General features: G+C 56.3%; 108 protein-coding genes, 1 pseudogene and 1 other annotated feature (1 of these 110 cut by a window edge). Of the genes and pseudogenes, 64 read left to right on the forward strand and 45 right to left on the reverse strand.

Translation table 11 applies throughout. The annotated features are described in order from the left end of the window. Positions 1-243 precede the first annotated feature (243 nt). Together ACOTWU_RS18575 and mdtD are read left to right on the forward strand one after the other, a co-directional pair. Positions 244-951 carry a FadR/GntR family transcriptional regulator gene (locus ACOTWU_RS18575; protein WP_003862405.1) on the forward strand — a complete coding sequence of 236 codons (708 nt, stop codon included), beginning with the start codon at positions 244-246 and terminating at the stop codon, positions 949-951. Further along, positions 948-2,381 (forward strand): multidrug transporter subunit MdtD, encoded by a 1,434-nt coding sequence (gene mdtD, locus ACOTWU_RS18580; RefSeq protein WP_040118254.1) that lies wholly within the window; start codon positions 948-950, stop codon positions 2,379-2,381. Before ACOTWU_RS18575 ends, mdtD begins: the two co-directional genes overlap by 4 nt. Here the strand turns inward: mdtD and rbsR are convergent. The 7 genes from rbsR to kup all read right to left on the reverse strand — a co-directional run bounded on the left by rbsR (position 2,347) and on the right by kup (position 10,284). Continuing rightward, a complete protein-coding gene (gene rbsR, locus ACOTWU_RS18585) occupies positions 2,347-3,339 on the reverse strand; it encodes a ribose operon transcriptional repressor RbsR (protein ID WP_003862402.1) in 993 nt (330 codons plus the stop codon). The genes mdtD and rbsR overlap by 35 nt on opposite strands. A 3-nt stretch (positions 3,340-3,342) precedes the next feature. After that, positions 3,343-4,272 carry a ribokinase gene (gene rbsK, locus ACOTWU_RS18590; protein ID WP_040118255.1) on the reverse strand — a complete coding sequence of 310 codons (930 nt, stop codon included), beginning with the start codon at positions 4,270-4,272 and terminating at the stop codon, positions 3,343-3,345. A gap of 108 nt (positions 4,273-4,380) precedes the next feature. Continuing rightward, positions 4,381-5,271 carry a ribose ABC transporter substrate-binding protein RbsB gene (rbsB, locus tag ACOTWU_RS18595; protein WP_003862397.1) on the reverse strand — a complete coding sequence of 297 codons (891 nt, stop codon included), beginning with the start codon at positions 5,269-5,271 and terminating at the stop codon, positions 4,381-4,383. A 27-nt stretch (positions 5,272-5,298) separates the two neighbouring features. Beyond that, positions 5,299-6,264, reverse strand: a complete 966-nt coding sequence (gene rbsC / locus ACOTWU_RS18600) for a ribose ABC transporter permease (RefSeq protein ID WP_003862395.1) — start codon at positions 6,262-6,264, stop codon at positions 5,299-5,301. A 4-nt stretch (positions 6,265-6,268) separates the two neighbouring features. Continuing rightward, a complete protein-coding gene (gene rbsA / locus ACOTWU_RS18605) occupies positions 6,269-7,774 on the reverse strand; it encodes a ribose ABC transporter ATP-binding protein RbsA (protein ID WP_040118256.1) in 1,506 nt (501 codons plus the stop codon). A 7-nt stretch (positions 7,775-7,781) separates the two neighbouring features. Continuing rightward, positions 7,782-8,201: a D-ribose pyranase gene (rbsD, locus tag ACOTWU_RS18610; RefSeq protein WP_032662094.1), complete on the reverse strand. Its 420-nt coding sequence runs from the start codon at positions 8,199-8,201 to the stop codon at positions 7,782-7,784. Positions 8,202-8,415: 214 nt separating this feature from the next. Further along, a complete protein-coding gene (gene kup, locus ACOTWU_RS18615) occupies positions 8,416-10,284 on the reverse strand; it encodes a low affinity potassium transporter Kup (RefSeq protein ID WP_006808744.1) in 1,869 nt (622 codons plus the stop codon). A 222-nt stretch (positions 10,285-10,506) separates the two neighbouring features. On the opposite strand from kup, the gene ravA reads away from it, so the two are divergent. Continuing rightward, positions 10,507-12,003, forward strand: coding sequence for an ATPase RavA (ravA, locus tag ACOTWU_RS18620; protein ID WP_003862389.1), 1,497 nt, complete (start codon positions 10,507-10,509; stop codon positions 12,001-12,003). Continuing rightward, positions 11,997-13,448: an ATPase RavA stimulator ViaA gene (gene viaA / locus ACOTWU_RS18625; RefSeq protein WP_126498962.1), complete on the forward strand. Its 1,452-nt coding sequence runs from the start codon at positions 11,997-11,999 to the stop codon at positions 13,446-13,448. Before ravA ends, viaA begins: the two co-directional genes overlap by 7 nt. On the opposite strand, the gene asnA is transcribed toward viaA, so the two are convergent. Beyond that, complete coding sequence (asnA, locus tag ACOTWU_RS18630) at positions 13,449-14,441, reverse strand: aspartate--ammonia ligase (protein WP_003862385.1); 993 nt, start codon at positions 14,439-14,441, stop codon at positions 13,449-13,451. Positions 14,442-14,592: 151 nt separating this feature from the next. On the opposite strand from asnA, the gene asnC reads away from it, so the two are divergent. The 20 genes from asnC to phoU all read left to right on the forward strand — a co-directional run bounded on the left by asnC (position 14,593) and on the right by phoU (position 34,518). After that, entirely contained in the window at positions 14,593-15,051 is a 459-nt protein-coding gene (gene asnC / locus ACOTWU_RS18635; protein ID WP_003862383.1) for a transcriptional regulator AsnC, read from the forward strand. Positions 15,052-15,141: 90 nt separating this feature from the next. Beyond that, positions 15,142-15,591: an FMN-binding protein MioC gene (mioC, locus tag ACOTWU_RS18640; protein ID WP_003862381.1), complete on the forward strand. Its 450-nt coding sequence runs from the start codon at positions 15,142-15,144 to the stop codon at positions 15,589-15,591. Between the two features lie 374 nt (positions 15,592-15,965). Beyond that, positions 15,966-17,855: a tRNA uridine-5-carboxymethylaminomethyl(34) synthesis enzyme MnmG gene (gene mnmG, locus ACOTWU_RS18645; RefSeq protein ID WP_032668933.1), complete on the forward strand. Its 1,890-nt coding sequence runs from the start codon at positions 15,966-15,968 to the stop codon at positions 17,853-17,855. A 107-nt stretch (positions 17,856-17,962) separates the two neighbouring features. Then, positions 17,963-18,586, forward strand: a complete 624-nt coding sequence (rsmG, locus tag ACOTWU_RS18650; protein ID WP_017694037.1) for a 16S rRNA (guanine(527)-N(7))-methyltransferase RsmG — start codon at positions 17,963-17,965, stop codon at positions 18,584-18,586. A 615-nt stretch (positions 18,587-19,201) separates the two neighbouring features. Then, positions 19,202-19,582, forward strand: a complete 381-nt coding sequence (atpI, locus tag ACOTWU_RS18655; RefSeq protein ID WP_003862375.1) for a F0F1 ATP synthase subunit I — start codon at positions 19,202-19,204, stop codon at positions 19,580-19,582. Positions 19,583-19,590: 8 nt separating this feature from the next. Beyond that, positions 19,591-20,406 carry a F0F1 ATP synthase subunit A gene (atpB, locus tag ACOTWU_RS18660; RefSeq protein WP_003862373.1) on the forward strand — a complete coding sequence of 272 codons (816 nt, stop codon included), beginning with the start codon at positions 19,591-19,593 and terminating at the stop codon, positions 20,404-20,406. Between the two features lie 49 nt (positions 20,407-20,455). Beyond that, positions 20,456-20,695 (forward strand): F0F1 ATP synthase subunit C, encoded by a 240-nt coding sequence (atpE, locus tag ACOTWU_RS18665; RefSeq protein WP_000429386.1) that lies wholly within the window; start codon positions 20,456-20,458, stop codon positions 20,693-20,695. 48 nt (positions 20,696-20,743) lie between these two features. Continuing rightward, the gene (gene atpF / locus ACOTWU_RS18670) at positions 20,744-21,214 is read left to right on the forward strand and encodes a F0F1 ATP synthase subunit B (RefSeq protein WP_003862370.1); all 471 of its coding nucleotides are present in this window, start codon (positions 20,744-20,746) and stop codon (positions 21,212-21,214) included. Positions 21,215-21,228: 14 nt separating this feature from the next. Continuing rightward, positions 21,229-21,762: a F0F1 ATP synthase subunit delta gene (gene atpH, locus ACOTWU_RS18675; protein ID WP_015570151.1), complete on the forward strand. Its 534-nt coding sequence runs from the start codon at positions 21,229-21,231 to the stop codon at positions 21,760-21,762. A gap of 12 nt (positions 21,763-21,774) precedes the next feature. Continuing rightward, positions 21,775-23,316: a F0F1 ATP synthase subunit alpha gene (gene atpA / locus ACOTWU_RS18680; protein WP_003862367.1), complete on the forward strand. Its 1,542-nt coding sequence runs from the start codon at positions 21,775-21,777 to the stop codon at positions 23,314-23,316. Between the two features lie 51 nt (positions 23,317-23,367). Next, a complete protein-coding gene (gene atpG / locus ACOTWU_RS18685; protein ID WP_003862364.1) occupies positions 23,368-24,231 on the forward strand; it encodes a F0F1 ATP synthase subunit gamma in 864 nt (287 codons plus the stop codon). A gap of 31 nt (positions 24,232-24,262) precedes the next feature. Further along, on the forward strand, positions 24,263-25,645 hold the full coding sequence (atpD, locus tag ACOTWU_RS18690) for a F0F1 ATP synthase subunit beta (protein WP_015570150.1): 1,383 nt from the start codon (positions 24,263-24,265) through the stop codon (positions 25,643-25,645). Positions 25,646-25,665: 20 nt separating this feature from the next. Further along, complete coding sequence (locus ACOTWU_RS18695) at positions 25,666-26,085, forward strand: F0F1 ATP synthase subunit epsilon (RefSeq protein ID WP_006177560.1); 420 nt, start codon at positions 25,666-25,668, stop codon at positions 26,083-26,085. Between the two features lie 138 nt (positions 26,086-26,223). Further along, complete coding sequence (glmU, locus tag ACOTWU_RS18700) at positions 26,224-27,594, forward strand: bifunctional UDP-N-acetylglucosamine diphosphorylase/glucosamine-1-phosphate N-acetyltransferase GlmU (RefSeq protein WP_126498963.1); 1,371 nt, start codon at positions 26,224-26,226, stop codon at positions 27,592-27,594. Positions 27,595-27,819: 225 nt separating this feature from the next. After that, on the forward strand, positions 27,820-29,649 hold the full coding sequence (glmS, locus tag ACOTWU_RS18705; RefSeq protein ID WP_015570148.1) for a glutamine--fructose-6-phosphate transaminase (isomerizing): 1,830 nt from the start codon (positions 27,820-27,822) through the stop codon (positions 29,647-29,649). Between the two features lie 277 nt (positions 29,650-29,926). Next, on the forward strand, positions 29,927-30,967 hold the full coding sequence (gene pstS, locus ACOTWU_RS18710) for a phosphate ABC transporter substrate-binding protein PstS (protein WP_017383706.1): 1,041 nt from the start codon (positions 29,927-29,929) through the stop codon (positions 30,965-30,967). A 128-nt stretch (positions 30,968-31,095) separates the two neighbouring features. Next, entirely contained in the window at positions 31,096-32,055 is a 960-nt protein-coding gene (gene pstC / locus ACOTWU_RS18715; protein WP_015570141.1) for a phosphate ABC transporter permease PstC, read from the forward strand. After that, positions 32,055-32,945, forward strand: a complete 891-nt coding sequence (gene pstA / locus ACOTWU_RS18720; protein WP_003861156.1) for a phosphate ABC transporter permease PstA — start codon at positions 32,055-32,057, stop codon at positions 32,943-32,945. The genes pstC and pstA overlap by 1 nt, the downstream gene beginning before the upstream one ends. A gap of 47 nt (positions 32,946-32,992) precedes the next feature. After that, the gene (pstB, locus tag ACOTWU_RS18725; protein WP_003861154.1) at positions 32,993-33,766 is read left to right on the forward strand and encodes a phosphate ABC transporter ATP-binding protein PstB; all 774 of its coding nucleotides are present in this window, start codon (positions 32,993-32,995) and stop codon (positions 33,764-33,766) included. 26 nt (positions 33,767-33,792) lie between these two features. Then, positions 33,793-34,518 carry a phosphate signaling complex protein PhoU gene (gene phoU, locus ACOTWU_RS18730; protein ID WP_003861153.1) on the forward strand — a complete coding sequence of 242 codons (726 nt, stop codon included), beginning with the start codon at positions 33,793-33,795 and terminating at the stop codon, positions 34,516-34,518. Between the two features lie 44 nt (positions 34,519-34,562). On the opposite strand, the gene yieH is transcribed toward phoU, so the two are convergent. Continuing rightward, positions 34,563-35,228, reverse strand: a complete 666-nt coding sequence (gene yieH, locus ACOTWU_RS18735; protein WP_126498964.1) for a 6-phosphogluconate phosphatase — start codon at positions 35,226-35,228, stop codon at positions 34,563-34,565. Between the two features lie 165 nt (positions 35,229-35,393). Between yieH and adeP the strand changes: the two genes are divergently transcribed. Beyond that, positions 35,394-36,731, forward strand: coding sequence for an adenine permease AdeP (gene adeP / locus ACOTWU_RS18740; RefSeq protein WP_017383704.1), 1,338 nt, complete (start codon positions 35,394-35,396; stop codon positions 36,729-36,731). 88 nt (positions 36,732-36,819) lie between these two features. Here the strand turns inward: adeP and ACOTWU_RS18745 are convergent, their stop codons facing one another. The 9 genes from ACOTWU_RS18745 to rpmH form a co-directional block, all read right to left on the reverse strand. Further along, complete coding sequence (locus tag ACOTWU_RS18745) at positions 36,820-37,386, reverse strand: NADPH-dependent FMN reductase (protein ID WP_003861147.1); 567 nt, start codon at positions 37,384-37,386, stop codon at positions 36,820-36,822. A gap of 36 nt (positions 37,387-37,422) precedes the next feature. Next, complete coding sequence (locus ACOTWU_RS18750) at positions 37,423-38,169, reverse strand: 4'-phosphopantetheinyl transferase family protein (protein WP_017694032.1); 747 nt, start codon at positions 38,167-38,169, stop codon at positions 37,423-37,425. A gap of 122 nt (positions 38,170-38,291) precedes the next feature. Then, complete coding sequence (gene yidZ, locus ACOTWU_RS18755; RefSeq protein WP_017383702.1) at positions 38,292-39,263, reverse strand: HTH-type transcriptional regulator YidZ; 972 nt, start codon at positions 39,261-39,263, stop codon at positions 38,292-38,294. Next, positions 39,232-40,407, reverse strand: a complete 1,176-nt coding sequence (locus tag ACOTWU_RS18760) for an MFS transporter (protein ID WP_023302811.1) — start codon at positions 40,405-40,407, stop codon at positions 39,232-39,234. The genes yidZ and ACOTWU_RS18760 overlap by 32 nt, the downstream gene beginning before the upstream one ends. A gap of 111 nt (positions 40,408-40,518) precedes the next feature. Continuing rightward, positions 40,519-41,883 carry a tRNA uridine-5-carboxymethylaminomethyl(34) synthesis GTPase MnmE gene (gene mnmE, locus ACOTWU_RS18765; RefSeq protein ID WP_100135025.1) on the reverse strand — a complete coding sequence of 455 codons (1,365 nt, stop codon included), beginning with the start codon at positions 41,881-41,883 and terminating at the stop codon, positions 40,519-40,521. A gap of 72 nt (positions 41,884-41,955) precedes the next feature. After that, positions 41,956-43,599 carry a membrane protein insertase YidC gene (gene yidC / locus ACOTWU_RS18770; RefSeq protein WP_003861138.1) on the reverse strand — a complete coding sequence of 548 codons (1,644 nt, stop codon included), beginning with the start codon at positions 43,597-43,599 and terminating at the stop codon, positions 41,956-41,958. Between the two features lie 2 nt (positions 43,600-43,601). Next, complete coding sequence (gene yidD, locus ACOTWU_RS18775) at positions 43,602-43,859, reverse strand: membrane protein insertion efficiency factor YidD (protein ID WP_001307474.1); 258 nt, start codon at positions 43,857-43,859, stop codon at positions 43,602-43,604. Next, positions 43,823-44,182, reverse strand: coding sequence for a ribonuclease P protein component (gene rnpA / locus ACOTWU_RS18780; RefSeq protein WP_006808764.1), 360 nt, complete (start codon positions 44,180-44,182; stop codon positions 43,823-43,825). Before rnpA ends, yidD begins: the two co-directional genes overlap by 37 nt. 16 nt (positions 44,183-44,198) lie before the next feature. Beyond that, positions 44,199-44,339: a 50S ribosomal protein L34 gene (gene rpmH, locus ACOTWU_RS18785; protein WP_000831330.1), complete on the reverse strand. Its 141-nt coding sequence runs from the start codon at positions 44,337-44,339 to the stop codon at positions 44,199-44,201. Between the two features lie 638 nt (positions 44,340-44,977). Between rpmH and dnaA the strand changes: the two genes are divergently transcribed. Genes dnaA through gyrB form a run of 4 tightly spaced genes read left to right on the forward strand, consistent with a single transcriptional unit; the run spans position 44,978 to position 50,990 of the window. Then, a complete protein-coding gene (gene dnaA / locus ACOTWU_RS18790; RefSeq protein ID WP_017383700.1) occupies positions 44,978-46,372 on the forward strand; it encodes a chromosomal replication initiator protein DnaA in 1,395 nt (464 codons plus the stop codon). 4 nt (positions 46,373-46,376) lie between these two features. Next, positions 46,377-47,477 carry a DNA polymerase III subunit beta gene (gene dnaN / locus ACOTWU_RS18795; RefSeq protein ID WP_015570134.1) on the forward strand — a complete coding sequence of 367 codons (1,101 nt, stop codon included), beginning with the start codon at positions 46,377-46,379 and terminating at the stop codon, positions 47,475-47,477. After that, complete coding sequence (gene recF / locus ACOTWU_RS18800) at positions 47,477-48,550, forward strand: DNA replication/repair protein RecF (RefSeq protein WP_000060091.1); 1,074 nt, start codon at positions 47,477-47,479, stop codon at positions 48,548-48,550. The genes dnaN and recF overlap by 1 nt, the downstream gene beginning before the upstream one ends. A gap of 28 nt (positions 48,551-48,578) precedes the next feature. Further along, the gene (gene gyrB / locus ACOTWU_RS18805; protein ID WP_126498965.1) at positions 48,579-50,990 is read left to right on the forward strand and encodes a DNA topoisomerase (ATP-hydrolyzing) subunit B; all 2,412 of its coding nucleotides are present in this window, start codon (positions 48,579-48,581) and stop codon (positions 50,988-50,990) included. Positions 50,991-51,023: 33 nt separating this feature from the next. On the opposite strand, the gene ACOTWU_RS18810 is transcribed toward gyrB, so the two are convergent. Continuing rightward, positions 51,024-51,959, reverse strand: coding sequence for a LysR family transcriptional regulator (locus ACOTWU_RS18810; RefSeq protein ID WP_032668922.1), 936 nt, complete (start codon positions 51,957-51,959; stop codon positions 51,024-51,026). A gap of 113 nt (positions 51,960-52,072) precedes the next feature. Here ACOTWU_RS18810 and ACOTWU_RS18815 point away from each other — a divergent pair, with 113 nt between their 5' ends. The 8 genes from ACOTWU_RS18815 (at position 52,073) to ACOTWU_RS18850 (ending at position 60,297) form a co-directional block, all read left to right on the forward strand. Then, positions 52,073-53,098, forward strand: a complete 1,026-nt coding sequence (locus ACOTWU_RS18815) for a zinc-dependent alcohol dehydrogenase family protein (RefSeq protein ID WP_017694027.1) — start codon at positions 52,073-52,075, stop codon at positions 53,096-53,098. A gap of 113 nt (positions 53,099-53,211) precedes the next feature. Next, positions 53,212-54,024, forward strand: a complete 813-nt coding sequence (gene yidA / locus ACOTWU_RS18820; RefSeq protein WP_023295661.1) for a sugar-phosphatase — start codon at positions 53,212-53,214, stop codon at positions 54,022-54,024. Positions 54,025-54,250: 226 nt separating this feature from the next. Then, positions 54,251-54,940, forward strand: a complete 690-nt coding sequence (gene dgoR, locus ACOTWU_RS18825; RefSeq protein WP_003861109.1) for a D-galactonate utilization transcriptional regulator DgoR — start codon at positions 54,251-54,253, stop codon at positions 54,938-54,940. Continuing rightward, positions 54,937-55,815, forward strand: a complete 879-nt coding sequence (locus tag ACOTWU_RS18830; RefSeq protein WP_003861107.1) for a 2-dehydro-3-deoxygalactonokinase — start codon at positions 54,937-54,939, stop codon at positions 55,813-55,815. Before dgoR ends, ACOTWU_RS18830 begins: the two co-directional genes overlap by 4 nt. Next, complete coding sequence (locus tag ACOTWU_RS18835) at positions 55,799-56,416, forward strand: 2-dehydro-3-deoxy-6-phosphogalactonate aldolase (protein ID WP_045333540.1); 618 nt, start codon at positions 55,799-55,801, stop codon at positions 56,414-56,416. The genes ACOTWU_RS18830 and ACOTWU_RS18835 overlap by 17 nt, the downstream gene beginning before the upstream one ends. After that, positions 56,413-57,561, forward strand: a complete 1,149-nt coding sequence (dgoD, locus tag ACOTWU_RS18840) for a galactonate dehydratase (protein ID WP_048973091.1) — start codon at positions 56,413-56,415, stop codon at positions 57,559-57,561. The genes ACOTWU_RS18835 and dgoD overlap by 4 nt, the downstream gene beginning before the upstream one ends. Positions 57,562-57,678: 117 nt before the next feature. Continuing rightward, the gene (locus tag ACOTWU_RS18845) at positions 57,679-59,016 is read left to right on the forward strand and encodes an MFS transporter (protein WP_015570129.1); all 1,338 of its coding nucleotides are present in this window, start codon (positions 57,679-57,681) and stop codon (positions 59,014-59,016) included. 51 nt (positions 59,017-59,067) lie between these two features. Further along, positions 59,068-60,297, forward strand: coding sequence for a DUF3748 domain-containing protein (locus ACOTWU_RS18850; protein ID WP_072202415.1), 1,230 nt, complete (start codon positions 59,068-59,070; stop codon positions 60,295-60,297). On the opposite strand, the gene ACOTWU_RS18855 is transcribed toward ACOTWU_RS18850, so the two are convergent. Next, complete coding sequence (locus ACOTWU_RS18855; RefSeq protein ID WP_017383693.1) at positions 60,294-60,626, reverse strand: YceK/YidQ family lipoprotein; 333 nt, start codon at positions 60,624-60,626, stop codon at positions 60,294-60,296. The two genes, ACOTWU_RS18850 and ACOTWU_RS18855, sit on opposite strands and share 4 nt — an antisense overlap. Before the next feature lie 247 nt (positions 60,627-60,873). Beyond that, positions 60,874-60,948, forward strand: a sequence feature (ROSE (Repression Of Heat Shock gene Expression) occurs in the 5'-region of heat shock genes and acts as an RNA thermometer to modulate expression.). Between ACOTWU_RS18855 and ibpA the strand changes: the two genes are divergently transcribed. The 3 genes from ibpA to ACOTWU_RS18870 all read left to right on the forward strand — a co-directional run bounded on the left by ibpA (position 60,942) and on the right by ACOTWU_RS18870 (position 63,770). Continuing rightward, complete coding sequence (gene ibpA / locus ACOTWU_RS18860) at positions 60,942-61,352, forward strand: small heat shock chaperone IbpA (protein WP_006177605.1); 411 nt, start codon at positions 60,942-60,944, stop codon at positions 61,350-61,352. Its footprint overlaps the feature before it by 7 nt. A gap of 136 nt (positions 61,353-61,488) precedes the next feature. Next, positions 61,489-61,917, forward strand: a complete 429-nt coding sequence (gene ibpB / locus ACOTWU_RS18865) for a small heat shock chaperone IbpB (protein WP_015570126.1) — start codon at positions 61,489-61,491, stop codon at positions 61,915-61,917. A gap of 191 nt (positions 61,918-62,108) precedes the next feature. Then, entirely contained in the window at positions 62,109-63,770 is a 1,662-nt protein-coding gene (locus ACOTWU_RS18870) for a putative transporter (RefSeq protein ID WP_017694020.1), read from the forward strand. On the opposite strand, the gene ACOTWU_RS18875 is transcribed toward ACOTWU_RS18870, so the two are convergent. Then, the gene (locus ACOTWU_RS18875) at positions 63,738-64,484 is read right to left on the reverse strand and encodes a GntR family transcriptional regulator (protein WP_108394245.1); all 747 of its coding nucleotides are present in this window, start codon (positions 64,482-64,484) and stop codon (positions 63,738-63,740) included. The genes ACOTWU_RS18870 and ACOTWU_RS18875 overlap by 33 nt on opposite strands. A gap of 222 nt (positions 64,485-64,706) precedes the next feature. Here ACOTWU_RS18875 and ACOTWU_RS18880 point away from each other — a divergent pair, with 222 nt between their 5' ends. From ACOTWU_RS18880 to ACOTWU_RS18895, 4 genes are all read left to right on the forward strand, one after another. Continuing rightward, positions 64,707-66,329, forward strand: a complete 1,623-nt coding sequence (locus ACOTWU_RS18880; RefSeq protein ID WP_015570124.1) for an alpha-glucoside-specific PTS transporter subunit IIBC — start codon at positions 64,707-64,709, stop codon at positions 66,327-66,329. Beyond that, the gene (locus tag ACOTWU_RS18885) at positions 66,326-67,648 is read left to right on the forward strand and encodes a 6-phospho-alpha-glucosidase (RefSeq protein ID WP_220719634.1); all 1,323 of its coding nucleotides are present in this window, start codon (positions 66,326-66,328) and stop codon (positions 67,646-67,648) included. Before ACOTWU_RS18880 ends, ACOTWU_RS18885 begins: the two co-directional genes overlap by 4 nt. A 92-nt stretch (positions 67,649-67,740) precedes the next feature. Continuing rightward, positions 67,741-68,088, forward strand: coding sequence for a YidH family protein (locus ACOTWU_RS18890; protein ID WP_003861080.1), 348 nt, complete (start codon positions 67,741-67,743; stop codon positions 68,086-68,088). Continuing rightward, positions 68,078-68,425, forward strand: a complete 348-nt coding sequence (locus tag ACOTWU_RS18895) for a DUF202 domain-containing protein (RefSeq protein WP_017383689.1) — start codon at positions 68,078-68,080, stop codon at positions 68,423-68,425. The genes ACOTWU_RS18890 and ACOTWU_RS18895 overlap by 11 nt, the downstream gene beginning before the upstream one ends. 82 nt (positions 68,426-68,507) lie before the next feature. On the opposite strand, the gene dsdA is transcribed toward ACOTWU_RS18895, so the two are convergent. Further along, the gene (dsdA, locus tag ACOTWU_RS18900; RefSeq protein WP_126498967.1) at positions 68,508-69,794 is read right to left on the reverse strand and encodes a D-serine ammonia-lyase; all 1,287 of its coding nucleotides are present in this window, start codon (positions 69,792-69,794) and stop codon (positions 68,508-68,510) included. A 17-nt stretch (positions 69,795-69,811) separates the two neighbouring features. Next, positions 69,812-71,149: a D-serine transporter DsdX gene (gene dsdX, locus ACOTWU_RS18905; protein ID WP_126498968.1), complete on the reverse strand. Its 1,338-nt coding sequence runs from the start codon at positions 71,147-71,149 to the stop codon at positions 69,812-69,814. A gap of 204 nt (positions 71,150-71,353) precedes the next feature. Between dsdX and dsdC the strand changes: the two genes are divergently transcribed. Continuing rightward, positions 71,354-72,280: a DNA-binding transcriptional regulator DsdC gene (gene dsdC / locus ACOTWU_RS18910; RefSeq protein WP_023302824.1), complete on the forward strand. Its 927-nt coding sequence runs from the start codon at positions 71,354-71,356 to the stop codon at positions 72,278-72,280. A gap of 84 nt (positions 72,281-72,364) precedes the next feature. Next, a pseudogene (locus tag ACOTWU_RS18915) lies at positions 72,365-73,450 on the forward strand (cellulase family glycosylhydrolase); the annotation flags it as partial. Here ACOTWU_RS18915 and emrD read toward each other — a convergent pair. The 4 genes from emrD to tisB all read right to left on the reverse strand — a co-directional run bounded on the left by emrD (position 73,356) and on the right by tisB (position 76,212). Then, positions 73,356-74,540, reverse strand: coding sequence for a multidrug efflux MFS transporter EmrD (gene emrD / locus ACOTWU_RS18920; protein WP_015570118.1), 1,185 nt, complete (start codon positions 74,538-74,540; stop codon positions 73,356-73,358). The pseudogene ACOTWU_RS18915 and the gene emrD sit on opposite strands and share 95 nt — an antisense overlap. Before the next feature lie 175 nt (positions 74,541-74,715). Then, a complete protein-coding gene (locus ACOTWU_RS18925) occupies positions 74,716-75,549 on the reverse strand; it encodes a DMT family transporter (protein WP_015570117.1) in 834 nt (277 codons plus the stop codon). A 62-nt stretch (positions 75,550-75,611) separates the two neighbouring features. Next, positions 75,612-76,058 (reverse strand): GNAT family N-acetyltransferase, encoded by a 447-nt coding sequence (locus ACOTWU_RS18930; protein ID WP_003861064.1) that lies wholly within the window; start codon positions 76,056-76,058, stop codon positions 75,612-75,614. A 64-nt stretch (positions 76,059-76,122) separates the two neighbouring features. Next, positions 76,123-76,212, reverse strand: a complete 90-nt coding sequence (gene tisB, locus ACOTWU_RS18935) for a type I toxin-antitoxin system toxin TisB (protein ID WP_017383683.1) — start codon at positions 76,210-76,212, stop codon at positions 76,123-76,125. 486 nt (positions 76,213-76,698) lie between these two features. On the opposite strand from tisB, the gene ACOTWU_RS18940 reads away from it, so the two are divergent. From ACOTWU_RS18940 to ACOTWU_RS18985, 10 genes are all read left to right on the forward strand, one after another. Further along, positions 76,699-77,013 carry a type II toxin-antitoxin system HigB family toxin gene (locus tag ACOTWU_RS18940; RefSeq protein ID WP_023302825.1) on the forward strand — a complete coding sequence of 105 codons (315 nt, stop codon included), beginning with the start codon at positions 76,699-76,701 and terminating at the stop codon, positions 77,011-77,013. Continuing rightward, the gene (locus tag ACOTWU_RS18945) at positions 77,010-77,429 is read left to right on the forward strand and encodes a helix-turn-helix domain-containing protein (RefSeq protein WP_023323924.1); all 420 of its coding nucleotides are present in this window, start codon (positions 77,010-77,012) and stop codon (positions 77,427-77,429) included. Before ACOTWU_RS18940 ends, ACOTWU_RS18945 begins: the two co-directional genes overlap by 4 nt. Before the next feature lie 146 nt (positions 77,430-77,575). After that, a complete protein-coding gene (gene ivbL, locus ACOTWU_RS18950; RefSeq protein WP_057979964.1) occupies positions 77,576-77,674 on the forward strand; it encodes an ilvB operon leader peptide IvbL in 99 nt (32 codons plus the stop codon). Between the two features lie 106 nt (positions 77,675-77,780). Further along, positions 77,781-79,469, forward strand: a complete 1,689-nt coding sequence (gene ilvB / locus ACOTWU_RS18955; protein ID WP_126498969.1) for an acetolactate synthase large subunit — start codon at positions 77,781-77,783, stop codon at positions 79,467-79,469. A gap of 3 nt (positions 79,470-79,472) precedes the next feature. Next, a complete protein-coding gene (gene ilvN / locus ACOTWU_RS18960) occupies positions 79,473-79,760 on the forward strand; it encodes an acetolactate synthase small subunit (RefSeq protein WP_015570113.1) in 288 nt (95 codons plus the stop codon). Positions 79,761-79,885: 125 nt separating this feature from the next. Beyond that, positions 79,886-80,479 carry a transcriptional regulator UhpA gene (uhpA, locus tag ACOTWU_RS18965; RefSeq protein ID WP_003861054.1) on the forward strand — a complete coding sequence of 198 codons (594 nt, stop codon included), beginning with the start codon at positions 79,886-79,888 and terminating at the stop codon, positions 80,477-80,479. Beyond that, the gene (uhpB, locus tag ACOTWU_RS18970; protein WP_126498970.1) at positions 80,476-81,981 is read left to right on the forward strand and encodes a signal transduction histidine-protein kinase/phosphatase UhpB; all 1,506 of its coding nucleotides are present in this window, start codon (positions 80,476-80,478) and stop codon (positions 81,979-81,981) included. The genes uhpA and uhpB overlap by 4 nt, the downstream gene beginning before the upstream one ends. Beyond that, positions 81,974-83,284, forward strand: a complete 1,311-nt coding sequence (locus tag ACOTWU_RS18975) for an MFS transporter (protein ID WP_039269389.1) — start codon at positions 81,974-81,976, stop codon at positions 83,282-83,284. The genes uhpB and ACOTWU_RS18975 overlap by 8 nt, the downstream gene beginning before the upstream one ends. Positions 83,285-83,416: 132 nt before the next feature. Continuing rightward, the gene (gene uhpT, locus ACOTWU_RS18980) at positions 83,417-84,808 is read left to right on the forward strand and encodes a hexose-6-phosphate:phosphate antiporter (protein ID WP_006808805.1); all 1,392 of its coding nucleotides are present in this window, start codon (positions 83,417-83,419) and stop codon (positions 84,806-84,808) included. Positions 84,809-84,977: 169 nt separating this feature from the next. Beyond that, positions 84,978-85,982, forward strand: a complete 1,005-nt coding sequence (locus ACOTWU_RS18985) for an alpha/beta fold hydrolase (RefSeq protein WP_032646693.1) — start codon at positions 84,978-84,980, stop codon at positions 85,980-85,982. Here ACOTWU_RS18985 and ACOTWU_RS18990 read toward each other — a convergent pair. Further along, positions 85,970-86,872, reverse strand: coding sequence for a LysR family transcriptional regulator (locus ACOTWU_RS18990; protein WP_015570111.1), 903 nt, complete (start codon positions 86,870-86,872; stop codon positions 85,970-85,972). The two genes, ACOTWU_RS18985 and ACOTWU_RS18990, sit on opposite strands and share 13 nt — an antisense overlap. Positions 86,873-86,971: 99 nt before the next feature. Here ACOTWU_RS18990 and ACOTWU_RS18995 point away from each other — a divergent pair, with 99 nt between their 5' ends. The 3 genes from ACOTWU_RS18995 (at position 86,972) to nepI (ending at position 89,400) form a co-directional block, all read left to right on the forward strand. After that, positions 86,972-87,424: a DUF1198 domain-containing protein gene (locus ACOTWU_RS18995; protein ID WP_045329530.1), complete on the forward strand. Its 453-nt coding sequence runs from the start codon at positions 86,972-86,974 to the stop codon at positions 87,422-87,424. 97 nt (positions 87,425-87,521) lie between these two features. Then, positions 87,522-88,040 (forward strand): SRPBCC domain-containing protein, encoded by a 519-nt coding sequence (locus tag ACOTWU_RS19000; RefSeq protein WP_126498971.1) that lies wholly within the window; start codon positions 87,522-87,524, stop codon positions 88,038-88,040. Between the two features lie 169 nt (positions 88,041-88,209). After that, complete coding sequence (gene nepI / locus ACOTWU_RS19005) at positions 88,210-89,400, forward strand: purine ribonucleoside efflux pump NepI (protein WP_126498972.1); 1,191 nt, start codon at positions 88,210-88,212, stop codon at positions 89,398-89,400. 50 nt (positions 89,401-89,450) lie between these two features. Here nepI and ACOTWU_RS19010 read toward each other — a convergent pair whose 3' ends face one another. The 6 genes from ACOTWU_RS19010 to ACOTWU_RS19035 form a co-directional block, all read right to left on the reverse strand. Then, a complete protein-coding gene (locus ACOTWU_RS19010; RefSeq protein ID WP_017383673.1) occupies positions 89,451-90,356 on the reverse strand; it encodes an EamA family transporter in 906 nt (301 codons plus the stop codon). Between the two features lie 134 nt (positions 90,357-90,490). Next, positions 90,491-91,870 carry a carbohydrate porin gene (locus ACOTWU_RS19015; protein ID WP_032646695.1) on the reverse strand — a complete coding sequence of 460 codons (1,380 nt, stop codon included), beginning with the start codon at positions 91,868-91,870 and terminating at the stop codon, positions 90,491-90,493. Positions 91,871-92,006: 136 nt separating this feature from the next. Then, positions 92,007-92,309, reverse strand: a complete 303-nt coding sequence (locus ACOTWU_RS19020; RefSeq protein WP_014168006.1) for a PTS lactose/cellobiose transporter subunit IIA — start codon at positions 92,307-92,309, stop codon at positions 92,007-92,009. 5 nt (positions 92,310-92,314) lie between these two features. Then, the gene (locus ACOTWU_RS19025) at positions 92,315-93,691 is read right to left on the reverse strand and encodes a glycoside hydrolase family 1 protein (protein WP_017694005.1); all 1,377 of its coding nucleotides are present in this window, start codon (positions 93,689-93,691) and stop codon (positions 92,315-92,317) included. Positions 93,692-93,708: 17 nt separating this feature from the next. Next, positions 93,709-95,034, reverse strand: a complete 1,326-nt coding sequence (locus ACOTWU_RS19030) for a PTS cellobiose transporter subunit IIC (protein WP_017694004.1) — start codon at positions 95,032-95,034, stop codon at positions 93,709-93,711. An 11-nt stretch (positions 95,035-95,045) separates the two neighbouring features. Next, complete coding sequence (locus tag ACOTWU_RS19035; protein ID WP_017694003.1) at positions 95,046-95,360, reverse strand: PTS sugar transporter subunit IIB; 315 nt, start codon at positions 95,358-95,360, stop codon at positions 95,046-95,048. 293 nt (positions 95,361-95,653) lie between these two features. On the opposite strand from ACOTWU_RS19035, the gene ACOTWU_RS19040 reads away from it, so the two are divergent. Then, the gene (locus ACOTWU_RS19040; protein WP_003861033.1) at positions 95,654-96,604 is read left to right on the forward strand and encodes a LacI family DNA-binding transcriptional regulator; all 951 of its coding nucleotides are present in this window, start codon (positions 95,654-95,656) and stop codon (positions 96,602-96,604) included. A gap of 48 nt (positions 96,605-96,652) precedes the next feature. Here ACOTWU_RS19040 and ACOTWU_RS19045 read toward each other — a convergent pair whose 3' ends face one another. From ACOTWU_RS19045 to ACOTWU_RS19070, 6 genes are all read right to left on the reverse strand, one after another. After that, positions 96,653-96,949 (reverse strand): YicS family protein, encoded by a 297-nt coding sequence (locus tag ACOTWU_RS19045; RefSeq protein ID WP_003861030.1) that lies wholly within the window; start codon positions 96,947-96,949, stop codon positions 96,653-96,655. Positions 96,950-97,031: 82 nt separating this feature from the next. After that, positions 97,032-98,189 (reverse strand): multidrug effflux MFS transporter, encoded by a 1,158-nt coding sequence (locus tag ACOTWU_RS19050; protein WP_017694002.1) that lies wholly within the window; start codon positions 98,187-98,189, stop codon positions 97,032-97,034. A 49-nt stretch (positions 98,190-98,238) separates the two neighbouring features. Continuing rightward, positions 98,239-99,603: an efflux transporter outer membrane subunit gene (locus ACOTWU_RS19055; protein ID WP_017694001.1), complete on the reverse strand. Its 1,365-nt coding sequence runs from the start codon at positions 99,601-99,603 to the stop codon at positions 98,239-98,241. Beyond that, a complete protein-coding gene (locus tag ACOTWU_RS19060; protein WP_045141766.1) occupies positions 99,603-102,713 on the reverse strand; it encodes an efflux RND transporter permease subunit in 3,111 nt (1,036 codons plus the stop codon). Before ACOTWU_RS19060 ends, ACOTWU_RS19055 begins: the two co-directional genes overlap by 1 nt. Then, a complete protein-coding gene (locus tag ACOTWU_RS19065; RefSeq protein ID WP_421625790.1) occupies positions 102,713-103,834 on the reverse strand; it encodes an efflux RND transporter periplasmic adaptor subunit in 1,122 nt (373 codons plus the stop codon). The genes ACOTWU_RS19060 and ACOTWU_RS19065 overlap by 1 nt, the downstream gene beginning before the upstream one ends. 147 nt (positions 103,835-103,981) lie before the next feature. Next, the gene (locus ACOTWU_RS19070; RefSeq protein WP_000104919.1) at positions 103,982-104,551 is read right to left on the reverse strand and encodes a TetR/AcrR family transcriptional regulator; all 570 of its coding nucleotides are present in this window, start codon (positions 104,549-104,551) and stop codon (positions 103,982-103,984) included. Positions 104,552-104,736: 185 nt separating this feature from the next. Between ACOTWU_RS19070 and ACOTWU_RS19075 the strand changes: the two genes are divergently transcribed. After that, on the forward strand, positions 104,737-105,156 hold the full coding sequence (locus ACOTWU_RS19075) for a GNAT family N-acetyltransferase (RefSeq protein WP_126498973.1): 420 nt from the start codon (positions 104,737-104,739) through the stop codon (positions 105,154-105,156). On the opposite strand, the gene ACOTWU_RS19080 is transcribed toward ACOTWU_RS19075, so the two are convergent. Continuing rightward, on the reverse strand, positions 105,153-105,800 hold the full coding sequence (locus ACOTWU_RS19080; protein WP_126498974.1) for a TetR/AcrR family transcriptional regulator: 648 nt from the start codon (positions 105,798-105,800) through the stop codon (positions 105,153-105,155). The genes ACOTWU_RS19075 and ACOTWU_RS19080 overlap by 4 nt on opposite strands. 78 nt (positions 105,801-105,878) lie before the next feature. On the opposite strand from ACOTWU_RS19080, the gene ACOTWU_RS19085 reads away from it, so the two are divergent. Together ACOTWU_RS19085 and nlpA are read left to right on the forward strand one after the other, a co-directional pair. Next, positions 105,879-107,378, forward strand: coding sequence for an MDR family MFS transporter (locus ACOTWU_RS19085; RefSeq protein ID WP_015570095.1), 1,500 nt, complete (start codon positions 105,879-105,881; stop codon positions 107,376-107,378). A 229-nt stretch (positions 107,379-107,607) separates the two neighbouring features. Further along, positions 107,608-108,408, forward strand: coding sequence for a lipoprotein NlpA (gene nlpA, locus ACOTWU_RS19090; protein ID WP_020480549.1), 801 nt, complete (start codon positions 107,608-107,610; stop codon positions 108,406-108,408). Between the two features lie 33 nt (positions 108,409-108,441). On the opposite strand, the gene ACOTWU_RS19095 is transcribed toward nlpA, so the two are convergent. Together ACOTWU_RS19095 and ACOTWU_RS19100 are read right to left on the reverse strand one after the other, a co-directional pair. Beyond that, positions 108,442-109,122 (reverse strand): EAL domain-containing protein, encoded by a 681-nt coding sequence (locus tag ACOTWU_RS19095; protein WP_015570094.1) that lies wholly within the window; start codon positions 109,120-109,122, stop codon positions 108,442-108,444. Between the two features lie 75 nt (positions 109,123-109,197). Continuing rightward, positions 109,198-109,818: a LuxR C-terminal-related transcriptional regulator gene (locus ACOTWU_RS19100; RefSeq protein ID WP_015570093.1), complete on the reverse strand. Its 621-nt coding sequence runs from the start codon at positions 109,816-109,818 to the stop codon at positions 109,198-109,200. 569 nt (positions 109,819-110,387) lie between these two features. Between ACOTWU_RS19100 and ACOTWU_RS19105 the strand changes: the two genes are divergently transcribed. After that, positions 110,388-111,023: a LuxR C-terminal-related transcriptional regulator gene (locus ACOTWU_RS19105; RefSeq protein ID WP_015570092.1), complete on the forward strand. Its 636-nt coding sequence runs from the start codon at positions 110,388-110,390 to the stop codon at positions 111,021-111,023. 6 nt (positions 111,024-111,029) lie between these two features. On the opposite strand, the gene ACOTWU_RS19110 is transcribed toward ACOTWU_RS19105, so the two are convergent. Then, a complete protein-coding gene (locus tag ACOTWU_RS19110; RefSeq protein ID WP_032668888.1) occupies positions 111,030-112,094 on the reverse strand; it encodes a fimbrial protein in 1,065 nt (354 codons plus the stop codon). A 15-nt stretch (positions 112,095-112,109) separates the two neighbouring features. Further along, positions 112,110-114,493 carry the 3' portion of a fimbria/pilus outer membrane usher protein gene (locus tag ACOTWU_RS19115; RefSeq protein WP_047638023.1) on the reverse strand. 109 nt of this gene lie beyond the right edge of the window, so only the last 2,384 of its 2,493 coding nucleotides appear in the window; its start codon lies beyond the right edge, outside the window; it ends in the stop codon at positions 112,110-112,112.

Genomic DNA, 114,493 nt, shown 5'->3' on the forward strand with positions numbered 1-114,493 from the left:
GTTTGTTTTGCTTTTCTCTGCTGACCCGGCGGCTTGCGTGCCGTTGTTCCGTGTCAGTGGAGGCGCATTATAGGGAGTTCTTCTGAAGTGACAAGAGGAAATTTAAAAAAAGTTTCTGACCGTGTTTTTTTTCACCAAAAGCGATGAGTTCAAGCTACAAATTGTTCTATTTGATGTATCTGCAACCACAATCACACCTGAGATGGCATAATTAACCGCATCAATATTTAAGGAATAAAAGCGATGCCATTAAGCGCACAACAGCTGGCAGCTCAAAAAAACCTGTCCTATGTGCTGGCAGAGAAACTGGCGCAACTGATCTTAGCGGGTAAATATGCTCCAGGTAGCATCCTGCCAAGCGAGATGGAGCTGGGAGATCAGTTTGGCGTTAGCCGTACCGCCGTTCGCGAAGCGGTAAAAACATTAACGGCGAAAGGGATGGTGCTTCCACGCCCGCGCATTGGCACCCGCGTTATGCCTCAGGGAAACTGGAACTTTCTCGATCAGGAGTTACTCACCTGGTGGATGACCGAAGATAACTTTAATCAGGTCGTCGATCACTTTCTGGTCATGCGCAGCAGTCTTGAGCCTCAGGCCTGCCTGCTTGCCGCCACGCTCGGCACAGCCGAGCAAAAAGCGCAGCTCAATACTTTGATGGAAGAGATGGTGGATCTGAAAAAGCACTTTAACCGCGAGCGCTGGATAGCGGTCGATATGGCCTGGCATGAACATATCTATAATATGAGCGGAAATCCTTTCCTGACCTCCTTTGCTTCTTTATTCCATTCTGTGTACCACACTTACTTTACCTCTATCACGCAGGATGAGGTGGTGAAGCTGGATCTGCATCAGGCGATAGTCGATGCCATTCAGGAGAGCGACGGGCAGCGAGCCCTGAGTGCGTGCCAGGCGTTGCTGGCCGCGCCAACCCACCAGCAGGTAAATAAATGACAGAGAAAAAAGCACGCAGTATGGCCGGACTGCCGTGGATTGCAGCCATGGCGTTCTTTATGCAGGCACTGGATGCCACTATCCTCAATACCGCCCTTCCCGCCATAGCCCAAAGCCTTAACCGCTCCCCGCTGGCGATGCAATCCGCCATCATCAGCTACACCCTGACAGTGGCGATGCTTATTCCGGTCAGCGGCTGGCTGGCCGATCGTTTTGGCACACGCAAAGTGTTCATGCTGGCGGTGACGCTGTTCACGCTCGGTTCTCTGGCTTGCGCCCTCTCCACCTCTCTGACGGAACTGGTTATCTTCCGCGTTCTACAGGGGATAGGCGGCGCGATGATGATGCCCGTCGCGCGTCTGGCTTTATTACGCGCCTATCCGCGCAGCGAACTGCTCCCGGTGCTCAACTTTGTGACTATGCCGGGGCTGGTCGGCCCGATACTTGGCCCGGTTCTCGGCGGCGTACTGGTGACCTGGGCTAGCTGGCACTGGATCTTCCTGATTAATATTCCGATTGGTGTGGCAGGGCTGATTTATGCCCGCAAATATATGCCGAACTTCACCACGCCAAGACGCAGCTTCGATATGGGTGGTTTCTTCCTGTTTGGCCTGAGCCTGGTCCTGTTCTCCAGCGGGATGGAGCTGTTTGGCGAGAAAATCGTAGCGACGTGGCTGGCGATGGCCGTCATCCTCAGCGGTATTCTGCTGTTCCTTCTATATATACGTCATGCGCGTCGCCATCCGACACCGCTTATCTCTTTATCTCTGTTTAACACCCGAACGTTCTCCGTCGGGATCGCGGGCAATATTGCCTCGCGTCTGGGCACGGGCTGCGTACCGTTCCTGATGCCGCTGATGCTCCAGGTCGGTTTCGGCTATCCGGCCCTGATTGCTGGCTGCATGATGGCGCCCACGGCGATGGGCTCGATTCTGGCAAAATCGACGGTCACGCAGGTGCTGCGCTGGTTTGGCTATCGTAAGACGCTGGTTGGCGTGACGATCTTTATCGGATTGATGATTGCGCAGTTCTCCCTGCAATCTGCGGCGTTACCAATCTGGATGCTGATCCTGCCGCTGTTTGTGCTGGGTATGGCCATGTCGACGCAGTTTACGTCGATGAACACCATCACCCTTGCGGACCTCACCGACGAGAATGCCAGCAGCGGCAACAGCGTACTGGCGGTCACTCAACAGCTGTCGATCAGCCTCGGGGTTGCCGTGAGCGCGGCGGTACTGCGGTTTTATGAAGGGTTTGACGGTACAAATACCGTTGAGCAGTTCCACTATACCTTTATCACTATGGGCGCGCTTACCGTGGTATCGGCGGTGGTCTTTATATTGTTAAAACCAAAAGACGGCCGGAACCTGATTAAAGAGCGTCACAAAGAGAAGGCTAAACCGAACCGCGTTCCATCAGAACAGGAGTAAGCTGCAAACGTTGCTGTTGCAGCGTGGGCTGGGCCATGCGGTGGATCAACACATCGATGGCCAGCTCGCCCAGTTCATCCTTCGGCTGATGGATGGTGGTCAGTGGGGGCGTCATGTAGCGCGCCAGTTCGATATCATCGTAACCGACGATCGCCATGTCGTCCGGAACACGTAATCCCGCCTGATACAGCGCCTGATAAGCTCCGAATGCCATCGCATCGTTACCGATAAACACCGCCTGCGGACGCGGCTCTTGCGCCAGCAGTTTCTGCATTGCTTCAAATCCACCGTTAAATTCGAAATCGCCGGTGATGCGATAGCCATCAGGAATGGCAAGCCCCGCCCGTTCCATGGCCGAAAGATAGCCTTCCAGACGCAGGCGCGCCGGGGTTTTATCCAGCGGGCCGGTAATACAGGCAATGCGGGTATGACCTTTATCGATCAGATGCTGAGTCGCCATATCGCCGCCCAGCAGCGAGTTATCCTGGATCAGATCGCTGGTGCCGTCGAACGGCGCCCAGTCCATCATCACCGTGGGAATAGAAGGGTAACGCTGGATGATCTCTTTCGAAGGTTGATGCGTTTCGGTACAGAGCAGCAGCAGCCCGTCGACGCGTTTTTGCATCAGCGTTTCCAGGTTACGGTTCATGCGCTGCTCATCGCCTTCGGTATTGCACAGCACCAGGCTGTAGCCGCGCTCGAAGCAGCTGCGCTCCACGCCGCGCACCAGTTCAGAATAAAAAGGGTTGGTACTGGCCGTGATCAGCATGCCGATGGTGCGCGTCTGGTTGAGCTTCAGGCTGCGGGCCAGCGCAGACGGCGCATAGTTGAGTTCTTTAATTGCAGCGTCAACTTTCTCCCGAATCGCCTCGCTGACGAAGCGATCGTTATTGATTACGTGGGAGACAGTCGAGGTAGAAACGCCCGCCATACGGGCGACATCTTTCATTGTGGCCAAGCGTTACCCCTGCTGACTTAAGAATTCATCAATCTCTTTACGCCATGGAACAGAAGGCTGAGCGCCTTTACGCGTCACCGCAATCGCAGCGGCGGCATGCGCGAAGCGGATCGCGTCATCCATTGCTTTTCCTTCCAGCAGCGCCGTTACCAGTGCACCGTTGAAGGTGTCTCCTGCGGCGATGGTATCAATGGCTTTGACCTTAAAGCCCGGTACGCGACGGCCTTCGCCATTGACGCTAGCCCACACCCCACGGCTGCCGAGGGTGATGATTACGGTGCCGATGCCTTTTTCATGCAGTGCAAGCGCGGCACGCGCGGCATCGTCATCATTTTCGACACGGATACCCGTCAGCTTTTCCGCTTCGGTTTCGTTCGGGGTGATGATATCCACCAGCGCCAGCAGCTCATCTGATAATACACGGGCAGGCGCAGGGTTAAGTACGACAGACGTATGATTTTCATGCGCAATTTTCGCGGCGGCCAGCACGCTTTCAACCGGTGACTCCAGCTGCATCAGCAGGGCTTCCGCTCCGGCGATGATTCCACGCTGCGCTTCGACGCGTTCAGTCGTTAACGCGGCATTAGCCCCTGCATGAATACCGATGACATTCTCACCTTCCGCATTGACGAAAATCAGCGCCACGCCGGTAGATTCCCCTGCAACCACGCTGACGGGTGCAATGTCGATGTTGTCGCTTGCCAGCTGTTTGCGTACGCGCTCGCCGGTATCGTCATCACCCGTACAGGCGATAAACGCGATATTCGCCCCGCTGCGTCCGGCGGCAACCGCCTGGTTTGCGCCCTTACCGCCGAACGCCACCTGATACTGATTGCCAGTGACGGTTTCGCCCGGAGCGGGGAACGTTTCAAGGTTAAGAATGTGATCGGCATTGATACTGCCAAGGACGACGAGGTTGCCTGCGGTTTTCATGTATTGAGGTGTCCATCTGAGAGCGCCACCGGTCTTACCCGGTGGCGTATGCCACACTTTTCTTTTATTTGGTGTCCCTCAGGCAGCCAGCGACTGCCTGAATCGCCTTTACTGCTTAATGACCAGTTTCAGGTCAACAGGATATTTGGCCTGAACTTTTTCGCCCTTCAGCACTTTATCGGCAGTTTGCACGCCAGTCGCGCCAATCTGCTCAGGCAGCTGAGCGATGGTCGCAGCCAGTTTGCCATCATTTACTGCTTTTTCACCATCCGGCGTGCCGTCAAATCCGACAACCATCACATCTGATTTACCCGCAGTCTGGAGCGCACGCAGCGCGCCCAGCGCCATTTCGTCGTTCTGTGCGAATACCGCCTGCACATCAGGATGCGCGGTCAGCAGGTTCTGCATGACGTTCAGGCCCTTTGTACGGTCGAAGTCTGCCGGCTGGCTCGCCAGCACGTTGAATTTGTGCGCCGCTACAGCCTGCTGGAAACCTTCACCACGTTCACGGGCCGCGGAAGTCCCGGCGATCCCCTGCAACTCGATCACTTTCGCGCCTTCACCTGCTTTCTTCGCGATGTAGTCGCCGGCGATTTTACCGCCCAGGACGTTATCAGACGCAATGTGGCTGACCACATCCCCTTTCGTTGCCTGACGGTCCAGGGTGATGACCGGGATTTTCGCCTGGTTTGCCATCTTCACGGCGTTACCGACCGCGTCGGAATCGGTTGGGTTGATCAGCAGAATTTTGGTGCCACGAACGGTTAAGTCCTGAACGTTAGCCAGCTCTTTCGCCGGGTTGTTCTGAGAATCCAGCACCACCAGGTTGTAGCCCAGTTTATCGGCTTCTTTCTGCGCGCCATCCTTCAGAGAGACGAAGAACGGGTTGTTCAGGGTAGAGACAACCAGCGCGATGGTATCTTTCGCCATGGCGTTAGCACTTACGGTTGCGCTCAGCGCGACAGCAGAAACCAGGGTAGCCAGTTTTTTCATGTTCATATCTAAGATGTCCTGTAGTGTCGTCAGTTACTGTTTTTTGTTGTCTACCAGTACCGCCAGCAAAATCACCACTGCCTTAACGATCATCTGGTAATAGGAGGAAACACCTAACAAATTCAAACCATTATTCAGGAAACCGAGGATCAGTGCGCCGATCAATGTCCCAACAATGCGACCTTTACCGCCCGCAAGACTCGTACCGCCCAGAACCACTGCCGCGATGGCATCTAGCTCATAGCCGGTACCCGCCGTTGGCTGTGCGGAAGAGAGGCGCGCCACTTCGATGATGCCCGCCAGCGACGCCAGCAGGCCGCACAGGGAGTAAACGATAATTTTGACTTTATTAACGCTGATACCGGACAGGCGCGTTGCCGCTTCGTTACCGCCCAGCGCATAAATATAACGACCCAGACGGGTATGGTGCAGCATGTACCATGCCGCCAGGAAGACGATAGCCATGATCCAGACCGGGGTCGGGACACCCAGCGGGCGACCGATACCGAACCAGCCAAACAGATCGGCGTTATCGGTAAAACCGGTATTAATCGGGCTACCGTTGGTGTACACCATGGTCACACCGCGCAGCAGCAGCATCATCACCAGCGTGGCGATGAACGCCTGAACGCGACCTTTCGCCACAATCACGCCGGTTACGGCGCCAATTGCCGCACCTGCCGCCAGCGCAGCGGCAACGGCCACCAGCGCGTTGACCTCAATACCAACAATCGACGCGGCGATCGCGCCGGTGAGGGCCAGCAGGGAACCGACGGACAGATCGATACCCGAGGTCAAAATCACCAGCGTCATCCCCACCGCCATAATGGCGTTGACGGAGGTCTGCTGAAGAATGTTGAACAGGTTATTGACGGTAAAAAAGTTCGGGCTCATGGTCGAGACAATCGCGATCAGCACCAGCAGGGCAATCAGCGATTTTTGTTCCATCAGCCATGCCTTTGTGAAATAGCGGCGACCAGAAACAGCCTGGGTAGTCATCTTCTTACTCCTGATTCACGCGATTAAGCTTGCCCACAGCGGCAGCCATCAGAACTTCCTGGGTGGCCTGCTCGCGAGTGAATTCACCGCCGAGATGCCCTTCATGCATGACGATAATGCGATCGCTCATGCCTAATACCTCTGGCATCTCGGAAGAGACCAGAATGATGCTCAGACCGTCGGCCTTGAACTGGTTAATCAGCTGATAGATCTCTTTCTTCGCGCCCACGTCCACGCCGCGGGTAGGTTCATCAAGGATCAACACTTTTGGGCGCGTCATCAGCCCGCGGGCAATCGCCACTTTCTGCTGATTCCCGCCGGACAACAGGCCAATCGCCTGCTCCATCGATGGGGTTTTAACGTTAAAGAGACGGATAAAATCGCTGACCGCCTGCTGCTCATCTTTGTGTTTCAGGCTGCCGCCGCTGCGGCTGAAATAGCCTAGCGCCGTCAGGGACATGTTCTCTTTCACCGACATGCCCAGCACTAAGCCGTCGCGCTTACGGTCTTCGGAAATATAGACAATGCCGTTTGCCAGGCCATCCTGCGGCGAGCGGGTGACCACCTCATGGCCGTCAAGGGTAACGTAGCCGCTGGTGCGCGGCAGTGCGCCATAGAGCACTTTCATCAGTTCGGTACGCCCCGCACCCATCAGGCCCGCAACGCCAAGGATCTCGCCCTTGCGCAGGGTAAAGGAGACGTCATTCACGCCCGGCCCGCAGAGGTTATCCACCTTCAGGCGGATCTCTCCCGGCGCTTTATCCAGATGCGGATACTGATCTTCGAGCTTACGTCCCACCATCATTTCGATCAGCGAATCTTCGGTCAGGGTTGCTACTTCGCGCTCGGCAATAAACTGCCCGTCGCGAAACACGGTGACGTCGTCGCAGATCTCGAAGATCTCTTTCATGCGGTGAGAGATATAGACAATGCCGCGGCCCTGCGATTTCAGCTCACGGATCACGCGGAACAGGGATTCGGTTTCGGTATCGGTCAGGGCGTCGGTCGGTTCATCCATAATGATGACCTTCGACTCGAAGCTCAGCACCTTCGCAATTTCCACCATCTGCTGATCGCCGATGGAAAGGTCGCCCACCAGTCGGTCGCTCTTAAAGCGCAGATTCAGCTTCGCCAGCAGTTTGTCCGCTTCGGCATACATGGTTTTCCAGTCGATTTTTCCAAACCGGTTCACGAACTCACGGCCGAGGAAGATGTTCTCCGCAATGGTGAGCTGCGGGATCAGGTTCAGCTCCTGGTGGATGATGCCGATGCCCGCTTCCTGAGAGGATTTCGGGCCGTTGAAGGTGGTCTCTTTACCCAGCCACAGCAGCGAACCGGCATCGCGTTGGTAGATACCGGTCAGCACTTTCATCATGGTGGATTTGCCGGCGCCGTTTTCGCCCACCAGCGCCATGACGCGCCCGGAATAGACGTTCAGCGCCGCGCCGGAGAGGGCTTTTACGCCCGGGAACGACTTATCGATCCCTTTGAGTTGCAGTAATGCGTCCATGATGGCCTCAGAAGGTGACGCCAGCACAGAGAATGATATTCGCATACGGGGAACACTCCCCGCTGCGAATCACCGCCTGACTGTCTGCGGTTTGTTGTTTGAACTGCTCGTGCGTTGTGTAACGAATTTCTATGGTGTTTCCCTGGTGCTGTTGCAGTTGCTCAATATGGCTGAGCAACGTTTCGTGGAGTTGCGGATTATGTTGTTTGATTTCCGCCGCGAGAATGGCCGCCTCAACCTGCATCTCCGCGGTGACCACGTCCAGTACCTGCATGAACGAGGGTACGCCCTGCGTTAACGCCATATCGATACGGGTTGTGCTGCGCGGAACCGGTAAGCCTGCATCGCAAACCACCAGCGTATCGGTATGCCCAAGACGGGAAATCACCGATGAGATTTCTGAGTTGAGTACTGTGCCTTTCTTCATTTTTTGCTCCACTAGCGAAACGTTTCGCTAAAAACAGTGTAGCCGCAGAAGTGTTCAGAAAACCATCATGACGTAACGGATTTGTGATCAACGTCGAAACGTTTCGCTAAGTGAAATGCAACAGAGGAAAATTGCCCGGCGGCGCTACGCTTGCGCGGGCCTACGGGTCTGGTAGGCCGGGTAAGCGCAGTGCCACCCGGCATATTCAGAAGGGTTAAATCTCGACCTGCGTCCCCAGCTCAATCACGCGGTTAGGCGGGATCTCAAACTGGTCAGGCGCACGCAGGGCGTTACGTTGCAGAATGAGATACAGCTTGCCGCGCAGGCGCAGATACCATGGGCGCTTGCCGATGATCAGCGACTCATGGGACATAAAGAACGACGTCTCCATCATGCGGCAACTCAGGCCTTCCAGACCGCAGCGGTGGAACACCTCTTCCACGTTCGGCGTTTCGCGCCAGCCGTAGCTTGCCACCACGCGCCAGAAGGTTGGCGACAGCTGTTCAATCTGTACGCGACGCACGTTGTGAACGTACGGCGCATCTTCGGTACGCAGCGTCAGCAGGATCACGCGCTCGTGCAGCACTTTGTTGTGCTTGAGGTTATGCATCAGCGCAAACGGGATCACGTTCAGCGCGCGAGACATATACACCGCTGTGCCCGGCACGCGCACCGGTGGGGATTTCTCCAGCGAGGCGATCATCGCCTCCAGAGAGTTACCGTGCTCGTGCATACGACGCAGCAGGCGGAAACGTTCGCTCTTCCATGTCGTCATCACAATAAACATCACCAGACCCAGCGTCAGCGGCAGCCAGCCACCGGAGACAATCTTGTCGAGGTTCGCAGAGAACAGCGGCACGTCGATGCAGAGGAAGCCAACCAGGATCAGTCCCACGAGGAACTTATTCCAGTGCCAGTTACGGTACGCCACGGTGGTGGAGAGAATAGAGGTCAACACCATCGTTCCGGTTACCGCGATACCGTACGCCGCCGCCAGATTACTGGAGTGCTCAAAGCTGACGATAACAATCACCACCGCGAAATAGAGCAGCCAGTTGACGAAGGGAATGTAGATCTGGCCAGACTCCATCTCCGAGGTATGGATAATGCGCATTGGGGAGAGATAACCCAAACGCACGGCCTGACGCGTCAGGGAGAATACGCCGGAAATGACAGCCTGAGAGGCAATGACCGTCGCCAGCGTCGCCAGGATCAGCATCGGAACCAGCGCCCAGTCCGGCGCCAGCAGGAAGAACGGGTTTTTAATCGCTTCAGGGTGTGCAAGCAGCAGCGCGCCCTGACCGAAGTAATTCAGCACCAGTGAAGGCAAGACCACGCTAAACCAGGCGACGCGAATAGGGAGTTTCCCGAAGTGGCCCATATCCGCATACAGCGCTTCAACACCGGTAATGGACAGCACCACCGCGCCCAGCGCCACAAACGACACCACTTTATATTCAAGGAAGAAATGCACCGCCCACATTGGGTTCAGCGCGTGCAGGACATCCGGGTTGGCGATAATACTGCGTAAGCCCAGCGCCGCCAGGATCAGGAACCAGGCCAGCATAATAGGCGCGAACAGCTTACCCACCAGCCCGGTACCGTGTTTTTGTATGGCAAACAGCAACGTCAGCACGATAATAGCGAGTGGCACCACCCACGTATCAAGCTGTGGCGCGACAATCTCCAGCCCCTCTATGGCCGACATTACAGAAATCGCCGGCGTAATCACGACTTCTCCATAGAAGAAGCTGCCGCCAATCAGGCCGATGATGACCAGCACGGAGGTCATTCTTGCGGACGTATTGCGCCCGGCAAGGGACATCAGGGTCAGAATACCGCCCTCGCCCGCGTTATCAGCCCGCATTACGAAAGAGAGATACTTAAGGGAGACCACCAGGATCAGCAGCCAGAAGATGAGCGAGAGGAAACCAAATACGGCGTCACGCTCTACACCAAAACCAAACTGACCGGACAGACATTCACGAAGCGTATAAAGCGGGCTGGTGCCGATATCACCGTAGACAACCCCGATCGCCGCAAGCGTTACAGCGGGTAATGATTGCTTATTATCAGTGCTCATAGACTAGTCTTTTCGTTTGAATAACAAATGTGTGCTTAGTCCCTTGGCCCACAAAAAGCGCACAGTATGCACGATTCAATGCAAAATCGTACCCCTAAATGCAGCCGCATTAATGTAGCGCAAAGAAAATAGCGCCGCACTTCAGCCTATTACCAGGCCAGACCGAAACGTCTATACTCGCTTCAATTAGCCGCCACGACGGCGAAAGGATGCAAAACTATTATGGCTCACTCACATTTATTAGCAGAAAGAATTTCCCGCCTCAGCAGTGCGCTGGAGAAAGGCCTTTACGAGCGTAGCCACGCCATTCGCCTCTGTTTACTGGCGGCGCTGAGTGGGGAAAGCGTATTTCTGCTGGGCCCGCCGGGCATTGCCAAAAGTCTGATCGCACGCCGCCTCAAATTCGCTTTCCAGAACGCGCGCGCATTCGAGTATTTGATGACGCGCTTCTCCACGCCGGAAGAAGTTTTCGGCCCACTCTCCATTCAGGCGTTAAAAGATGAGGGACGCTATGAACGTCTGACGGCGGGCTATCTTCCGGAAGCGGAAATCGTCTTTCTTGATGAGATCTGGAAAGCCGGCCCGGCCATACTGAATACCCTGTTGACGGCAATTAACGAACGCCGCTTCCGCAACGGCGCCAGCGAAGAGAAGATCCCCATGCGCCTGCTGGTGGCCGCGTCTAACGAATTGCCCGAAGCCGACAGCAGCCTGGAAGCGCTGTATGACCGTATGCTGATCCGCCTGTGGCTGGATAAAGTCCAGGATAAATCAAACTTCCGTTCCATGCTGGTAAGCCAGCAGGATGAAAACGAAAACCCGGTGGCAGCGTCATTGCAGGTCACGGACGAGGAATACCACCAGTGGCAGGAGGAGATCGGCAAGATAAAACTGCCCGATCCCGTTTTTGAGCTGATCTTTATGCTGCGCCAGCAGCTTGATTTGCTGCCCTCCGCGCCGTACGTCTCCGATCGTCGCTGGAAAAAAGCCATTCGCCTGCTCCAGGCAAGCGCGCTGTTTAGCGGCCGCGATGCTGTCGCCCCAATCGATCTGATCCTGCTGAAAGACTGCCTGTGGCACGACGCAGAAGGGATGAATCTGATGCAACAGCAGCTGGACGTTTTGATGACCGGACACGCGTGGGGTCAACAATCCATGCTTAATCAACTGGGCGCGATTGCCCAACGTCGCCTTCAGCTCCAGCAGCAGCAAAGTGACAAAACCGCGCTGAAGGTGAATCGTCTTGGCGGGATGTTTGCCCGTAAACCGCACTATGAACTGCCCGCCGGGCTGACTGACGCCTCGCTCACGCTTCTTCTTCAGCAACCGCTGAAGCTTCATGATATGCAGGTTGTGCACGTGACGATCGAACGCGTTGCGCTGGTTCAGTGGCTGGATAAAGGCGGTGAGATCCGCGGTAAACTCAACGGTATCGGCTTTGCACAGCCGCTGTCGATGGAAGTCGACAGCAGCCAGCACCTTGTGATCCGCGACGTCAGCCTTCAGGGATCGCGCCTGGCGCTGCCGGGCACGGCCTCCGATACTGTTCCGGAGGAGATCAAACAGCAGCTCGACGCGCTGGATAACGAATGGCATCAGCAGCACACGCGCTTCAGCGAGCAGCAGAAATGCCTCTTTATCCATAGCGACTGGTTAGGTCGCATTGAAGCCAGCTTGCAGGATGTCAGCGCGCAGATCAAACAGGCGCGTCAATGCTAACGCTGGACACGCTTAACGTCATGCTGGCGGTTAGCGAGGAAGGGTTGATCGAAGAGGTCGTCATTACCCTGCTCGCTTCACCGCAGCTGGCGGCCTTCTTTGAAAAATTCCCGAAGCTCCGAAAAGCAATGACGGACGATCTGCCCCGCTGGCGCGATAACCTGCGACAGCGGTTTAAGGAGACGGAAGTCCCGCCGGAACTGACAGAGGAAGTGGCTGGTTACCAGCAGTGCCAGCGGCTTTCAACACCGCAGTTTATTGCCCAGCTACAGCAAACCCTGACGCTGCTTGATAACGTTCACTCCCCGTTTGCCAGCCAGGCCAGAGCGCTGGTCACTGACAACCCCAGCTTTACTCCCGCCCTGCATACGCTGTTTTTACAGCGCTGGCGTCTGAGCCTTGTGGTCCAGGCCACGGCCCTTAATCAGCAGTTGCTGGACGAAGAGCGCGAACAGTTGCTCAGTGAAGTCCAGGAGCGAATGACCCTGAGCGGCCAGTTAGAACAGGTGCTGGTGGAGAATGAAAACGCCGCCGGTCGACTCTGGGATATGAGTGCCGGCCAGTCAAAGCGGGGCGATTATCAGCTGATCGTGAAGTACGGCGACTTTCTGGCACAACAGCCGGAGCTGATGAAGCTCGCAGAACAGCTCGGCCGTTCCCGGGAGGCCCGGTCGGTCCCAAAGAAAGATGCGCCGATGGAAACCTTCCGTACGCTGGTACGTGAACCCTCCACCGTACCGGAGCAGGTGGACGGGCTACAGCAAAGCGATGACATCCTGCGCCTGCTGCCTACGGAACTCAGCACGCTGGGCATGACCGAACTGGAGTATGAGTTTTATCGTCGGCTGGTGGAAAAACAGCTCATTACCTATCGACTGCATGGCGAAGCCTGGCGCGAGAAGATCAGCCAGCGTCCGGTGGTACACCAGGATTTTGATGAGCAACCGCGCGGCCCATTCATTGTTTGCGTCGATACGTCTGGATCGATGGGGGGCTTTAATGAACAGTGTGCAAAAGCGTTCTGCCTGGCTCTGATGCGCGTGGCGCTTGCCGATCGTCGTCGCTGCTACATCATGCTCTTTTCCAGCGAAGTTGTTGGGTATGAACTGACCAGCCCACAGGGGCTGGAGCAGGCGATCCGCTTTTTAAGCCAGCGCTTTCGCGGCGGCACCGATCTGGCCAGCTGTTTTCGCAGCATCATTGAGCGCATGCAGGGCGGTGACTGGTACGACGCGGATGCGGTGGTGATTTCCGATTTTATCGCCCAGCGGCTGCCGGACGACGTCGTGAATAAAGTGAAGGAGATGCAGCGCGTGCACCAGCACCGTTTCCATGCCGTGGCGATGTCTGCACATGGAAAACCCGGCATCATGCGCATCTTCGATCACATCTGGCGCTTTGATACCGGGTTGCGTAGCCGCCTGCTCAGACGCTGGCGACGTTAATTAAAGAAGAGAACCGACGCTCTCACGTACCTGCTGCGGCCAGACCCCACACTGTACCTGACCAATGTGAGAGAGTTGCAGCAGCAGCATGGTCAGACGAGACTGGCCAATACCACCGCCGATGGTCTGCGGCATTTCACCGCGCAGCAGTGCCTGGTGCCACTCCAGTTGCAGACGATCTTCATCACCGGTCACGGCCAGCTGACGCTTCAGTGCTTCAGCATCCACGCGGATCCCCATCGAAGAGAGTTCAAACGCATCTTCCAGAACCGGGTTCCAGACCAGAATATCGCCGTTCAGACCGGCATATTCGCTTTCGCCCACGGTGCTCCAGTCATCGTAATCCGGCGCACGGACGTCGTGACGTTTACCATCAGACAATTTCCCGCCAATGCCGATAAGGAATACCGCGCCCAGCTCTTTGGCGATCGCGCGTTCACGGCCTTTGGCATCCAGATCCGGGAAACGGCTCAGCAATTCCTGACTATGAACAAAGTGGATCGTTTCCGGCAGGAACGGTGCCAGACCAAACTCTTTGCTCACGGCCGCTTCGGTTGCTTTGATCCCGGCGTAGATCGCCTCAACAGTGGATTTCAGCGTACCGACGTGACGCTCGCCATCTCCCATTACGCGCTCCCAGTCCCACTGGTCAACGTAGACAGAGTGAATCGGGGAAAGGCGGTCTTCATCGGGGCGAAGGGCTTTCATGTGCGTGTAAAGCCCTTCGCCCGCGCTGAAGTCGTGTTGTCCCAGGGTTTGACGCTTCCACTTCGCCAGGGAATGAACCACTTCGAACTGGGCGTCTGGCAGTGTTTTCACTTTTACCTGTACCGCTTTTTCGCAACCAGACAAGTTATCCTGCGTCCCGTCACCCACGCGGCTCAGAATCGGCGCCTGAACTTCAATAAGGCCAAGCTTCTCTTCCAGCTGGCGGGAAAAATGGGATTTTACGAAACTGATCTGGCGTTGTTTTGCGATGTAAGCGGTTTTCATTATTTATACTCCTGCGTCCTGTTGATACTGATTAAGCAACAGAACAGGCGCTTAATTCAATAACCCATCAACAAAAAGCCGCCTTCACTTTTGATTCGTTAAAATAAGACGCTAGAATAGAGGGAATCATTAATCTTCATAAGAAAAACCTATGGAAAATTATCAGATCGACAATCTGGACCGCGGCATTCTGGAAGCGCTAATGGCCAACGCACGCACCGCGTATGCCGAACTGGCGAAACAATTTGGCGTCAGCCCGGGGACCATTCACGTTCGCGTCGAGAAAATGAAGCAGGCCGGGATCATCACCGGCGCACGCATTGATGTCAGCCCGAAGCAACTTGGCTACGACGTCTGCTGCTTCATTGGCATTATTCTGAAAAGCGCCAAAGATTACCCCTCCGCGCTGGAGAAACTGAACGCGCTGGATGAAGTCACCGAGGCGTACTACACCACCGGGCACTACAGCATCTTTATAAAGGTGATGTGCCGATCCATTGACGCCCTCCAGCAGGTACTTATCAACAAGATCCAAACAATCGATGAAATTCAGTCCACTGAAACCCTGATCTCCCTGCAAAACCCGATCATGCGTACTATCCGCCCGTGATCGGGCAATTTCATTCCCACATTTTCCACAGGTAGATCCCAGCTCGTTCACAGCGTACAATGGCCGCCTCTTTATCTGAGCGAGCGATCAATGGCGGACATTACTCTTATCAGCGGCAGCACCCTGGGCGGTGCGGAATATGTAGCGGAACATCTGGCTGAGAAGCTGGAAGATGCGGGCTTTTCTACACAAACGCTGCACGGACCGCTGCTGGAAGATCTCCCGACTGACGGGGTCTGGCTGCTGATCACCTCCACGCACGGCGCGGGCGATCTGCCGGATAACCTGCAACCTTTATATGACGAACTGCTGGAACAACAGCCCGATCTGTCAAACGTCCGGTTTGGCGCTGTGGGGATCGGCAGCCGTGAATATGACACTTTCTGTGGCGCCATAGAGAAAGTAGAAGCTGCGGTGACCGCCTGCGGAGCAAAACAGCTGGGTGAAACGCTAAAGATCAACATCCTCGATCATGATATTCCCGAAGATCCAGCCGAGATCTGGCTCGCGGAATGGAAAAATTTACTCAAAAACGATTAAAGATCGTGCGATCAGATGTGGATAACTCTGGTTAAAAGCTCGTATTAAGCCGTAGTTATCCAAAGAACAACGTTGGTTTAGTTTTTGACCTGTGTATAAAGTGGCGATCTGATCCCAGCTTATACGGTCCAGGATCACCGATCATTCACAGCAAACGATCCTTCCTAACTGCATGATCTTATTTATGGGATCGGACTTATCCACAGAGGTCTGCGATCCTAATAAGAGATCACAATAGAACAGATCTCTAAATAAAAAGATCTTCTTTTTAATAGCCCAGGATCCCAATGCTTTCTCGAAAGACTAAAGTTGAGTAGAATCCACGGCCCGGGCTTCAATCCATTTTCATACCGCTTTACGCGAGGCAGACCACCATGTTTTATCAGGATCCTTTTGACGTCATCATCATTGGCGGGGGTCACGCAGGCACTGAGGCCGCAATGGCCGCAGCGCGAATGGGTCAGCAGACCCTGCTTTTGACACACAATATCGACACGCTGGGACAAATGTCCTGTAATCCGGCGATTGGCGGCATTGGGAAAGGACACCTGGTAAAAGAAGTGGATGCACTTGGCGGCCTGATGGCGAAAGCGATCGATCATGCGGGCATTCAGTTTAGGATACTAAACGCGAGTAAAGGTCCGGCTGTTCGCGCCACCCGTGCACAGGCAGACCGCGTGCTTTACCGTCAGGCTGTGCGCACCGCGCTGGAAAACCAACCGAACCTGATGATCTTCCAGCAGGCGGTAGAAGATCTTATCGTGGAGAACGATCGTGTTGTTGGCGCTGTGACCCAGATGGGTCTCAAGTTCCGCGCAAAAGCGGTGGTGCTGACGGTCGGGACATTCCTGGACGGTAAAATCCATATTGGTCTGGACAACTACAGCGGTGGCCGTGCTGGCGATCCACCGTCGATTCCGTTATCTCGTCGTCTGCGTGAGCTGCCGCTGCGCGTAAGCCGCCTGAAAACCGGTACGCCGCCGCGTATTGATGCGCGCACCATTGATTTCAGCGTGCTGGCACAGCAGCACGGCGATAACCCGATGCCGGTGTTCTCGTTCATGGGCAATGCGGCGCAACATCCGCAGCAGGTGCCGTGCTACATCACGCACACCAATGAAAAAACCCATGACGTGATCCGCAATAACCTCGATCGCAGCCCAATGTATGCTGGCGTGATCGAAGGGATCGGCCCGCGCTACTGCCCGTCGATCGAAGACAAGGTGATGCGCTTTGCCGATCGTAACCAGCACCAGATCTTCCTGGAGCCGGAAGGGCTGACCTCAAATGAAATTTACCCGAACGGCATCTCCACCAGCCTGCCGTTCGATGTACAGATGCAAATTGTTCGCTCAATGCAGGGCATGGAGAACGCAAGAATCGTTCGCCCTGGCTACGCTATTGAGTACGATTTCTTCGATCCGCGTGACCTGAAGCCAACCCTGGAAAGCAAATTCATCCAGGGTCTGTTCTTCGCGGGCCAGATTAACGGTACTACCGGCTACGAAGAAGCCGCAGCGCAAGGTCTGCTGGCCGGTCTGAACGCCGCTCGCTTCTCTGCCGAGAAAGAGGGCTGGGCACCGGCGCGTTCTCAGGCTTACCTGGGCGTTCTGGTCGACGATCTCTGCACGCTGGGGACCAAAGAACCGTACCGCATGTTTACTTCTCGTGCGGAATATCGCCTGATGCTGCGCGAAGACAATGCCGATCTGCGTCTGACTGAGGTGGGCCGTGAATTGGGTCTGGTGGATGACGAACGCTGGGCGCGCTTCAACGAGAAGCTGGAGCGTATCGAACAGGAACGTCAGCGCCTGAAAACCACCTGGGTGAATCCGCAGGCGGAAACCGCTGCCGAAGTAAACGCTCACTTAACAGCACCGCTGTCGCGCGAAGCCAGCGGGGAAGATCTGCTGCGTCGTCCTGAAGTCACTTACGAGAATCTGGTCAAACTGACCGCGTTCGCGCCGGGCCTTGAAGACGCGGAAGCGGCTGAACAGGTCGAGATCCAGGTGAAATACGAAGGCTACATCGCGCGTCAGCAGGATGAGATCGAAAAACAGCAGCGCAACGAAAACACGCTGCTGCCGGAAATGCTGGACTATCGTCAGGTGACGGGCCTTTCCAACGAAGTGATCGCTAAGCTGAACGATCACAAACCTGTGTCGATTGGCCAGGCCTCACGTATCTCCGGCGTCACACCTGCCGCGATTTCGATTCTGCTGGTGTGGCTGAAAAAGCAGGGTATGCTGCGCCGCAGCGCGTAATGCTCTGAAAATTGCCCGGTGGCGCTGCGCTTACCGGGCCTACTGAACCCGTAGGGCGGGTTAGCGAAGCGCCACCCGCCACTTAAGTTTCTCAACAGGTATCCACCGTGCTCAATAAACTCTCTCGTCTGCTGGAACAGGCAGGTATTTCGCTCACCGATCACCAGAAAAATCAGCTGGTGGCCTATGTCGATATGCTGAACAAATGGAATAAAGCGTACAACCTCACCTCCGTACGCGATCCCAACGAGATGCTGATTCGTCATATTCTCGATAGCATCGTCGTGGCGCCATATCTGAACGGGGAACGTTTTATCGACGTGGGCACCGGCCCGGGCTTGCCGGGCGTTCCGTTGTCTATTGTTCGACCGGAGAGTCAATTCACGCTGCTGGACAGCCTGGGTAAGCGCGTACGCTTTTTACGCCAGGTCCAGCATGAGCTGAAGCTGGAAAACATCACGCCCGTGCAGAGCAGGGTAGAGGAGTTCCCGGCTGAGCCACCGTTTGACGGCGTTATCAGCCGCGCATTTGCGTCACTCAATGACATGGTGAGCTGGTGCAAACACCTGCCGGCGGAGAAGGGGCGTTTTTATGCGCTGAAAGGGCAACTTCCGGGGGACGAAATCGAGCAGCTTCCGGACGGTTTTGCTGTCGAATCCATTGAGAAACTTCAGATCCCTCAGCTCGAAGGTGAGCGTCATCTGGTGATAATTAAGCCAAACACTTTTTAAAAATTAATAAAAAATGTGGAATTTGTGCTGTTCTGATCGTGTTAAAAAGCAGCACATCCCGTCTGTTTTGGCCGTTGTTAATTTAACCTTGTTGTTACCATGGGTTTTCTTATGGTTAACCTGAAGTGAGTTGTTCACTCTGAGGATAATCAACCATGAAAATATCAGCCTGCTAAAAGTGGGTAAAGGCAACAAGAATGGAATGTTAAATATTTATTAAGAATGTCAATAAAAGGTTTTTGTTGTATACGGCTCTGTTTTAAAAATAGTTGCGATTTTTTTGCTTTAATTTCATACAGATGAAATAAATCGTTTTACGTCTTTGATAAATACCACTTTATCGCAAATGTGTATTTTGTGATCTCGTGCACGCTTTATCACCAACGTTTCCGCGCTGTTTGCAGTTTTGCCTGAAGGTCGGCACTTAGGTCAAAAGTTGAAAAATAGGACTGGGGAAAAATATTTAAACATTTATTCACCTTTTCGCTACTTAATGTTTGAAATCACGGGTACGCACCGTATAATTTGACCGCTTTTTGATGCTTGACTCTGAGCCTTAAAGGACGTTTTATACGACACGCGGCATACCTCGAAGGGAGCAGGAGTAAAAACGTGATGTCTGTGTCGCTCTTGAGTAGAAACGTTGCTCGTAAGCTTCTGTTCATTCAGTTTCTGGCTGTGATAGCAAGTGGACTGCTGTTTAGCCTCAAAGACCCCTTCTGGGGCATCTCCGCCGCGTGCGGAGGTTTGGCGGTGGTTCTGCCAAACGTATTGTTTATGATTTTTGCCTGGCGTCATCAGGCGCATACACCCGCCAAAGGCCGCGTGGCCTGGTCCTTCGCTCTCGGCGAAGTGTGTAAGGTGTTGCTGACCTTTGCTCTACTGGTGATGGCGCTGGCGGTTTTGAAAGTGGTATTCATGCCGCTGATAGCAACGTGGGTTTTGGTGCTGGTGGTACAAGTTCTGGCTCCAGCTGTAATCAATAACAAAGGGTAAAAGGCATCATGGCTTCAGAAAATATGACGCCGCAGGATTACATAGGTCACCATCTGAATAACCTTCAGCTGGACCTGCGTACATTCTCGCTGGTGGATCCACATAACCCCCCGGCCACCTTCTGGACGATCAACATCGACTCCATGTTCTTCTCGGTGGTTTTGGGTCTTCTATTCCTGGCCATGTTCCGCAGCGTTGCTAAAAAGGCGACCAGCGGTGTTCCAGGGAAATTCCAGACGTTCATCGAGATGATCATCGGCTTCGTCCATGGCAGCGTGAAAGACATGTACCATGGTAAGAGCAAACTGATTGCTCCGCTGGCCCTGACCGTGTTCGTTTGGGTCTTCCTGATGAACCTGATGGACCTCCTGCCTATCGATTTCTTACCTTGGATCGGTGAGCACGTACTCGGCCTGCCTGCACTGCGCGTGGTTCCGTCTGCCGACGTGAACATCACCCTGTCGATGGCGCTGGGCGTATTTATCCTCATTCTGTTCTACAGCATCAAAATGAAAGGCGTAAGCGGCTTTGTGAAAGAGCTTACCTTGCAGCCGTTCAACCACTGGGCGTTTATTCCGGTCAACCTGATCCTGGAAGGCGTTAGCCTGCTGTCCAAACCTGTTTCACTGGGTCTGCGACTGTTCGGCAACATGTATGCGGGTGAGCTGATTTTCATTCTGATCGCGGGTCTTCTGCCGTGGTGGTCACAGTGGATTCTGAATGTGCCATGGGCCATTTTCCACATCCTGATCATTACGCTGCAAGCCTTTATCTTCATGGTTCTGACGATCGTCTATCTGTCGATGGCGTCTGAAGAGCACTGATTTTTTACCAACACTACTACGTTTTAATTGAAACAAACTGGAGACTGTCATGGAAAACCTGAATATGGATCTGCTGTACATGGCTGCCGCTGTGATGATGGGTCTGGCGGCTATCGGTGCTGCGATCGGTATCGGCATCCTCGGGGGCAAATTCCTGGAAGGCGCAGCGCGTCAACCTGATCTGATTCCTCTGCTGCGTACTCAGTTCTTTATCGTTATGGGTCTGGTGGATGCAATCCCAATGATCGCTGTAGGTCTGGGTCTGTACGTGATGTTTGCTGTCGCGTAGTAGTTGTTTTAAAACCCTAAGCCACAGAAATTTAAGAGGTATTGTGCTGTGAACATGAACGCAACAATCCTCGGCCAGGCCATCGCGTTTATTCTCTTTGTCTGGTTCTGCATGAAGTATGTATGGCCGCCTTTAATGGCTGCCATTGAAAAACGTCAGAAAGAAATTGCTGACGGTCTGGCTTCCGCAGAACGCGCTAAGAAAGATTTGGACCTTGCACAGGCCAACGCGACAGACCAGCTGAAAAAAGCGAAAGCTGAAGCTCAGGTAATCATTGAACAGGCTAACAAACGCCGTTCTCAGATCCTGGACGAAGCCAAAGCTGAAGCAGAACAGGAACGTACTAAGATCGTGACACAGGCTCAGGCTGAAATTGAAGCTGAGCGTAAACGTGCTCGTGAAGAACTGCGTAAGCAGGTTGCGATTCTGGCTGTTGCTGGCGCCGAGAAGATCATCGAACGTTCCGTGGATGAAGCTGCTAACAGCGACATCGTGGACAAACTTGTCGCTGAACTGTAAGGAGGGAGGGGCTGATGTCTGAATTTGTTACGGTAGCTCGCCCCTACGCCAAAGCAGCTTTTGACTTTGCTGTCGAACACCAAAATGTCGATCGCTGGCAGAATATGCTGGCGTTTGCCGCTGAGGTGACGAAAAACGAACAAATGGCCGAGTTGCTTTCTGGTGCGTTAGCGCCTGAAACCCTCGCCGCGTCGTTTATCGCCGTGTGCGGAGAGCAACTGGATGCCAACGGCCAGAACCTGATTAAGGTGATGGCGGAAAATGGTCGTCTCCGTGTGCTCCCGGATGTTCTCGAGCAGTTTGAGCACTTACGTGCCCTTAGTGAAGCTACCGCTGAAGTTGAAGTAACTTCTGCGACTGAACTGAGTAACGAACAGCTTGCGAAAATCACCGCCGCGATGGAAAAACGTCTGTCACGCAAAGTTAAGCTGAATTGCAAAATCGATAAGTCTGTAATGGCAGGCGTAATCATCCGCTCGGGTGATATGGTCATTGATGGCAGCGTACGCGGCCGTCTTGAGCGCCTTGCAGACGTCTTGCAGTCTTAAGGGGACTGGAGCATGCAACTGAATTCCACCGAAATCAGCGAACTGATCAAGCAGCGCATTGCTCAGTTCAATGTTGTGAGTGAAGCTCACAACGAAGGTACTATTGTTTCTGTAAGTGACGGTGTTATCCGCATCCACGGCCTGGCCGATTGTATGCAGGGTGAGATGATTTCCCTGCCGGGTAACCGTTACGCTATCGCACTGAACCTGGAGCGCGACTCCGTAGGTGCCGTTGTGATGGGTCCATACGCTGACCTTGCCGAAGGCATGAAGGTTAAGTGTACTGGCCGTATTCTGGAAGTACCGGTTGGCCGTGGCCTGCTGGGGCGCGTTGTTAACACCCTGGGTGCGCCAATCGACGGTAAAGGTCCGGTTGAGCACGATGGCTTCTCCCCAATCGAAGTTATCGCACCAGGCGTTATCGACCGTCAGTCCGTTGATCAGCCAGTGCAGACGGGTTATAAGTCCGTTGACGCCATGATCCCAATCGGTCGTGGTCAGCGTGAACTGATCATCGGTGACCGTCAGACCGGTAAAACCGCGATGGCAATCGACGCCATCATCAACCAGCGTGATTCCGGCATCAAATGTGTGTACGTGGCTATCGGCCAGAAAGCGTCCACCATTTCCAACGTGGTTCGTAAACTGGAAGAGCACGGCGCACTGTCTAACACCATCGTTGTGGTAGCAACCGCGTCTGAATCTGCTGCACTGCAATACCTGGCGCCATACGCCGGTTGCGCAATGGGCGAATACTTCCGTGACCGCGGTGAAGATGCGCTGATCGTATACGATGACCTGTCTAAACAGGCCGTTGCTTATCGTCAGGTTTCCCTGCTGCTCCGTCGTCCACCAGGACGTGAAGCATTCCCGGGCGACGTATTCTACCTCCACTCTCGTCTGCTGGAGCGTGCTTCCCGCGTTAACGCGGAATACGTCGAGAACTTCACCAAAGGTGAAGTGAAGGGTAAAACAGGATCTCTGACCGCTCTGCCGATCATTGAAACCCAGGCGGGTGACGTTTCTGCGTTCGTTCCGACCAACGTAATCTCCATTACCGATGGTCAGATCTTCCTGGAAACCAACCTGTTTAACTCCGGTATTCGTCCGGCGGTTAACCCGGGTATCTCCGTATCCCGTGTGGGTGGTGCTGCTCAGACCAAGATCATCAAGAAACTGTCCGGTGGTATCCGTACCGCGCTGGCACAGTATCGTGAACTGGCTGCGTTCTCTCAGTTCGCATCCGATCTGGACGAAGCAACCCGTAAACAGCTGAGCCACGGTCAGAAAGTGACCGAGCTGCTGAAGCAGAAACAGTACGCGCCAATGTCTGTTGCTCAGCAGGGCCTGGTACTGTTCGCGGCTGAACGCGGTTACCTCGAAGATGTGGAACTGGCGAAAATCGGTAGCTTCGAAGCCGCTCTGCTGGCTTACGTCGACCGTGATCACGCTCCGCTGATGCAAGAGATCAACCAGACCGGTGGCTATAACGACGAAATCGAAGGCAAGCTGAAAGCTATCCTCGATTCCTTCAAAGCAACCCAATCCTGGTAATCGTCCGGCGGCTTGTCTCAGGACAAGCCGTCTGGCATTGAGGAGAAGCTCATGGCCGGCGCAAAAGAGATACGTAGTAAGATCGCAAGCGTCCAGAACACGCAAAAGATCACTAAAGCGATGGAGATGGTCGCCGCTTCCAAAATGCGTAAATCGCAGGATCGCATGGCGGCCAGCCGTCCTTATGCAGAGACCATGCGCAAAGTGATTGGTCACCTTGCGAACGGTAATCTGGAATATAAGCACCCTTACCTGGAAGAACGCGACGTTAAGCGCGTGGGCTACCTGGTGGTGTCGACTGACCGTGGTCTGTGTGGCGGCTTGAACATTAACCTGTTCAAAAAACTGCTGGCGGATATGAAAGGCTGGTCCGATAAAGGCGTTCAGTGCGATCTGGCACTGATTGGCTCTAAAGGCGTCTCTTTCTTTAACTCCGTTGGCGGCAACATTGTCGCTCAGGTGACCGGTATGGGTGATAACCCGTCCCTGTCCGAACTGATCGGCCCGGTTAAAGTGATGTTGCAGGCCTACGATGAAGGCCGTCTGGACAGACTGTACGTTGTCAGCAACAAATTTATTAACACCATGTCTCAGGTGCCTACGCTCACTCAGATGCTGCCGTTACCGGCATCAGAAGATGACGAGCTGAAACAGAAAGCCTGGGATTACCTGTATGAACCCGATCCGAAACCGCTGCTGGATACCCTGCTGCGTCGTTACGTTGAATCTCAGGTTTATCAGGGCGTTGTAGAAAACCTGGCCAGCGAGCAGGCCGCACGAATGGTGGCGATGAAAGCCGCGACCGATAATGGCGGCAGCCTGATTAAAGAGCTGCAGTTGGTTTACAACAAAGCTCGTCAGGCCAGCATTACTCAGGAACTCACCGAGATCGTCTCGGGGGCCGCCGCGGTTTAACCAGGTTTACGAATTACGTAGAGGATTCAAGATGGCTACTGGAAAGATTGTCCAGGTAATCGGCGCCGTGGTGGACGTCGAGTTCCCTCAGGACGCCGTACCACGCGTGTACGACGCGCTTGAGGTACAGAATGGTAACGAGAGCCTGGTGCTGGAAGTTCAGCAGCAGCTCGGCGGCGGTATCGTGCGTACCATCGCCATGGGTTCTTCCGACGGTCTGCGTCGTGGTCTGGAAGTAAAAGACCTTGAGCACCCGATCGAAGTCCCGGTAGGTAAAGCAACACTGGGTCGTATCATGAACGTATTGGGTCAGCCAATCGACATGAAAGGCGACATCGGTGAAGAAGAGCGTTGGGCTATCCACCGCGCGGCACCTTCCTACGAAGAGCTGTCCAGCTCTCAGGAACTGCTGGAAACCGGCATTAAAGTTATCGACCTGATGTGTCCGTTCGCGAAGGGCGGTAAAGTCGGTCTGTTCGGTGGTGCGGGTGTAGGTAAAACCGTAAACATGATGGAGCTGATCCGTAACATCGCGATCGAGCACTCCGGTTACTCCGTGTTTGCGGGCGTGGGTGAACGTACTCGTGAGGGTAACGACTTCTACCACGAAATGACCGACTCCAACGTTCTGGATAAAGTATCCCTGGTTTACGGCCAGATGAACGAGCCACCAGGAAACCGTCTGCGCGTTGCGCTGACCGGCCTGACCATGGCTGAGAAGTTCCGTGACGAAGGTCGTGACGTTCTGCTGTTCGTTGATAACATCTACCGTTACACCCTGGCCGGTACTGAAGTATCTGCACTGCTGGGTCGTATGCCTTCAGCGGTAGGTTATCAGCCTACGCTTGCGGAAGAGATGGGTGTTCTTCAGGAACGTATCACCTCTACCAAAACTGGTTCTATCACCTCCGTTCAGGCGGTATACGTACCTGCGGATGACTTGACTGACCCATCCCCAGCCACCACCTTTGCTCACTTAGATGCAACCGTGGTACTGAGCCGTCAGATCGCGTCTCTGGGTATCTACCCGGCCGTTGACCCGCTGGACTCCACCAGCCGTCAGCTGGATCCACTGGTTGTTGGCCAGGAGCACTACGACACCGCGCGTGGCGTACAGTCCCTGCTGCAACGTTATCAGGAACTGAAAGACATCATCGCCATCCTGGGTATGGATGAACTGTCTGAAGAAGACAAACTGGTGGTAGCACGTGCGCGTAAGATCCAGCGCTTCCTCTCCCAGCCGTTCTTCGTTGCGGAAGTATTCACCGGTGCTCCGGGTAAATACGTTTCCCTGAAAGACACCATCCGTGGCTTTAAAGGCATCATGGAAGGCGAATACGATCACCTGCCAGAGCAGGCGTTCTACATGGTTGGTTCCATCGAAGAAGCCGTGGAAAAAGCCAAAAAACTTTAACGCCTTAATCGGAGGGTGATATGGCAATGACTTACCACCTGGACGTCGTCAGCGCAGAGCAACAAATGTTCTCTGGTCTGGTCGAGAAAATCCAGGTAACGGGTAGTGAAGGTGAACTGGGTATTTTCCCGGGTCACGCACCGCTGCTCACCGCCATTAAGCCTGGTATGATCCGCATCGTTAAACAGTTCGGTCATGAAGAGTTTATCTATCTGTCCGGCGGCATTCTTGAAGTGCAGCCAGGCAGTGTGACCGTTCTGGCCGATACCGCTATTCGTGGCCAGGATCTCGACGAAGCGCGAGCCCTGGAATCGAAGCGTAAGGCTGAAGAGCACATTAGCAGCTCTCATGGTGACGTGGATTACGCTCAGGCGTCTGCGGAGCTGGCCAAAGCGATCGCGAAACTGCGCGTTATCGAGTTGACCAAAAAAGCGATGTAACACCGGCTTGAAAAGCACAAAAGCCAGTCTGGATCCCAGGCTGGCTTTTTTTTTCGGCCTTAATTCATGATGAAAAAGATGTAGAATTTTAAGCATCAAACGTTTTTACTTCTCACACAAACTACCGTCAGGATGCGTATGTTAAACAGTGCGATGAGCGTGGTGATCCTTGCCGCAGGCAAAGGTACCCGCATGTATTCCGATCTGCCTAAGGTGCTCCACACGCTGGCAGGAAAGCCAATGGTTCAGCATGTTATTGATGCAGCGAATGAATTAGGCGCCAGCCAGGTGCATCTGGTTTATGGACATGGCGGCGATCTGCTGAAAAAAACGCTGCATGACGACAATCTCAACTGGGTGCTACAGGCAGAACAGTTGGGTACAGGCCATGCGATGCAGCAGGCTGCACCCTTCTTCGCTGATGATGAAGATATCCTGATGCTCTACGGCGACGTCCCGCTGATATCCGTTGAAACCCTCACTCGCCTGCGTGAAGCCAAACCGCAGGGCGGCATCGGTTTGTTGACCGTCGTGCTGGACGATCCAACCGGCTATGGCCGCATTACGCGTGAAAACGGCAAGGTAACCGGGATTGTTGAGCATAAAGATGCCACTGACGAACAGCACCAGATTCAGGAGATCAACACCGGCATTCTGATTGCGAACGGTGCGGATATGAAGCGCTGGCTGTCCAGACTCAACAATAACAACGCGCAGGGTGAATACTACATCACCGACATCATTGCGATGGCGTACCAGGAAGGGCGTGAGATTGCCGCCGTTCACCCGGCTTGCATCAGCGAAACGGACGGGGTAAACAACCGTCTCCAGCTTTCTCGCCTGGAGCGTATTTACCAGTCCGAGCAGGCAGAAAAGCTGTTGCTCGCGGGCGTTATGCTGCGCGATCCGGCGCGTTTCGATCTGCGTGGCACGCTGACCCACGGGCGCGACGTTGAAATAGATACTAACGTTATCCTGGAAGGTAACGTCACGCTGGGCAACCGCGTCAAAATCGGCACTGGCTGCGTGATTAAAAACAGCGTGATCGGTGACGACTGCGAAATCAGCCCGTACAGCGTGGTGGAAGATGCCCATCTTGAGGCGGCATGTACCATCGGCCCGTTTGCGCGTCTGCGCCCGGGCGCTGAGCTGCTGGAAGGCGCTCACGTAGGTAACTTTGTGGAAATGAAAAAAGCGCGTCTGGGTAAGGGCTCGAAAGCCGGTCATCTGACCTATCTGGGCGATGCGGAAATTGGCGACAACGTAAACATCGGTGCTGGAACCATCACCTGTAACTATGACGGTGCCAATAAGTTTAAAACCATCATCGGTGATGATGTGTTTGTAGGCTCCGATACCCAGCTGGTGGCGCCCGTCACCGTGGGCAAAGGCGTGACCATTGCCGCCGGGACAACCGTTACGCGCGATGTGGCCGAGAACGAGCTGGTGTTAAGCCGTGTGCCGCAGGTCAGCAAGCAGGGCTGGAAACGCCCGGTGAAGAAGAAGTAACAACAAGGCGGGTGGCGCTATGCTTACCCGCCCTACGATTGAGTAGGCCTGATAAGGCGTAGCCGACATCAGGCAAACCCGGGAGAGGAGATAAATATATATCTCCCCCCACAAGCAGTACCCATAAAAATAACCCCACTCTCTACAAGGCTCGGGGCGCCCGGAAAGGGCAAATACAGGTCAGCGACAACGCATGGCATAACGCCATAACCAGGAAATCTAACTATGTGTGGAATTGTTGGCGCAGTTGCGCAGCGTGATATTGCTGAAATCCTTCTCGAAGGTTTACGTCGTCTGGAATACCGTGGTTACGACTCAGCCGGTCTGGCTGTGGTCGATGCAGAAGGTCATATGACCCGTCTGCGTCGTCTCGGTAAAGTGCAGATGCTGGCCCAGGCTGCGGAAGAACATCCGCTGCACGGTGGCACCGGTATTGCACATACCCGCTGGGCGACCCACGGTGAGCCATCTGAAGGCAACGCACACCCGCATGTGTCTGAACACATTGTGGTGGTGCATAACGGCATTATCGAAAACCACGAACCGCTGCGTGAAGAACTGAAAGCGCGCGGCTATACCTTCGTCTCTGAAACCGACACCGAAGTGATTGCTCACCTGGTGCACTGGGAGCTGGCAAAGGGCGGTACACTGCGTGATGCGGTGCTGCGCGCTATCCCTCAGCTGCGTGGTGCTTACGGTACGGTGATCATGGATTCCCGCGACCCGTCCACGCTGCTGGCCGCGCGTTCCGGTAGTCCGATGGTGATTGGTCTGGGCATGGGTGAAAACTTTATCGCTTCCGACCAGCTGGCGCTGTTGCCGGTTACCCGTCGCTTTATCTTCCTGGAAGAGGGAGACATTGCTGAGGTGACACGTCGCAGCGTGACCGTATTCGACACGAAAGGCGAGCAGGTTAAGCGTCAGGAGATCGAATCAAACCTGCAATACGACGCGGGCGACAAAGGTGCTTACCGTCACTACATGCAGAAAGAGATCTACGAACAGCCAAACGCCATTAAAAACACCCTGACCGGGCGCATCAGCCACGGCGAAGTGGATCTGAGTGAGCTGGGCGCCAATGCCAACGAACTACTGGGCAAAGTCGAGCACATTCAGATCGTGGCCTGCGGTACCTCTTATAACTCCGGTATGGTCTCGCGCTACTGGTTTGAATCCCTGGCGGGCGTGCCGTGTGATGTGGAAATCGCGTCTGAGTTCCGCTACCGCAAATCTGCGGTGCGTCGTAACAGCCTGATGATCACCCTTTCTCAGTCTGGCGAAACGGCTGATACCCTGGCGGCGCTGCGTCTGTCTAAAGAGTTGGGTTACCTGGGCTCGCTGGCCATCTGTAACGTGCCGGGCTCTTCGCTGGTACGTGAATCCGATCTGGCGCTGATGACCAAAGCCGGTACTGAAATTGGCGTGGCTTCCACCAAGGCGTTTACCACTCAGTTAACCGTTCTGCTGATGCTGGTGGCGAAACTGGCGCGTCTGAAAGGTCTGGATGCCTCCGTTGAACACGACATTGTGCATGGCCTTCAGGCGCTGCCGAGCCGTATCGAGCAGATGCTGTCTCAGGACAAACGCATTGAGGCGCTGGCGGAAGATTTCTCTGACAAACATCACTCCCTGTTCCTGGGGCGTGGCGATCAGTATCCGATTGCGCTGGAAGGCGCACTGAAGCTGAAAGAGATCTCTTACATTCACGCTGAAGCTTACGCGGCAGGTGAACTGAAACATGGCCCGCTGGCGCTGATCGACGCGGATATGCCGGTTATCGTGGTGGCACCGAACAACGAACTGCTGGAAAAACTGAAATCTAACATCGAAGAAGTGCGCGCCCGTGGTGGTGTTCTGTACGTCTTTGCGGATAAAGACGCCGGTTTCGCCAGCAGCGACAACATGCACATCATCGAGATGCCGCATGTGGAAGAGGTGATTGCGCCGATCTTCTATACCGTTCCGCTGCAACTGCTGGCTTATCACGTCGCGCTGATCAAAGGCACCGACGTTGACCAGCCGCGAAATCTGGCGAAGTCTGTTACCGTAGAATAACTCCTTCAGACTCCACCTTCGGGTGGAGTTTTTTTTATGACAACCTGTCATTTTCAGCTATTTTTTCAGTGTCACATAAAGAAAATATTACTGAAATCCTGCCGTCACGTTCCCATTTAAGTGGATGAGAATTAAAGATCTTTTTGGTTTTCTTTAAGTGAAACTTTCTTTGTCATAAAACTGTCATATTTCGTACATTTATCTGTCACCTGTTTGTCCTATTTTGCTCATCGTAGCCACTTAAACAATGATTTACGAAATCCTTGCAGGAGACATTATGAAAGTTATGCGTACCACTGTCGCAACTGTTGTCGCCGCGACCTTATCAATGAGCGCTTTCTCTGCCTTTGCAGCAGCAAGCCTGACTGGCGCTGGTGCAACCTTCCCTGCGCCGGTGTATGCCAAATGGGCGGATACCTACCAGAAAGAGACCGGTAACAAGGTCAACTATCAGGGTATCGGCTCCTCCGGTGGCGTAAAACAAATTACCGCGAATACCGTTGATTTCGGCGCATCCGACGCTCCGCTGTCTGATGAGAAACTGAATCAGGAAGGCCTGTTCCAGTTCCCGACCGTGATCGGCGGCGTTGTGCTGGCTGTTAACATCCCTGGCCTGAAATCAGGCGAGCTGGTGCTGGACGGCAAAACCCTGGGTGACATCTACCTGGGCAAAATCAAAAAATGGGATGACGAAGCCATCACTAAGCTGAACCCGGGCGTTAAGCTGCCTTCGCAGAATATCGCGGTGGTTCGTCGTGCTGACGGCTCTGGTACCTCTTTCGTGTTCACCAGCTACCTGGCGAAAGTGAACGAAGAGTGGAAATCTAAAGTCGGTTCCGGCTCTACCGTTAACTGGCCAACCGGTCTGGGCGGTAAAGGCAACGACGGTATCGCAGCCTTCGTACAGCGTCTGCCTGGCTCTATCGGCTACGTAGAGTACGCCTACGCTAAGCAGAACAACCTGGCTTACACCAAACTGGTTTCTGCCGACGGCAAACCGGTTAGCCCGACCGAAGAGAACTTCGCCAACGCCGCGAAAGGCGCTGACTGGAGCAAATCCTTCGCGCAGGACCTGACCAACCAGAAAGGCGACGATGCATGGCCTATCACGTCTACCACCTTCATTCTGGTCCACAAAGAGCAGAAGAAGCCTGAGCAGGGTGCTGAAGTGCTGAAGTTCTTCGACTGGGCATATAAAAATGGCGGCAAACAGGCTAACGATCTGGATTACGCCAGCCTGCCAGACAGCGTGGTTGAGCAGATCCGTGCTGCATGGAAAACCAACGTGAAAGACAGCAGCGGTAAAGCGCTGTACTAACAGGATATATTTAACGAAGATGGCGGGTGGCGCTGCGCTTACCCGCCCTACGGTTTACTCTGTAGGCCCGGTAAGCGTCAGCGCCACCGGGCATATTCGTAAAAACGTCTCAAAAAGAAGAGTAATTTATGGCTGCAACCAAGCCTGCATTTAACCCTCCGGGTAAAAAAGGTGACATGATTTTCAGCGCGCTGGTGAAACTGGCTGCGCTGATTGTGCTATTGCTGCTGGGCGGCATTATCGTGTCCCTGATTTTCTCCTCCTGGCCGAGCATTCAAAAATTTGGTTTCGCCTTCCTGTGGACCAAAGAGTGGGATGCGCCGAACGATATTTACGGTGCGCTGGTGCCGATTTACGGCACGCTGGTGACCTCTTTTATCGCCCTGCTGATTGCGGTTCCGGTGAGCTTCGGTATTGCCCTGTTCCTGACGGAACTGGCGCCAGGCTGGCTGCGACGTCCGCTGGGTATCGCCATTGAACTGCTGGCGGCCATCCCAAGTATCGTTTACGGCATGTGGGGCCTGTTTATCTTCGCGCCGCTGTTTGCGACGTACTTCCAGGAGCCGGTCGGTAACGTTCTCTCTGCCATTCCGTTTGTGGGGGCGCTGTTCTCCGGCCCGGCATTCGGTATCGGCATTCTGGCGGCAGGTGTGATCCTCGCCATCATGATTATTCCGTACATTGCGGCGGTCATGCGCGATGTCTTCGAACAAACCCCGGTGATGATGAAAGAGTCCGCCTACGGCATCGGCTGCACCACCTGGGAAGTTATCTGGCGCATCGTCCTTCCGTTCACCAAAAATGGGGTGATTGGCGGCATTATGCTGGGCTTAGGCCGCGCGCTGGGTGAAACCATGGCGGTCACCTTTATCATCGGCAACACCTACCAGCTCGACAGCGCCTCGCTCTATATGCCTGGGAACAGTATTACCTCTGCGCTGGCGAACGAATTTGCCGAAGCGGAATCCGGGCTGCACGTTGCGGCGCTGATGGAACTGGGCCTGATCCTGTTTGTTATCACCTTTATTGTGCTGGCTATCTCCAAGCTGATGATTATGCGTCTGGCTAAAAACGAGGGGGCACGCTAATGGCGACTCTCGACATGCAAAACACCGCTCAGCTTGCGGAATCCCGTCGCAAAATGCAGTCAAAGCGCCGGATTAAAAACCGCATTGCGTTGACGCTTTCCATGGCGACGATGGCGTTCGGCCTGTTCTGGCTGATCTGGATCCTGATGTCCACCATCACCCGGGGTATTGATGGAATGTCCCTGGCGCTGTTCACCGAGATGACGCCGCCGCCGAACACGGCGGGTGGTGGTCTGGCAAACGCCCTGGCGGGCAGCGGCCTGCTGATCCTGTGGGCGACCGTTTTCGGTACGCCGTTGGGCATCATGGCGGGTATCTATCTGGCGGAATATGGCCGCAAGTCCTGGATCGCTGAAGTCATCCGCTTCATTAACGACATTCTGCTTTCTGCCCCGTCGATTGTCGTGGGTCTGTTTGTTTACACCATCGTGGTGGCGCAAATGGAACACTTCTCCGGCTGGGCGGGTGTGATTGCGCTGGCGCTGTTGCAGGTGCCTATCGTTATTCGTACCACTGAAAACATGCTGAAACTGGTGCCGGACAGCCTGCGTGAAGCGGCTTACGCGCTGGGTACGCCTAAATGGAAGATGATTTCGGCGATCACCCTGAAAGCGTCCGTCTCGGGGATCATGACCGGTATCCTGCTGGCTATCGCCCGTATCGCCGGTGAAACCGCACCGCTGCTGTTTACCGCCCTCTCCAATCAGTTCTGGAGCACGGACATGATGCAGCCGATCGCCAACCTGCCGGTGACGATCTTTAAATTTGCGATGAGCCCATTCGCGGAATGGCAGCAGCTGGCCTGGGCCGGGGTGCTGATCATCACCCTTTGCGTACTGTTGCTGAACATTCTGGCGCGCGTCATTTTCGCGAAGAAGAAACACGGTTAAATTTTTACGGCGCGGCACACCGTGGCGCCGAATGAGGAAATGAGTCAATGAGTATGGTTGATACTGCCCCGGGTAAGATTCAGGTTCGTGATTTGAACTTCTACTACGGCAAATTCCATGCCCTGAAGAATATCAACCTGGATATCGCAAAAAACCAGGTAACGGCATTCATCGGTCCGTCCGGCTGTGGCAAATCCACGCTGCTGCGCACCTTTAACAAAATGTATTCGCTCTATCCGGAGCAGCGCGCAGAAGGTGAAATTCTGCTGGACGGTGACAACATCCTGACCAATACCCAGGATATCGCCCTGCTGCGTGCGAAAGTGGGGATGGTATTCCAGAAACCCACGCCGTTCCCGATGTCAATCTATGACAACATCGCCTTTGGTGTGCGTCTGTTTGAGAAGCTCTCCCGTGCGGATATGGACGAGCGCGTGCAGTGGGCATTGACCAAGGCCGCATTATGGAACGAAACCAAAGATAAACTTCACCAGAGTGGGTACTCTCTCTCCGGTGGTCAGCAGCAGCGTCTGTGCATTGCGCGCGGTATCGCCATTCGCCCGGAAGTCTTGCTGCTGGATGAGCCGTGCTCAGCCCTGGACCCGATCTCAACCGGGCGTATCGAAGAGCTGATCACCGAGCTGAAGCAGGATTACACCGTGGTGATCGTGACCCACAACATGCAGCAGGCTGCACGTTGTTCTGACCACACGGCGTTTATGTATCTGGGCGAGTTGATTGAGTTCAGCGATACGGACGCGCTGTTCACTCGTCCGGCGAAGAAACAAACCGAAGATTATATTACTGGCCGCTACGGTTGATTTGCCTTAGTGCATGTGGAGAAACCATGGACAACCTCAATCTTAATAAACACATTTCCGGCCAGTTTAACGCAGAGCTGGAAAGCATTCGCACCCAGGTGATGACCATGGGCGGCATGGTCGAGCAGCAGCTTTCTGATGCGATCACGGCGATGCACAACCAGGACAGCGAGCTGGCGAAGCGCGTTATTGAAGGCGACCACAACGTCAATATGATGGAAGTCGCCATCGACGAAGCCTGCGTGCGCATCATTGCGAAGCGTCAGCCGACGGCGAGCGACCTGCGTCTGGTGATGGCGATCATCAAAACCATCGCCGAGCTGGAGCGTATCGGTGACGTGGCGGATAAAATCTGCCGTACCGCGCTGGAGAAATTCTCCCAGCAGCACCAGCCGCTGCTGGTGAGCCTGGAGTCTCTCGGGCGCCACACCGTGCAGATGCTGCACGACGTGCTGGACGCTTTCGCGCGCATGGATCTGGACGAAGCGGTCCGTATCTACCGTGAAGACAAGAAAGTTGACCAGGAATACGAAGGCATTGTGCGTCAGCTGATGACCTACATGATGGAAGATTCTCGTACCATTCCAAGCGTACTGACCGCGCTGTTCTGTGCGCGCTCCATCGAGCGTATCGGTGACCGTTGCCAGAACATTTGCGAATACATTTTCTATTTCGTGAAGGGGCAGGATTTCCGACACGTGGGCGGCGACGAGCTGGACAAGCTGCTGGCGGGTAAAGATCCGAAAGAGTGATATGTGTGGCGGGTGGCGCTAACGCTTACCCGCCCTACGTTAATTCAACGCGTAATATCCCACCCGCGCGCCTTCCACAACGCTGGCAGTTGCGCCAGATCGGTAAAGGTTGTCACTTTTGGATGGTCGATCGGCTTGTTGTGCGGATCGGCGCAGAAGTAAAACACCTCCATCCCCGCATCAATCCCTGACTGCGCGCCGGCAGATGAGTCATCCACCAGAATGCAGTTCTCCACGTTGACGTTCATCGCCTTCGCCGCGTGGAACATCAGCGCCGGATCGGGCTTCCAGCGCTGGATATCGTAGCCGCTGAACAGTTTTTCCGGGAAGTGGTGCAACATCTCCAGCTTGCCGAGCGAGTGCTGCATTTTGCTGACCGGGCCGTTAGAGACTACGCAGATCGGCACCGTCATCGCATCCAGCAGCGCGTTAGCGCCGGCGATAACTTCCAGCTCGGCGTCGAAGAGGCGTGCGACCTCGGCGCGGTACACCGGTTCCAGATCCGCTTTCACCAGACCCACCCCGTGCTCTTCGTTAATGATGTCGATAATCTCGTACAGCTTCACGCCCTTAAAGCGTTTGAACACCTCTTCGAGATCGAGCGTAATACCAAATTCATGGAACATGGCGACATACGCGCGGGAACAAATGACCTCACTGTCGACCAGCGTACCGTCACAGTCGAAAAATACCGCTTCAATTCCGGACATGCCTTTCCCTTTTAACAAGTTTAACGTTTTCGTACGGCAGTTCACCGGGACGCAATCGTTGCCGTATAAGCAAAATCAATGAAAAAAGTATCCCGTAACCGCCACTATTGTCGCATTTTGGTATAGGATAGCGACGAATTTTCCCTCCTTGTTCGGAAATTGATGATGAGTCAACAACACACTACCCAGACATCTGGTCAGGGGCTGCTTGAGCGCGTGTTCAAACTGCGCGAGCACGGCACAACGGCACGCACCGAAGTGATCGCCGGTTTTACTACCTTCCTGACGATGGTCTATATCGTTTTCGTTAACCCACAAATTCTGGGCGTGGCTGGCATGGACACCAGCGCCGTCTTTGTAACCACCTGTCTGATCGCGGCCCTTGGCAGCATCCTGATGGGCGTTTTCGCTAATCTGCCCGTGGCGCTGGCCCCGGCAATGGGTCTGAATGCGTTCTTTGCGTTCGTGGTGGTTCAGGCGATGGGCCTGCCGTGGCAGGTTGGGATGGGCGCTATTTTCTGGGGCGCGGTCGGCCTGCTGCTGCTGACCATCTTCCGCGTGCGCTACTGGATGATTGCGAACATTCCCGTGAGCCTGCGCGTGGGCATCACCAGCGGTATCGGTCTGTTCATCGGCATGATGGGGCTGAAAAACGCTGGCGTTATCGTGGCGAACCCGGAAACGCTGGTGAGCATTGGTAACCTGACCTCTCACAGCGTGCTGCTGGGCGTGCTGGGCTTCTTTATCATCGCGATCCTGGCATCGCGCAACATCCATGCTGCGGTGCTGGTCTCTATCATTGTGACCACGCTGCTGGGCTGGATGCTGGGTGACGTGCATTACAACGGTATTGTCTCTGCGCCACCGAGCGTCTCTACCGTGATTGGCCACGTTGATCTGGCGGGCTCGCTGAACCTGGGACTGGCCGGGGTGATTTTCTCCTTCATGCTGGTCAACCTGTTTGACTCCTCCGGTACGCTGATTGGCGTGACCGACAAAGCGGGTCTGGCAGATGAAAAAGGCAAATTCCCGCGCATGAAGCAGGCGCTGTATGTGGATAGCATCTCTTCCGTCGCCGGCTCTTTCATCGGTACCTCGTCTGTTACCGCTTACATTGAATCCTCTTCCGGTGTGTCCGTGGGTGGTCGTACCGGCCTGACGGCGGTAGTTGTGGGTCTGCTGTTCCTGCTGGTGATCTTCCTCTCTCCGCTGGCGGGGATGGTGCCACCATACGCGGCAGCCGGCGCGCTGATCTACGTCGGCGTGCTGATGACCTCAAGCCTGGCGCGCGTGAAGTGGGAAGATCTGACGGAAGCCGTTCCGGCATTTATTACCGCGGTGATGATGCCGTTCAGCTTCTCGATCACCGAAGGTATCGCGCTGGGCTTTATCTCTTACTGCGTGATGAAGATCGGTACCGGCCGCTTCCGCGAACTTAGCCCGTGCGTGATTATTGTGGCGCTGCTGTTTGTGCTGAAGATTGTGTTTATTGATGCACACTAAGATGCTGGTGGTGTCAGGTGGCGCTTCGCTTACCTGACCTACTGACGAGTGTAGGCCCGGTAAGCGCTAGCGCCACCGGGCTTTTTTATCAGGCCTTCACCCGCTTAATATAATCCCCAAACGCGGTCAGCTGGCCAGAGAGATGGTCACGCGTACTCTGATCCACCACTTCACCCGTCTGCGGGTCGACCTTGTTCTGAATCACGCCGCCCATAAATTCCGGCTTGTTCATCACCATCGCATCCAGGAACACCAGGATCTGACGCAGGTGATACTGGCAGCGCGCGCCGCCGATGGCGCCCATTGAGCTGGTCTGGATCAGCACAGGTTTACCAGACAGCGGCTGCTCCGGTAAACGGGACAGCCAGTCAATGGCGTTCTTCAAACCACCCGGCACCGAGTAGTTATACTCAGGCGTCACAATCACCACGCCGTCAGCCTGACGGATTTGCTCGGCTATCGCTTCCACACTCTGCGGGAACCCTTCTTCCTGCTGAACGTCAGCATCATAAAGCGGGATGTCGCCAATGGACGGCAGGGCACTGATCTCCATTCCCGCAGGCGCCAGCTGCGGCAGCGTACGGGCAACCATCCCGTTAAAAGAACCTTTGCGCAGGCTTCCCAGTAACGTAACAACTTTCAACGTATCAGACATGATTACTCCTGTTTCATCATGATGATCCTGGACGGATCAGCTATGGGTGTATGCTTTTTCTGCCGGTAAACTGGTTAATCGCATCAGGCGCGCGGCGGGCTCGTTGGCGCGCTCAGGTACATCCGGAAGACTACGCCAACCGCGAGTGCTGTCAAACTCCCAGATTTTCAGCCGTTCGATGGCGGGGGTCACCGCAACGGACCAGATCAGTACGTCCTCAGCGTCGCAGAGTGCCTCTACCAGCGAGGCTTTTGTCGCGCGCAGGCGTCCGGAGCCGGGGAGCAGCTGCAACAGGCTGGCGTCGTCTGACGCCGCGCCGCTCAGTTTGCGGATGCTCTGGCGAAGGGTGATGAGTTGCGCTCTGGCTTCAACGGGGTCGTTCTGGTTACGTATCCACAGCTTTTCATTGCTGGAGAGCGGGTATTCATCGAGCGCGTTAGCACCATGGAAGCTGCGCGTGACGCGTTGTAGCTCCATATCCAGGCCGCAATCACCTTCCGTCGTCAGCGCGACGCCAACAATGTTGCCGGTGTACGCAATGGAAAAATGGGGGAGTGCCGGGTCCGCAAAAACCGGGCGACCTTCTGGCTGGGTGAGTATGTCCGGTAATTCGCTGGTGCCGTAGAGCATAAAAAGCAGTTCTGCGAGGAGCGCTCTGGAAGCTAAAAACCGCGTCCTGCGGTGTTCAGGTAGTTTGAGCGCCTCACTGTGACAGGCTGAAGAAAGTCTGGCCGATACGAGATGCCCTTCCGTTAATGTTCCTCGTGCAAAGTGCGTAGCCATTTTTCGCTCCTTGATAATGGTCGTAGTCGGTTAAACGGTTACATGATTATCGCTTAACTCAGCTTCTGTTTTAATCAGTAAATGGAAATAAGAGAAGCCTGAGCACCGAACTTTACATTATCTTAGGCAAAAACCTGACCTGGTGCGGTATACAGCGCTTTGATCGTCTCGCGCAGCCAGAGGATTTTCGGATTATGGCTGTTCCGTTTATGCCAGATCAGCGTGAAGGGGACGGTGAGCTTTTCTGCCTGCGCCTCATCGATGGGAATGGGCAGACAGACCAGATTACGCTGGTGGAGTTGATTGTAGTGATGGCAGTAGTGCGGCGCAGTGGCAATGTAGTTGTGATCCGGCTGGGCCGCCATAAACATCGACTGTTCAAAACCGGGCAAACTCATGGCGATGTTACGCTCCCGACCCATCTCTCTTAGCACCTCGTCGAGCGCCCAGGTGTCGCTGCGTTCCCAGAAGATGCTGATATGCGGGTAGCGCAGAAACGTCTCCAGATCCCACGCTTCCTGGAGCGCGGGATGATCCTCGCGCAAATACACGCACGGACGGTCACTGAACAGGATTTCGTAGTCGATAAACCACGGCATCAGCTTTAGCAGTTCGCGCGAGCGAGGGTGCGTTTCACGCCCGGTGAAGCCTAGATCCACTTCTCCGCGCGTAATGGCGTCCAGCGAATCGTAATCCCATTGGCGCAGCTTCACCGTCGCCTGTGGGTAGCGTTCATTCACCTGCTCCAGCAGTGTATTAAAGCGGATCAGCATCAGCGGTGTTTCGGCGGCGAGCACAAACTTAAGCCCGCCTGGAGAGCTATGGTGGAATTTATCGAGGATCTGGTTGCCAATCTGCATCCAGTCGGCCAAATCCTGTTCCAGACTCACCGTCAGCGGTGTGGGCAATAGCCCTAAAGGCGTTTTCACAAACAGCGGATCGTCGAACCAGTCGCGCAGCTTCGCCAGCGATTTACTCACCGCGGACGGCGTCACGTTCATCCGCTTCGCGGCTTTGGTGACGCTGCGCTCCTGCAACAAAAGTTGCAGGCAAAGTAAAAGATTAAGATCGAGACTGCTGATGGGCTTCTTCATAGTGCGCTGCGGGCTGGATGACCATAAGTAAGGTAATGCAGAGTATGCTACAGCCAATCAGAACCCCGATCAGCATATTCAGCGCGTTAAGGCCGATCACCGCCGCCAGCCAAATCCACAGTGACGAACCGCAGACCTGCGCAATGCCCAGCACCGAGCTTGCCACGCCTGCCCGCAATGAAAACGGGCCAAGTGCCTGACTCATTGCCACACCAAAGCCGACGGAGAATCCGGCGCAGATCAGAGTAATGCCCACCAGCATTACAGCGTGTGAGGTGGCGGTCGCCAGGATCACGCCTGCGGCGAGGAACAGCGTCTGTGAGGTGAGCATCAGCGTGCGCTGGCGGAAGATGTTGAGCGCAAAGGGCGTTGAGAATGAAACCGCCATGCTCACCATCGCGGTTAGCGCCATCACCGTCGAATACTCACCGCGATCGAAGCCCATCGTCTCCATCAGCAACACCGGGGAAACGTTTACATAGGTGAGGATCACCGCCACGCTAAGCGTGGTGATTGCCAGCCGACTCAGGAAAAAGCGATTCATCAGCTTTTCAGCCGGATGGAGGGTTGCGGTGTGATATGGCTGTTGCGAACCGGGATGGGTCTCTTTCAGCACCGTCACGGACAGGATAAAGACGATGGCGCCCATTGCGGCCATGGTCCAGAAAAGACTCTGCCACGGAAATTTAAGCATAATCAGGTAGCCAACAACCGGTGCCAGCACCGGGATGATGCAGGTAATGCCGTTCAGCATCGACAGCACTTTAGCGCGGCGCTGGGCGCTCAAGGTATCGCGCAGAATGGCAAAGGCCACCACGTAACAGCCGCCTGCGCCAATGCCCTGGATAAAACGGCCTGACAGGAACATTGTGCTTTCCTGAGCCACTGAAGACAGTACTGATGCCAGCGCAAAGATAACTGCACCCGTAATGGCGACGGGCTGACGGCCTGCTTTATCCGCGATTTTCCCGGCAAATACCATCGACGACGCCATTCCCGCGAGGTAGGCCGAAAACGCGATGTGCAGTTGCGCCTCGCTGGCACCCAGATCGCGGGCAATATGCGGTAGCCCCACCAGATACATATCAATGCCGGACGGATACAGCAGAACCAGCGCAAAACTACAGAACAGAAAACGAGCCATAAATCCCCCATAGATGCAGGCAAGCAGGATAGGGGGCGTGGAGGGATTAAGCGAGTTGCCATTTGGACAATGGTGATTTCCCTGGAGGAAATCACCCTGTATTAACGGGAATTACTTACCAATGCAGAAGCTCGAGAAAATCCGTCCCAGCAGATCGTCCGACGTAAACTCCCCGGTGATCTCGCTCAGGTTCTGCTGCGCCAGACGCAGCTCTTCCGCCAGCAGTTCACCGGCCCACGCGCCGATCAGCTGGGCTTTACCCTGCTCAAGGTGGCGAGCCGCCTCTTCCAGCGCCTGCAAGTGACGACGACGTGCCAGGAAGCCGCCCTCCATACTGGTGTCGAAGCCCATGCTCTGTTTGAGATGGCTACGCAGGGCTTCCACGCCTTCACCGGTACGGGCCGACAGGCGAATAAGTGAGTGACCATTCACAACGCTGATGCCCAGCGTTTCGCCGGTAACGTCGGCCTTGTTGCGCACCACGGTGATCGGCAGTTTAGCCGGGAGACGGGCGATAAAGTCTGGCCAGATTTCAGCCGGGTCAACGGCGTCGGTTGTGGTGCCGTCCACCATAAACAGCACGCGGTCGGCCTGCTCGATCTCCTGCCAGGCGCGTTCGATACCGATACGCTCGACTTCATCGCTCGCATCGCGCAGGCCAGCGGTGTCGATGATGTGCAGCGGCATGCCGTCGATATGGATATGCTCGCGCAGGACATCGCGGGTGGTGCCGGCTATGTCGGTCACGATCGCCGCTTCACGGCCCGCCAGGGCGTTCAGCAGGCTCGATTTTCCGGCATTGGGGCGACCAGCAATCACCACCTTCATTCCTTCACGCAGCAGGCTGCCCTGGCGCGCTTCGGCGCGAACGGCATCGAGATCGTTCATCACCTGGTTGAGCTGAGCTTCAATTTTACCGTCTGAGAGGAAGTCGATCTCCTCGTCCGGGAAGTCGATAGCCGCTTCGACATAGATTCGCAGGTGAGTAAGTGCTTCCACAAGGTGATTCACGCGTGCGGAAAATGCCCCCTGCAACGAGTTCAGCGCGGAGCGGGCTGCCTGTTCGGAACTGGCGTCGATCAGGTCGGCAATCGCCTCGGCCTGCGCCAGGTCGAGCTTATCGTTGAGGAAAGCACGCTCGGAGAACTCACCCGGCTTTGCAATGCGCAGGCCAGGCAGGGTCAGAATACGTTTTAACAGCAGGTCGAGGATCACCGGGCCGCCGTGACCCTGAAGCTCCAGCACGTCTTCGCCGGTGAAGGAGTTTGGGCCGGGGAACCACAGCGCGATGCCCTGGTCCAGCGGTGTGCCGTCGGCATCCTTAAACGGCAGATAATCAGCGTAGCGCGGCTTTGGCAGTTTACCCAGCACCGCTTCGGCCACCTCACGCGCCTTCAGGCCGGAGATGCGCAGAATGCCTACACCACCGCGTCCCGGTGGGGTTGCCTGGGCGACGATAGTGTCGTTATGGCTCATGGTTGCTCTCGTTCAATACAAATAAAAAAGGCGGTCAATCGACCGCCCTTATTTTAGCGTTAAGTTACCGAATCAGGACTTTTTCTTTTCGCGGCTATGCAGGCCACGTTTTTCCAGACCACGGTAAATCAGCTGCTGCTGGATGATGGTCACCAGGTTGCTGACGATATAGTACAGCACCAGACCTGACGGGAACCACAGGAAGAACACGGTGAAGATGACCGGCATAAAGGTCATGATCTTCTGCTGCATCGGGTCGGTCACGGTGGTCGGAGACATCTTCTGAATGAAGAACATCGTCACGCCCATCAGGATCGGCAGGATGTAGTACGGGTCCTGTGCGGACAGGTCATGGATCCACAGAGCGAACGGCGCGTGGCGCAGCTCAACGGAACCCATCAGCATGTAGTACAGTGCAAGGAAGATTGGCATCTGAATCAGCAGCGGGAAGCAACCACCCAGTGGGTTCACTTTCTCTGCTTTATACAGGGCCATCATCTCCTGGCTCTGACGCTGTTTGTCATCGCCCAGACGCTCACGCATAGCCTGAATCTTCGGCTGTAGCATACGCATCTTCGCCATGGAGGTGTACTGCGCTTTAGTCAGCGGGTACATGATGCCACGAACGATAAAGGTGATAACGATGATGGAGAAGCCCCAGTTACCCAGGAAGCTGTGGATGAACTTCAGCAGCTTAAACAGCGGCTGAGAGATGAACCACAACCAACCGTAATCGACGGTCAGATCCAGGTGCGGCGCAACGGCAGCCATTTTGTCCTGGATTTCCGGGCCGACCCACAGGGTGCTTGCCAGTTTACCGGTTTGACCCGGCTGCACCAGAACCGGCTGAGATTTGTAGCCGATGGCTGCAATACCGTTGCCGAGGTTCGCGGTGTAGAAGTTGTTCGTACCGTCGTTATTCGGTACCCACGCCGTCGCGAAATACTGTTGCAGCATTGCGACCCAACCGCCTTTAGAGCTGACGTTCAGGTTTTCGTTATCGGCAATGGTGTCGAATTTGTATTTCTCGTACTTGGTATCTGGCGTGGAGTAAGCCGCGCCACGGAAGGTATGCAGCGCAAAGTTGCTGCTTCCGGTGTCACGGTGAGACGGCAGATTGATGGACTGCTTCAACTGACCAAAGGTAGAGATTTCCAGTGGTTTCGCACCGGCGTTCTGTACGCTGTAGCCAACGTTCACCGCATACTCACCGCGTTTCAGGGTGAAGGTTTTGGTGAAGGTGTTGCCTGCCGCGTCGGTGTAGGTCATCGGGATAACCAGTTCGTTCTGACCATCAGCCAGCACAAACGTGTCATTCTCGACGTTATACAGTGGACGCGCACCGTTAGCCGGGTTATCCGGGCCATCACGACCGGTCAGGCCGCTCTGCGCCTGGTAGATAAATTCAGGCGTAGTTTCCAGTAACTGGAACGGTTCGGTAGACTTCAGCTCTTTCGGGTAGGTCAACAGCAGCGCCTGCTCAACATCACCACCACGGGTGTTGATAGTCAGCTCAAGCACATCGGTCTTAACCGTAATCTGTTTCCCCTGGCCACTGGCCGGTACGCCCTGGTCGGCGGCGCTACCCGCTGCGGTGGTCGTGGTCTGCGTGGTCTGCTGCTGGGGTTGAGGATTTTTATCCTGCTCCCATGCCTGCCAGATCATGAAAGACACGAACAACAAAGCGATGATAAGAAGATTGCGTTGCGAATCCATCGTTAGTGTTCTCTGGTATCAAAAGGTCCTGGAGGGACGGGGTCGTCTCCACCTGGGTGTAAAGGGTGGCATTTTAATACGCGTTTCACCGTCAACCAACTGCCTTTTATCACTCCAAACCTGCGCAATGCCTCAATTCCGTAGCTTGAGCATGTTGGCGTGAAACGGCAGTGTGGCCCGAGTAGCGGACTAATCAGGCGTTGATAGACCCGAATGAGGGCTATCAGGACCCGCGAGCCAGGCGACAGTGGCGGCGCCATAATTTTTCCAACGCTTCCGAGAGAGCACGGTTATCGAGGTCGGCAACCCCTTTTTTAGCCACCACCACGAAATCCATTGAAGGCAGTTCGTGCTGACGTAAACGGAAGCTTTCACGCGTCAGACGTTTAATCCGGTTGCGTTCATGCGCACGCTTAACGTTTTTCTTGGCGACTGTGAGACCGATGCGGGGATGCCCCAGCGAATTTTGGCGGCCGAGGATGGTGATTTGCGGCGTGCCAGCCCGTAATGGCTGCTGGAAGACGAAAGTGAAATGAGTGGGAGTTAACAAACGTAACTCCCTGGGAAATGCGAGCTTAACCACTCAGGGGTTAGCTTTATTACTTGGAAACGGTCAGACGAGCGCGGCCTTTAGCACGACGACGTGCCAGAACCTGACGACCATTTTTAGTAGCCATACGAGCACGGAAGCCGTGAGAACGGTTGCGCTTCAGTACAGACGGTTGAAAAGTGCGTTTCATGGCGATTTCTACCTAAACTTGAAAAAATTCATGACTTTTGCGGATGCCCGACCGAGTTTCGAATGACGGACGCCGAAGCCGTGGGTGATTAAAGAGGCCGGATTGTAATAATTGTACACTCCGGAGTCAATTCTCTTTCCTTAAATCCCTGTGTATTTCCGCACGTTTTCGCGTGGAAAATGAGCAGCGGACGACGCAGGAAGATGAGCATCACGCGCCGGGTCGAGGATTATACGGGCTCAACGATAAAGCGCAAGGATCGTCCCGGATCTTCGTTAGATCATTTAAGCCAAAAATTGTCTGTGCTCATTAAATTTTCCAATATGCGGCCTAAATCGCGAGGCACTCGCGTCAGGATCGTTTACACTTACCCGATTCCGGATCTTCCTGTGGATAAATCGGGAAGAATCTGTGAGAAACAGAAGATCTCTGGCTCAGTTTAGGCTATGATCCGCGGTCCCGATCGGGATCCAGCGATCCTGGTCGGGCATAAACACAACATCGTTCAGGCTGTATCAACGATAGCGTGTATAACCGCAGATAGCGGTTCGCACATCACCCTGATGGGGTCATGTCGATGTGCGCCAACAATCATGAATATTCAATAGTTTTCTTTTATTGTTCGAGTGGAGTCCGCCGTGTCACTTTCGCTTTGGCAGCAGTGTCTTGCCCGATTGCAGGATGAGTTACCAGCCACAGAATTCAGTATGTGGATCCGCCCGTTGCAGGCGGAACTGAGCGATAACACGCTGGCTTTGTATGCGCCAAACCGTTTCGTGCTCGATTGGGTAAGGGATAAATACCTTAATAACATCAATGGACTGCTGAACGATTTCTGCGGGTCAGATGCCCCACAGCTGCGTTTTGAAGTGGGCACAAAGCCGGTCACCCAAACCGTTCGTGAAGTTGTCAATGTGGCTGCCCCTGCACAGGCGGCGCCCGCTCCAGCGCCTCGCGTTGCACCGGTTCGTCAGGGCTGGGATAACGTTCCGGCCCCCGCTGAGCCTACCTACCGCTCTAACGTTAACGTGAAACACACGTTCGATAACTTCGTTGAAGGTAAGTCGAACCAGCTGGCGCGCGCGGCGGCTCGCCAGGTAGCCGATAACCCCGGTGGCGCTTACAACCCGCTGTTTCTGTATGGCGGCACGGGTCTCGGTAAAACGCACCTGCTGCATGCGGTGGGCAACGGCATTATGGCGCGTAAGCCCAATGCCAAAGTGGTGTATATGCACTCCGAACGCTTCGTTCAGGACATGGTAAAAGCCCTGCAAAACAATGCGATCGAAGAGTTTAAACGCTACTACCGTTCCGTTGATGCGCTGCTGATCGATGACATTCAGTTCTTTGCCAATAAAGAACGATCGCAGGAAGAGTTTTTCCATACCTTTAACGCCCTGCTGGAAGGCAATCAGCAGATCATTCTGACCTCGGATCGTTATCCAAAAGAGATCAACGGCGTTGAAGATCGTCTCAAATCCCGCTTCGGCTGGGGCCTGACCGTGGCGATCGAGCCGCCGGAGCTGGAAACCCGCGTCGCGATCCTGATGAAAAAAGCCGACGAGAACGACATTCGCCTGCCGGGTGAAGTGGCGTTCTTCATTGCCAAGCGCCTGCGTTCCAACGTGCGTGAGCTGGAAGGGGCGCTGAACCGCGTTATCGCCAACGCCAACTTCACCGGTCGGGCGATCACCATCGATTTTGTGCGTGAAGCGCTGCGCGATTTATTGGCTTTGCAGGAAAAACTGGTCACTATCGACAATATTCAGAAGACGGTGGCTGAGTACTACAAGATCAAAGTGGCAGATTTACTGTCTAAACGTCGTTCCCGCTCGGTGGCGCGTCCGCGTCAGATGGCGATGGCGCTGGCAAAAGAGCTAACCAACCACAGCCTGCCGGAAATCGGTGATGCGTTTGGTGGCCGTGACCATACGACCGTGCTGCACGCCTGTCGCAAGATCGAGCAGTTACGCGAAGAAAGCCACGACATAAAAGAAGATTTTTCCAATTTAATCAGAACATTATCATCGTGACGCTATGAAATTTACCGTTGAACGTGAACATTTATTAAAACCGCTGCAACAGGTGAGTGGCCCATTAGGCGGCCGCCCTACGCTGCCTATTCTTGGAAACCTGCTGCTTCAGGTCGCGGACGGTACGCTGTCGCTGACCGGCACAGATCTGGAAATGGAAATGATCGCGCGCGTTACGCTGACTCAGCCGCACGACGCGGGCGCGACCACGGTTCCGGCACGTAAATTCTTTGATATTTGCCGTGGGCTGCCGGAAGGCGCTGAAATCGCCGTGCAGCTGGAGGGCGACCGCATGCTGGTGCGCTCTGGCCGCAGCCGTTTCTCCCTCTCCACGCTGCCCGCTGCGGACTTCCCGAACCTGGATGACTGGCAGAGCGAAGTTGAATTTACCCTGCCGCAGGCGACGATGAAGCGTCTGATTGAAGCCACGCAGTTCTCCATGGCGCATCAGGACGTTCGTTACTACTTAAACGGCATGCTGTTCGAAACCGAAGGTGAAGAGCTGCGTACCGTGGCGACCGACGGTCACCGTCTGGCGGTTTGTTCCATGCCGATTGGCGATTCACTGCCAAACCATTCGGTGATCGTACCGCGTAAAGGCGTAATTGAACTGATGCGTATGCTCGACGGCGGTGAAACGCCGCTGCGCGTGCAGATTGGCAGCAACAATATTCGTGCCCACGTGGGCGATTTTGTCTTCACATCGAAGCTGGTAGACGGTCGTTTCCCGGATTATCGCCGCGTATTGCCGAAGAACCCGGATAAAACGCTGGAGGCGGGTTGCGATATCCTCAAGCAGGCGTTCGCGCGTGCCGCTATTCTCTCCAACGAGAAATTCCGCGGCGTACGTCTATACGTGAGTGAAAACCAGATCAAAATCACCGCCAACAACCCGGAGCAGGAAGAGGCAGAAGAGATTCTGGACGTCACCTACGCCGGGGCTGAGATGGAAATCGGCTTCAACGTCAGCTATGTGCTGGATGTGCTGAATGCACTGAAATGCGAGAACGTTCGCATCCTGCTGACTGACTCCGTTTCGAGCGTACAGATTGAAGATGCCGCATCACAGTCGGCTGCTTATGTTGTCATGCCAATGAGACTGTAATGTCGCTCACCCGTCTGTTGATCCGCGACTTTCGCAATATCGAAAGCGCGGATCTCGCTTTATCCCCTGGCTTTAACTTCCTGGTTGGCGCGAACGGCAGCGGCAAAACCAGCGTGCTGGAAGCCATCTATACGCTCGGCCACGGCCGGGCGTTTCGCAGTTTGCAGATTGGTCGCGTGATTCGCCACGAGCAGGAATCTTTTGTTCTGCACGGGCGTTTGCAGGGCGCAGAGCGGGAAACCGCCATCGGCCTGACCAAAGACAAGCAGGGCGACAGCAAGGTGCGCATCGACGGCACCGATGGCCACAAGGTGGCGGAGCTGGCGCTGCTGATGCCGATGCAGCTGATTACGCCCGAGGGGTTTACTTTACTCAACGGCGGCCCCAAATACAGAAGAGCGTTCCTCGACTGGGGATGCTTTCACAATGAAGCCGGTTTCTTTAACGCCTGGAGCAACCTGAAGCGTCTGCTTAAACAGCGTAACGCCGCATTGCGCCAGGTCACGCGCTACGCTCAGCTGCGTCCGTGGGACATGGAACTCATCCCTCTTGCGGAACAAATCAGCCGCTGGCGTGCCGAATACAGCGCAGGTATCGCCGAAGACATGGCCGACACCTGCAAACAGTTTTTACCCGAGTTCTCTCTCACCTTCTCTTTTCAGCGTGGCTGGGAAAAAGAGACGGATTATGCCGAGGTGTTAGAGAGAAGCTTCGAGCGCGATCGCATGTTGACCTACACCGCGCACGGCCCGCACAAGGCGGATTTCCGCATTCGTGCCGACGGTGCGCCGGTGGAAGACACGCTGTCGCGCGGGCAGCTGAAGCTCCTGATGTGCGCGCTGCGCCTGGCGCAGGGGGAGTTCCTCACTCGAGAGAGCGGGCGACGCTGCCTGTACCTGATAGATGATTTTGCCTCGGAACTTGACGACGCGCGGCGCGGGCTGCTTGCCAGCCGCTTAAAAGCCACGCAGTCGCAGGTTTTCGTCAGCGCCATTAGCGCTGAACACGTTATAGACATGTCGGACGAAAATTCGAAGATGTTTACCGTGGAAAAGGGTAAAATAACGGATTAACCCAAGTTGAAATGAGCGAGAAACGTTGATGTCGAATTCTTATGACTCCTCCAGTATCAAAGTCCTGAAAGGGCTGGATGCGGTGCGTAAGCGCCCGGGTATGTATATCGGCGACACGGATGACGGCACCGGTCTGCACCACATGGTATTCGAGGTGGTAGATAACGCTATCGACGAAGCGCTCGCGGGTCACTGTAAAGACATCGTGGTCACGATCCATGCGGACAACTCCGTGTCCGTTACCGATGACGGTCGTGGCATCCCAACCGGTATTCACCCGGAAGAGGGCGTATCTGCTGCGGAAGTCATCATGACCGTTCTGCACGCAGGCGGGAAGTTCGATGATAACTCCTATAAAGTTTCCGGCGGTCTGCACGGCGTAGGCGTATCCGTAGTAAATGCCCTGTCGCAGAAGCTGGAGCTGGTTATCCAGCGCGAAGGCAAAATTCACCGTCAGATCTATCAGCACGGCGTGCCTGACGCTCCGCTGGCCGTCACGGGTGATACCGATAAAACCGGTACCATGGTGCGTTTCTGGCCGAGCCTCGAAACCTTCACCAACGTTACCGAGTTTGAGTACGACATCCTGGCGAAACGCCTGCGCGAACTGTCGTTCCTGAACTCCGGCGTGTCGATTCGTCTGCGCGACAAGCGCGACAACAAAGAAGACCACTTCCATTACGAAGGTGGTATCAAGGCGTTCGTTGAGTATCTGAACAAGAACAAAACGCCAATTCACCCGAATATCTTCTACTTCTCTACTGAAAAAGACGGTATCGGCGTGGAAGTGGCCTTGCAGTGGAACGACGGTTTCCAGGAAAACATCTACTGCTTCACCAACAACATTCCACAACGCGATGGCGGTACGCACCTGGCGGGCTTCCGCGCGGCGATGACCCGAACCCTGAACGCCTACATGGACAAAGAAGGCTACAGCAAAAAAGCGAAAGTCAGCGCCACCGGTGACGATGCCCGTGAAGGCCTGATTGCCGTGGTCTCCGTGAAGGTGCCGGATCCGAAGTTCTCCTCACAGACCAAAGACAAGCTGGTCTCTTCTGAGGTGAAATCGGCGGTTGAACAGCAGATGAACGAACTGCTGAGCGAATACCTGCTGGAAAACCCGTCCGACGCGAAAATCGTGGTGGGTAAAATTATCGATGCGGCGCGTGCCCGTGAAGCGGCGCGTAAAGCGCGTGAAATGACCCGTCGTAAAGGCGCGCTGGACCTGGCAGGCCTGCCGGGCAAACTGGCTGACTGTCAGGAACGCGACCCGGCGCTGTCTGAACTGTACCTTGTGGAAGGGGACTCCGCGGGCGGTTCTGCGAAGCAGGGCCGTAACCGCAAGAACCAGGCGATTCTGCCGCTGAAGGGTAAAATCCTTAACGTTGAGAAAGCGCGCTTCGACAAGATGCTCTCTTCTCAGGAAGTGGCGACGCTCATCACCGCGCTCGGCTGCGGCATTGGTCGCGACGAGTACAACCCGGACAAACTGCGCTATCACAGCATCATCATCATGACCGATGCGGACGTCGACGGCTCGCACATTCGTACGCTGCTGTTGACCTTCTTCTATCGTCAGATGCCGGAAATCGTTGAGCGCGGACACGTTTACATTGCCCAGCCGCCGTTGTACAAAGTGAAGAAAGGCAAGCAGGAACAGTACATTAAAGATGACGACGCGATGGATCAGTACCAAATCGCGATCGCCCTTGATGGTGCGACCCTGCACGCAAACTCCAGCGCGCCAGCGCTGGCCGGTGAGCCGCTGGAGCGTCTGGTCTCCGAGTTCAACGCCACGCAGAAAATGATTGGCCGTATGGAGCGTCGCTATCCGAAAGCGCTGCTGAAAGAGCTGATTTACCAGCCGACCCTGACCGAAGCCGATCTGAGCAACGAGCAGACCGTCATCCGCTGGGTGAACACCCTGGTGAGCGAGCTGAACGAGAAAGAGCAGCATGGCAGCCAGTGGAAGTTCGACGTCCAGCAGAACGCTGAGCAGCAGTTCGAGCCGATCGTCCGCGTGCGTACCCACGGCGTCGATACCGACTACCCGCTGGAGCACGAATTTGTGACCGGTCCGGAATACCGCCGTATCTGCACCCTCGGCGAGAAGCTGCGCGGTCTGATCGAAGACGATGCGTTTATCGAACGTGGCGAACGTCGTCAGCCGGTAGCCAGCTTCGAACAGGCGCTGGAGTGGCTGGTAAAAGAGTCCCGTCGTGGTCTCTCTATTCAGCGTTATAAAGGCCTGGGCGAAATGAACCCGGATCAGCTGTGGGAAACCACCATGGATCCGGAAAGCCGTCGCATGCTGCGCGTCACCGTTAAAGACGCAATCGCAGCGGATCAGCTGTTCACGACCCTGATGGGCGATGCGGTTGAACCACGTCGCGCCTTCATCGAAGAGAACGCCCTGAAGGCGGCGAATATCGATATTTAATCGTCGCTTTACGACAGCATAACTGGCCGCGCTTCAGCGCGGCTTTTTTATGGACGCAGGAAACTCCAGCGACATCACTGCCGGTAAACGTTTGACCAGCATATCTATGGCAATTCTTACCCTTAGCGGCAGGTGTGGCGTCTGCTGCCAGACGGCATGAACGTCGAAGCGTACATCCGGGGCCTGCTTTAAGAGCGGGACAAGATCTCCCTGCTGAATTTCTTTAATGACCATCCAGCAGGGTAGCCACGCAAGGCCGTGGCCGGCCAGCGCCGCGTCGCAGATCGCTTGTAAATCATCCATATTGAGCGATGAGCGGGGAATAAACGTGCGCGACGTGCCATCGTAATCCATCAGCTGCCAGGGTAGGACTCTGCCCGCACGCGTGTAGTTAATGGCCGTATGCTGGCGTAAATCATCAACGGTTTGCGGCTGGCCATTCTTAAGCAGATAATCCGGCGCGGCACACAGAACCATCCGGTGCTCCCCCAGCCTTCTGGCGACCAGCACGCTGCTGTCAGCCAGAGCGCCATTGCGCACCGCCATATCAAACCCTTCTTCCACGAGATCCACGACGCGGTCGCTGAAGGACATTTCAAGCTCAAGCCCGGGATGCTCCTGCGCCAGCTCTATTAGCAGCGGGGCGATACACTGGCGACCAAACAGCACCGGCACGGCAACACGCAGCCGACCGTTGACCTGATGTTTTCCGGTTTCAAGCTGCGATTCAGCGCCACGGATCTCCTCCAGCGCGCGCAGGCAGCGTTCATAAAAAAGCGCGCCGTTATCGGTCAGCCTCTGACTGCGGGTGGTCCGATGAAACAGACGAACCCCCAGCCTCTCTTCAAGACGAGCAATGCTTTTTCCTACCGCCGAGCGCGACAAATGCAGACGGACGGCGGCCTGGGCAAAACTTCCTGCCTCAACGGAGGCAACGAAAACGGGAATATCTTTCAGCGTATCGGTCATGGACGGATTGTGTCAATTTGGTCATCAATGAAGGGAAAACTTATCGCCACTGGCGACGCTGAGTCAACGGTAGACTGTCAGAACTGAAAATCATCTGATGACAGGAGAAAAAAATGACTGAAACAATGCAACGCTGGTCAATGGATGCCCTTGGTCGTGAAAGCCTCAGGCTCGTTCAGGAGCCTGTTCCACAGCCAGGCCCGGGGGAGGTTCGCGTAAGGGTTAATGCCGTTGCGCTCAACTACCGGGATAAAATGGTGATTGAAGGCACGATGCCGATTCCGCTTTCCTTCCCGTTTACCCCAGCATCTGACATGGCAGGCGTGGTGGACAGCATCGGCGAAGGCGTTACGCGTTTCAAGCCCGGCGCACGCGTCATCTCAACCTTCTTCCCGGAATGGATCGACGGCAAGCCGCAGGCAGACGCGCGCGATTTGCCCTATAAAACGTCCGGTGGATACTTCCAGGGCATGCTGGCCGAATATGTGATTGTGAGTGAAAATGCGCTGGTGGCGTCCCCGGAAAGCCTGGATGACGCTGAGGCCAGCACGCTTCCTTGCGCGGGGCTTACCGCATGGTTCGCGCTGGTGGAGCGCGGTCATTTACGCGCCGGGCAATCGGTGCTGGTACAAGGGACGGGCGGTGTGGCGCTATTCGCTTTGCAGATAGCAAAAGCGCACGGCGCAGAGGTTATTGTTACGTCGGGGAGTGATGAAAAACTGGCGCGGGCCAAAAAGCTGGGGGCCAGCCAGGGCATCAACCGACTGAAAGGCGACTGGGCTGAAAATACGCTGGCACTGACGCAGGATCGCGGCATCGACCATATTATCGAAACGGTGGGTGGGGAGAACCTGAGACATTCCCTGCGCGCCGTTGCCGTTCATGGGCGGATATCGGTCATTGGCGTGCTGGCCGGGACAGAAATTTCTCTGCCTGCAAGCGAGCTGTTGCTGAAATCTCCCGTCATTCAGGGGATTGGGGTTGGACACCGCCGGGCGCTGGAAGATTTTGTCCGTGCTGTTGATGTCACGGAGTTAAAACCGGTGATTGAGCATCGCTACCGCTTTGACGAGCTGGAACAGGCGCTTGAACATCTGGATCGCGGTGCGTTTGGCAAAATCGTTCTCACCCGCGAGTGAGTTCCCGTTCCCGGGATAAACGTAAAAGGGGCTTTTTGTTGCGCAAGGTAGCTCTATTTTTGTGTGCTTAATCGCGTTAGCATGAGGTAGCACTCATTTATCCCGGGGACCTCATGGCTATCAAACTCATTGCAATCGATATGGACGGCACGCTGCTGCTGCCAGACCACACTATCTCTCCTGCCGTTAAAAATGCGATCGCCGCCGCACGCGAAAAAGGCGTGAACGTGGTGCTCACCACCGGACGCCCGTATGCCGGGGTGCACAGTTACCTGAAAGAGCTGCACATGAACCAGCCTGGCGATTACTGCATCACCTATAACGGCGCGCTGGTGCAAAAGGCAGCCGATGGCAGCACGGTGGCGCAAACTGCACTGAGCTATGATGACTACCGTTTCCTGGAAAAACTCTCCCGCGACGTGGGCTCTCACTTCCACGCGCTCGATCGCAATACGCTTTACACCGCCAACCGCGATATCAGCTACTACACGGTGCACGAGTCCTACGTTGCAACCATTCCACTGGTGTTCTGCGAAGCGGAGAAAATGGACCCGGCGACCCAGTTCCTGAAAGTGATGATGATTGATGAACCTGCGGTTCTCGACAAAGCCATCTCACGCATTCCGGCTGAGGTAAAAGAGAAATACACCGTGCTGAAAAGTGCGCCGTACTTCCTCGAAATCCTTGATAAACGCGTCAATAAAGGCACGGGCGTCAAATCGCTTGCCGATGCGCTGGGCATCAAGCCTGAGGAGATCATGGCGCTGGGCGACCAGGAAAACGATATTGCGATGATCGAATATGCGGGCATGGGCGTGGCGATGGATAACGCCATCCCGTCGGTAAAAGAAGTGGCGAACTTCGTGACTAAATCTAACCTGGAAGACGGCGTTGCCTGGGCGATCGAGAAATTCGTTCTGTCGTAACAAGTGCTTTGAAAGATTAGCCCCGGTTATTAACCGGGGCTTTTTTTGGCCCTGAATTTATCGAATTGTTCTTTTTGTGATCTGGATTGTAGTACAACATTAACTGATTGTACTACATTGTCACCACGGCAAAGACGAAAGGCCTCACGTTTGTACTGCAAAAGTGAGGCGAAATTCAGCGGTCGCGGTAAAGTAGTGATGGACTTACAGAGCACAAGGACTCTCCATGACACTCAATAAAACCGATCGCATTGTCATCACGCTGGGCACTCAGATTGTGGGTGGCAAATACGTTCCCGGTTCGCCGCTGCCAGCAGAGGCGGAACTGTGCGAGGAGTTTGAAACCTCGCGCAACATCATCCGGGAAGTGTTCCGCTCGCTGATGGCGAAGCGGCTGATTGAAATGAAGCGCTATCGCGGCGCGTTTGTGGCGCCGCGTAACCAGTGGAACTACCTCGATACCGATGTTCTGCAATGGGTGCTGGAAAACGACTACGACCCACGGCTCATCGGCGCGATGAGCGAAGTCCGAAATCTGGTGGAACCGGCCATCGCCCGCTGGGCGGCAGAGCGCGCAACGTCAGGTGACCTGGCACAGATTGAGTCGGCTTTAAACGACATGATCGCCAATAACCAGAATCGGGAGGCGTTCAACGAAGCGGACATTCGTTACCACGAAGCGGTATTGCAGTCGGTGCATAACCCGGTTTTACAGCAGCTTAGCGTGGCGATCAGCTCGCTACAGCGAGCAGTATTTGAACGTACCTGGATGGGCGATGAGGCCAACATGCCGAAAACGCTTCAGGAACATAAAGCGCTGTTCGATGCGATACGGCATCAGGACGGCGATGCGGCAGAGCAGGCGGCGCTGACCATGATCGCCAGCTCGACACGAAGGTTGAAGGAAATCACATGACATCACGCTACATCGCAATTGACTGGGGATCGACCAATCTGCGCGCCTGGCTCTACCAGGGTGAGCAGTGCCTGGAAAGCAGGCAATCAGAAGCAGGTGTGACGCGCCTGAACGGTAAATCCCCCGCAGCGGTGCTAGCAGAAGTGACACAAAACTGGCGCGACGGTACTACGCCAGTGGTGATGGCCGGAATGGTCGGCAGTAACGTGGGGTGGAAGGTCGCGCCTTACCTGTCAGTTCCGGTGCATTTCACCGCCGTTGGCGAGCAGTTAACGTCGGTTGGCGACAATGTCTGGATTATTCCCGGTTTATGCGTCTCTCGCGACGATAACCATAATGTGATGCGCGGCGAAGAGACGCAGCTGCTCGGGGCGCGCACCCTTTCTCCTTCTTCTGTCTACGTCATGCCCGGGACGCACTGCAAATGGGTCCAGGCGGATGCTGAGCAAATTCATGATTTCCGCACCGTGATGACCGGCGAACTGCACCACTTGCTGCTTAAGCATTCGCTGGTGGGGGCCGGTTTGCCGGAGCAGACCCCTTCGCCGGAAGCGTTTGCCGCCGGGCTTGAGCGCGGGATCGCATCCCCTGCCGTTTTGCCGCAACTTTTTGAGGTTCGCGCCTCGCACGTGCTGGGAAATCTTCCGCGCGAACAGGTCAGCGAATTTCTGTCCGGCCTGCTGATTGGCGCAGAAGTCGCCACTCTGAGCGACGCGTTCGCCGGGCAGCAGGCCATCACGCTCGTCGCGGGTTCATCGCTGACGTCTCGTTACCGCCAGGCGTTCCACGCTATCGGACGGGATGTTGCTGCGGTGGAAGGCGACACGGCATTTCAGGCAGGCATAAGGAGCATCGCTCATGCAGTGGCAAACTGAACTTCCCCTGATCGCGATTTTGCGCGGTATCACGCCCGGAGAGGCCTTAGCGCACGTTGGCGCGGTGATCGACGCCGGGTTCGACGCGGTGGAAATCCCGCTCAACTCCCCGGAGTGGGAAAAAAGCATTCCGGCAGTTGTGAAGGCGTTTGGTGATAAGGCGCTGATTGGCGCTGGCACCGTATTACAGCCGGAGCAGGTGGATGAACTGGCGAAAATGGGCTGCAAGCTTATCGTCACACCGAATATCAACCCCGAGGTGATCCGCCGGGCGGTGGATTACGGCATGACCGTCTGCCCGGGTTGCGCCACGGCCACAGAAGCCTTTGCCGCCCTCGATGCGGGCGCACAGTCTCTCAAAATTTTCCCGTCGTCGGCCTTTGGTCCGGATTACATCAAAGCGCTGAAAGCGGTCTTACCCGTCAGCGTGCCGGTCTTTGCCGTGGGCGGCGTCACGCCGGAAAACCTGGGCCAGTGGATGAGCGCGGGCTGTGTGGGCGCGGGGCTGGGCAGCGATCTCTATCGTGCAGGTCAGCCCGTTGAGCGTACCGCACAGCAGGCGGCAGCATTTGTGAAAGCGTATCGAGAGGCAGTGCAATGAAAATAACCAAACTCACCACGTACCGTTTACCCCCGCGTTGGATGTTCCTGAAAATCGAAACCGACGAAGGCGTGGTTGGCTGGGGCGAGCCGGTGATTGAAGGCCGTGCGCGCACCGTTGAAGCCGCGGTGCACGAGCTGGGCGAATACCTGATTGGCCAGGATCCGGCGCGCATCAACGACCTGTGGCAGGTCATGTACCGGGCGGGATTTTACCGTGGCGGTCCGATCCTGATGAGCGCCATCGCCGGTATTGATCAGGCGCTGTGGGATATCAAAGGCAAAGTGCTGAATGCCCCGGTCTGGCAATTAATGGGCGGCCTGGTGCGCGACAAAATCAAAGCCTACAGCTGGGTGGGCGGTGACCGCCCTGCGGAAGTGATCAACGGTATCCGGCAACTGCGCAACATCGGTTTTGACACCTTCAAACTCAACGGCTGCGAAGAGATGGGCGTTATAGACAACTCGCGCGCGGTAGACCGGGCGGTGAACACCGTGGCGCAAATCCGCGAGGCTTTCGGCAACGAGATTGAGTTTGGTCTGGATTTCCACGGCCGCGTCAGCGCGCCAATGGCCAAAGTGCTGATTAAAGAGCTGGAGCCGTATCGCCCGCTGTTTATCGAAGAGCCGGTGCTGGCCGAGCAGGCGGAATACTATCCGAAACTGGCTGAACAGACGCACATTCCCATCGCGGCGGGGGAACGCATGTTCTCGCGCTTCGAGTTTAAACGCGTGCTGGAAGCGGGCGGCATTGCGATCCTGCAACCGGACCTCTCCCACGCGGGCGGCATCACCGAATGCTACAAAATTGCCGGAATGGCAGAAGCCTACGATGTGGCGCTGGCGCCGCACTGTCCGCTTGGGCCGATTGCGCTGGCGGCCTGCCTGCACGTCGACTTCGTCTCCCGTAATGCGGTGTTCCAGGAACAAAGCATGGGCATACACTATAACAAGGGCGCGGAGCTGCTCGACTTTGTGAAAAACAAAGAAGACTTCAGCATGGAAGGTGGTTTCTTTAAACCGTTAACAAAGCCGGGCCTTGGCGTGGAGATCGACGAAGCCAAAGTCATTGAGCTGAGTAAAAGTGCGCCGGACTGGCGTAACCCACTGTGGCGTCTTGAAGACGGTTCCGTAGCCGAGTGGTAAATCGCCGGATGGCGCTACGCTTATCCGGCCTACTCTCTCGTAGGCCCGGTAAGCGAAGCGCCACCGGGCAAAAAAAACGTACATAGAAAAAATATAACCCTCTGTAAATTACAGGGCATGGTGAGCGGCTTCGCTATGCCCAAAATCTGGAGACAGATTGCGATGGATATTCCAGTTACTGCTGCAAAAACCGGGCGTCGTCGTTACCTGACGCTGATCATGATCTTTATTACCGTGGTCATCTGTTATGTCGACCGCGCCAACCTTGCCGTGGCATCGGCTCATATTCAGGAAGAGTTTGGCATCACCAAAGCGGAAATGGGCTACGTCTTCTCGGCGTTTGCCTGGCTGTATACGCTCTGTCAGATCCCCGGTGGCTGGTTCCTTGACCGCGTGGGTTCACGTCTGACCTACTTTATCGCTATTTTTGGCTGGTCCGTGGCGACCCTGTTCCAGGGCTTCGCGACCGGGCTGATGTCGCTGATTGGCCTGCGCGCCATCACCGGGGTGTTTGAAGCGCCGGCGTTTCCGACCAACAACCGCATGGTGACCAGCTGGTTCCCTGAACACGAACGCGCTTCCGCTGTTGGTTTTTACACCTCCGGGCAGTTTGTTGGTCTGGCGTTTCTGACGCCGCTGTTAATCTGGATCCAGGAGCTGCTGAGCTGGCACTGGGTGTTTATCGTCACCGGCGGGATCGGCATTATCTGGTCGCTCATCTGGTTTAAGGTTTATCAGCCGCCGCGCCTGACCAAAAGCATCACCAAAGCCGAACTGGACTACATCCGCGACGGCGGTGGCCTGGTGGATGGCGATGCGCCCGTGAAAAAAGAGGCGCGCCAGCCGCTGACCAGAGCGGACTGGAAGCTGGTCTTCCACCGTAAGCTGGTGGGCGTGTATCTGGGACAGTTCGCGGTGACCTCCACGCTGTGGTTCTTCCTCACCTGGTTCCCGAACTATCTGACCCAGGAAAAAGGTATTACCGCGCTGAAGGCAGGCTTTATGACCACCGTACCCTTCCTTGCGGCGTTTTTCGGCGTCCTGCTCTCGGGCTGGCTGGCGGATAAGCTGGTGAAAAAAGGCTTCTCGCTGGGCGTTGCGCGTAAAACGCCGATTATCTGCGGACTGCTGATCTCTACCTGCATCATGGGAGCGAACTACACCAACGATCCGGTGTGGATCATGACCCTGATGGCGGTAGCGTTCTTCGGAAACGGTTTTGCCTCCATCACCTGGTCGCTGGTGTCGTCCCTGGCGCCGATGCGTCTGATCGGCCTGACTGGTGGCGTGTTTAACTTCGTTGGCGGCCTGGGCGGGATCACCGTACCGCTGGTCATCGGTTACCTGGCGCAGGACTACGGCTTTGGTCCGGCTCTGGTGTATATCTCTGCCGTGGCGCTGATCGGGGCGCTCTCCTACATCCTGCTGGTCGGCGACGTTAAACGAGTAGGCTAATCCCTTCGGATGTTTTACCCTGATGCGATAACCGCGCATCAGGGTATTTTCATGAAACAAATCACCTTCGCTTCCCGCAACCACCAGCTCACCAACATCAACACCTGGACGCCAGACAGCCAGTGGCTTGTCTATGATGTCCGCCCGTCCGGCGCGTCGTTTACCGGTGAAACCATTGAGCGGGTCAATGTTAGTACGGGCGAGGTTGAGGCGATCTACCGTGCGACTGACGGCGCGCATGTCGGCGTGGTAACCGTTCATCCGGCGCAGGACAAATATGTTTTTATCCACGGCCCGAAAAACCCGGATGCAGACTGGCAGTATGATTTTCACCATCGTCAGGGGGTGATTGCGCACAATGGTCAGGTGAGCAATCTTGATGCGATGGATATCACCGCGCCTTACACCGCAGGCGCGCTGCGTGGCGGCAGCCACGTCCACGTTTTTAGCCCGAACGGGCAGTTCGTCAGCTTTACCTACAACGACCATGTGCTGCACGCGCGCGATCCGCAGCTGGATTTGCGTAACGTCGGGGTGGCGGCGCCTTTTGGCCCAGTAAACCCACAGGGGAACCATCCGCGGGAATATGCCGGCACCTTCTGGAGCGTACTGGTAAGCCGTACAACGCCGAACCCGAAACCGGGCAGCGATGAGGTAAACCGCGCCTATGAAGAGGGCTGGGTGGGCAACGACAGGCTGGCGTTTATCGGCGATACGGTGTCTGCGAAAGGCGAGAAAGTGCCCGAACTGTTTATTGTCGATCTCCCCAAAGACGAGCAGGGCTGGAAACGGGCGGGCGATGCGCCGTTGCAGGGAACGCCTGATACAATGCCCGCGCCGCCTGCGGGCGTAACGCAACGTCGCTTAACCTTCACCCATCAGAAGGCGTATCCGGGGCTGGTGAACGTACCGCGCCACTGGGTGCGCAGCAATCCGCAGGGGACGCAGATTGCGTTTTTAATGCGGGACGATAACGGCGTTGTGCAGCTGTGGCTTATCTCCCCTGAGGGCGGCGAGCCGCGTCAGCTGACCCACACTGAGCGTGATATTCAGTCGGCCTTTAACTGGCATCCTTCCGGCAACGGGCTGGGATTTGTGCTTGCAGGCCGTATTGCCTGCTGCGATGCGCAGACCGGAGAGGTGACGTTTTTGACGTCCGATCACGGCAATCCGCCGTCTGCTGACGCTGTGGTGTTTTCCCCGGACGGACGATTTATTGCATGGATGGAAGAGAAGGACGGTTTCCGCCAGCTGTGGCTAACGGAAACCGCACAGAATTAGCGTGGAGGCATCTCTGCGGGCGGGATGACGGAATTGGTCGCCAGCTTTTCCTGCTCGCTTTTCTCAACGCGCGAACGCACTGAGCTGTCGGTGCGGAACATATCCCACGGCAGCAGAAGCGTATCGGCAACCGCCGTAAACGGCATATCAAGAATCGCCAGAGATTTGGTACCCCAGTTTGTCTCATCATCAGAGATCATTGCGGCACTGGCGCGCGTCCCCGGATATGTTCCTTCTTTACCGCCGGTGTGCGACATCACGCTCGAACACCCGCAAAGTAAAACAACCCCGCTGAACGACGCCAGCTTAATCAGAACATTTCTCATCATCACTCAGTCATCTTTAGTAGCACGGCATTGACCTGCAACTCAGGGTTATAGCGAGGCGCGTCCAAAATGGATAGCTCAAAACTCCCGCACTGTGGTCGTCATCGCAATTTAACCCTTTGTGCTGTGCCCCTGAGTCTATGCGACAACCAGCAAAGTGCAAAAAAATCTCACATCAACAGTCTTGAAAAGGCCGTATCCAGACCCATTTTAAGAATGTAACCCGATAACGGACACGCCTGATGGGTGTTCGGGGAAGCAGAAGCCTGTCCATGGTGGAAGGCTACATTTTCTCGCTGATTTCAGGAGCATTTATCCATGCGTAATTTCGATCTCTCTCCGCTATACCGTTCTGCCATTGGTTTCGATCGTCTGTTCAACCACTTAGAAAACAACCAGAGCCAGAGCAACGGCTATCCTCCTTACAACGTTGAACTGGTTGACGAAAACCACTATCGCATTGCGATTGCTGTTGCCGGTTTCGCAGAGAGCGAACTGGAGATCACCGCGCAGGACAATCTGCTGGTGGTGAAAGGCTCCCATACGGCCGAGCAGAAAGAACGAACCTACCTCTACCAGGGCATCGCAGAGCGCAACTTTGAGCGCAAGTTCCAGCTGGCTGAGAACATCCACGTCAAGGGCGCGAACCTGGTGAACGGCCTGCTGTTTATCGAACTGGAACGTGTGATTCCGGAAGAGAAAAAACCGCGTCGTATCGAAATCAACTAATTACGCGGGTCGCGTGAGCGGCCCACCCGAACTTGCTTGCCGTAACGGGAGCATATGCGAATCCGCAAGGGTTTGCAGGTACAACTGTGCACAAAATTAAACTGTGCCGAACTCGCTTCTCAGAAGGAGATTTAGTATGCGTAACTACGATTTATCCCCCCTGCTGCGTCAGTGGATCGGTTTTGACAAACTGGCTAACGCGCTGCAAAGCGCAACCGAACAGCAGACCTTTCCGCCGTACAACATCGAAAAAAGCGATGATAACCACTACCGCATCACGCTTGCGCTGGCCGGGTTCCGCCAGGAAGATCTCGACATCCAGCTTGAGGGTACGCGCCTGACCGTGAAAGGGTCACCGGAAAAACCAGACACCGAGACCAAATGGCTGCATCAGGGGCTTGTCACTCAGCCGTTTAGCCTGAGCTTTACCCTGGCAGACCATATGGAAGTTTCTGGCGCGACGTTCACTAACGGGCTGCTGAACATTGACCTCACCCGTAACGTGCCGGAAGCCATTGCGCCTCAGCGCATCGCCATTAGCGAACGCCCGGCGTTGAACAGCTAATACACGTTTTTGCCGGGTGGCAAACCTGCCGATCCTGTAGGTCGGGTAAGGCGCAGCCGCCACCCGACTCGCTCACAGATGCCATGAAGCCCTGCCCCGGCAGGGCTTTTTTGTGCGCCATCGCCCATACAACCGCCGTCAGCTCTGAGAGAATCCTTAGCATAACTATGGTTATACACAGGATGTGGATCATGAGTGATATCGCGTTAACCGTTAGCGTGTTGGCCCTTGTCGCGGTAGTGGGGCTATGGCTGGGGAATATCAAAATCCGCGGCGTCGGATTTGGCATCGGCGGGGTGCTGTTCGGCGGGATTTTTGTCGGCCATTTTGCCGACCAGCTTGGGTGGGTGCTCAGCGCCGATATGCTGCATTTCATCCAGGAGTTCGGCCTGATCCTCTTTGTGTATACCATCGGTATTCAGGTGGGGCCGGGCTTCTTCGCTTCCCTGCGCGTCTCCGGTTTACGCCTTAATCTCTTTGCCTTCGGCATCGTCGTGATGGGTGGGCTGGTTACCGCCATTCTGCATAAACTCTTCGCGATTCCGCTGCCCGTTGTGCTGGGCATCTTCTCCGGCGCCGTCACGAATACGCCCGCGCTCGGGGCGGGCCAGCAAATTCTGCGCGATCTGGGTATCCCTGCTGATGTCGTCGATCAGATGGGGATGAGCTACGCCATGGCCTATCCGTTTGGCATTTGCGGTATTTTGCTCTCGATGTGGCTGGTGCGCGTGCTGTTCCGCGTTAACGTCGAGCAGGAGGCAAAAGAGCATGAAAGCACGCTGACCAACGGCCATGCGCTCATTAAAACCATCAACATTCGCGTCGAAAACCCCAACCTGAACAATATGGCGATACAGGATGTTCCCATTCTGAACAGCGCGACCATTATCTGTTCCCGCCTGAAACGTGATGAAACGCTGATGGTACCTTCACCGGATACCCTTATTCAGCACGGCGATCTCCTGCATCTCGTAGGGCAACCGGCGGATTTAAACAATGCCCGGCTGGTGATTGGTCAGGAGGTGGATACCTCACTCTCAACCCGTGGAACGGACATGCGCGTGGAGCGCGTGGTAGTGACCAATGAGAAAGTCCTGGGCAAGAAAATACGCGATTTGCAGGTTAAAGAGCGTTATGACGTGGTGATCTCCCGGCTTAACCGCGCCGGTGTCGAGCTGGTGGCCAGCCAGGATGCCAGCCTGCAATTCGGTGATATTCTCAACCTCGTCGGGCGTCCCTCATCCATTGATGCCGTAGCGGACATGGTAGGCAACGCCCAGCAAAAACTCCAGCAGGTGCAGATGCTGCCGGTCTTTATCGGCGTCGGGCTTGGCGTCATGCTTGGCTCCATCCCCCTGTACGTGCCCGGCTTCCCGGTAGCACTGAAGCTGGGTCTGGCAGGCGGGCCGCTCATTATGGCGCTGATCCTTGGGCGTATCGGCTCCATTGGTAAGCTCTACTGGTTTATGCCGCCGAGTGCTAACCTGGCGCTGCGGGAGTTAGGCATCGTGCTGTTTCTGGCGGTGGTGGGGCTGAAATCCGGCGGCGATTTTGTCGATACTCTGGTCAACGGCGAAGGGATGAGCTGGGTAGGATACGGCATATTTATTACCGCTATCCCACTGATAACGGTCGGATTACTGGCACGTATCTTCGCTAAAATGAACTATCTCACGCTGTGCGGCATGCTGGCCGGTTCCATGACCGATCCGCCCGCGCTGGCGTTCGCCAACAACCTGCACGCCACCAGCGGCGCGGCGGCGTTGTCCTACGCCACGGTTTATCCGCTGGTGATGTTTCTGCGCATCATCACCCCGCAGCTACTGGCGGTGCTGTTCTGGGGGATGGGCTAACAAGTCTTCCGGGTGGATACGCCGCAAATGGTAGTCCACCTGGTAATCGCTGGTGTTCCGGAACATCACGGAATAATTGAGGAACTCGCCGCTGTCGCTGTAGGAAAGGGAGGTGATGCGCAGCAGCGGCGTCTGTTCCGGCACATTCATATAACCGGCCAGCTGTTTATCTGCCAGCACCGGCGTCAGGCTCTCGTAGTTGCCGCTGATGGTGATCCCGCATTCCTTCTCGATGTAATCAAACTTAGATCCTTCGAGATGCGCCAGGGAAAGATTGCGGAACAGCTTCACCGGCATAAAGCTGTCCTCCAGCATCAGCGGTTTTCCGTCCACGTAACGCACCCGCCTTGAAAAATAGATCCGCTCATCAATCTGAATCCGCAGCTGGCTGGCGATGGCGGGCGGCGCGGGCATCACTTCAAACTGCAACACCTTGCTCTGCACTTCTTTCCCCTGCTGGCGCAGCACCTCCACCAGCCCGGTCAGGTTAGTCGTTTCATGATGAACGTCTTTGCGCGCCACGAACGTCCCGCTGCCGTGTCGACGTTCAACCAGCCCCCAGCTTACCAGCAGATCCAGCGCCTTGCGGATGGTCATCCGGGCTACGCCAAACTCCTTTGCCAGCGCTTTTTCTCCGGGTAACGGACTACCAATGTTGTAGTCCGAGGAATTCAGCCGCAGCCGCAGCCGATCGGCAATTGATTTGTAGATCACCAGTAGACCTCTCTGCGCACATCATGGCGTGGATTACGTCTTAACTTGTCTATGTTTAGTTTAAAAAGTAGACCTGATTGGTCAAATTAAAACCATGAATGCGATCACGAATCGCAGCGGCATACCATGTTGCCGCATCAGTAAGTTCTTATGCTCACCTCAGGCCAGTAAAAAACCATAAAGGCCTCTATCCCCTACAGGTTGTTTCATGAGGATTTAAAAATGCTCAGTCAAATACAACGTTTTGGCGGCGCCATGTTCACCCCGGTTTTGCTGTTTCCCTTTGCCGGGATCGTGGTTGGGATCGCCATCATGCTTCGCAATCCGCTGTTTGTCGGTGAGGCCTTAACCGCGCCGGATAATCTGTTCGCGCAAATTGTTCACATCATCGAAGAGGGCGGCTGGGCGGTGTTCCGTAATATGCCGCTGATTTTTGCTGTCGGCTTACCGATTGGCCTGGCAAAGCAGGCGCAGGGCCGCGCCTGTCTGGCGGTGCTGATTAGCTTCCTGACCTGGAACTACTTTATCAACGCGATGGGGATGACCTGGGGTCACTTCTTTGGCGTCGACTTCTCTGCTGAACCCACTGCCGGCAGCGGGCTGGCGATGATTGCCGGAATCAAAACGCTTGATACCAGCATCATCGGGGCGATTATCATTTCCGGGCTCGTCACCGCCATCCACAATCGATTTTTCGACAAGCCGTTGCCGGTCTTTCTGGGGATTTTCCAGGGCACCTCGTTTGTCGTTATCCTCGCGTTCTTCGTCATGATCCCCTGCGCCTGGCTGACGCTGCTGGGGTGGCCGAAAGTGCAGATGGGCATTGAGTCGTTGCAGGCCTTTCTCCGTACCGCTGGCGCGCTGGGCGTATGGGTTTATACCTTCCTGGAACGCATTCTGATCCCAACCGGATTACACCACTTTGTCTACGGCCCGTTTATCTTCGGCCCGGCTGCGGTAGAAGGCGGCATTCAGGTCTACTGGGCACAGCACCTTCAGGAATTCAGCCAGAGCACTGTGCCGCTGAAAACGCTGTTCCCGGAGGGCGGATTCGCGCTGCACGGCAACTCTAAGGTGTTTGGCTCAGTCGGTATTGCGCTGGCTATCTGGTATACCGCGTCGCCGGAGAACCGCGTCAAAGTGGCAGGTCTGCTGATCCCGGCCACGCTTACCGCCGTGCTGGTGGGCATTACCGAACCGCTGGAGTTCACCTTCCTGTTTATCTCGCCGTTGCTGTTTGCCATCCACGCCGTGCTGGCCGCAACGATGGCGACGGTGATGTATACCTTCGGGGTGGTGGGGAACATGGGGGGCGGTCTGCTGGACCAGTTCCTGCCGCAAAACTGGATCCCGATGTTCCATAACCACGCCTCGACGGTATTCACCCAGATTGGCATCGGCCTCTGCTTCACCGCTCTCTATTTCGTGGTTTTCAGGACGCTTATCGAACGTCTGAATCTCAAAACGCCGGGCCGGGAAGAGAGCGAAATCAAACTCTACAACAAAGCCGACTATAAGGCCGCGCGCGGGCAAACCACCGCCCCGGCGGCAGCCAGCCAGCAGGTCGGGCAGGCTGCTGGGTTCTTACAGGCGCTCGGCGGCGCAGCAAACATCGAAAGTATCAATAACTGCGCCACCCGCTTGCGTATCGCCCTGGTGGATATGACGAAAACCCAAAGCGACGACGTCTTCAAAGCCCTGGGCGCACACGGTGTGGTGCGGCGCGGCAACGGCATACAGGTGATTGTCGGTCTGCACGTTCCTCAGGTGCGCGACCAGCTGGAATCGCTGATGAAAACCCCCTTAACAAACGAACAAACCACTCTGACAGAGGCTATATCATGAAAAAATTCTCAGTTGTTATTGCAGGCGGCGGCAGTACATTCACGCCTGGTATCGTCCTGATGCTGTTAGCCAACCGTGACCGTTTCCCGCTGCGTGCGCTGAAGTTCTATGACAATGACGGAGCACGTCAGGAGATCATCGCCGAGGCGTGCAAAATCATCCTTAAGGAGCAGGCGCCGGAGATTGAATTTAGTTACACCACCGATCCTGAAGCGGCCTTTACCGATGTGGATTTCGTGATGGCGCATATTCGCGTGGGCAAATACCCCATGCGTGAAAAAGATGAAAAAATCCCGCTGCGCCACGGCGTGCTGGGCCAGGAAACGTGCGGGCCGGGCGGCATCTCCTACGGCATGCGCTCCATCGGCGGCGTGCTGGAGTTGGTGGATTACATGGAGCAGTACTCCCCGAACGCGTGGATGCTGAACTACTCCAACCCGGCGGCGATTGTCGCGGAAGCCACGCGCCGCCTGCGTCCGAACGCGAAAATTCTCAACATCTGCGACATGCCGATCGGCATTGAAGGACGTATGGCGCAAATCGTCGGTCTGAAAGACCGCAAAGAGATGCGCGTGCGCTACTACGGTCTGAACCACTTCGGCTGGTGGACGTCGATTGAAGATCTGAACGGCAACGATCTGATGCCGAAACTGCGCGAATACGTGGCGAAAAACGGTTATGTTCCGCCTTCGGAAGATGCGCATACTGAAGCGAGCTGGAATGATACTTTCGCCAAGGCTAAAGACGTACAGGCGCTGGATCCGGACACCATGCCGAACACCTACCTGAAGTATTACCTGTTCCCGGACTATGTGGTCGCCCATTCCAACCCGGAGCGTACCCGCGCCAATGAAGTGATGGATCGCCGTGAGAAGCATGTATTCAGTTCATGCCGGGCGATTATCGAAGCCGGTCATTCTTCTGCCGGTGAACTGGAAATCGACGAACATGCGTCGTACATCGTCGATCTGGCGACCGCGATCGCCTTTAATACCCAGGAACGCATGCTGCTGATTGTGCCTAACAATGGGGCTATCCATAATTTTGACGCCGACGCGATGGTAGAAATCCCTTGTCTGGTCGGCCACAACGGACCGGAGCCGCTGACCGTGGGTGATATTCCGCACTTCCAGAAAGGGCTCATGAGCCAGCAGGTGGCAGTGGAAAAACTGGTGGTGGACGCCTGGGAGCAGCGCTCGTATCAGAAACTATGGCAGGCGATTACCCTGTCGAAAACCGTACCGAGCGCATCGGTGGCGAAGGCGATTCTGGACGATCTGATTGAAGCCAACAAAGAGTACTGGCCGGAACTGCATTAATTTTCCTGACCGGCATCGCCAGATGCCGGTCTCCTTGTCCTGGCTGAATTACGCTATGCTGAAGCCTGCATGCAGCACGACAAGGAACCTTCATGAACATTTCCCGCCTCGGTGAAGCACCGGACTACCGCTTCTCACTGGCTAACGAACGCACGTTCTTAGCGTGGATCCGCACCGCCCTGGGCTTTCTGGCCGCAGGTGTCGGTCTTGATCAGCTCGCCCCCGATTTTGCCACCCCGTTGATTCGCGAAGTGCTGGCCCTGCTGCTGTGCCTGATTGCCGGTGTGCTGGCGATTTATGGCTATCTGCGCTGGCTTAGAAATGAAAAGGCGATGCGTCTGAAGCAGGATCTCCCCTACACGCGCGGCTTGCTCATCATTAGTACGATTTTGCTGATGGTTGCGGGCGTAGTGATGTTACTGGTGTTGTATGCCGGATAGCCGCAAAGCACGGCGGGAAGCGGACCCCGGGCTTCAGCCGGAGCGAACCTCGCTGGCCTGGCTGCGCACGCTGCTGGGGTATGGCGCGCTGATCGCTCTTGCCATTAAGCACAACTGGCACCGCACGGGGGCGCCATTCTGGATCTCCATTGTTGTGCTGGCGCTGGTAGCCGTCATTTTATGGCGCTACACCCGCAGCCGTAACCTGATGGACGTGGCGCAGAACGACTTTGCGCAGCCGAAAGCGGTGCGGGATAAGTTCCTGATTGCGTTGGCTGTGCTATCTCTGTCTTTACTCTTTGCAGTTACTCACATTCAGCAAATTATGAGCTTATAAGCCCGGTGGCGGCTGCGCCTTACCGGGCCTACAACTGCCGCGAACTGTAGGCCGGGTAAGGCGTAGCCGCCACCCGGCATAATTACTTCCCTTTAGCTAAATACTTCGCCATCTCATCCTCCGGCACCATGCCGCCGCCGGTCGCCCACACCAGGTGGGTAACGTTCTCATCGGCATCGACGCGGAGCGGCCCGGCCATGCCCGCCAGCGCCGACGGCTCCAGGCGAATCCCTTCCTCCTGAGCCAGCCAGCCGAGCATGTCGTACATGCTCTGGTCGGAAAGGGTGTAGAACCCGTCAAGCAGGCGTTCCATCGCGCGGCCCACGAAGCCGGAGGCACGCCCTACCGCCAGCCCGTCCGCCGCCGTCACGTTATCAATGCCCAGATCCTGCACGGCAATCTCATCGTGCAGGCCGGTGTAAACGCCCAGCAGCATGCACGGGGAGTGCGTTGGCTCCGCGAAGAAGCAGTGGACGTTATCGCCAAAGGCCAGCTTCAGGCCAAATGCCACGCCGCCGGGGCCACCGCCGACGCCGCACGGCAGGTAGACGTACAGGGGATGATCGGCATCCACCACGCGGCCCTGCTCGGCAAACTGCGCCTTCAGGCGCTCGCCCGCCACCGCATAGCCCAGGAACAGCGTACGGGAGTTTTCATCGTCAATGAAGAAGCAGTTCGGATCGCTTTCCGCCGCTTTGCGTCCCTGCTCCACCGCCACGCCGTAATCCTGCTCATATTCCACGACGATCACGCCGTGGCTGCGCAGTTTGGCTTTCTTCCACTCGCGGGCGTCGGCGGACATATGCACCGTCACCTTAAAGCCAATGCGGGCGCTCATAATGCCGATGGACATCCCGAGGTTGCCGGTTGAGCCCACCGCGATGCTGTACTGGCTGAAGAAATCCTTAAAGCGCGGCTCCAGCAGGATGCTGTAGTCGTCTTCGACGCTCAGCAGTCCGGCGTCCAGCGCCAGTTTCTCCGCGTGGGTCAGCACCTCATAGATGCCGCCGCGCGCTTTGATCGAGCCGGAGATCGGCAGATGGCTGTCTTTTTTTAGCAGCAGCGTGCCTGGAATGGCCTTACCGGACTCTTTCTCCAGCCGCGCCTGCATCGCCGGGATCGCGACCAGGTCGGATTCGATAATCCCGCCCGTTGCCGCCGTTTCCGGGAACGCTTTCGCCAGATACGGCGCGAAGCGTTTCAGGCGCGCGTGCGCGTCGTCCACGTCGGCTTTGGTCAGCCCGACATACGGCAATCCTTCCGCCAGCGTCGTGGTGCGCGGGTTAAGCCAGGTGGTTTCTTTCAGGGCAATCAGATCCTCAACCAGAGGAAACTGTGCGGTTAAAGTAGTGATAGTTGCGTTTTCCATAATACGTCTCTTCGCGCTCAGATAATGAAAGAAAGCAGGAATGTGCCGCCAAGTGCAAGCACCGAGGCGATAAACGTCGCCGTCGTATAGTATTTGAAGGTCTGGTTCAGGGTCGCGCCGCAGTATTGCTTCACCAGCCAGAAGAGAGAATCGGTCACGATCGTGCAGCCAATAGCGCCGGACCCGATGGCAATGGTGATGATCTCCGGGCTTACGTTCGGGTAGAGCGGCAGCATCGGCGCCACTATCGCCGTGGCACCCATCATCGCTACCGTTGCCGAACCGACGGCGGCGTGCAGCACCAGTGCCACCAGCCAGGCGAGAAGGATAGGGTGCATATGCAGGTTCGAGAGAATATGCGCCAGCGTCTCCGCCAGACCGCTGGTTTTAAGGATGGCGTTGAACGCGCCGCCCGCACCGATAATCAGCAAAATGTTGGCGATAGAGCCAAAGCCGTGCTCCGTATGAGTCAGCATTGCGCCCATGCCCATGTGCTGGCGGATCCCCAGTAGGTAGTAGGCGACAAACACGGCGATAAACATGGCGGTGATGGGGTTGCCGATAAACTCCAGCAGGGTATACAGCGAGCCTTCTTTTGCCATGTTCAGCTCGGCAATGGTTTTCACCAGCATCAGGGCAATCGGCAGCAGCACGGTGAACAGCGTGGCGCCCAGCGACGGCAGCGTGTGTTCTTCCCGCACCTTCAGGTCTGAAAATTCCGCCGGAACCGGCTTATGGGGCAGACGATCGCCGAGCAGCTTCAGGAACAGCGGGCCGCCAACCAGAGACGCCATCAGGCCCACCATCAGACCGTAGACAATCACCGTCCCGACGTCCGCCCCTAATTTATTGGTGACAAACAGCGCGGCCGGATGCGGAGGCACCACGCAGTGCACTGCCATTAGTGCGGTACAGAGCGGAATGGCCAGCTTGAGCAGCGACGTGTTGGTCTTTTTGGCGATGGAAAACGCCAGCGGGATCAGCAGTACCACGCCCACTTCCACAAACAGCGTAATGCCGCAGATCAGGCCGACCAGGACCATAATCACGTCCGCCGACAGCCAGCGGCAGCGCTGCAACGTAATCCCGATGCGCTCTGCCGCGCCGGAGACTTCCATCATTTTGCCGAGAATAGTGCCAAGACCGATAACCGCCGCCAGGAAGCCCAGCGTACCGCCAATTCCGCTCTCAATGGCGTTCACCATATCCAGCGGGCTCATCCCCATCATCGCGCCGACGAAAAAGCTTGCCAGCAGCAGCGCGAGGAACGGGTGAAACTTCAGTTTTACGATGGTTAAAACAATCAATACGATGCTGACAAGCAGCGTTGCCACAACCCAGACCTGAGATCCCATATCTCACCTCACCCTTATGTCATCTGGGGGTATTGGACGAAAAAACGGCGTGGGCTGACAAACGATATAAATTGGCGTTCAGATGAGCCAGATTGGATCAACTGAGTGACTGTGTTCTAAAAAGCGCACTTAACTCGTATTAGGTTCACATAAATTCATTCTTGAGCGGTATGCTGAACGCAGAAATTACGTGTGGGAATTGTGATGACCGATGCGAATGAAGGCAGAAACCGGCTGTTAAACGGCTGGCAGCTGTCGAAAATGTACACCTTTGAAGTGGCCGCCCGGCATGAGTCCTTCGCGCTGGCGGCGGCGGAGCTGTCGCTCAGCCCCAGCGCGGTGAGCCACCGCATAAACCTGCTGGAAGAGGAGCTGGGCATTCAGCTGTTTGTCCGCTCACACCGTAAAGTGGAGCTGACGCAGGAAGGCAAGCGCGTTTACTGGACGCTGAAATCGTCCCTCGATACCCTGAATCAGGAGATCCTGGATATTAAAAACCAGGCGCTGTCAGGTACGCTAACGGTGTACTCCCGGCCGTCGATCGCCCAGTGCTGGCTGGTGCCGATGCTGGGGGATTTTACCCGCCGCTACCCGTCGATTTCACTTACTATTCTGACTGGTAATGATTACGTCAACATGCAGCGAACCGGCATCGATCTGGCGCTCTATTTCGACGATACGCCGCCAAACCACCTTTCTCATCACTTTTTGATGGATGAAGAGATTTTGCCCGTCTGCTCGCCGGCGTATGCCCGGGAGCATGAACTGCTGAAAAACCCCCATAACCTCAGCCACTGCACGCTGCTGCACGACCGTCAGGCCTGGAGCAATGATTCCGGTACGGATGAGTGGCTGAGCTGGGCGCAGCATTACGCGGCGAATATGCCGTTATCATCGGGTATTGGCTTCGATCGCTCTGATTTAGCCATTATCGCGGCCATGAATAATGTGGGGGTGGCGATGGGGAGAAAGCGGCTGGTGCAAAAACGTCTCGAACGGGGGGAGTTGATCGCACCCTTTGATGGGAAAACTCTCAAGTGCCATCAGCATTATTACGTCTCAACGCTTCCCGGCCGTCAGTGGCCGAAAATTGACGCCTTTATCGGCTGGCTAAGAGAGCTGGCGGGTTGAAGAATTATTACGCTTTCGCTCTACACCAAATGTGAAAAAGCGTGCTAAATACAGGTAATGCTTTTGATTTATCCAGGGTAAACCGTGTTAAAGCCTTTTATTGCCACTGCGATCTTACTCTCTTCCGGCTGGGCGATTGCCGCTGAGCCGCCGCTGACGGCTGCCCGTTACGCGCAGATGCTGGGCGTCGGAATGGATGTCGACTGGGCACGCACCGAGCGCGGTATCCGCGAGTTCGACCCGCTGGTGGTCCGTGATTTTCAGGTGAAAGGCATACACCATGTCCGTATTCGGGTGGCGGGCGAACCGACGGAAGCGCGGCTGATTCACCTGCGTAAGCTGGTGGAGGCCTGCGAGCAATACGGCGTCATCCCCATCATCGCTTATCAGGCCGATGAATATAAAAACGACCCGAAAGCGGATACCGAAAAAGAGGTGATTAACTGGTGGATTGCCGTTGCGCACTATTTTGGTCAGCGCTCGCCGTTGCTGGGCTTTGACCTGATCTACGAACCGGCGGACAAGCTCAACCACAACGTTGCTTCGCTCAACCGGGTGTATGAGAAAGCGATCAAAGACATTCACGCCATTGATGCCAGCCGCATGATTTTTATCGCCCCTCGTCTGCGCGCCGCGCCGGAGGATTTATCCAGCCTGAAGCTGCCCGCGCACAGCCAGAATTACCTGCTGGCGGAGTGGCATATTTTCCCCTGGGGCCCGCTGAAAACGAACGGTAAATACCCGTGGACGTCCGGAACTGCGGCTGAGAAAGCGGCTATCCGTAACCGAATCAACGCCGCGCTGCACTGGCAACAAAAAACCGGGCATGTGAGCTGGGTTGGCGGCTGGGGGGTGGGCGAATCGAAAAGCCTGACGCCAACCGCCTCGCAGATGGCGTTTGCCACGTTTATGGCGTGCGAGCTGAAACAGGCCAACATCCCGTATGCAATAAACGCCGATGTTCAGTTTTATGACGGGGAAGAGGGGGCGTGGCGGCCTGCCCCAGAGCGGCTATTGCAGGCGATGATTGCGCCCGTCTGTGAAAAGCCCGGCGAGAAGCCGGGCCATCATGCGGTTAAACCGGCTGTTCGTGATGCGAGACACGCGACGCCAGCGGCAGCCAGCACAGCAAAATCAGCAGCCCCATCAGGGTCATCAGTAAGCCTAAACTCGCCTGCCCGGTCTGCGGCATCATAGCCGAAAGCCAGGCCAGCGCGCCGGAACCGATGTTCTGCAAACCGCCCACCAGCGCGCCTGCCGTGCCTGCGAGGAACGGGAACGGCTCCATCGCGCCGCTGGTGGCGAGGGGAAACAGCATGCCCGCGCCGAAGAAGAACAGCGCCGCCGGGATGAGCAACGTCCAGACCGACATCACGTCAAACAGCCCCGGGATCCACATCATCAGCCCGGCCAGCAGACAGCTGATCACCGACTGCCACATCAGCGTGGAGAAACGCTTGTTCGGACGTCCGGCGAACCATGCGCCGAAGAACGCCGCTGGGATCGGCAGAATAAACAGAATACTCACCACCATGCTGCTCAGGCCAAGGCCTGCGCCCAGCAGCACGCCGGAACAGGCTTCAAACACCGCAATGCCCGCCAGGCCGCCGATTAGCATCAACAGATAACAGGTAAAGGACCCATTACCGAACAGCGTTTTGTAGCTGGCGATGAGCTTCGTGCGCGGCGCGTCTTTTGGGCGGGTTTCCGGCATCCAGCGCGCCATGCTGAAGGTGACAATAATGCACAGCACCAGCAGGAAGGCGTAACAGGCGCGCCAGGACCAGACGGTGTCCAGCAGACCCCCAATCAGCGGGGCCAGCAGCGGGCTGACCAGAATACCCATATTTAACAGACTGTTGGCGTGACGAAGCTGTGTGCCCTGGTACATATCACGCGGCAGGGTACGCGCCATAACCCCGCCGACGCCGGTGCCCACGCCCTGAAGGGCGCTGGCGGCAATCAGGACGGTCAGGCTGTGAGTGGTAATGGCAATCACCGTCGCTACCATGAAAATGCTCATGCCCACCAGAATAACCGGACGACGCCCGACGCGATCGGACAGGGGACCATAAACCAGCTGTGAAACGCCATAGGTCAGCAGATAGGCTGCCATCACGCTCTGGACTGCACCTTCGCGGACGCTCAGATCTTTTGCCATATCGGCAATCGCCGGAATGTAGATGGTTTGTGCCATCTGCCCGACGGCCACCAGTAACACCAGCATCAACAATAAATTCACGTTCCGTTGCTTTTTCATGTCGCTGAATACTTTTGCCAAAAGAGATAAATAAAGAATAAGTGACTACGCATTCCCATAAATGCGCGAGGAATCTACCACAGAGAGATGACAATTTAAGCATTACTGTGATGAATGACAGAAGGCGTGAAGGCAGGATTTGTAAACAAGATCGGCAACTAATGTTGCCAGTGAATTACGCCAGGCGCAGCAGGACCGCACCGGCAGCAATACCCAGTGCCGCCGCGATGCGCAGGCCGGCAACCTTCTCTTTTAAAAGCACAAATGCGATTAATGCGCCGAAGAGAATAGAGGTTTCACGCAGTGCCGCGACCACAGCCAGCGGTGCCTGGGTCATCGCCCAGAGTGCCAGACCGTAAGATCCCATCGTCCCGACACCGCCGAGCAGCCCTTTTTTCCAGTGCAGGCGCAGGTAGCTGGACGCTTCGCGACGCCGCGCCACCATTGCCCAGCTCAGCAGGCAGAAACCGTTCATGAAGAAGGTCCAGAGCGTATAGCCCAGCGCAGTGTCCGAGAGTCGCACACCGGTGCCGTCCACCAGGGTATACCCGGCGATAAAACAGGCGTTCAGCAGCGCCAGCCAGATCCCCTTGCGTGACTGCATGCGGCCGTTCATCGCCATGGCCAGAATCGACAGACAAATGACCCCAATGCCGGACCAGGCAAGCCAGGAGAGATGATCCCCGAGCACCAATACGCTGATCAGCGCCACCAGCAGAGGGGCCGTCCCGCGCATAAGGGGGTAGGTCTGGCTCATGTCGGAGACCTGATAGGTCTTCGCTACCAGCACGGTGTACACCACCTGTAACGCACAGGAGACGAACAAATATGGCCAGCTTGCGGCAGTTGGCTGAGGAGAGAAGGGCAGTAAAATCAGGGCAATAAGCGCGGCTGAACCGCTGACTCCGATCGCCGAGTAGAGTTTATCCGTTCCGGCTTTAACGATGGCGTTCCAGCTGGCATGCAGCAGTGCGGCGAACAGTAAAATGCAGAAAACGGTGATGGTCATGGCGTATCGGTTGGTGAAATGTCATCCAACTGTAACATTCACCCGTCGATGCTGCCAGCCGCTTACACTGCGCAAAAAAGGCGGTGCGTCACCCGGGGTTCGTCTGACACCAGCCTGAAGCCTGCCCGATGGTAAAATCCGTACGCGGTTTCCGGCGCATGGGTATTAAGAAAATCAAACCAGATGCTGGCATCCGCCATCACCACGGTCAAAAGCTGTTTGCCTATGCCCTGCCCACGGCACTTTTCGCTGACGTAGAGATGACGAATACGTCCGGCGCGCGGCTGCTGGCTGAACGGATCGCGATTAAGGCCGCACACGCCCACCAGCCTGCCGTTAAGAAACGCCCCCAGCAGTTTTTCACCCGGCGCGTTAAAGCGGTTTTCACCCCGCTGCCAGTTCTCTTCCAGCCTGCGCAGCATATTGAAATTCAACGCGATACTCTCCGCCTTCAGGGCGATATACCCGGGTTCATCGGGCGTGACGGGCTCAATTAACAGACGCGACATAGCATTCCCTCGTTATTAAAGAGGGGCGGTTGCCCGCCCCTCTCAGGTGCGACTTGAACCTGAATCACCGAACGTATTTCAGGACAGCATCAAGCAGTTGCAATACAGCAACAATGAGTTTGAGGACAAGTATGACCATATCCACGACGCTCATACGCGTCTCCTTTTGGTTAAAAGGAGCACGATGCTGGCGTACCTTTCCGCCGCCTGTGGCCAGCACCTGGATTGACGTAACACAGTGTGCTCACTTCAGGGGTTAAGGCACTGACGGCACCACCCGTTTCAGCCAGGACTTCGTTGCGCCGGTAAACTGCGGCCCCCTCGCTCACTGCGAACACCCTCAGTATAGATAAATACTGTATGTATGAACAGTATTTTATGGACAAAATTTGGAAGGCGATCCATACTCAAAAACGTCAAAATCCGTGCCGGAATTGCGCGTTCGTCTTCGATCGCGTATACTTTTCGCGTTGACGTAACACAGTGTGTTCTGCGGCAACCAACCGCAAAACCCTGATAAAAACCTCGCTTAGGCGGGGTTTTTTGTTTTCTGACGAAGTGAAAATAGTCTCCTTCGTTGACTTATTGGCAATAGGTGTTATCGTTGCCATAATGGCAATGGACGCGGCAGGCAAGCAGGATGCATTTAATCTCAATGAAGGCAATTTTGGATGCGGTAAGCCAGTTCCCGCAACACAGAGAAGAGCTTCTCTTTTTAGGACGAGTTATTGAAAAGAGCCACTGCCCGACGCCCGCTGCACTGAGAAAACTTTTCCCAACGCTGGATAACTTCAAGTATCTTGATAAGCATTATGTTATTGATATTGCAAATAACAATCTCAGAGTAGTGGCTCTCATATTCTTTGAAAGCCAAAAGTTTTATGTGCGCCATGTTTTTACTCATAAGGAATATGACCGTTTTACGGAGAAACATCGCACTAAGGGGAAGAAATGATGATCGTCGCTGATGCAATGAAAGCTACGCACGCCCTTGTTGCGGCCGTTCCTTTACTGGGTGAACAGCCGAGCGAGAAAGATTATAAGGATGCGCTTGAGCTGGTTGAGTATCTCCTTATGAACGAGCCCAATAGCCCCTTGCTGGATATTGTGTGCGCCAGAATTAGCCGTTACGAAGCTAATCGGCCAGAGATAGTCGCATTACGCAAGGAGATGGAGTCCGTTCCCGTCGGAATTGCAGTTTTAAGAACCTTGATGGATCAATACAATCTGACGATATCGGATTTTAAGGATGAAATTGGTAGTAAATCGATGGTTTCACGGGTTCTGAATGGTCAGAGACAGCTTACCCTGAACCATATTAAAAAGCTGGCGGCCAGATTTGGGGTATCACCTGCGTTATTTATTGAGTGAGTAAAAACCCTTTATTGAGTGTCACCACCCAACAAACAAAACGTGATCCCTGACGCATTTTTGCGCAGATGAAAATATTTCCATTGTCACATCCGAAAACCTGTGTTTGTATAAATTCAATCAATGATTCCAAACACAGGTCCCCAATGACTTCATCCATCTTCACGTCGACCCTACTAAAAACTGCGCAACCTGCCGCAGTGGTCGTCGTGCGTGTGGTGGTGGTCGTCGGCAATGCGCCGTAGGGACTGGATCAACACACGAATCCAAAACCCCGCCGGCGCAAACCGGGCGGGGTTTTTCGTTTAGGACCCTCCCCGGAAGGCTGGCTCAGAAGAAAAGGACTGGAGCATGGCAAGTTCGGGCACAACATCCACCAAGACGCGTTTTACAGGCGCGCAGCTGATTGTTCATTTACTGGAACGACAGGGCATCACCACCGTTGCGGGCATCCCGGGTGGGACCGTACTGCCGCTGTATGATGCGTTAAGCCAAAGCACACAGATCCGCCACGTGCTGGCGCGCCACGAGCAGGGCGCAGGCTTTATCGCCCAGGGCATGGCGCGTACCCAGGGTAAACCGGCGGTCTGTATGGCCTGTAGCGGGCCGGGCGCCACTAACCTGGTGACCGCCATCGCCGACGCGCGTCTCGACTCCATTCCGCTGATCTGCATTACCGGCCAGGTGCCGTCCTCGATGATCGGCACCGATGCGTTCCAGGAAGTCGACACCTACGGCATCTCTATCCCCATCACCAAACATAACTATTTAGTTCGCGATATTAGCGAGCTGCCTCAGGTTATCAGCGATGCGTTCCGCATTGCGCAGTCTGGCCGCCCGGGCCCGGTGTGGATAGACATTCCTAAGGATGTCCAGACCGCAGAAATTGAGATCGACGTTCTGCCGGAGCCGGGTGACCGTGCCCCCGCGCCAGAATTCAGCGCTGAGAGCGTGCGCGATGCGGCGGCGATGATCAACGCCGCCAAACGCCCGGTGCTCTATCTGGGCGGCGGGACGATCAACGCCGCGGATGAAATCCGCCAGTTCGCTGAAAAAGCTAATTTGCCCACCACTATGACCCTGATGGCGCTGGGTATGCTGCCAAAAGCGCACCCGCTCTCTCTCGGCATGCTGGGCATGCACGGCGCGCGCAGCACCAACTACATCCTGCAAGAGGCGGATTTGCTGATAGTTATGGGGGCGCGTTTTGATGACCGGGCGATTGGCAAAACCGAGCAGTTCTGCCCGAACGCCAAAATCATTCACGTGGATATCGACCGCGCCGAGCTGGGTAAAATCAAGCAGCCGCACGTGGCGATCCAGGGCGACGTGGCCGAGGTGCTGGCGCAGCTGATCCCGCAGACGGAGGCAACCGACCGCGCCGACTGGCGCCAGCTGGTAGCCGATCTGCAACGGGAGTTCCCGGGCGCTATCCCAACCGAGGGCGACCCGCTGAGCCACTATGGTCTTATCAACGCCGTCGCCGCCTGCGTGGATGACAGCGCGATTATCACCACCGACGTCGGCCAGCATCAGATGTGGACCGCTCAGGCGTATCCGCTGAACCGTCCGCGCCAGTGGCTGACCTCCGGCGGCCTTGGCACCATGGGCTTCGGCCTGCCAGCAGCGGTTGGCGCGGCGCTCGCCAACCCGGACCGCAAGGTGATCTGCTTCTCCGGTGACGGCAGCCTGATGATGAATATTCAGGAGATGGCGACGGCGGCCGAAAACCAGTTAGACGTTAAAATCATTCTGATGAACAACGAGGCGCTGGGCCTGGTGCACCAGCAGCAGAGCCTGTTCTACAAGCAGGGCGTGTTTGCGGCGACCTATCCGGGGATGATCAACTTCATGCAGATTGCCGCTGGTTTTGGCCTGCACACCTGCGATCTGAACGCCGAAGAAGATGCCCACGCGGCGTTGCAGGATGCGATTTCTCGCCCTAGCCCGGCGCTGATCCACGTGCGTATCGACCCTGAACTAAAAGTGTATCCGATGGTGCCGCCGGGTGCGGCAAATACTGAGATGGTGGGGGAATAAGCCATGCAGAAACAATGTGATAACGTCATTCTGGAACTCACCGTCCGCAACCACCCAGGCGTCATGACCCACGTCTGTGGGCTCTTTGCCCGTCGGGCGTTTAACGTGGAAGGCATTCTGTGCCTGCCGATTCAGGGCAGCGAGCACAGCCGCATCTGGCTACTGGTGAACGACGACCAGCGTCTGGAGCAGATGATGGCGCAGATCGACAAGCTGGAGGACGTCACCAAAGTGGCACGCAACCAGTCCGATCCCACCATGTTTAACAAAATTGCGGTGTTTTTTGAGTAAATCACTTAAGGTAAGAGGCTTTTGCCGGATGGCGCTGCGCTTATCCGGCCTGCAAGGACGTTACACGTAGGCCGGATAAGGCGTTTGCGCCGCCATCCGGCGCGTTCACGCATCAGGATCAAACCATGACCACCATCGCCCTTATCGACGACCACCTTATCGTTCGCTCCGGCTTTGCCCAGCTTTTAAACCTCGAGCCGGATTTTCAGGTCGTGGCCGAGTTTGGCTCAGGACGCGAGGCGCTGGCGGGCCTGCCGGGACGCGGGGTGCAGGTCTGTATCTGCGATATCTCAATGCCGGACCTCTCCGGGCTGGAGCTGTTAAGCCAGCTGCCGAAAGGGATGGCGACGATTATGCTCTCGGTCCACGACAGCCCGGCGCTGGTCGAGCAGGCGCTCAACGCGGGGGCGCGCGGGTTTCTCTCTAAACGCTGTAGCCCGGACGAGCTGATTGCCGCCGTGCGTACCGTCTCCACCGGCGGCTGCTACCTGACGCCGGATATTGCCATCAAGCTGGCGGCGGGACGGCAGGATCCGCTCACCAGACGCGAGCGCCAGGTGGCAGAGAAACTTGCCCAGGGCATGTCGGTGAAAGAGATTGCCGTAGAGCTGGGGCTGTCGCCAAAGACCGTTCACGTTCATCGCGCCAACCTGATGGAAAAACTCAACGTCAGTAACGATGTCGAGCTGGCGCGCCGTATGTTTGACAGCTGGCAATGAACTCCCTGTTTTCACGGCTGATCGCCGTCGTCGCCAGCTTTTTTATCTTCTCCGCCGCGTGGTTCTGTCTGTGGAGTATCAGCCTGCATCTTGTCGAGCGCCCGGAGCTGGCGGTGCTGCTGTTCCCCTTTGGCCTGCGGCTGGGGCTAATGCTGCAATGCCCGCGCGGCTACTGGCCGGTGCTGCTGGGCGCAGAGTGGCTGATGCTGATCTGGCTGGCGCAGGAAGTGGCCCTCGCGCACCTGCCTTTATTGATGACCGGAAGCCTGCTCACGCTTATCCCGGTCGCCCTGATTTCCCGCTACCGTCACCAGCGCGACTGGCGCACGCTGCTGCGTCAGGGTGCGGCGCTGATTGCCGCCGCGCTGTTGCAGTCCCTGCCGTGGGTGGGTGAAAAGGAGGGGCTCAACGCCCTGCTGCTGACCCTCACCGGCGGCCTGACGCTGGCCCCGACCTGCCTTGTGATCTGGCATTACCTTACCAGCACCGTCTGGCAGCCGCTCGGCCCGGCGCTGGCCTCCCAGCCGGTGAACTGGCGCGCCCGGCACCTGATCTGGTATCTGCTGCTGTTTGTGGTGAGCCTGTGGTTGCAGCTTGGTCTGCCCGCTGAATTATCACGCTTCACGCCGTTTTGTCTGGCGCTGCCGATCATCGCCCTTGCCTGGCATTACGGCTGGCAGGGCGCATTGATCGCCACGCTGATGAACGCCATCGCGCTGATTGCCAGCCAGACCTGGCACGATCACCCGGTAGATCTGCTGCTCTCGCTGCTGGCCCAGAGCCTGACCGGGCTGCTGCTCGGCGCGGGCATACAGCGCCTGCGCGAGCTGAACCAGTCTCTGCAAGCCGAGCTGGCGCGCAACCGCCGTCTGGCGGAGCGTCTGCTGGAGACGGAAGAGAGCGTGCGCCAGGAGGTTGCTCGCGAGCTGCACGATGACATCGGCCAGACCATCACCGCCATCCGCACCCAGGCGGGCATTGTTCAGCGCCTGGCGGCAGAAAACGCGGGCGTGAAGCAGGGCGGGGCGCATATCGAACAGCTTTCGCTGGGCGTCTATGATTCCGTTCGTCGCCTGTTAGGGCGGCTGCGCCCGCGCCAGCTTGACGATCTCTCGCTCGAGCAGGCAATACGCTCTCTGATGCGCGAGATGGAGCTGGAGAGCCGCGGGATTGTCAGCCATCTCGACTGGCGCATCAATGAAGCTACCCTGAGCGAAGGCCAGCGCGTGACCCTTTTCCGCGTCTGCCAGGAAGGGCTGAACAACATCGTCAAACACGCCAGCGCCAGCGCGGTAACGATCCAGGGCTGGCAGCAGGACGAGCGCCTGATGCTGGTGATTGAAGACGACGGCTGCGGCCTGCCGCCGGGCTCCGGCCAGCAGGGGTTTGGTCTTGCGGGCATGCGCGAGCGCGTAAAGGCGCTGGGCGGCACGCTGAACATCTCCTGCACCCACGGGACGCGCGTCAGCGTCAGTTTGCCGTTAAGGACGCACCATGTTTAAAACCCCCGCCAGCGCAGCCCCATTAAGCAACAAAGCGGAAATCGACTCCCGCTACCGCTACTGGCGTCGCCATATCCTGATTACCATCTGGCTCGGCTACGCGCTGTTCTATTTCACCCGCAAAAGCTTCAACGCCGCCGCGCCGGAAATCCTCGCCAGCGGCGTGATGACGCGCACCGATATCGGCCTGCTGGCGACGCTGTTTTACATCACCTACGGCCTGTCGAAGTTCTTCTCCGGCATCGTCAGCGACCGCTCCAACGCGCGCTATTTTATGGGCGTTGGGCTGATCGCCACCGGCGTGGTGAACATCCTGTTTGGTTTCTCCACCTCGCTGTGGGCCTTTGCCCTGCTGTGGGCGCTGAACGCCTTTTTCCAGGGCTGGGGCGCGCCGGTCTGCGCCCGCCTGCTCACCGCCTGGTACTCGCGCAACGAGCGCGGCGGCTGGTGGGCGATATGGAATACCGCGCATAACGTCGGCGGGGCGCTGATCCCGATGGTGGTGGGTGCCGCAGCGCTGCACTACGGCTGGCGCGCGGGGATGATGATTGCCGGTGGCCTCGCGATTGTCGCCGGGCTGTTCCTCTGCTGGCGCCTGCGCGACAGGCCGCAAACCGTCGGCCTGCCGCCGGTGGGAGACTGGCGGCACGACGAGATGGAGATCGCCCAGCAGCAGGAAGGGGCCGGGCTGTCCCGTCAGGAGATCCTCACCAAATACGTGCTGAAAAACCCCTACATCTGGCTGCTGTCGCTCTGCTACGTGCTGGTCTACGTGGTGCGCGCGGCCATCAACGACTGGGGCAACCTGTACATGTCCGAAACTCTCGGCGTGGACCTGGTGACCGCCAACTCGGCGGTGACCATGTTTGAATTGGGCGGGTTTATCGGCGCGCTGGTGGCGGGCTGGGGCTCGGACAAGCTGTTCAACGGCAACCGCGGTCCGATGAACCTGATTTTTGCCGCCGGGATTTTGCTCTCCGTCGGGTCGCTGTGGTTGATGCCGTTCGCCAGCTACGTGATGCAGGCGGCGTGCTTCTTCACCATCGGTTTTTTCGTCTTTGGCCCGCAGATGCTGATCGGCATGGCGGCGGCGGAGTGTTCCCACAAAGAGGCGGCAGGCGCGGCGACGGGCTTTGTCGGGCTGTTTGCCTACCTTGGCGCATCGCTCTCCGGCTGGCCGCTGGCGCGGGTGATCGACGTCTGGCACTGGAGCGGGTTCTTCGCGGTGATCGCCATCGCGGCGGGCATCTCCGCCCTGCTGTTGCTGCCGTTTTTGCACGCGCAGGCACCGCGCGAAGCGTGACGCGCCTCACCTTTTGCTGCCGAGACGCGCAAAACTAAGAAATTTTCCCGGTTTCACCTGGACGCTGTCTCAGGCATCTCTCCTGGCTGGTTTTTACAATGCTGCAAAAATCAGCTCAGGAGTAACTCAGTCATGCTGGCCTTCTTAAATCAGGTGCGCAAGCCGACCCTGGATCTGCCGCTCGACGTGCGGCGCAAGATGTGGTTCAAACCGTTCATGCAGTCCTATCTGGTGGTCTTCATCGGCTACCTGACCATGTACCTGATCCGCAAAAACTTTAACATCGCGCAGAACGACATGATCTCGACCTACGGGCTGAGCATGACGCAGCTGGGGATGATTGGCCTAGGCTTCTCCATCACCTACGGCGTGGGGAAAACGGTTGTGTCCTACTACGCGGACGGCAAAAACACCAAGCAGTTCCTGCCGTTTATGCTGATCCTCTCCGCCATCTGTATGCTCGGCTTCAGCGCCAGCATGGGCGCGGGCTCCGTCAGCCTGTTCCTGATGATCGCCTTCTACGCCCTGAGCGGATTCTTCCAGAGTACCGGCGGGTCGTGCAGCTACTCCACCATCACCAAATGGACCCCGCGCCGCAAGCGGGGTTCGTACCTCGGCATGTGGAACATCTCCCACAACCTCGGCGGAGCGGGCGCGGCCGGCGTGGCGCTGTTCGGTGCGAACTACCTGTTCGACGGCCACGTGATTGGCATGTTTATCTTCCCGTCGATTATCGCCCTGATTGTCGGCTTTATCGGCCTGCGCTACGGCAGCGATTCCCCGGAATCCTACGGCCTCGGCAAAGCTGAAGAGCTGTTCGGGGAGGAGATCAGCGAGGAGGACAAAGAGACCGAAGAAAACGAGATGTCCAAATGGCAGATCTTTGTTGAGTACGTGCTGAAAAACAAAGTGATCTGGCTGCTCTGCTTCTCGAACATCTTCCTGTACGTGGTGCGTATCGGTATCGACCAGTGGTCCACCGTGTATGCCTTCCAGGAGCTGAAGCTCTCGAAAGAGGTGGCGATTCAGGGCTTCACTCTGTTCGAGGTGGGCGCGCTGGTCGGCACCCTGCTGTGGGGCTGGCTCTCGGACCTCGCCAACGGCCGTCGCGCGCTGGTGGCCTGCGTCGCGCTGGCGCTGATTATCGCCACGCTCGGCGTTTACCAGCACGCCAGCAACCAGTACGTTTACCTGGCGTCGCTGTTTGCGCTCGGCTTCCTGGTGTTCGGTCCGCAACTGCTGATCGGCGTGGCGGCGGTTGGCTTTGTGCCGAAAAAAGCGATCGGCGCAGCCGATGGGATTAAGGGCACCTTCGCCTACCTGATCGGCGACAGCTTCGCCAAGCTCGGTCTGGGCATGATCGCCGACGGCACGCCAATTTTCGGCCTCACCGGCTGGGCGGGCACCTTCGCCGCGCTGGATGCGGCAGCGATTGGCTGTATCGTCCTGATGGCGATGGTTGCGGTGCTGGAAGAGCGTAAGATCCGCCGCGAGAATCGTGCGCAGAAATTAAAAGTAGCCTGAGTGTGCAGGTAACTTCTTTGCCCGGTGTGTGATGCCGGGCTTTTTTATTTTTCACGGCCTGCCTTTTACCTTTACCCCGCTTTACATACCCGCCCCTCTCCATGCTCTACAGTTTTTTTGCTGCCGCCTTTCGTGCAGCCTTAGCCCCTTTTGCTAACGGAGAGCTTGCATGTTGACCCGACGATTGTCCTGCCTGGCGCTGTTGATGGCGCTGGCCTCCCCCGCAATGGCCGCGGATGCCCCCACCTACGGCGAGAAGCTGGAAGGTTTTGACTACGGCTGGCCGGTAAAACACTTTACCTTTACCTCGCAGAACCAGCCTCTGGATATGGCTTACCTGGACGTGAAGCCGGAAAAACCCAACGGCCGCACCGTGGTGCTGATGCACGGCAAAAACTTCTGCGCTGGCACCTGGGACGGCACGATCCGCGCGCTTTCAGCCAGCGGGTATCGCGTGATCGCACCCGACCAGATCGGCTTCTGCAAATCCACCAAGCCGGAGCATTATCAGTACACCTTCCAGCAGCTGGCGGATAACACCCACGCGCTGCTGAAAACGCTGGGCGTCGATCGCGTCACGGTTATCGGCCATTCGACCGGCGGCATGCTGGCGACCCGCTACGCGCTGATGTGGCCGCAGCAGGTGGAGCAACTGGTGATGGTGAACCCAATAGGGCTTGAAGACTGGAAAGCGCGCGGCGTGCCGCATATTACGGTCGACCAGTGGTACCAGCGCGAGCTGAAAGTCAGCGCCGACGGTATTCGTCAGTACGAGAAAAACACCTACTACGCCGGGGAGTGGAAGCCGGAGTACGAGCGCTGGGTCACCATGCTTGCCGGGTTAAACAACGGGCCGGGCAAAGCGCGCGTGGCGTGGAACTCGGCGCTGCTCTACGACATGATTTATACCCAGCCGGTCGTCTATGAATTTAGCGAGCTGAAGATGCCGGTATTATTGATGATCGGCACGAAGGACAACACCGCCATCGGGAAAGATCTCGCCCCACCGGAGATCCGCAAGACGCTCGGTAACTACACGGTGCTGGGCAAAGAGACGGCGAAGCGCATCCCGCACGCGACGCTGATTGAATTTAACGACATGGGCCACGCGCCGCAGATGCAGGATCCTGCACGCTTCCACGAGGCGCTGCTGAAAGGGCTTCAGGCGCGCTGACTGGTCTCCAGCAACAGCCCGCGCAGCCACGCCTGCGCGAGGTTGCGGTGCGTTCTGCCGTGCCAGGCCATGCTTTTGGTAAAACCGGGCACGGGAACCGGCGTCTCGCAGACGAACATCCCCGTCTGCTTTTCCGCTATGCGTGATGGCACAACGGCAATCATATCGCTGAGGGCCAGCACGTCCGGCAGGACTAAAAAGTTACTCACCGATAAGCCAACATGCCGCGTTCGGCCAGTTTTCTCCAGCGCGCCATCCGTTACGCCGCGAAAACCGTCGCCCTCGTAAGAGACCAGCACATGCTCCAGGGCGCAAAACCGGTCTAACGTCATGGGCTGTCCGGCATCCGGATGGTCGGCACGCATCATGCAAACGTACCGTTCATCATAAAGCGCCCGGCTGTGAAGCTCATCTGGCGTGGTGTGCGGGGTGATCAGCGCCACGTCGACAGAGCCTTGTTCGAGCTGGCTGACCAGACGGTCGGATTCCACAGGTACCACGCGCACGCGAATCCCCGGCGCCTGCACCTTAAGCGCAGCGATAAACGGCACGACGACCGCGCGCAGGGCGTAGTCGGTCGCGGCAAGCGTGAAGGTGAACGTTGCGGTGAGCGGATCAAAGGCGATCGGCTGAAGCAGCTCGTCGATATCTGCCAGAATGCGTTTGACGGGAGCCGCCATCGCTTCCGCCCGGGTGGTAGGCACGATGCCGTGCGGCGCGCGGATAAACAGCGGGTCTTCAAAGTAATCCCGCAGGCGGTTAAGCATGCCGCTTACCGCTGGTTGGGTCAGGGCAAGACGCGCCGCCGCGCGGGTGACGCTGCGTTCGTCCAGCAGGGCATCCAGCGTTTTCAGCAGGTTAAGATCCAGCGTGCGCAGATCCGCTTTCATGACGTTTTTCCACCTCTTTTCCGTTTACTATTATGGCGCTGCCCGCTGTTGACGCACTGCGTTTCCCGCTATGATGGGCGGCTAGTCTAAGGAGAACGCATGGTCTGGATAATGCTGGCAACGCTTGCCGTGGTGTTTGTGGTTGGATTTCGTGTCCTGACCTCAGACTCCCGCCGCGCCATCAAACGTTTAAGCGAGCGGCTGGGGATCACCCCGCTGCCGGTCGAGTCGATGATTGACCAGTTCGGTAAAACGCCGGGCAATGAGTTTATCCGCTATCTTGAACGCCCCGACGAGGCGCATCTGCTAAATGCCGCTCAGGTGCTGCTGATCTGGCAGGTCTGCATCGTCGACGCCAGCGAAGAGAATCTGCATACCTGGCACCGCATGCTGCGTAAAGCCCGTCTGGCCGCGCCGATCACCGACGCGCAAATCCGCCTCGCGCTCGGCTTTATGCGCGAGATAGAGCCTGACCCGCAGGAGCTTAACGCCTTCCAGCTGCGCTACAACCAGCTTTTCCTGCCGGAAGAGGGCGTGTTTTACCTGCACTGATATCACGAAACGTGATGAAGAGTATAAAGCATCGTCATTAGATTTATATCACCCGCAGGCGCACCATCACCTTATCAACTAACCGATGAGGTGAACCATGAAACAATCCGCCATTATCTGGCCGAACGACTACCTGCCCGGCACCACCGATAACTTTGCCTCCAACGAAATCATCGTCGCCGGGCTGAGCGCAAAAGAGATTTGGGCGCAGCTCAACGACACCACCCTGTGGCCGAACTACTACAGCAACGCCGAAGATATCCGTTTTCACGACGGCAGCGGCCCGGTGCTGAGCGCCAACGCCCGCTTCCGCTTCACCACCTTTGGCTTCCCGGTTGAGGCGCAGGTGACGGAGTATGTTCCGCCCGTGGAGGGCGAAGCCGCGCGTATCGCGTGGCACGGCTGGGTAGAAGGGGATGCAAATTCGCGTCTGGACGTGATCCACGCCTGGCTGTTTGAAGACCTGCCGGGAAACCGCGTGCGCATTCTGACTCAGGAGTCGCAGAAAGGCGTGCCGGCGCAGGAATTAGCGCGCACGGTGCCAAACCCAATGATTAACGGGCATCAGGAGTGGATCGTGGGATTAGCGAGTGCCGCTCTTAAGGCTCGCGGGTAATTTTGCCCGGTGGCGCTTTGCTTACCGGGCCTACAAGCCCGTAGGCCGGCGCAAGCGCAGCGCCGCCCGGCATTAAAAAACGACAAAAGTTGTCGAAACGTTAAATTCGTCACACTTTTGATGATAAACTGCGCGACTTTTCCGCACGTTTTTATCTTCAGGTGATGCCATGACAGAACATACCCAGCCCACGACTACACCGCAGGCCAAAGAGGTTTCACGCCCCAACTGGTTGGCGGTTTTCTCCGTGGCATTTTGCGTCGCCTGCCTGATCACCGTCGAGTTCCTGCCGGTCAGCCTGCTGACGCCGATGGCGCAGGATCTGGGCATTTCCGAGGGCGTGGCGGGGCAGTCGGTGACCGTCACCGCGTTTGTGGCGATGTTCGCCAGCCTGTTTATCACGCAGGCGATCGGCACCATTGACCGTCGCAAGGTGGTTATTCTGTTCAGCGTGCTGCTGACGCTCTCCTGCCTGCTGGTCTCTTTCGCTGAAAGCTTCACCCTGCTGCTGCTCGGCCGTGCCTGCCTGGGGCTGGGATTAGGCGGCTTCTGGGCGATGTCCGCCTCGCTGACCATGCGCCTGGTGCCCGCGCGTACGGTGCCAAAAGCCTTGTCCGTTATCTTCGGTGCGGTCTCGATCGCGCTGGTGATCGCCGCGCCGCTGGGCAGTTTCCTCGGTGGAATTATCGGCTGGCGCAACGTCTTTAACGCGGCGGCGGTGATGGGCGTGCTGTGCATTATCTGGGTGTGGAAGGCGCTGCCGTCCCTTCCGGGGGAAGCGGCGCACCACAAACAGAACATGTTCGCGCTGCTGAAGCGCCCGGGCGTGCTGGCGGGGATGACCGCCATCTTCATGGCCTTTGCCGGGCAGTTTGCTTTCTTCACCTATATCCGCCCGGTGTATATGACCATGGCGGGCTTTGACGTGGACGGCCTGACGCTGGTGCTCCTGAGCTTCGGGATCGCCAGTTTTGTCGGCACCTCGCTGTCGTCCCAGTTCCTGAAGCGCTCCCTGAAGGTGGCGCTGGCGGGTGCCCCGCTGGTGCTGGCGATCAGCGCCGCGGTGCTGGTGTTGTGGGGCAGCGATAAGTGGGTGGCTTCGGCGATCGCGATTATCTGGGGCTTTGCCTTTGCGCTGGTGCCGGTGGGCTGGTCGACGTGGATCACCCGCTCGCTTGCCGATCAGGCGGAAAAAGCCGGGTCGATTCAGGTGGCGGTGATCCAGCTGGCGAATACCTGCGGCGCGGCGGTGGGCGGCGTAGCGCTCGACCACCTGGGGCTGACCTCGCCGCTGGTAATTTCCGGCACGCTGATGCTGCTGACCGCGCTGCTGGTGGCGGGGAAGGTTAAGGCGAAGTAGTGCTTTTCTCCCTCTCCCGTGGGAGAGGGCCGGGGTGAGGGGACATCAGGCTACGCCGATGTCTGAACCCGTCTTCTCGAATCCATCGAAATCAGCACCACCGACGACACAATCAGCAGCGTCCCCAGCCAGTCCGGCAGGGTGAACGCCACACCCAGCAACACCACCGACAGCAGCGCGCTGCTCAGCGGCTCGGCGCAACTCAGAATGCTCGCCTTCGGCCCGCCGATCATCTGTGCGCCTTTCAGATACAGGCTGAACGTCAGCGCGGTACCTATCACCACCAGGTAGAAAAACGCCAGCAGCAGGCCGCCGTCGATCACGAAGGTGGTGCCGCGTCCGGCGTAGAACGGCGTCAGCATTAGTCCCGCAATCAACATACTCCAGCCGACAATCGGCAGCGTGCCGTAGCGGGCGATAAGCGTCGACGGGTACGTCGTATAAAACGCCGCGGCAAACGCCGAGGCGATACCGAAGAACAGCGCGGCCGGCGAGATGGAGAGCGACGTCGGGTCGCCGTGGGTTACCAGCAGGAAGGTACCCACAAGCGACGTGAAAATCGCGGATAAGACAAATATGCCGGGACGCGTTTTCCGCGCCAGCGCAAACCATGCCACGATAATGGTCGGCGACAGAAACTGGAGCACGGTGGCCGTCGCGGCGTTGGATTTTTCAATTGTCAGCAGGAAGGTGAGCTGCACGGTAAGCGCGCCAGCCAGCGAGAAAAACAGCAGGCTGAGAGCGTCTTTGCGGTTTTTGACGACCGAGAAAATCTTGTCGCCGTGAACGAAGGAGAGCGTCAGCAGGATCACGCCGGTAAACAGCAGACGAACCATGGTCAGGTAAGGCGAAGAGATGTGGCTTTTCTCCATGATGTACTGCGCGCAAACCCCGGAACTGCCCCATAAAACGGCGGCGATCAGGACGTTGAGCATCCCTTTGCGTGTGGAACCCATGTTCTCCCCTGTTATGTTGGTTTTTTTGTAGCATAACATGGGATCTTGCCGGGTGGCGCTACGCTTACCCGGCCTACAAAACCTTGTAGGCCCGTGCAAGCGCAGCGCCGCCGGGCGAAACAAACGACGCTGTACTAGAACCACGCCTCCCACATCGCGCCGACGTTGAAGTCGTCCAGCGTTTCATCTTTGGTGTTGTTCACGCGCGCGGTACGTTCGTTATCCACCTTGCCGCCGGTCACGTAGAAGCGCAGCATCGGACGGAACTCCGGCCCCATGGCGATAGACATGTTCTGCGACAGGGTCAGCTTCCAGCCCTTGTTGTCGCCGCCGTTGTCGTAATCCACGTGCTGCCAGCCCGCTTCCAGCCAGGTGGAGTGAACGTCGTTCCACCAGTGCATCGGGCGCACGATGGCGTTGTAGTTCTTGCGGTTGTCGGTCTTATCGCGGCTGTTGTCGTAGTCATGGAAGGCGAGGAGGTACTCCACCTGCGTCGCCTGGGTGAATTTGTACAGCCCTTCGAAGCTGGCGTAGACCGTGGTCAGATCCTCGGTTTTGTTGAACACGCTGTTGTCCGCGTTATCGGAGTAGCGGGCAATCACCTTGTTCACGCCGCTGTCGTTGGTGTGGCTCAGCACCACGCCGCCCTGCCAGGCGTTCAGACGTTCGTCGCTCTCAACGGCTTTGGAGTCAAAGCCGTAGTTGGCGTACAGCTCCAGATCCAGCGGACCGAGCTTCATACCGTGGATTTTAGACGTCGCGGCGTAGTTGCCTTTGTCGCCCGTGCCGGACCCGCCGGTACAGGTGATGCGCGACGGGTTGGCTTCGTCTTCCATCACTTCTGGGCTACAGGATTCCACCGCTGCCACGGCGGCCACGTCAAACTGCACGCCGCCGATATCGAAGTTCTTCACCCCGGCGCCCTGACCGTCGTGGTTCATCCAGAAGTAATCGTTGATGCCCTGCTGCGGACGCTGGTGGAAGTCGCGACCCGCCCAGAAGTAGGCGTTCGGGTTGGAGGCCATAATGTTGGTCACGCCCGCGTAGGCTTTCTTGAGGTTAACTTCGTCGCCCCAGTGGTCGATCATCACGTTGATGTCCCAGATGGCGCCGTTTTCGCCCTTGAAGGCTTTAGAGAGCTGGAACTCGCCGCCGTTGCCTTCGTTACCCAGACGACCAATGGCCGACGCGCCGTTGTAGGAGCCGTCCACCGCCACGTATTTCTGATCGGCGGCCTGGAAGTGCGCGCCGTAGCGGGCGTAGCCGGTGAATTTGATGCCAAACGGGATCGCCATATCCGGAGATTGCGCCGCGCTCTGCGGCTCGGTCACCACGTCCGCTTTTTTCGCGACCGCCGCGTCCATTTTGGCCTGACGCTCGGCCAGGGCTTTATCCACCGCTTTTGCCACAATGGCGTCGATTTGCTCCTGAGTGAATTCCTGAGCGAGAACGGAAATTGGGCAAAGCGCGGCGATAACCGCCATGGTTAATGGAAGTTTTTTAATCGTATTCATGGTTATCTCAATATAGTTTAATTTTATTCAGACAATAACCATCCCGCTCCGATCTGACAGAGTATGTCGCTATCATCAGAACAAGTGGATCTCTATTTAGGGTACAGAGGTATTACAGTAATTATTTCGCCATAGACTATCTCTGATATAAATGAATAATTTCTTCGGATAACTCGCGCGCTAATAAGGAATTCATTAAATGATCCTGGGCGTGCACCATAATTAAGGTCATCGGCTGGCGGGCTTCGCCCGCATCCTGCTCGATCAGTTTGGTCTGCATCTTGTGCGCCTGGCGCGCGTAGCCGTCGGCTTCGCGCAGCAGGCTTTTGGCCTCGTCAAGGTTGCCCTGACGCGCCGCGTGCAGGGCTTCAAAGCACAGGCTGCGGGACTGGCCGGCGTTGACGATAATTTCCATTACGGCTTCTTCTAGTGCGATCATCATCATTACTCTTTATCAAAACTATTATTTAAGGCGGTGGCGGCAAACCACTCTCCGCTTTTTTTAATGGTGCGCTGCTGCGTCTCTACATCGAGCTGAATAAAACCGTAGCGGTTTTTATACGCATTACACCACGACCAGTTATCAATAAACGTCCACATATGATAGCCAAGGCAATTGCAGCCTTCGCTAATACCTTTGTGCAGCCACGATAAATGCTCAGAAATAAAATCGATGCGGTATTGATCGTTAATCTGGCCATTTTCAATAAAGCGCTGCTCGTTTTCGACGCCCATGCCGTTTTCCGAAATAAAGCAGCGAGGGTTGCCGTAATTATCGCGCAGGTTAACCAGAATATCGTAAATACCCGGCGCGTAGATTTCCCAGCCGCGGTACGGGTTCATCTTACGGCCCGGCATCTCGTAATTATCAAAGAACCACTCCGGCATAAACGGCGCCTGCGGGTTCACCGCGCTGTCGCGACACTTCACGCGACGCGGCTGATAGTAGTTAACGCCGAGCAGGTCGATTTTCCCTTCCGCAATCAGGAAACCGTCTTCCGGCTTGCAGGCGGGCAGCTGATCGTAAGATTTCAGCAATGCCACCAGGTCCGCCGGATACTCCCCGCGCAGCACCGGGTCGAGGAAGCTGCGGTTAAACATCAGATCCGCTATGTGCGCCGCCTTCACGTCCGCCGGGTTCCGGGAGCGCGGGTACGACGGCGTCAGGTTGAGCACGATGCCGATCTCACCCGCGTAGTGTCCGGCGCGGTAAGCCTGAACGGCCTTCGCGTGGGCCAGCACGGTGTGATACGCCACGGTGGCTGCCCGACGAAAATCCACCACGTTCGGGTAGTGGAAGTCGTACAGATAACCGCCTTCCACCGGAACAATCGGCTCGTTGAAGGTAAACCAGTGCAGCACGCGGTCGCCGAACAGCTCGAAGCAAATCTGCGCATAGCGGGCGTACGCGTCCACCACGTCACGGTTTTCCCAGCCGCCAATCTCCTGCATCGCCATCGGCATGTCGAAATGGAACAGGGTGATAAACGGCGTGATACCCTGCTCGTTTAGCTCATCAATGACCTGATTGTAAAAATCGACCGCGTCCGGGCTCACTTCACCGATACCGTCGGGGATCAGGCGCGCCCAGCTAATCGAGGTGCGAAAGCTGTTGTGGTTCAGCTGCTTTAACAGCTGAATGTCCGTTTTCCAGTGCTGATAAAACGTGGAGGTGTGCTGTGGCCCCACGCCGTTGTGAAAACGGTTCGGCTCGCGGGCAAACCAGTAATCCCACGTGGTTTCGCCCTCTCTTGCCCCTTCCGTCTGGAGAGCGGAGCTTGCGCTGCCCCACCAGAAGTTATCGGGAAATGCGTATTTCATGACCCTTCCTCTTTGACTTAATTACTGACTGTTTCAGCGGTGCCGACGGTTGCCTGGGCTTTCTGCTCTTCATTTTTGATGAGCGTACGCTCATAGGCGCGCAGGAACGGCAGGTACATCAGGGCGGACATCACCATGCAGACCAGGCACATCACCACCGGGCTCAGCGCCCAGTTCGCCGCCCACGAGGCGCCAATCGGCGCGGGCGTGGTCCACGGGGTTAACGAAACCACCTGAGCCAGCCAGCCGAGTTTGGTTGCGCCGTACGCCAGGCAGGCGTTGACCAGCGGAACAAACACGAACGGGATAAACAGCATCGGGTTCATGATGATCGGTGCGCCGAACAGAATCGGTTCGTTGATGTTAAAGAAGCTTGGCACCACGCCCATTTTGCCGATGGTGCGCAGGTGGGTAACGCGGCTACGCAGCAGCAGGAACGCCAGCGGCAGGGTGGAGCCTACGCCGCCAATCAGCAGGTAGTGATCCCAGAAACCTTGCAGATAAACGTGCGGCAGCGCCGCGCCCGCCGCCAGCGCCGCCTGGTTTGCAGAGAGGTTCGCCATCCAGAACGGGTTCATGATGCCGGTGACAATCAGCGACCCGTGGATACCAGCGAACCAGAAGATCTGGCACAGCAGCACGGAGAGCAGAATGGCGGGCAGCGAGTCAGACGCCGACACCAGCGGCTCCAGCAGGTGCATGATCGCCTGCGGGATGATCATCCCGGTCTGCGCTTCAATGAACAGGTTCAGCGGGTGCAGCGTTCCGATCACCACCATCACTGGGATCAGGATCTCAAACGAACGCGCCACGCCGGTCGGCACTTCCTTCGGCAGGCGGATGGTGACGTTGTTCTGTTTCAGCCACGCATAGACGCGAGTGGAGTAGATCGCGGTGATAAGCGCAGTGAAGATCCCCTGGCCGGAGAGATACTGGGTCGAAATTTTGCCATCGGCATAGGGCGCGGCGACCAGCAGGAAGGCCATAAAGGCCAGCAGGCCGGACATCACCGGATCGAGGTTAAACTGACGCCCCAGGCTTGCCCCAATCCCCACCGAGATGAAGAAGGTCATCACGCCCATGCTGAGGTTAAAGGGCAGCATCAGCTGTTCGCGGTAGGTCTCGGAGAAATCCAGCCAGCCGCGGGCGAAGCTGTTGGTGGTATCCGCCGAAAACGGCGGGAAGATAAACACCAGCATAAACGAGCCGATGATCATAAACGGCAGCGCAGCGGTAAAGCCGTCGCGGATGGCAATCACATACTTTTGCTGACCGAGCTTGGCGGCCAGCGGCGTAATTGACTGCTCAATCACCGCGACCATGGATTGATATAACGAACTCATGTGAACACCTTTTAGTGTGTCGCTTCGATGAGCGACAGAGCATAGTCCAGTACTTTATCGCCACGCTGCATGCCGTAATCCATCATGTCGATGGGCTGCACCGGAATGCCTTGCGTCGCTGCCTTGTCTGAGAGCGTCTTTAACATGTATTTCACTTGCGGTCCGAGAAGCACCACCTGATAGTGCGGAAACTGCGTATCAAATTCGGATACGCCATACGCATCTATCTTCACGGGCAAGCCCCGTTCTTTTGCAACATCGATCATTTTGCTGACCAGCAGGCTGGTGGACATCCCGGCAGAGCAGCACAGCATAATCTTGAACATCGACAACCATCCTCAAAATGTAAAAAGTTATTGCGAGGATGATTGGACATGATACGGAAACCGGTTTCCATTTATAAAAGACAGAAGTGTGACAACCATCAAGATCCCTTACTTATGAGGCTAATTAACCGGATGTGGGTCACATAATTTGGCTGTTTTGGCATCAAATTGAGTGGAAACGGAAAATCGGTTTCCATGGAAAACGGAAACGGATATACTCCGTTCTGGCTATAATGTGAGCCGTAGCGGTGATGGAAATTACAGACGCCAGTTGCGTCTGACAGGGGAGAGAGATGTCTACAATCAACGATGTATCGCGTCTGGCCGGGGTGTCCAAAGCCACGGTATCACGGGTGTTGAGCGGGTCGCGTGGCGTTAAAGAAGCCAGCCGCCAGGCTGTTCTGAAAGCGGTGGATGAGCTGAACTATCGTCCCAACGTGATCGCCCAGTCGCTGCTCAGCCAGTCGACGGGCTGCATTGGGGTGATTTGCGCGCAGGAAAACATTAACCAGACCACCGGTTACCTGTACGCGCTGGAAAAACACCTCAGCCAGCATCAAAAACATCTGCTGCTGCGTTTCGCACACACAAAAACAGAAGTGATGAACGCCCTTGAAGAACTCTCCTGCGGCTTATGTGATGACATTCTGGTGATTGGCGCGCGTTTCCCGCTGGACGTGGACATGGACAACGTGATTCTGGTCGACTGTATGGAAGCCGATAACGCCAACAGCATTCAGTTCGATCACGCGTTCGCGGCTGAAACGGCCTGTAACTATCTCACCAGCCAGGGGCGTCGCCAGATAGCGCTGATCCACCCGCACGGCAGCGGCTTTGCCGATCAGGTGCTGCTGGGCTACAAACACGCGCTGGAGAAAAACTTCCTGCCCTTTAATCGTAACCTCGTGTTTATGGACGCGACTTCATCGTCCGTTGCGCTTCAGGAATTACTCAACAACGCGTCCACGCTGAACTTCAACGCGCTGCTGGTGGCGGATGAGCAGGAAGCCCAGCGGGTGATCCCGCAGTTACAGGCGTTTAATAAATCGGTACCGGAAGACATCATGGTTTTCAGCCTCGGCGGTTCGCTGCATCTGCCGGGTATTCCGGTGATCCCGGCCATTGAGTATTCCATGGACGCCATGGCGGCGCGCATCGTGAGCTGGCTGACAGAGAAAACGCAGATGCTCGGGTCCTACGTTCTGCGCGGTGATTTGATTATTCCGGATGTGCGGAAGCGTTAAACGTGTGATGTAGGCCGGGTAAGCGCAGCGCCACCCGGCGCTCAACCCTCAGTAATCTTCCATACAATCCACCTGACTTACTGCATCCCAGTAGGCGTCCAGGTTGTCACGCTTCACGGCGGTGATGGCGTTTTTGATCAGCAGCTGATTGGCCTCAGACGACAAAATCATCGCCTGCCAGGCCTTATCGCTCTGCTTTTTCTGCGGGGTACAGGTTTTCTTCACATCTTTCAGGACCTGCTGTTTTATCTGGGCCTCTTTCTCCGGAGCGCTCTTCTCCTGCGCGTGAACAAACGCAGCGAAAATCAGGCAAACGAGCAGGCAAACCAGGTGTGCAGATTTCATCGAAACCTCCTTTGAAAGTCACATGCTTCCCCTGAAATATATCGTTACATTCATCAACGCGATTCAAGCCAAAAGTATGAATTTACGCATTCTGCGTGCGAGATCCGATCGCCAGTGCAATGCCATAGCTTACTAACACCGCGAGACTCATTTTCAGCATCGTTTCTCCGCCTATACCCGCGAGAGGCGCTGCGATCCCGCCGAATAAAAACATCAGCATGCCCAGAATGGCTGACGCTGTGCCGGACACCTTCGTGTCGACTGCGCTCATCGCTTCTGAACCCGCAAGGGTGCTGATGCCGCTGTTAAAGGCGACGGTGAAAAAGAGTGCAACCAGTGCCGGAACGGAAAGCTGCATCCACGCAAAGAGCAACGTCAGCCCCGCGCAGGACACCGCCAGAACGAGGCCTGTTCGCATCAATCTTTCCGCCAGATGGCGGCGTGCCAGACGGGAGAAAATCAGCGCTGAGACGATCAGGCCGATACCGTTCACACCGAACAGCAGGCTGAACTGCATGGCGCTCAGGCCATACTCGTTTTGCATCACAAAGGAGGATGCCCCGATATAGGCGAACAGCCCCGCCAGCATGAAGGCCTGGATCAGGCAGTAGCGCATAAAGCGACGATTTTTAAGTACCGTCCTGGCGGTTTGCGTCAGCGATCCCCCGCCCTGTTTCTCTGTGAGGGACTCGCGGATAAAAAGCTGGCTGGCGATCAGCAGCGCCAGACCCGCCCCTGCCATTACCCAGAACAGCATCCGCCAGTCGAAATGCGACGCGATATAGCCACCGAGTACCGGGGACACCACGGGCGCGATGCCGTTGACCGTCATCAGTAGGGCAAAAAACTGCGTTAGCATCGTGCCATGATAGTTATCACGGGCGATGGAGCGGGCAAGTACGGAGCCGCCCGCCCCGGCAACGCCCTGCACAAATCGCCAGCCGATCAGGGCGTAAATATTCTGCGTGCTGGCACAAAGCACTGAAGCCAGTACAAACAGCAAAAGTGAGAACAGCAGCGGCGTTTTACGTCCGATGCGATCGCTTAGCGGGCCGAAAAAGAGTTGTCCCAGCCCCAGGCCAATCAGCGCCGAGGTAAGAGAAAGCTGCGTCAGCGTTGTGGAGGTGTTGAGCTGGGTGGCGATCTCCGGCAGCGCCGGAAGATAAAAATCGGAACACAGCGGCCCGATAGCCGTCAGCAGGCCAAGGATGGCCGCGAAAGAAAAAGAGAGTTTTGCCATAGGTATTTACTCTGATGGCCGGGCAACGTTGCGCCGCCCGGCAGTGATGTTACTGAATCCCGCCGCCCAGCGACTGCCACAGCGTGATGCGGTTTTCCAGGTCGGTTTGCTGCAAGGCAATCAGTGATTCCTGCGCCGACCACAGCGACCGCTGCGCGGTGAGCACCGTCAGATAATCGCCCGCGCCAGCCTTGTAACTGCGCGTCGCCACATCCAGCGTTTTTTGCTCCGCCGCCACGTATTCACGCTGGGCATCAAGCTGTTCACTCAACGTTTCGCGCCGCGCCAGCGCGTCGGCCACGTCCTTAAACGCGCTCTGGATGGTTTTCTCATAGGTCGCAATTAACCCTTTTTTCTCGGCTTCCGCATAGCGCAGCTGCGCCATATTGTTGCCGCCGCTGAACAGCGGCAGGGTGATGGAAGGTGCAAACGACCAGACCTTCATCCCGTGGCTGAACAGGGACGACAGCGAATCGCTGCCGACGCCCGCGCTGGCGGTGAGCGAGATGGTCGGGAAGAAGTTGGCGCGCGCCGCGCCGATGTTGGCGTTGGCACTCAGCAGGTTATGTTCCGCCTCCTGAATGTCCGGACGACGCAGCAGCGCGCTGGAGCTGACGCCCGCCGGGATCAGCGTGATGGCGTTGTCGCTCAGGCTCTCCAGCGTGCCGGGTAGCAGGTTCTCGGGCACCGTATCGCCCGCCAGCAGGTTGAGAGCGTTTTTGTCCTGCATCACCAGCGTCTGGTAGCTCGCCACGCTGGCGCGCGCCTGCTGGTAAACCGCCATCGCTTCACTGACGTCCGTTGCCGCTGCCACGCCCACTTCCTGCTGGCGCTTCACAATCTTGAGCGAGTTTGCGGCGCTCTCCAGGGTGGACTTCGCCAGCGCCAGATTGCTGTTATCCGCCGCCAGCGTCACCCACGCCGTGGTCAGCTCGCTGACCATCGTCAGGCGCGTGTTCTGTGCGGTGAACTCGCTGGCAAGCCAGGTTTCACGCGCGGCACGCGACAGGCTCTGGTTGCGGCCAAACAGATCCAGTTCGAAGCTGGAGACCGCGCCGTTGGCTTCGTCACTTGTCGCGACGCCGCTCGCCAGCGTGCGGCTGCGGGTGTGGCTCAGTTCCGCGTCCACCGTCGGGAACAGGGACGAGCGCGTTTCGCCATACTGGGCACGGGCGGCGTCGATATCCGCAATCGCTTTTTGCACGTCGCGGTTGCTGTTGAGCGCCATCGTCACCACGCTTTTCAACCGCGCATCATTCATCACCTGCTGCCACTGGCTCACCACGGCGTTGGCTTCGCCATGGGCGCCCGGCAACGTCGCCGGGACGGGGGCGTCCGGGCGCTGATACGTGGGATCTAATGACACACAGCCCGCGCTCAGCAGCGCTAACGTTAATACGGTTACACGAAACATTATGACCTCCGGTTTGCGTGCTTACCGGAGAACAGACGTTTCACCAGTACAAAGAATAAAGGAACAAAGAAGATGGCCAGCAGCGTCGCGGCCAGCGTCCCGCCGATAATACCGGTACCGATCGCCACGCGGCTGTTGGCCCCGGCGCCGGTGGCAATCGCCAGCGGCGTCACGCCTGCGATAAACGCCAGCGAGGTCATGATGATCGGACGCAGACGCGTCTGGGCGGCCCGCAGGGCGGCGCGCGTCAGGGAGTAGCCTTCGGCCACTTTGGCTTCGGCAAACTCGACAATCAGAATGGCGTTCTTCGACGACAGACCGATGGTGGTCAGCAGCGCCACCTGGAAATAGACGTCGTTGTTCAGGCCGCGCAGGGAGGCGGCAACCGCTGCGCCAAGCACCCCAAGCGGGATCACGAGGATCACCGAAATGGGCACCGACCAGCTCTCATACAGCGCCGCCAGGCACAGGAACACCACCAGGATCGAGAGGGCATAGAGGCTCATTGCCTGACCGCTCGCCAGTTTTTCCTGCAACGACAAACCGCTCCATGCCCAGGTGCTGCCGGACGGCAGGTTATTCGCCAGCTGCTCCATTTTGCTCATCGCCGTACCGGAGCTGGCGCCGCTGGCGTTTTCGCCCTGAATCTCATACGCCGCCGAGCCGTTGTAGCGCACCAGGCTTTCCGGGCCATACTCCCAGCGGGTGGTGGCGAAGGCGGAGAACGGGGTCATGGTGCTGTCGCTGCCGCGCACATACCATTTGTTAAGATCCGACGGCACCGCGCGATAGTCACTGTCGCCCTGGATGTAGACCTTTTTCACACGGCCACGGTCAATGAAGTCGTTCACGTAGGTGCCGCCCCAGGCGCTGGAGAGGGTGTCGGTAACATCGCTCAGGGAGAGCCCCAGCGACACGGCTTTGTTGTTATCGATATCCACCTGAAGCTGCGGCATCTGCGGCAGATCGTTGGCGCGCACGGCGTGCAGCGAGTTGTCCTGGTTGGCTTCGCCAATCAGCTGGTTACGCAGTTTCAGCAGCGCGTCGCGGTCGGTGCCGCCGCTGGCCATCAGCTCAAAGGTAAAGCCGTTGCTCTGGCCTAAACCATCCACCGCCGGGGGCGTCATGGCGAAAATTGTGGCATCCCGAATGGTGCTCAGCTCCTGCGTGGCGCGCAGGGCAATGGCCTGGGCGGTGTTTTCCTCGCCTTTGCGCTCTGACCAGTTTTTCAGGGAGACGAACGCCATCCCGGCGTTCTGGCCGCTGCCACTGAAGCTGAAGCCTTCAACGGTAAAGATCACGTCGGTATTGGCTTTCTCTTTGGTGAGGAACCACTCGCGTACCTGGCGGCTTACCTCGGCGGTACGCACCGCGGTTGCGCCGGCGGGCAGGGTGTACTGCACCATGATTTCACCCTGGTCTTCGGTTGGCAGGAAGCTGCCCGGCAGTTTTAGCATGGCGAACCCCATCGCGCCGCAGAGCAGGGCGTAGATCACCAGCATGCCACCGGAACGGCGCAGGGCGCGCAGCACCTTGTTCTGATAGCCGTGCTCGGTCTTACTGTAGAAGCGGTTAAACGCGCCGAAGAAGCCCTTTTTGTGCGGAGCGGTGTGATTCAGGATCGAGCCGCACAGCGCGGGCGTCAGGGTCAGCGCCACCACCACGGAGAGGAACATCGCCGAAATAATGGTGACCGAGAACTGGCGGTAAATGACCCCGGTAGAGCCGCCGAAGAAGGCCATCGGCAGGAATACCGCAGAGAGCACCAGCGCAATGGCGATCAGCGCGCCGGAAATTTCGCCCATCGATTTTTCGGTCGCTTCCCGGGCGGGCAGCCCTTCGTCGCGCATAATACGCTCGACGTTTTCCACCACCACGATGGCGTCATCCACCAAAAGCCCTATAGCCAGCACCATCGCAAACAGCGTCAGGGTGTTGATGGAGTAACCGAACAGCGCCAGCACGCCGAAGGTGCCCAGCAGCACCACCGGCACCGCCAGCGCCGGGATCAGCGTCGCGCGGATGTTTTGCAGGAACAGGTACATCACCACCACCACGAGGATAATGGCTTCGAACAGGGTCTGAATCACGTCCTCAACGGAGATCTTGATGAACTCGGTGCTGTCTTTCGGGTAGGCCACATCGTAGCCTTCCGGCATCGACTTTTTGAACTCGGCGATCTTGTCTTTTACCGCCGTGGCGGTGTTAAGCGCGTTGGCGCCCGGCGAGAGCATCACCGCCATACCCGCCGCCGGGTGGCCGTTCAGCTTCGCGGTGGCGGTGTAATCTTCGCTGCCCATCTCCACGCGCGCGACGTCGCTGATGCGCACCACCGCACCGTTGGACTGGCTCTTGACGATGATCTTTTTGAACTCATCGACCGTTTGCAGACGCGACTGAGCGCGGACGGTGGCGGTCAGCTGTTGGGCGTTCGACGAGGGCAGTGCGCCGATTTTACCGGCGGAGACCTGCACGTTCTGCGCTTCAATCGCGCTCTGCACGTCGGAGGGCATCAGCGAGTACGACGCCAGCTTCGCCGGGTCGAGCCAGATGCGCATCGCGTATTCTGCACCGAACACCTGTAGGCTACCGACGCCATCCACGCGCGCCAGCGGATCCTGCATATTACTCACCAGCCAGTCGGCGATATCCGAGCTGCTGGCGGTGTCGGTTTTGTCATATACGCCCATGATCAGCAGGAAGTTGCTCTGGGATTTTTCGACGGTGATCCCGGACTGCTGCACCTCGGTCGGCAGGCGCGATTCCGCCTGCTGGACTTTGTTCTGCACCTGTACCTGAGCGGTGTCCGGATCGGTTCCCTGTTCAAACGTGACGTTAATACTCACCGACCCGTCCGAGCTGCTGGTGGAGGTGAAGTAGAGCAGGTTATCCAGCCCGGTGAGCTGCTGCTCGATCACCTGCGTCACGCTGTTTTCCAGCGTCTGTGCGGAGGCACCGGTATAGGTGGCGGAGATTTTGATCGACGGCGGAGCCACGTCCGGGTACTGCGCAACGGGCAGCGTGCGGATCGCCAGCATTCCGGCGAGCATGATGAGAATGGCGATAACCCAGGCAAAGACCGGGCGACGCACGAAGAAACGGGAAAACATCAGGCGTTTCCTCCGTTGGTTTTCATCTCTTCAGCTTTCACTTCCTGCCCGGCGGTGACTTTATCGGTGCCTTCCACAATCAGCTTATCGCCCGCCTTCAAACCGCTCAGCACCAGCCATTTGTCGCCGTAGGTGTCACCCGTCTCCAGCTGACGCTGTTCGACCTTGTTGCTGGCGTTCACCACCAGCGCGGTGGCGGTGCCTTTGGCTTCGCGAGTGATGCCCTGCTGCGGGGCGAGGATCGCGTCATTCATGATGCCTTCATCCACTCTGGCGCGGACGAACATGCCCGGCAGAAGCTGATGCTGCGGGTTCGGGAAGACGGCGCGCAGGGTAACTGAGCCGGTAGACTCATCCACCGCCACTTCGGTCAGCGCCAGGCGGCCTTTTTCGCTGTAGCTGCTGCCGTCTTCGAGAATCAACGACACGTTCAGCGTATCGCTGTTGCTGGCGAGGGTTTGCTTGCGTAAACGCAGCAGATCGGCGCTGGAACGGGTTAAATCGACGTACATACTGTCCAGCCCGCGAATGGTGGCCAGCGCGGTATCCTGCTGGGCGGTCACCAGCGCGCCGGGGGTCACAGAGGAGATGCCGATACGTCCGGCAATCGGCGCGGTGACGGTGGTCCAGTTGAGGTTAATGCGGGCGCTTTCCAGCGCGGCTTTCTTTGACTCGACGCTGGCCTTGTCCTGCGCGCAGGTGGACTTCGCGTCTTCCGCATCCTGACGTGATACGCCGTCGTCCTTCACCAGCTGCGCATAACGCCGGGCTTTCTGGCAGTCGGCCTGCACCAGCGCCTGTGCCTGTTTCAGTGCGGCGGCGGCTTCATCATACGCGGCGCGGTAGCTGGAAGGATCGATCTGATACAGCGCCTGCCCGGCCTTGACCGTATCGCCTTCGGTGAACAGGCGCTTCTGGATAATGCCACCTACCTGGGGGCGCACTTCGGCGCTCATTGCGGCGGCGGTGCGGCCGGTCAGCTCGCTGACGACGGACACCGGCTGGCTCATGAGTGTGACAATCCCCACTTCCGGAAGAGGACGTTGAGGAGCAGATGTTTGCGCATTATCGCACCCTGTCAGGAGGAGTAATGCCGCGATGGAGGTTGTTATGGTTTTCATAATCTTTTTCCAGGGTGAACGAAGCCTGCCCTGTTAATCGCTTAACAGGGAGGAGGGCTAATTAAAAGCACAGCGATCCCGCATCTCTGGCTGAGCCAGAAATGAAAAAAGGGAAATTACTTATTTCCGCTAATTATTCACATGCGATTACTTCGCAGAGAAAATCATATTTAAAATATTCTGGTATATAGGCTCTAATTGTTCTGATGGTACTTTTAAAGGCGTGAGTCGACGGTAAATCGTGCCTTCGATCATCACGGCGGTAATCTCCACGCAGCAGCGAATATGCTCATCGCTCAGGTGAGGGAACTGCTTTTTCAGGTGCTCACAGGCATTGGCGAACATGCGTGCTTCGGCTTCGATCAGCATGTTTGCCACCAGCGGATTGCGCGTGGCCTCTGCGGACATTTCGAGCATCAGCGCGTCATCGTCTTCGTTAAGCGTCTGGCGCCAGGCAAGCGCCTGCGGCATCCCTTCAACCAGGGTTTTGCCCTGCATCTCTTCAATACGTGAGTCGATAATGCGCCGGATCATCTCTTCAATAATCGCGTCTTTGTTACTGAAATAGCGATAGATTTGTCCGACGCTGAGCCTGGCTTCGCTGGCGATCTGCGACATGCTGGCAGCGTGAAATCCACTGGCGCGAAAGCAGCGGCGCGCGGCGGTGATGATTTCGTCCTGCCGCAGTTTTTGTCGTTCTTCCAGCTTTGTACTCATTGTCGGCTACCGTAAAAAGTGAGAATGATCGTTCTCATTATACGTTTTCGGAGACTATTGGAAAGGCTTTTTTTATTTACATATTGAATGAATATTTCCAGCTATAAACAATGGAGAAAATAAGGAGTTTTTATGAAGGTTAAGCTGTGAGATATTCAGATTGCGCTGAAAATAAGGAGAGAATTATGCATCTGAGCATTACAGATAATGTCACAGTCGAAGAAAAAGAAGAATTATTAACGGGGCTAAGAGCCTATAACGCGCAGTTTTTAGATCTGTCGTCGTTTGGCGGCGATATTGGCGTATATATGCGAGACGACAATGGCGTCATGCTGGGCGGGTTAATCGGCGTACGGAAAGGCGACTGGCTGAACATCGACTATCTGTGGGTCAGCGACAGCGTGCGGGGAACGGGCGTGGGAAGCCAGCTTATCAAAACGGCTGAAGAGGAGGCCCGTCGCAAAGGCTGTCGTCACGCGCTGGTGGATACGGTCAGCTTCCAGGCGCGTCCGTTCTATGAAAAGCAGGGTTATCAGGTGCAGATGTCCTTGCAGGATTACCCTTATCAGGGAATGCAGAGACACTATCTGTCCAAAAATCTTTAACCGCCGATCCCGGTGCCTATCACGGCTAACACGTGGCGCACCACGATCTCCGGCGAGAGGGCGCTAAGCCTCTCGTCATTGCGCATGCGGGAGAACGGCACCAGCACCAGGCTCAGCAGCGTTGTGAACAGCAGTTCGGGGGCCAGCGCCGGATTCAGCTTTCCTTCCTGCTGCCAGCCTTTGATGGTTGCCAGCGTGGTGTGATATTTCTCATCGCCAAAGCGTGCCTGCAAATGGGTGTGCAGTACCGGCATCTCGCCAATCACCTCCTGCATCCACAGCGGGGCAAACCAGCGATACTTTTCCGCCAGTTCGGCCAGCACCCTGACCATTTCCGTCAGGGCATCCACCGGCGAATCCCGGTTGTCGGCGAAAATCGCCCCGATCCGCTCGCGTAACGGCAGGAAGCGCTCCTCAATCATCGCATCCAGTAACTGTTCTCTGGAGTTGAAGTAGTAGTGCAGCATGGCGGGCGTCACGCCTGCTTCGCGGGCAATAGCGTTCAACGACGTATTGGCGATCCCCTGGCGGGAAAAGAGGTTCAGGGCGATGTCCAGCAGCTGTTCACGGCTGGCGGTAACGCGCTTGCCGCCGCGTGGCCGACCGGGGCGGCGGGGTTCAGAATTGTCCTTTTGTGCTGGCATGGTCACCGTATCTCTTGATCTTATTCATCACTTCCACAAATATTAATTATACGATTAATTAATTTCAAGTGATGTCTTATGGAGTCCGACGTAATGACTCAACCTGCGAAAAAGGCGCCGTCGATTAAGCTGCTGTTCAGCGCACTCCTGCTGGTGATGCTGCTCTCGGCGCTGGATCAGACCATTGTTTCCACCGCGCTGCCGACCATCGTCGGTGAGCTGGGCGGGCTGGATAAGCTCTCGTGGGTGGTAACGGCCTATATCCTCAGTTCGACCATCGTGGTGCCGCTGTACGGCAAATTCGGCGATCTGTTTGGCCGAAAAATCGTTCTGCAAATCGCGATTGTGCTGTTCCTCGTGGGGTCCGCGCTGTGCGGTCTGGCGCAGAACATGACCCAGCTGGTGCTGATGCGCGCCCTGCAAGGGTTGGGAGGCGGCGGTCTGATGGTGATCAGCATGGCCGCCGTGGCGGACGTGATCCCGCCTGCCGATCGCGGACGCTATCAGGGGCTGTTTGGCGGCGTGTTCGGGCTGGCGACGGTGATAGGGCCGCTGATCGGCGGGTTTATCGTTCAGCACGCATCCTGGCGCTGGATTTTCTACATCAACCTGCCGCTGGGGCTGTTTGCCCTGCTGGTGATTGGCGCGGTTTTCCACGGCAGCGCGCGGCGCAGCAAGCATGAGATTGATTACCTGGGGGCGATTTACCTCAGCATGGCGTTGCTGTGCATCATTCTGTTTACCACCGAGGGCGGGACGATCCGCCAATGGAGCGACCCGCAGCTGTGGTGTATTCTGGCCTTCGGCCTGACGGGGATCGCCGGGTTTATCTACGAAGAGCGGCTGGCGTGGGAGCCGATTATCCCGCTGTCGCTCTTCCGCGACCGCAGCTTCCTGCTCTGTAGCCTGATCGGTTTTATTATCGGCATGTCGCTGTTTGGCTCCGTCACTTTCCTGCCGCTCTATTTACAGGTGGTAAAAGACGCCACGCCGACGCAGGCCGGTTTGCAGCTGATCCCCCTGATGGGGGGGCTGTTGCTCACCTCCATTATCAGCGGGCGCATCATCAGCCGTACCGGGAAATATCGTCTGTTCCCGATCCTCGGCACGCTGCTCGGCGTGGTGGGGATGGTATTACTGACGCGCATTTCAATCACCTCCCCAACCTGGCAGCTGTACCTGTTTACCGGCGTGCTGGGCATGGGGCTGGGACTGGTGATGCAGGTGCTGGTGCTGGCGGTGCAGAACAGCGTGTCAGCCGATCAATACGGCGTCGCGACGTCTGGGGTGACGCTGTTCCGTTCCATTGGCGGGGCGATTGGCGTTGCGCTGTTTGGCGCGGTGTTCACCCATATTCTGCAATCAGGCCTGATCGACAGGCTGCCGGAAGGGGCGGAACTGCCGCGCGAACTTAATCCCGTTGCCATACACCATCTGCCTGATGCCCTGCGTCTGGACTATCTGGATGCGTTCGGCTCGGCGATCCATGCGGTATTCATGCTGGCGGCGGGGATTATGGTGCTGGCGTTTGTGCTGTCGTGGTTTTTGCGCGAAGCGCCGCTGCGTCGGCAGGCGTGAGGGAAGCGGTTCTGCTTGCGCCTGGACTACCGTAGCCTGATGCCCATCGCCCGGTGGCGCTACGCTTACCGGGCCTACACTTCCCCCGTCACGTAGGCCGGGTGAGCGCAGCGCCACCCGGCAACAGGCCGCATATAACTTAACCGTCTTACTGATTCCTTTTCGTTTTTTAGCCTGCCGTCTCGTTGTCGATATAGTCTTCAAAACGTCTATCAAAAGGAACTGTCTCGTGAAACTTCGATTGGGTGCGCTTCTCCTGACTGGCCTGCTGCTCGCGGGCTGTGATCAGGGCGGCAATGATGCCAGACACATTAAAGTCGGCGTGATCAATGGCGCTGAGCAGGACGTGGCGGAAGTCGCCAAAAAGGTGGCAAAGGAGAAATACGGTCTGGATGTTGAGCTGGTGGGCTTTAGCGGCTCGCTGCTACCCAACGATGCCACCAACCAGGGCGAACTGGACGCCAACGTCTTCCAGCATCGCCCGTTCCTCGCAGAAGATAACAAGGCGCACAATTACAAGCTGGTCGCCGTGGCCAATACCTTCGTCTTCCCGATGGCGGGTTACTCCCGAAAGATTAAATCGGTCTCTGAGCTGAAGGACGGCGCAACCATTGCGATTCCAAACGATCCCACCAACCTTGGCCGCGCGCTGTTGCTGCTGCAAAAAGAGAAGCTGATTACCCTTAAACCGGATGTTGGCCTGCTGCCAACGGCGCTGGATATTACCGCGAACCCGAAAAACTTACAGATTATGGAGCTGGAAGGGGCGCAGCTGCCGCGCGTGCTGGACGATCCGAAAGTGGATGTGGCCATCATCAGTACCACCTATCTCCAGCAAACGGGGCTTTCTCCGGTACACGACAGCGTCTTTATCGAAGACAAAAACTCACCCTACGTGAATATTGTGGTCACGCGTGAAGAGAACAAAGACGCCGAAAACGTGAAGGAATTTATCCAGTCCTATCAGTCGCCGGAAGTGGCGAAAGCGGCGGAGACCATTTTTAACGGTGGCGCGGTGCCGGGCTGGTAAGCCCCGGTAAAAAGGCCAGCGCTCCGCTGGCCGTCAAAGCGTTACGCGGGCATCGGTTCGGCTTTCGGGCCACAGAAAACCCTGACCAGACTGTGCGCCGGACGCGCGGGCGCGCGCCAGATCCCGCGAGTTTTCGATGCCTTCTATAAGAATTGATTGCGCGATACCTGCCCTGACCTCCTGTACAAACGGGGCAAGCGGCGCGCGCTCGCGCAGCGCTGAGCGGTCAATTTTCACCCCATCCAGCGGCAGCGCAAGCCGCGCGAACGCCTCCGCCAACTCCCGGGTTAAATCGTCCAGCCAGATTTGCCATCCCGCCTCTTTTAACCGAACAAGCGTGGCATGAAGGCGACGTTGCTCATCCTCGCTCAGCCGTGTGATGGTGAGGGGATCCTGAATTTCAATCGTTAACCGCTGCTGATGGCGTAACGCCAGCAACAACCGGATAGCGCGTTCGTTGAGAAGGTGTTCTGCCGGAAGGTTTAGCCAGTAAGCGTCCCGGGCGGGTATCTGTAACAGGGTGTTGGCCTGCCAGAAGAAGATTTGCAGCGCGCTGCGCGAGGGCAGCGAGGCAAACAGCACCTCAAGATTGACGTTATGGATCTCCACGAGAACTTCATGCGCGAACACCTGGCCCGAATGAAGATCGACAAGAGGCTGGAATCGCAGCCCTGAGATACGTTGCAACAGGGGAGAGGGAAGAACGGTATACATGGAACAGCCTTCAGGAAATGAAAAAAGGTTCCCGCGGACACGGGAACAAAAGGCAAACGACACACGGTCAAATTCTTAATTCAGGATCCAGCGAATGCTCTGGTAAAACGAGGGGCCACGCACGGCCTTAAGCTTGTTCATGGCGTTGTTCTTATAAAAGTAAACCAGCCTGACGTTACACCCCAGCTGACGGGCGATTTGCTTGGTTTTGAGATTACAGGAATAGCCGCGCAATACGCTGGCCTCCTCGCTGGACAACCTCGCCGGGGTGCGTAAGCGGGTCGTCATGCCTACGTTGTAACGGCCAGACTCTTGCGGCGTCTGGCTCATCAGTATTTGCCACAGCGCTTTGATATCCCCCAGGGAGACTCTTTTGCTGATGACTCCATCAACATGTTTGAATTTCAAATAGCCGGCGGATAACGAATAGATATAGATCTTCGCCGTCACTTGTTTCTGTTTAATACAGAGAATGTCGTCATTCGTCGTCACCCGGAAATGACGCGTATTCAGCGGATCATAAATGATGATATCAAAGAGTTGTTCACTCATAGCAAGTTCTTCGATATGGGTAAATCCATGGAAAATAACGTCGTGTTTTTCATCAGGCTCACGCTTTCCAAGCGATTGCAGGCCAATCATCGTGAATTCGCAGCTGTCAACAACGGCAACGTGAATTGTTTTTTTATTTTGCATTGGCATTCTCCTTTCGCTGAGTAAACAGTCCATATAAGAGAAAATGGCGGTTCGCACTCTCTTATTAAAAGAATAGCGAGCACTTTTTAAATAACGCGATGCGATGGCATCAATGTAAGCCAATACAAACCGTCGAGTAAAGCTGAAGCCAATTATTAGCGGAAGATAAAATTGAAAAATGGTTTTAATGGTATATGCAATTGTTTTAATCTTCTAATAATATTCATGCCAGATTTTTATTCTGTAAATGAGCGGATAATAAGCATCAGAAGGTTGATTAATGGGGTTAATCCACCGCCTTTTCAGTGATTTACTGCTGTTCCTGTAAGAAAAATTGTGATCGTGGCAGGATTATCGACAGGGCTTTATCTGCGAGGGGAAACGGCGTGCAGAATAAAATAGAATTTTTTCTATGAATTTAATGTCCTTGTTCAGATTTTTAATCCTGAGAAGGATAAAATCCTGGCGCGAAGAGGTTGTGAGTGGTGAGTACATAAACTATTATCATTTTCCTCCGGTCACGAGAATTTAGAAAAGACATGAATAATACTGAACGTATCGTAAGGGTAATGGTGTTTTACAAAATAAATATATTTAAAGAGATAATATTCCGGGCGCTCCAGGATCTTTTACCCGATTACGTACTGAACATTACTCAGGTCGATTCCACAGAACAGGCGCTGGCGGCGGTGGCGGATAATAACGTGGATGTTTTCTTCACTGAATTTAATTATCTGCTTAATCATAAAGAGTGGAGTGCGGAGGTCAGCAGCCGTTTTACATCTTTATGTAAAACCCATCACGTCAGGCGTGTTCTGTTGGTGCCCGAGCTGCCTTACGGGCTGTTAAAAAAAGTTCTGGAGATGAAATTTGAATTAACCATCAGTCAGCAGGATGAATTGACTGAACTGAAAAAGGAATTACCCGCGTTGCTCATGGCGGACGGGCAAAAACCGTCGATCTCTTCGTGGCTCAGGCGGGTAATGCGGTCCGGCTCCCGGGCGCGTTCCATCCTCTCGGCCAGAGAGTGGGAGGTGCTTCATCTTATCGTGGAAGGATTTTCAACGACGGAGATTGCCCGTCATCGAAACCGTTCGGTCAGTACCATTGCGACACAGAAACACAATGCAATGAAAAAGCTGAATCTTTCCAACCACAGCGAACTGATTAAGTATGTGCAAGCGGTTGGAAAGATGGAGGAATAGTTCACATCAGGGATAGATAATATTCAGCGTAGCCGATGTATTGATCTTACCCTGGCTCACCTGGGCGGGCGCCCACACGTAATAGTACGCCGCCATCGGAAGGGTGAAATGTTCGTCCAGCGCCGCGCCAGCCGCCACGCTGAAAATCATCGTGGCGTTGCCACGGCTGGTGGTTGAGGTAGAGAAGGTCACCGGCGTTTGCGGGGCGTCACGTTTTATCAGGCGGAGCCCCACGCCCTGCGCCGCGCTACTGCTGCTGTCGATCAGCACCGAGCTGTCGGTTGAGAGCAGCTGCGTGCTGGACAGAAACATCTCAATTGCCCGATCGGAATTGCCATTAACCCCGACGTTCTGACAGCTCATGTTCAGTGAAAAAGGCGTCAGCCCCGGCTGTGAGGATGCACTGAGCTGGGGAATGCCGAGCGTCGGCAGCGCCACGGTCAGCCCCGCATTATCAAAGGAACAGGTAGTCAGTTTCGGCGCGTATTTGATGATCATCGGTTGACCAAACATATCTCGGTTGTCGTAAGGCCACTTGAACCCGCTGAATAACCACTGCGCTATCTTGATGACCTGATTGATTGGCCAGGTGATGATTTCCCAGATGGATAACCCGCTCATGTCGCTGACGAACAGAACGTCGCTCATGTTCGCCGTATCCCCCGTCAGGGTGGTACCGCTCTGGTTAACGAGGGTGAAGCGAACCGTAAACGGTGTGTTCAGCTCAGACGCCGTATGGCTACCGCTGGCTGACAGGGTTTTATTGGCCGGGGGATTGGTGATCTCCGCCCGCACCATATACTTGTTATTGCTGAACCCGAGGATGGTCGCGTATTTGCTGTCGGTCGAGAGGATCGGCGTGTAAGAAAATTCACTGTTACCCGTCGTACAGTTGAACGAGCCGCTGTACTGGGTGCTGAAGCTGCCGGTCCATGTGGGCGTGGCCGGGCTCAGCTTATCCGATAAATCAATGGTAATCGGTGTGCCATAAACGATGCTGCTGCCGGAGCAGGTGGCATAGCTCATCCCGCTAATGCTGGTGAGGAGCAGGAACATGAATGATCGTAACATTTTGATAATCCGTAATTAATGGCAAACCGATGAGGAGCTGTTCAGCCCCCAGGCCGGGGAGGAGATTTCGCACTTTCCGCCGCGGAGATGCACGTTGAGCGCGCGTGGCGGCTGTTCAGCACGGATATACAGTACGCTGGCCTGGCCGACATACCCGACAGATCCACCGTGTTCATCCAGCACTTCGGTGCCAAACGGCAGCGGTTTGCCGTCGGTGCGCGTCGCATGAAGTACCCATGACTGGCGCTTATCGGTTTCGAAGCGGATATAACTCACCGCCCCGTCGTAAGGAGCCACGTTAGCCATATTGCCGATCACCTCCGCGCCAGCGCTATTTTCCGTTTCGGTTAACGTAATGGCGTTTTTGCGATACGGGGTGGCGTAAGGCACCAGCGCTACGCCATCGCGGTTCGTCATAATGCTTTCATCGCCGTTCACCATCAGCCCCTCCGCCTTTGGCGCATCGACGATAGTCATGGTTGTGCCGGTTTCGTTTGAGGCGAGAACGTGCCACGGGTAGGCCACCAGGCTTCCGCGTCCGCTGAGCCCGGTCTGGCGGTAGTCGGAGGATTCGCTGTAAGAGCCACCGAGTGTCGCGAAGTTCGAACGGTACGCGGCGTTAACGCTTGCCGCATTTTTACCCCCACGCGCATTACTGCCGGAGAGGGTATAGCTCAGGCGGTTCGACGCCAGCGCGTTCCCGCTCATGCTGATATTGCTCTGCTCGTAATGCGAATCGCTGGCCGTCAGGCTGGAGGTGATCCACGCATTGTTATCAAACAGCGAGAACGGCAGGCTGAGGGAGAGGTAAAGGCGCGTCTCTTCTTCACTGTCCCTGTTCCGTACCCGGCTGGCCGACAGGGTATAGCTGGCGCGGCCGATGGCGTTGGAATAGCCCATCTGATATTCGCGCGTGGTTTGCTGTGAGTTCCAGTAATCGCGCTGTGTGCCGGAGACAAACACCGTGCCCCAGTTATTGAGCAGGCGCTGATTAAGGTTAAGCGTAAAGGTATTTTTGGGCTGCGCCGCGCGCAGGGCGTCCCAGGTGCTTAGCGACATGTCGGGCGCAACGCCAAACCGATCTTCATAGTCGTCGTACTGCGCTCTCAGGCGCTGATACCCTTCGCGCGAATAGAGCGCGTCGCTGAAGCTGTAATAGCCTTTAGTGGAATAGCGATAGGCCGCCAGGGTGAAGTTGGTGGCGGTGGTATCGATAAATTTGCTGTACGACACGCGATAACTCTGACCGCTGCTGGTGCGATCCTGTAGGGTGGTTTTGGCGTGGGTGACATCAAACGAAACCGCGCCAAACGGAAGGTTCCACCCGGTACCGACAAGCCCGGCCTGGTAGTTATCGCTAATAATCGTCCCGGTATACCCGGTGATGAGGTTATTAAACCCGTAGCGCAGCGTGGCCTGCATGAATGCGGGTTCGGCATCGAGCGTGTTCTGATGCACTTTACCCGCCACTACGCTGTACTGGCTCACCCCTTCTTTTAGCATCCCGGGCACGGCGGAAAACGGCACCGTGAAGGACTGCTGTGAACCGTCCGCTTCACGCACCACCACCAGCAAATCGCCCGCGGACCCGGTAGGTTGAATGCTGTCGAGGGTAAACTGGCCCGGCGGCACGTTCTCCTGATAGATCACGTTGCCATTCTGGATAACTTTCACCAGGGCGTTCGTCCGTGCCACGCCGTGAACCACCGGTGAAAAACCCTGCTGTGAATTTGGGCGCATCTTCATATCCGACGCCAGCGACACGCCGCGCACGCGCAGGGAATCAAACAGATCGCCAGGAATATAAAAGTCACCCAGCGTCAGGTTGGATTTCAGCGAGGCCAGGGGACGGCGCAGGTAGCGGGTATTATTCTGCCAGCTACTCTCTCCGCTGGCGGTTTTCCGCCAGGCGCTGCTGTCGCGAAACTGCCAGCCGAACAGGTTGGCGCCGGAATCCAGCCCGGCATAAAAATCATCATTTGTGTCTTTCGCAGTGCCTTTCGCGCGGGTGTTGTACCAGGTCGTGTTCCACGAGAGCATCAGCGCCGGTATCCCCTCGTCCCAGAACTGGGGGGCAATGTAACCTTCTTCAGTACGCTGCACGGCCGCCTGCGGAACGGTAAGCGCCAGACTCAGGGTGCTGGTATCGGTTTTGACTTCACCGCCCTGAACCAGATCGCGCAGCTGGACCTGCCCGTGCGCAATGGCGGGCGCAGGCACGGACGTGGTGTTGATGCCCAGCGACCGGGCATCTTTCCAGGCAAGGCGGATGTCGTCACGCTGCTCGCCGTAGATGACGGTATAACGTCCCTTCCAGCTGCCGTTTACGTAGATATCCATCTCCTGACTGCCGGCAGGCATGGCGTTGTTTTCGGAAAAGCGAGACAGATCGGACTCAC

The organism is Enterobacter cloacae complex sp. GYL001 (assembly GCF_049237125.1).
GTDB classification, from domain to species: Bacteria; Pseudomonadota; Gammaproteobacteria; order Enterobacterales; family Enterobacteriaceae; genus Enterobacter; species Enterobacter hormaechei_C.

Bases quoted from the DNA above. Each gene is read 5' to 3' on its own strand.
- ACOTWU_RS18575 (WP_003862405.1), top strand. From the start codon at position 244: ATGCCATTAAGCGCACAACAGCTGGCAGCTCAAAAAAACCTGTCCTAT.
- mdtD (WP_040118254.1), top strand. From the start codon at position 948: ATGACAGAGAAAAAAGCACGCAGTATGGCCGGACTGCCGTGGATTGCA.
- rbsK (WP_040118255.1), bottom strand. From the start codon at position 4,272: ATGAAAACCGCAGGCAACCTCGTCGTCCTTGGCAGTATCAATGCCGAT.
- rbsB (WP_003862397.1), bottom strand. From the start codon at position 5,271: ATGAACATGAAAAAACTGGCTACCCTGGTTTCTGCTGTCGCGCTGAGC.
- rbsC (WP_003862395.1), bottom strand. From the start codon at position 6,264: ATGACTACCCAGGCTGTTTCTGGTCGCCGCTATTTCACAAAGGCATGG.
- rbsA (WP_040118256.1), bottom strand. From the start codon at position 7,774: ATGGACGCATTACTGCAACTCAAAGGGATCGATAAGTCGTTCCCGGGC.
- rbsD (WP_032662094.1), bottom strand. From the start codon at position 8,201: ATGAAGAAAGGCACAGTACTCAACTCAGAAATCTCATCGGTGATTTCC.
- kup (WP_006808744.1), bottom strand. From the start codon at position 10,284: ATGAGCACTGATAATAAGCAATCATTACCCGCTGTAACGCTTGCGGCG.
- ravA (WP_003862389.1), top strand. From the start codon at position 10,507: ATGGCTCACTCACATTTATTAGCAGAAAGAATTTCCCGCCTCAGCAGT.
- viaA (WP_126498962.1), top strand. From the start codon at position 11,997: ATGCTAACGCTGGACACGCTTAACGTCATGCTGGCGGTTAGCGAGGAA.
- asnA (WP_003862385.1), bottom strand. From the start codon at position 14,441: ATGAAAACCGCTTACATCGCAAAACAACGCCAGATCAGTTTCGTAAAA.
- asnC (WP_003862383.1), top strand. From the start codon at position 14,593: ATGGAAAATTATCAGATCGACAATCTGGACCGCGGCATTCTGGAAGCG.
- mioC (WP_003862381.1), top strand. From the start codon at position 15,142: ATGGCGGACATTACTCTTATCAGCGGCAGCACCCTGGGCGGTGCGGAA.
- mnmG (WP_032668933.1), top strand. From the start codon at position 15,966: ATGTTTTATCAGGATCCTTTTGACGTCATCATCATTGGCGGGGGTCAC.
- atpI (WP_003862375.1), top strand. From the start codon at position 19,202: ATGTCTGTGTCGCTCTTGAGTAGAAACGTTGCTCGTAAGCTTCTGTTC.
- atpB (WP_003862373.1), top strand. From the start codon at position 19,591: ATGGCTTCAGAAAATATGACGCCGCAGGATTACATAGGTCACCATCTG.
- atpE (WP_000429386.1), top strand. From the start codon at position 20,456: ATGGAAAACCTGAATATGGATCTGCTGTACATGGCTGCCGCTGTGATG.
- atpH (WP_015570151.1), top strand. From the start codon at position 21,229: ATGTCTGAATTTGTTACGGTAGCTCGCCCCTACGCCAAAGCAGCTTTT.
- atpA (WP_003862367.1), top strand. From the start codon at position 21,775: ATGCAACTGAATTCCACCGAAATCAGCGAACTGATCAAGCAGCGCATT.
- atpG (WP_003862364.1), top strand. From the start codon at position 23,368: ATGGCCGGCGCAAAAGAGATACGTAGTAAGATCGCAAGCGTCCAGAAC.
- atpD (WP_015570150.1), top strand. From the start codon at position 24,263: ATGGCTACTGGAAAGATTGTCCAGGTAATCGGCGCCGTGGTGGACGTC.
- ACOTWU_RS18695 (WP_006177560.1), top strand. From the start codon at position 25,666: ATGGCAATGACTTACCACCTGGACGTCGTCAGCGCAGAGCAACAAATG.
- glmU (WP_126498963.1), top strand. From the start codon at position 26,224: ATGTTAAACAGTGCGATGAGCGTGGTGATCCTTGCCGCAGGCAAAGGT.
- glmS (WP_015570148.1), top strand. From the start codon at position 27,820: ATGTGTGGAATTGTTGGCGCAGTTGCGCAGCGTGATATTGCTGAAATC.
- pstS (WP_017383706.1), top strand. From the start codon at position 29,927: ATGAAAGTTATGCGTACCACTGTCGCAACTGTTGTCGCCGCGACCTTA.
- pstC (WP_015570141.1), top strand. From the start codon at position 31,096: ATGGCTGCAACCAAGCCTGCATTTAACCCTCCGGGTAAAAAAGGTGAC.
- pstA (WP_003861156.1), top strand. From the start codon at position 32,055: ATGGCGACTCTCGACATGCAAAACACCGCTCAGCTTGCGGAATCCCGT.
- pstB (WP_003861154.1), top strand. From the start codon at position 32,993: ATGAGTATGGTTGATACTGCCCCGGGTAAGATTCAGGTTCGTGATTTG.
- phoU (WP_003861153.1), top strand. From the start codon at position 33,793: ATGGACAACCTCAATCTTAATAAACACATTTCCGGCCAGTTTAACGCA.
- yieH (WP_126498964.1), bottom strand. From the start codon at position 35,228: ATGTCCGGAATTGAAGCGGTATTTTTCGACTGTGACGGTACGCTGGTC.
- adeP (WP_017383704.1), top strand. From the start codon at position 35,394: ATGAGTCAACAACACACTACCCAGACATCTGGTCAGGGGCTGCTTGAG.
- ACOTWU_RS18745 (WP_003861147.1), bottom strand. From the start codon at position 37,386: ATGTCTGATACGTTGAAAGTTGTTACGTTACTGGGAAGCCTGCGCAAA.
- ACOTWU_RS18750 (WP_017694032.1), bottom strand. From the start codon at position 38,169: ATGGCTACGCACTTTGCACGAGGAACATTAACGGAAGGGCATCTCGTA.
- yidZ (WP_017383702.1), bottom strand. From the start codon at position 39,263: ATGAAGAAGCCCATCAGCAGTCTCGATCTTAATCTTTTACTTTGCCTG.
- ACOTWU_RS18760 (WP_023302811.1), bottom strand. From the start codon at position 40,407: ATGGCTCGTTTTCTGTTCTGTAGTTTTGCGCTGGTTCTGCTGTATCCG.
- mnmE (WP_100135025.1), bottom strand. From the start codon at position 41,883: ATGAGCCATAACGACACTATCGTCGCCCAGGCAACCCCACCGGGACGC.
- yidC (WP_003861138.1), bottom strand. From the start codon at position 43,599: ATGGATTCGCAACGCAATCTTCTTATCATCGCTTTGTTGTTCGTGTCT.
- yidD (WP_001307474.1), bottom strand. From the start codon at position 43,859: ATGGCGCCGCCACTGTCGCCTGGCTCGCGGGTCCTGATAGCCCTCATT.
- rpmH (WP_000831330.1), bottom strand. From the start codon at position 44,339: ATGAAACGCACTTTTCAACCGTCTGTACTGAAGCGCAACCGTTCTCAC.
- dnaN (WP_015570134.1), top strand. From the start codon at position 46,377: ATGAAATTTACCGTTGAACGTGAACATTTATTAAAACCGCTGCAACAG.
- recF (WP_000060091.1), top strand. From the start codon at position 47,477: ATGTCGCTCACCCGTCTGTTGATCCGCGACTTTCGCAATATCGAAAGC.
- gyrB (WP_126498965.1), top strand. From the start codon at position 48,579: ATGTCGAATTCTTATGACTCCTCCAGTATCAAAGTCCTGAAAGGGCTG.
- ACOTWU_RS18810 (WP_032668922.1), bottom strand. From the start codon at position 51,959: ATGACCGATACGCTGAAAGATATTCCCGTTTTCGTTGCCTCCGTTGAG.
- ACOTWU_RS18815 (WP_017694027.1), top strand. From the start codon at position 52,073: ATGACTGAAACAATGCAACGCTGGTCAATGGATGCCCTTGGTCGTGAA.
- yidA (WP_023295661.1), top strand. From the start codon at position 53,212: ATGGCTATCAAACTCATTGCAATCGATATGGACGGCACGCTGCTGCTG.
- dgoR (WP_003861109.1), top strand. From the start codon at position 54,251: ATGACACTCAATAAAACCGATCGCATTGTCATCACGCTGGGCACTCAG.
- ACOTWU_RS18830 (WP_003861107.1), top strand. From the start codon at position 54,937: ATGACATCACGCTACATCGCAATTGACTGGGGATCGACCAATCTGCGC.
- ACOTWU_RS18835 (WP_045333540.1), top strand. From the start codon at position 55,799: ATGCAGTGGCAAACTGAACTTCCCCTGATCGCGATTTTGCGCGGTATC.
- dgoD (WP_048973091.1), top strand. From the start codon at position 56,413: ATGAAAATAACCAAACTCACCACGTACCGTTTACCCCCGCGTTGGATG.
- ACOTWU_RS18845 (WP_015570129.1), top strand. From the start codon at position 57,679: ATGGTGAGCGGCTTCGCTATGCCCAAAATCTGGAGACAGATTGCGATG.
- ACOTWU_RS18850 (WP_072202415.1), top strand. From the start codon at position 59,068: ATGAAACAAATCACCTTCGCTTCCCGCAACCACCAGCTCACCAACATC.
- ACOTWU_RS18855 (WP_017383693.1), bottom strand. From the start codon at position 60,626: ATGATGAGAAATGTTCTGATTAAGCTGGCGTCGTTCAGCGGGGTTGTT.
- ibpA (WP_006177605.1), top strand. From the start codon at position 60,942: ATGCGTAATTTCGATCTCTCTCCGCTATACCGTTCTGCCATTGGTTTC.
- ibpB (WP_015570126.1), top strand. From the start codon at position 61,489: ATGCGTAACTACGATTTATCCCCCCTGCTGCGTCAGTGGATCGGTTTT.
- ACOTWU_RS18870 (WP_017694020.1), top strand. From the start codon at position 62,109: ATGAGTGATATCGCGTTAACCGTTAGCGTGTTGGCCCTTGTCGCGGTA.
- ACOTWU_RS18880 (WP_015570124.1), top strand. From the start codon at position 64,707: ATGCTCAGTCAAATACAACGTTTTGGCGGCGCCATGTTCACCCCGGTT.
- ACOTWU_RS18885 (WP_220719634.1), top strand. From the start codon at position 66,326: ATGAAAAAATTCTCAGTTGTTATTGCAGGCGGCGGCAGTACATTCACG.
- ACOTWU_RS18890 (WP_003861080.1), top strand. From the start codon at position 67,741: ATGAACATTTCCCGCCTCGGTGAAGCACCGGACTACCGCTTCTCACTG.
- ACOTWU_RS18895 (WP_017383689.1), top strand. From the start codon at position 68,078: ATGCCGGATAGCCGCAAAGCACGGCGGGAAGCGGACCCCGGGCTTCAG.
- dsdA (WP_126498967.1), bottom strand. From the start codon at position 69,794: ATGGAAAACGCAACTATCACTACTTTAACCGCACAGTTTCCTCTGGTT.
- dsdX (WP_126498968.1), bottom strand. From the start codon at position 71,149: ATGGGATCTCAGGTCTGGGTTGTGGCAACGCTGCTTGTCAGCATCGTA.
- dsdC (WP_023302824.1), top strand. From the start codon at position 71,354: ATGACCGATGCGAATGAAGGCAGAAACCGGCTGTTAAACGGCTGGCAG.
- emrD (WP_015570118.1), bottom strand. From the start codon at position 74,540: ATGAAAAAGCAACGGAACGTGAATTTATTGTTGATGCTGGTGTTACTG.
- ACOTWU_RS18925 (WP_015570117.1), bottom strand. From the start codon at position 75,549: ATGACCATCACCGTTTTCTGCATTTTACTGTTCGCCGCACTGCTGCAT.
- ACOTWU_RS18930 (WP_003861064.1), bottom strand. From the start codon at position 76,058: ATGTCGCGTCTGTTAATTGAGCCCGTCACGCCCGATGAACCCGGGTAT.
- tisB (WP_017383683.1), bottom strand. From the start codon at position 76,212: ATGAGCGTCGTGGATATGGTCATACTTGTCCTCAAACTCATTGTTGCT.
- ACOTWU_RS18940 (WP_023302825.1), top strand. From the start codon at position 76,699: ATGCATTTAATCTCAATGAAGGCAATTTTGGATGCGGTAAGCCAGTTC.
- ACOTWU_RS18945 (WP_023323924.1), top strand. From the start codon at position 77,010: ATGATGATCGTCGCTGATGCAATGAAAGCTACGCACGCCCTTGTTGCG.
- ivbL (WP_057979964.1), top strand. From the start codon at position 77,576: ATGACTTCATCCATCTTCACGTCGACCCTACTAAAAACTGCGCAACCT.
- ilvB (WP_126498969.1), top strand. From the start codon at position 77,781: ATGGCAAGTTCGGGCACAACATCCACCAAGACGCGTTTTACAGGCGCG.
- ilvN (WP_015570113.1), top strand. From the start codon at position 79,473: ATGCAGAAACAATGTGATAACGTCATTCTGGAACTCACCGTCCGCAAC.
- uhpA (WP_003861054.1), top strand. From the start codon at position 79,886: ATGACCACCATCGCCCTTATCGACGACCACCTTATCGTTCGCTCCGGC.
- uhpB (WP_126498970.1), top strand. From the start codon at position 80,476: ATGAACTCCCTGTTTTCACGGCTGATCGCCGTCGTCGCCAGCTTTTTT.
- ACOTWU_RS18975 (WP_039269389.1), top strand. From the start codon at position 81,974: ATGTTTAAAACCCCCGCCAGCGCAGCCCCATTAAGCAACAAAGCGGAA.
- uhpT (WP_006808805.1), top strand. From the start codon at position 83,417: ATGCTGGCCTTCTTAAATCAGGTGCGCAAGCCGACCCTGGATCTGCCG.
- ACOTWU_RS18985 (WP_032646693.1), top strand. From the start codon at position 84,978: ATGTTGACCCGACGATTGTCCTGCCTGGCGCTGTTGATGGCGCTGGCC.
- ACOTWU_RS18990 (WP_015570111.1), bottom strand. From the start codon at position 86,872: ATGAAAGCGGATCTGCGCACGCTGGATCTTAACCTGCTGAAAACGCTG.
- ACOTWU_RS18995 (WP_045329530.1), top strand. From the start codon at position 86,972: ATGGTCTGGATAATGCTGGCAACGCTTGCCGTGGTGTTTGTGGTTGGA.
- ACOTWU_RS19000 (WP_126498971.1), top strand. From the start codon at position 87,522: ATGAAACAATCCGCCATTATCTGGCCGAACGACTACCTGCCCGGCACC.
- nepI (WP_126498972.1), top strand. From the start codon at position 88,210: ATGACAGAACATACCCAGCCCACGACTACACCGCAGGCCAAAGAGGTT.
- ACOTWU_RS19010 (WP_017383673.1), bottom strand. From the start codon at position 90,356: ATGGGTTCCACACGCAAAGGGATGCTCAACGTCCTGATCGCCGCCGTT.
- ACOTWU_RS19015 (WP_032646695.1), bottom strand. From the start codon at position 91,870: ATGAATACGATTAAAAAACTTCCATTAACCATGGCGGTTATCGCCGCG.
- ACOTWU_RS19020 (WP_014168006.1), bottom strand. From the start codon at position 92,309: ATGATCGCACTAGAAGAAGCCGTAATGGAAATTATCGTCAACGCCGGC.
- ACOTWU_RS19025 (WP_017694005.1), bottom strand. From the start codon at position 93,691: ATGAAATACGCATTTCCCGATAACTTCTGGTGGGGCAGCGCAAGCTCC.
- ACOTWU_RS19030 (WP_017694004.1), bottom strand. From the start codon at position 95,034: ATGAGTTCGTTATATCAATCCATGGTCGCGGTGATTGAGCAGTCAATT.
- ACOTWU_RS19035 (WP_017694003.1), bottom strand. From the start codon at position 95,360: ATGTTCAAGATTATGCTGTGCTGCTCTGCCGGGATGTCCACCAGCCTG.
- ACOTWU_RS19040 (WP_003861033.1), top strand. From the start codon at position 95,654: ATGTCTACAATCAACGATGTATCGCGTCTGGCCGGGGTGTCCAAAGCC.
- ACOTWU_RS19045 (WP_003861030.1), bottom strand. From the start codon at position 96,949: ATGAAATCTGCACACCTGGTTTGCCTGCTCGTTTGCCTGATTTTCGCT.
- ACOTWU_RS19050 (WP_017694002.1), bottom strand. From the start codon at position 98,189: ATGGCAAAACTCTCTTTTTCTTTCGCGGCCATCCTTGGCCTGCTGACG.
- ACOTWU_RS19055 (WP_017694001.1), bottom strand. From the start codon at position 99,603: ATGTTTCGTGTAACCGTATTAACGTTAGCGCTGCTGAGCGCGGGCTGT.
- ACOTWU_RS19060 (WP_045141766.1), bottom strand. From the start codon at position 102,713: ATGTTTTCCCGTTTCTTCGTGCGTCGCCCGGTCTTTGCCTGGGTTATC.
- ACOTWU_RS19065 (WP_421625790.1), bottom strand. From the start codon at position 103,834: ATGAAAACCATAACAACCTCCATCGCGGCATTACTCCTCCTGACAGGG.
- ACOTWU_RS19070 (WP_000104919.1), bottom strand. From the start codon at position 104,551: ATGAGTACAAAGCTGGAAGAACGACAAAAACTGCGGCAGGACGAAATC.
- ACOTWU_RS19075 (WP_126498973.1), top strand. From the start codon at position 104,737: ATGCATCTGAGCATTACAGATAATGTCACAGTCGAAGAAAAAGAAGAA.
- ACOTWU_RS19080 (WP_126498974.1), bottom strand. From the start codon at position 105,800: ATGCCAGCACAAAAGGACAATTCTGAACCCCGCCGCCCCGGTCGGCCA.
- ACOTWU_RS19085 (WP_015570095.1), top strand. From the start codon at position 105,879: ATGGAGTCCGACGTAATGACTCAACCTGCGAAAAAGGCGCCGTCGATT.
- ACOTWU_RS19095 (WP_015570094.1), bottom strand. From the start codon at position 109,122: ATGTATACCGTTCTTCCCTCTCCCCTGTTGCAACGTATCTCAGGGCTG.
- ACOTWU_RS19100 (WP_015570093.1), bottom strand. From the start codon at position 109,818: ATGCAAAATAAAAAAACAATTCACGTTGCCGTTGTTGACAGCTGCGAA.
- ACOTWU_RS19105 (WP_015570092.1), top strand. From the start codon at position 110,388: ATGGTGTTTTACAAAATAAATATATTTAAAGAGATAATATTCCGGGCG.
- ACOTWU_RS19110 (WP_032668888.1), bottom strand. From the start codon at position 112,094: ATGTTACGATCATTCATGTTCCTGCTCCTCACCAGCATTAGCGGGATG.